At 46.5% G+C, this 115,343-nt stretch carries 112 protein-coding genes, 1 other RNA gene and 1 riboswitch (1 of these 114 running past the window's edge); of the genes, 75 read left to right on the top strand and 38 right to left on the bottom strand.

Annotation, left to right across the window (positions count from 1 at the left end; genetic code table 11):
• The 9 genes from HH301_RS16250 to HH301_RS16210 all read left to right on the top strand — a co-directional run.
• Positions 1–1,151 carry the 3' portion of a branched-chain amino acid ABC transporter permease gene (locus tag HH301_RS16250; protein WP_206378387.1) on the top strand. The gene continues 148 nt to the left of window position 1, outside the view, so only the last 1,151 of its 1,299 coding nucleotides appear in the window; the start codon falls outside the window, past its left edge; its stop codon occupies positions 1,149–1,151.
• Positions 1,148–1,903, top strand: a complete 756-nt coding sequence (locus tag HH301_RS16245; protein ID WP_169570093.1) for an ABC transporter ATP-binding protein — start codon at positions 1,148–1,150, stop codon at positions 1,901–1,903. The genes HH301_RS16250 and HH301_RS16245 overlap by 4 nt, the downstream gene beginning before the upstream one ends.
• Positions 1,896–2,591 (top strand): ABC transporter ATP-binding protein, encoded by a 696-nt coding sequence (locus HH301_RS16240; RefSeq protein WP_169570092.1) that lies wholly within the window; start codon positions 1,896–1,898, stop codon positions 2,589–2,591. Before HH301_RS16245 ends, HH301_RS16240 begins: the two co-directional genes overlap by 8 nt.
• A gap of 143 nt (positions 2,592–2,734) precedes the next feature.
• The gene (locus HH301_RS16235; RefSeq protein WP_169570090.1) at positions 2,735–6,229 is read left to right on the top strand and encodes an indolepyruvate ferredoxin oxidoreductase family protein; all 3,495 of its coding nucleotides are present in this window, start codon (positions 2,735–2,737) and stop codon (positions 6,227–6,229) included.
• A 67-nt stretch (positions 6,230–6,296) separates the two neighbouring features.
• The gene (locus HH301_RS16230; RefSeq protein ID WP_169570089.1) at positions 6,297–7,100 is read left to right on the top strand and encodes an enoyl-CoA hydratase-related protein; all 804 of its coding nucleotides are present in this window, start codon (positions 6,297–6,299) and stop codon (positions 7,098–7,100) included.
• 327 nt (positions 7,101–7,427) lie between these two features.
• The gene (locus HH301_RS16225; protein WP_169570088.1) at positions 7,428–8,036 is read left to right on the top strand and encodes a hypothetical protein; all 609 of its coding nucleotides are present in this window, start codon (positions 7,428–7,430) and stop codon (positions 8,034–8,036) included.
• A 127-nt stretch (positions 8,037–8,163) separates the two neighbouring features.
• Complete coding sequence (locus HH301_RS16220) at positions 8,164–9,132, top strand: AEC family transporter (protein WP_169570087.1); 969 nt, start codon at positions 8,164–8,166, stop codon at positions 9,130–9,132.
• Positions 9,133–9,225: 93 nt separating this feature from the next.
• Complete coding sequence (gene ettA / locus HH301_RS16215) at positions 9,226–10,908, top strand: energy-dependent translational throttle protein EttA (protein ID WP_169570086.1); 1,683 nt, start codon at positions 9,226–9,228, stop codon at positions 10,906–10,908.
• 105 nt (positions 10,909–11,013) lie between these two features.
• Complete coding sequence (locus HH301_RS16210) at positions 11,014–11,205, top strand: (2Fe-2S)-binding protein (RefSeq protein ID WP_169570085.1); 192 nt, start codon at positions 11,014–11,016, stop codon at positions 11,203–11,205.
• 54 nt (positions 11,206–11,259) lie between these two features.
• Here HH301_RS16210 and bfr (HH301_RS16205) read toward each other — a convergent pair whose 3' ends face one another.
• Positions 11,260–11,730, bottom strand: coding sequence for a bacterioferritin (bfr, locus tag HH301_RS16205; protein ID WP_169570084.1), 471 nt, complete (start codon positions 11,728–11,730; stop codon positions 11,260–11,262).
• Positions 11,727–12,206 (bottom strand): bacterioferritin, encoded by a 480-nt coding sequence (bfr, locus tag HH301_RS16200; protein ID WP_169570083.1) that lies wholly within the window; start codon positions 12,204–12,206, stop codon positions 11,727–11,729. The genes bfr (HH301_RS16205) and bfr (HH301_RS16200) overlap by 4 nt, the downstream gene beginning before the upstream one ends.
• A 220-nt stretch (positions 12,207–12,426) precedes the next feature.
• On the opposite strand from bfr (HH301_RS16200), the gene HH301_RS16195 reads away from it, so the two are divergent.
• Genes HH301_RS16195 through HH301_RS16175 form a run of 5 tightly spaced genes read left to right on the top strand, consistent with a single transcriptional unit; the run spans position 12,427 to position 16,838 of the window.
• Positions 12,427–13,929, top strand: coding sequence for an amidase (locus tag HH301_RS16195; protein ID WP_169570082.1), 1,503 nt, complete (start codon positions 12,427–12,429; stop codon positions 13,927–13,929).
• Positions 13,930–13,949: 20 nt separating this feature from the next.
• The gene (rfbC, locus tag HH301_RS16190) at positions 13,950–14,519 is read left to right on the top strand and encodes a dTDP-4-dehydrorhamnose 3,5-epimerase (protein WP_169570081.1); all 570 of its coding nucleotides are present in this window, start codon (positions 13,950–13,952) and stop codon (positions 14,517–14,519) included.
• Positions 14,519–15,574, top strand: coding sequence for a dTDP-glucose 4,6-dehydratase (rfbB, locus tag HH301_RS16185; protein ID WP_169570080.1), 1,056 nt, complete (start codon positions 14,519–14,521; stop codon positions 15,572–15,574). The genes rfbC and rfbB overlap by 1 nt, the downstream gene beginning before the upstream one ends.
• Positions 15,571–16,401 (top strand): dTDP-4-dehydrorhamnose reductase, encoded by an 831-nt coding sequence (gene rfbD, locus HH301_RS16180; RefSeq protein ID WP_169570079.1) that lies wholly within the window; start codon positions 15,571–15,573, stop codon positions 16,399–16,401. Before rfbB ends, rfbD begins: the two co-directional genes overlap by 4 nt.
• An 11-nt stretch (positions 16,402–16,412) precedes the next feature.
• Entirely contained in the window at positions 16,413–16,838 is a 426-nt protein-coding gene (locus HH301_RS16175; RefSeq protein WP_169570078.1) for an acyl-CoA thioesterase, read from the top strand.
• Positions 16,839–16,883: 45 nt separating this feature from the next.
• Here the strand turns inward: HH301_RS16175 and HH301_RS16170 are convergent, their stop codons facing one another.
• The gene (locus tag HH301_RS16170) at positions 16,884–17,333 is read right to left on the bottom strand and encodes an Hsp20 family protein (protein WP_169570077.1); all 450 of its coding nucleotides are present in this window, start codon (positions 17,331–17,333) and stop codon (positions 16,884–16,886) included.
• Between the two features lie 189 nt (positions 17,334–17,522).
• Between HH301_RS16170 and HH301_RS16165 the strand changes: the two genes are divergently transcribed.
• The gene (locus HH301_RS16165; RefSeq protein ID WP_169570076.1) at positions 17,523–17,969 is read left to right on the top strand and encodes a DUF1465 family protein; all 447 of its coding nucleotides are present in this window, start codon (positions 17,523–17,525) and stop codon (positions 17,967–17,969) included.
• Positions 17,970–18,025: 56 nt separating this feature from the next.
• Here HH301_RS16165 and rpmE read toward each other — a convergent pair whose 3' ends face one another.
• Complete coding sequence (gene rpmE, locus HH301_RS16160; RefSeq protein ID WP_169570075.1) at positions 18,026–18,247, bottom strand: 50S ribosomal protein L31; 222 nt, start codon at positions 18,245–18,247, stop codon at positions 18,026–18,028.
• Between the two features lie 164 nt (positions 18,248–18,411).
• Between rpmE and HH301_RS16155 the strand changes: the two genes are divergently transcribed.
• A complete protein-coding gene (locus tag HH301_RS16155; RefSeq protein WP_206378385.1) occupies positions 18,412–20,223 on the top strand; it encodes an ABC transporter transmembrane domain-containing protein in 1,812 nt (603 codons plus the stop codon).
• A 43-nt stretch (positions 20,224–20,266) separates the two neighbouring features.
• Complete coding sequence (locus HH301_RS16150) at positions 20,267–21,310, top strand: SMP-30/gluconolactonase/LRE family protein (RefSeq protein ID WP_169570074.1); 1,044 nt, start codon at positions 20,267–20,269, stop codon at positions 21,308–21,310.
• 19 nt (positions 21,311–21,329) lie between these two features.
• Here HH301_RS16150 and HH301_RS16145 read toward each other — a convergent pair whose 3' ends face one another.
• From HH301_RS16145 to tkt, 10 genes are all read right to left on the bottom strand, one after another.
• A complete protein-coding gene (locus HH301_RS16145; RefSeq protein WP_169570073.1) occupies positions 21,330–22,712 on the bottom strand; it encodes a peptidoglycan -binding protein in 1,383 nt (460 codons plus the stop codon).
• A 19-nt stretch (positions 22,713–22,731) separates the two neighbouring features.
• The gene (locus HH301_RS16140) at positions 22,732–23,847 is read right to left on the bottom strand and encodes a MotA/TolQ/ExbB proton channel family protein (protein ID WP_206378384.1); all 1,116 of its coding nucleotides are present in this window, start codon (positions 23,845–23,847) and stop codon (positions 22,732–22,734) included.
• 83 nt (positions 23,848–23,930) lie between these two features.
• A complete protein-coding gene (locus HH301_RS16135; RefSeq protein WP_169570072.1) occupies positions 23,931–25,052 on the bottom strand; it encodes an OmpA family protein in 1,122 nt (373 codons plus the stop codon).
• A 199-nt stretch (positions 25,053–25,251) separates the two neighbouring features.
• Positions 25,252–26,055, bottom strand: coding sequence for an inositol monophosphatase family protein (locus HH301_RS16130; protein ID WP_169570071.1), 804 nt, complete (start codon positions 26,053–26,055; stop codon positions 25,252–25,254).
• A 39-nt stretch (positions 26,056–26,094) separates the two neighbouring features.
• Positions 26,095–26,658, bottom strand: coding sequence for an elongation factor P (efp, locus tag HH301_RS16125; RefSeq protein WP_169570070.1), 564 nt, complete (start codon positions 26,656–26,658; stop codon positions 26,095–26,097).
• 48 nt (positions 26,659–26,706) lie between these two features.
• Positions 26,707–27,318: a thiamine phosphate synthase gene (gene thiE, locus HH301_RS16120; protein WP_338091389.1), complete on the bottom strand. Its 612-nt coding sequence runs from the start codon at positions 27,316–27,318 to the stop codon at positions 26,707–26,709.
• 65 nt (positions 27,319–27,383) lie between these two features.
• Positions 27,384–28,400 (bottom strand): class I fructose-bisphosphate aldolase, encoded by a 1,017-nt coding sequence (locus HH301_RS16115; RefSeq protein WP_169570069.1) that lies wholly within the window; start codon positions 28,398–28,400, stop codon positions 27,384–27,386.
• A gap of 19 nt (positions 28,401–28,419) precedes the next feature.
• Complete coding sequence (locus tag HH301_RS16110; protein WP_169570068.1) at positions 28,420–29,613, bottom strand: phosphoglycerate kinase; 1,194 nt, start codon at positions 29,611–29,613, stop codon at positions 28,420–28,422.
• Positions 29,614–29,637: 24 nt separating this feature from the next.
• Positions 29,638–30,645 carry a type I glyceraldehyde-3-phosphate dehydrogenase gene (gap, locus tag HH301_RS16105; RefSeq protein ID WP_169570067.1) on the bottom strand — a complete coding sequence of 336 codons (1,008 nt, stop codon included), beginning with the start codon at positions 30,643–30,645 and terminating at the stop codon, positions 29,638–29,640.
• Between the two features lie 51 nt (positions 30,646–30,696).
• Positions 30,697–32,700 carry a transketolase gene (gene tkt / locus HH301_RS16100; protein ID WP_169570328.1) on the bottom strand — a complete coding sequence of 668 codons (2,004 nt, stop codon included), beginning with the start codon at positions 32,698–32,700 and terminating at the stop codon, positions 30,697–30,699.
• A 377-nt stretch (positions 32,701–33,077) separates the two neighbouring features.
• Between tkt and HH301_RS16095 the strand changes: the two genes are divergently transcribed.
• The 22 genes from HH301_RS16095 to thiD all read left to right on the top strand — a co-directional run bounded on the left by HH301_RS16095 (position 33,078) and on the right by thiD (position 52,805).
• Positions 33,078–33,362, top strand: coding sequence for a DUF4164 family protein (locus tag HH301_RS16095; protein ID WP_169570066.1), 285 nt, complete (start codon positions 33,078–33,080; stop codon positions 33,360–33,362).
• A gap of 4 nt (positions 33,363–33,366) precedes the next feature.
• Positions 33,367–33,684: a cell division protein ZapA gene (locus tag HH301_RS16090; RefSeq protein WP_169570065.1), complete on the top strand. Its 318-nt coding sequence runs from the start codon at positions 33,367–33,369 to the stop codon at positions 33,682–33,684.
• Between the two features lie 9 nt (positions 33,685–33,693).
• A non-coding RNA gene (ssrS, locus tag HH301_RS18010) (6S RNA) lies at positions 33,694–33,853 on the top strand.
• Between the two features lie 26 nt (positions 33,854–33,879).
• The gene (locus tag HH301_RS16085) at positions 33,880–34,452 is read left to right on the top strand and encodes a 5-formyltetrahydrofolate cyclo-ligase (RefSeq protein WP_169570064.1); all 573 of its coding nucleotides are present in this window, start codon (positions 33,880–33,882) and stop codon (positions 34,450–34,452) included.
• A complete protein-coding gene (locus HH301_RS16080; RefSeq protein WP_169570063.1) occupies positions 34,449–35,255 on the top strand; it encodes a TIGR00282 family metallophosphoesterase in 807 nt (268 codons plus the stop codon). The genes HH301_RS16085 and HH301_RS16080 overlap by 4 nt, the downstream gene beginning before the upstream one ends.
• A gap of 113 nt (positions 35,256–35,368) precedes the next feature.
• On the top strand, positions 35,369–37,051 hold the full coding sequence (locus tag HH301_RS16075) for a hypothetical protein (protein WP_169570062.1): 1,683 nt from the start codon (positions 35,369–35,371) through the stop codon (positions 37,049–37,051).
• A gap of 195 nt (positions 37,052–37,246) precedes the next feature.
• Positions 37,247–38,002 carry a YebC/PmpR family DNA-binding transcriptional regulator gene (locus HH301_RS16070; protein ID WP_169570061.1) on the top strand — a complete coding sequence of 252 codons (756 nt, stop codon included), beginning with the start codon at positions 37,247–37,249 and terminating at the stop codon, positions 38,000–38,002.
• A 19-nt stretch (positions 38,003–38,021) separates the two neighbouring features.
• A complete protein-coding gene (gene ruvC, locus HH301_RS16065; RefSeq protein WP_169570060.1) occupies positions 38,022–38,537 on the top strand; it encodes a crossover junction endodeoxyribonuclease RuvC in 516 nt (171 codons plus the stop codon).
• The gene (gene ruvA, locus HH301_RS16060; protein WP_169570059.1) at positions 38,534–39,175 is read left to right on the top strand and encodes a Holliday junction branch migration protein RuvA; all 642 of its coding nucleotides are present in this window, start codon (positions 38,534–38,536) and stop codon (positions 39,173–39,175) included. Before ruvC ends, ruvA begins: the two co-directional genes overlap by 4 nt.
• Entirely contained in the window at positions 39,172–40,218 is a 1,047-nt protein-coding gene (ruvB, locus tag HH301_RS16055; RefSeq protein ID WP_169570058.1) for a Holliday junction branch migration DNA helicase RuvB, read from the top strand. Before ruvA ends, ruvB begins: the two co-directional genes overlap by 4 nt.
• Positions 40,211–40,660, top strand: coding sequence for a tol-pal system-associated acyl-CoA thioesterase (gene ybgC / locus HH301_RS16050; protein WP_169570057.1), 450 nt, complete (start codon positions 40,211–40,213; stop codon positions 40,658–40,660). Before ruvB ends, ybgC begins: the two co-directional genes overlap by 8 nt.
• A gap of 20 nt (positions 40,661–40,680) precedes the next feature.
• Entirely contained in the window at positions 40,681–41,397 is a 717-nt protein-coding gene (tolQ, locus tag HH301_RS16045) for a protein TolQ (RefSeq protein ID WP_206378383.1), read from the top strand.
• Complete coding sequence (tolR, locus tag HH301_RS16040; protein WP_169570056.1) at positions 41,397–41,852, top strand: protein TolR; 456 nt, start codon at positions 41,397–41,399, stop codon at positions 41,850–41,852. Before tolQ ends, tolR begins: the two co-directional genes overlap by 1 nt.
• A gap of 14 nt (positions 41,853–41,866) precedes the next feature.
• Positions 41,867–42,835: a cell envelope integrity protein TolA gene (locus HH301_RS16035; RefSeq protein ID WP_169570055.1), complete on the top strand. Its 969-nt coding sequence runs from the start codon at positions 41,867–41,869 to the stop codon at positions 42,833–42,835.
• Positions 42,836–42,897: 62 nt separating this feature from the next.
• The gene (gene tolB, locus HH301_RS16030; protein ID WP_420821194.1) at positions 42,898–44,184 is read left to right on the top strand and encodes a Tol-Pal system beta propeller repeat protein TolB; all 1,287 of its coding nucleotides are present in this window, start codon (positions 42,898–42,900) and stop codon (positions 44,182–44,184) included.
• Between the two features lie 132 nt (positions 44,185–44,316).
• Positions 44,317–44,856: a peptidoglycan-associated lipoprotein Pal gene (gene pal, locus HH301_RS16025; RefSeq protein ID WP_169570053.1), complete on the top strand. Its 540-nt coding sequence runs from the start codon at positions 44,317–44,319 to the stop codon at positions 44,854–44,856.
• Positions 44,857–45,028: 172 nt separating this feature from the next.
• Positions 45,029–46,087 (top strand): tol-pal system protein YbgF, encoded by a 1,059-nt coding sequence (gene ybgF / locus HH301_RS16020; protein ID WP_169570052.1) that lies wholly within the window; start codon positions 45,029–45,031, stop codon positions 46,085–46,087.
• A 9-nt stretch (positions 46,088–46,096) separates the two neighbouring features.
• Entirely contained in the window at positions 46,097–47,422 is a 1,326-nt protein-coding gene (gene tilS, locus HH301_RS16015) for a tRNA lysidine(34) synthetase TilS (RefSeq protein WP_169570051.1), read from the top strand.
• A gap of 138 nt (positions 47,423–47,560) precedes the next feature.
• Positions 47,561–49,492, top strand: coding sequence for an ATP-dependent zinc metalloprotease FtsH (gene ftsH / locus HH301_RS16010; RefSeq protein ID WP_169570050.1), 1,932 nt, complete (start codon positions 47,561–47,563; stop codon positions 49,490–49,492).
• A gap of 138 nt (positions 49,493–49,630) precedes the next feature.
• Positions 49,631–50,566, top strand: coding sequence for a dihydropteroate synthase (folP, locus tag HH301_RS16005; RefSeq protein WP_206378381.1), 936 nt, complete (start codon positions 49,631–49,633; stop codon positions 50,564–50,566).
• 46 nt (positions 50,567–50,612) lie between these two features.
• The gene (gene glmM / locus HH301_RS16000; RefSeq protein WP_169570049.1) at positions 50,613–51,962 is read left to right on the top strand and encodes a phosphoglucosamine mutase; all 1,350 of its coding nucleotides are present in this window, start codon (positions 50,613–50,615) and stop codon (positions 51,960–51,962) included.
• A 30-nt stretch (positions 51,963–51,992) separates the two neighbouring features.
• On the top strand, positions 51,993–52,805 hold the full coding sequence (thiD, locus tag HH301_RS15995; protein WP_169570048.1) for a bifunctional hydroxymethylpyrimidine kinase/phosphomethylpyrimidine kinase: 813 nt from the start codon (positions 51,993–51,995) through the stop codon (positions 52,803–52,805).
• Between the two features lie 4 nt (positions 52,806–52,809).
• On the opposite strand, the gene HH301_RS15990 is transcribed toward thiD, so the two are convergent.
• The 5 genes from HH301_RS15990 to HH301_RS15970 form a co-directional block, all read right to left on the bottom strand.
• Positions 52,810–53,493, bottom strand: a complete 684-nt coding sequence (locus HH301_RS15990) for a putative metalloprotease CJM1_0395 family protein (RefSeq protein WP_169570047.1) — start codon at positions 53,491–53,493, stop codon at positions 52,810–52,812.
• An 83-nt stretch (positions 53,494–53,576) separates the two neighbouring features.
• On the bottom strand, positions 53,577–54,023 hold the full coding sequence (locus tag HH301_RS15985; protein ID WP_169570046.1) for a hypothetical protein: 447 nt from the start codon (positions 54,021–54,023) through the stop codon (positions 53,577–53,579).
• Positions 54,024–54,148: 125 nt separating this feature from the next.
• Positions 54,149–55,321, bottom strand: coding sequence for an aminotransferase class V-fold PLP-dependent enzyme (locus HH301_RS15980; protein ID WP_169570045.1), 1,173 nt, complete (start codon positions 55,319–55,321; stop codon positions 54,149–54,151).
• The gene (locus HH301_RS15975) at positions 55,318–56,451 is read right to left on the bottom strand and encodes an aminotransferase class V-fold PLP-dependent enzyme (protein WP_169570044.1); all 1,134 of its coding nucleotides are present in this window, start codon (positions 56,449–56,451) and stop codon (positions 55,318–55,320) included. Before HH301_RS15975 ends, HH301_RS15980 begins: the two co-directional genes overlap by 4 nt.
• A gap of 83 nt (positions 56,452–56,534) precedes the next feature.
• Positions 56,535–57,011 carry a DUF1203 domain-containing protein gene (locus tag HH301_RS15970; protein WP_169570043.1) on the bottom strand — a complete coding sequence of 159 codons (477 nt, stop codon included), beginning with the start codon at positions 57,009–57,011 and terminating at the stop codon, positions 56,535–56,537.
• A gap of 195 nt (positions 57,012–57,206) precedes the next feature.
• Here HH301_RS15970 and HH301_RS15965 point away from each other — a divergent pair, with 195 nt between their 5' ends.
• From HH301_RS15965 to HH301_RS15930, 8 genes are all read left to right on the top strand, one after another.
• Positions 57,207–58,373 (top strand): phosphoserine transaminase, encoded by a 1,167-nt coding sequence (locus HH301_RS15965; RefSeq protein ID WP_169570042.1) that lies wholly within the window; start codon positions 57,207–57,209, stop codon positions 58,371–58,373.
• A gap of 29 nt (positions 58,374–58,402) precedes the next feature.
• Positions 58,403–59,980: a phosphoglycerate dehydrogenase gene (serA, locus tag HH301_RS15960; RefSeq protein WP_169570041.1), complete on the top strand. Its 1,578-nt coding sequence runs from the start codon at positions 58,403–58,405 to the stop codon at positions 59,978–59,980.
• A gap of 121 nt (positions 59,981–60,101) precedes the next feature.
• Positions 60,102–61,247 carry an ATP phosphoribosyltransferase regulatory subunit gene (locus HH301_RS15955; RefSeq protein ID WP_169570040.1) on the top strand — a complete coding sequence of 382 codons (1,146 nt, stop codon included), beginning with the start codon at positions 60,102–60,104 and terminating at the stop codon, positions 61,245–61,247.
• 18 nt (positions 61,248–61,265) lie between these two features.
• Positions 61,266–62,558, top strand: a complete 1,293-nt coding sequence (locus HH301_RS15950) for an adenylosuccinate synthase (protein WP_169570039.1) — start codon at positions 61,266–61,268, stop codon at positions 62,556–62,558.
• 170 nt (positions 62,559–62,728) lie between these two features.
• On the top strand, positions 62,729–64,747 hold the full coding sequence (locus tag HH301_RS15945) for a protein kinase family protein (RefSeq protein WP_169570038.1): 2,019 nt from the start codon (positions 62,729–62,731) through the stop codon (positions 64,745–64,747).
• Positions 64,748–65,245 carry a hypothetical protein gene (locus HH301_RS15940; RefSeq protein ID WP_169570037.1) on the top strand — a complete coding sequence of 166 codons (498 nt, stop codon included), beginning with the start codon at positions 64,748–64,750 and terminating at the stop codon, positions 65,243–65,245.
• Between the two features lie 68 nt (positions 65,246–65,313).
• The gene (locus tag HH301_RS15935) at positions 65,314–65,673 is read left to right on the top strand and encodes a putative quinol monooxygenase (RefSeq protein ID WP_169570036.1); all 360 of its coding nucleotides are present in this window, start codon (positions 65,314–65,316) and stop codon (positions 65,671–65,673) included.
• A 176-nt stretch (positions 65,674–65,849) separates the two neighbouring features.
• Positions 65,850–66,413, top strand: a complete 564-nt coding sequence (locus tag HH301_RS15930; protein WP_169570035.1) for a fasciclin domain-containing protein — start codon at positions 65,850–65,852, stop codon at positions 66,411–66,413.
• A gap of 43 nt (positions 66,414–66,456) precedes the next feature.
• On the opposite strand, the gene HH301_RS15925 is transcribed toward HH301_RS15930, so the two are convergent.
• Positions 66,457–67,833 carry a formimidoylglutamate deiminase gene (locus HH301_RS15925; RefSeq protein WP_169570034.1) on the bottom strand — a complete coding sequence of 459 codons (1,377 nt, stop codon included), beginning with the start codon at positions 67,831–67,833 and terminating at the stop codon, positions 66,457–66,459.
• Positions 67,834–67,939: 106 nt separating this feature from the next.
• On the opposite strand from HH301_RS15925, the gene hutG reads away from it, so the two are divergent.
• A complete protein-coding gene (gene hutG / locus HH301_RS15920) occupies positions 67,940–68,758 on the top strand; it encodes an N-formylglutamate deformylase (protein ID WP_169570033.1) in 819 nt (272 codons plus the stop codon).
• Here the strand turns inward: hutG and HH301_RS15915 are convergent.
• Positions 68,745–69,437 carry a ChrR family anti-sigma-E factor gene (locus HH301_RS15915; RefSeq protein WP_169570032.1) on the bottom strand — a complete coding sequence of 231 codons (693 nt, stop codon included), beginning with the start codon at positions 69,435–69,437 and terminating at the stop codon, positions 68,745–68,747. The two genes, hutG and HH301_RS15915, sit on opposite strands and share 14 nt — an antisense overlap.
• Complete coding sequence (locus HH301_RS15910) at positions 69,437–70,027, bottom strand: sigma-70 family RNA polymerase sigma factor (RefSeq protein ID WP_169570031.1); 591 nt, start codon at positions 70,025–70,027, stop codon at positions 69,437–69,439. Before HH301_RS15910 ends, HH301_RS15915 begins: the two co-directional genes overlap by 1 nt.
• Positions 70,028–70,183: 156 nt before the next feature.
• Between HH301_RS15910 and HH301_RS15905 the strand changes: the two genes are divergently transcribed.
• The 5 genes from HH301_RS15905 to HH301_RS15885 are packed head-to-tail and all read left to right on the top strand — an operon-like array spanning position 70,184 to position 75,396.
• Positions 70,184–71,512 carry an NAD(P)/FAD-dependent oxidoreductase gene (locus HH301_RS15905; protein ID WP_169570030.1) on the top strand — a complete coding sequence of 443 codons (1,329 nt, stop codon included), beginning with the start codon at positions 70,184–70,186 and terminating at the stop codon, positions 71,510–71,512.
• Positions 71,513–71,517: 5 nt separating this feature from the next.
• A complete protein-coding gene (locus tag HH301_RS15900; RefSeq protein WP_169570029.1) occupies positions 71,518–72,297 on the top strand; it encodes a DUF1365 domain-containing protein in 780 nt (259 codons plus the stop codon).
• Positions 72,298–72,320: 23 nt separating this feature from the next.
• Positions 72,321–73,565: an SAM-dependent methyltransferase gene (locus tag HH301_RS15895; protein ID WP_169570028.1), complete on the top strand. Its 1,245-nt coding sequence runs from the start codon at positions 72,321–72,323 to the stop codon at positions 73,563–73,565.
• 46 nt (positions 73,566–73,611) lie between these two features.
• Complete coding sequence (locus tag HH301_RS15890; RefSeq protein ID WP_169570027.1) at positions 73,612–74,856, top strand: MFS transporter; 1,245 nt, start codon at positions 73,612–73,614, stop codon at positions 74,854–74,856.
• 9 nt (positions 74,857–74,865) lie between these two features.
• The gene (locus HH301_RS15885; RefSeq protein WP_169570026.1) at positions 74,866–75,396 is read left to right on the top strand and encodes a DUF3833 domain-containing protein; all 531 of its coding nucleotides are present in this window, start codon (positions 74,866–74,868) and stop codon (positions 75,394–75,396) included.
• Here HH301_RS15885 and HH301_RS18000 read toward each other — a convergent pair.
• Genes HH301_RS18000 through HH301_RS15870 form a run of 3 tightly spaced genes read right to left on the bottom strand, consistent with a single transcriptional unit; the run spans position 75,386 to position 77,279 of the window.
• A complete protein-coding gene (locus HH301_RS18000) occupies positions 75,386–75,835 on the bottom strand; it encodes a nuclear transport factor 2 family protein (protein WP_169570025.1) in 450 nt (149 codons plus the stop codon). The two genes, HH301_RS15885 and HH301_RS18000, sit on opposite strands and share 11 nt — an antisense overlap.
• Positions 75,832–76,575 carry an SDR family NAD(P)-dependent oxidoreductase gene (locus tag HH301_RS15875; RefSeq protein ID WP_169570024.1) on the bottom strand — a complete coding sequence of 248 codons (744 nt, stop codon included), beginning with the start codon at positions 76,573–76,575 and terminating at the stop codon, positions 75,832–75,834. The genes HH301_RS18000 and HH301_RS15875 overlap by 4 nt, the downstream gene beginning before the upstream one ends.
• Positions 76,572–77,279, bottom strand: coding sequence for a DUF6134 family protein (locus HH301_RS15870; RefSeq protein ID WP_169570023.1), 708 nt, complete (start codon positions 77,277–77,279; stop codon positions 76,572–76,574). The genes HH301_RS15875 and HH301_RS15870 overlap by 4 nt, the downstream gene beginning before the upstream one ends.
• Positions 77,280–77,562: 283 nt before the next feature.
• Between HH301_RS15870 and HH301_RS15865 the strand changes: the two genes are divergently transcribed.
• Together HH301_RS15865 and HH301_RS15860 are read left to right on the top strand one after the other, a co-directional pair.
• Positions 77,563–77,994, top strand: coding sequence for a DUF4864 domain-containing protein (locus HH301_RS15865; protein ID WP_169570022.1), 432 nt, complete (start codon positions 77,563–77,565; stop codon positions 77,992–77,994).
• An 80-nt stretch (positions 77,995–78,074) separates the two neighbouring features.
• Positions 78,075–78,602 (top strand): invasion associated locus B family protein, encoded by a 528-nt coding sequence (locus tag HH301_RS15860; RefSeq protein ID WP_169570021.1) that lies wholly within the window; start codon positions 78,075–78,077, stop codon positions 78,600–78,602.
• A gap of 3 nt (positions 78,603–78,605) precedes the next feature.
• Here the strand turns inward: HH301_RS15860 and HH301_RS15855 are convergent, their stop codons facing one another.
• From HH301_RS15855 to HH301_RS15845, 3 genes are all read right to left on the bottom strand, one after another.
• The gene (locus HH301_RS15855) at positions 78,606–82,289 is read right to left on the bottom strand and encodes an autotransporter domain-containing protein (protein WP_169570020.1); all 3,684 of its coding nucleotides are present in this window, start codon (positions 82,287–82,289) and stop codon (positions 78,606–78,608) included.
• Positions 82,290–82,444: 155 nt separating this feature from the next.
• Positions 82,445–83,041 carry a hypothetical protein gene (locus tag HH301_RS15850; RefSeq protein ID WP_240969637.1) on the bottom strand — a complete coding sequence of 199 codons (597 nt, stop codon included), beginning with the start codon at positions 83,039–83,041 and terminating at the stop codon, positions 82,445–82,447.
• Between the two features lie 258 nt (positions 83,042–83,299).
• Entirely contained in the window at positions 83,300–84,169 is an 870-nt protein-coding gene (locus tag HH301_RS15845; protein ID WP_169570018.1) for a MurR/RpiR family transcriptional regulator, read from the bottom strand.
• A 130-nt stretch (positions 84,170–84,299) separates the two neighbouring features.
• Here HH301_RS15845 and HH301_RS15840 point away from each other — a divergent pair, with 130 nt between their 5' ends.
• The 5 genes from HH301_RS15840 to HH301_RS15820 all read left to right on the top strand — a co-directional run bounded on the left by HH301_RS15840 (position 84,300) and on the right by HH301_RS15820 (position 89,001).
• Positions 84,300–85,088 (top strand): N-formylglutamate amidohydrolase, encoded by a 789-nt coding sequence (locus HH301_RS15840; RefSeq protein WP_169570017.1) that lies wholly within the window; start codon positions 84,300–84,302, stop codon positions 85,086–85,088.
• 1 nt (position 85,089) lies between these two features.
• A complete protein-coding gene (locus HH301_RS15835) occupies positions 85,090–85,596 on the top strand; it encodes a TRAP transporter small permease subunit (protein WP_169570016.1) in 507 nt (168 codons plus the stop codon).
• Complete coding sequence (locus tag HH301_RS15830; protein ID WP_169570015.1) at positions 85,596–86,918, top strand: TRAP transporter large permease; 1,323 nt, start codon at positions 85,596–85,598, stop codon at positions 86,916–86,918. Before HH301_RS15835 ends, HH301_RS15830 begins: the two co-directional genes overlap by 1 nt.
• A gap of 52 nt (positions 86,919–86,970) precedes the next feature.
• Entirely contained in the window at positions 86,971–88,014 is a 1,044-nt protein-coding gene (locus HH301_RS15825) for a TRAP transporter substrate-binding protein (RefSeq protein ID WP_169570014.1), read from the top strand.
• Between the two features lie 123 nt (positions 88,015–88,137).
• Entirely contained in the window at positions 88,138–89,001 is an 864-nt protein-coding gene (locus HH301_RS15820) for a crotonase/enoyl-CoA hydratase family protein (protein ID WP_169570013.1), read from the top strand.
• Positions 89,002–89,055: 54 nt separating this feature from the next.
• Here HH301_RS15820 and HH301_RS15815 read toward each other — a convergent pair whose 3' ends face one another.
• The 3 genes from HH301_RS15815 to HH301_RS15805 form a co-directional block, all read right to left on the bottom strand.
• The gene (locus HH301_RS15815) at positions 89,056–90,108 is read right to left on the bottom strand and encodes a hypothetical protein (protein ID WP_169570012.1); all 1,053 of its coding nucleotides are present in this window, start codon (positions 90,106–90,108) and stop codon (positions 89,056–89,058) included.
• A gap of 171 nt (positions 90,109–90,279) precedes the next feature.
• Positions 90,280–91,506: an organoarsenical effux MFS transporter ArsJ gene (gene arsJ / locus HH301_RS15810; protein ID WP_169570011.1), complete on the bottom strand. Its 1,227-nt coding sequence runs from the start codon at positions 91,504–91,506 to the stop codon at positions 90,280–90,282.
• Positions 91,503–92,510: an ArsJ-associated glyceraldehyde-3-phosphate dehydrogenase gene (locus HH301_RS15805; protein WP_169570010.1), complete on the bottom strand. Its 1,008-nt coding sequence runs from the start codon at positions 92,508–92,510 to the stop codon at positions 91,503–91,505. The genes arsJ and HH301_RS15805 overlap by 4 nt, the downstream gene beginning before the upstream one ends.
• A 229-nt stretch (positions 92,511–92,739) precedes the next feature.
• On the opposite strand from HH301_RS15805, the gene HH301_RS15800 reads away from it, so the two are divergent.
• The 9 genes from HH301_RS15800 to HH301_RS15760 all read left to right on the top strand — a co-directional run bounded on the left by HH301_RS15800 (position 92,740) and on the right by HH301_RS15760 (position 102,365).
• On the top strand, positions 92,740–93,057 hold the full coding sequence (locus HH301_RS15800) for a TraR/DksA family transcriptional regulator (protein ID WP_169570009.1): 318 nt from the start codon (positions 92,740–92,742) through the stop codon (positions 93,055–93,057).
• 150 nt (positions 93,058–93,207) lie between these two features.
• Complete coding sequence (locus HH301_RS15795; protein WP_206378380.1) at positions 93,208–94,872, top strand: thiamine pyrophosphate-binding protein; 1,665 nt, start codon at positions 93,208–93,210, stop codon at positions 94,870–94,872.
• Positions 94,873–94,989: 117 nt separating this feature from the next.
• The gene (locus HH301_RS15790) at positions 94,990–95,592 is read left to right on the top strand and encodes a TetR/AcrR family transcriptional regulator (RefSeq protein WP_206378379.1); all 603 of its coding nucleotides are present in this window, start codon (positions 94,990–94,992) and stop codon (positions 95,590–95,592) included.
• 1 nt (position 95,593) lies between these two features.
• Complete coding sequence (locus HH301_RS15785) at positions 95,594–97,195, top strand: acyl-CoA carboxylase subunit beta (RefSeq protein ID WP_169570007.1); 1,602 nt, start codon at positions 95,594–95,596, stop codon at positions 97,193–97,195.
• Positions 97,196–97,205: 10 nt separating this feature from the next.
• Entirely contained in the window at positions 97,206–99,209 is a 2,004-nt protein-coding gene (locus HH301_RS15780) for an acetyl-CoA carboxylase biotin carboxylase subunit (protein ID WP_169570006.1), read from the top strand.
• Between the two features lie 15 nt (positions 99,210–99,224).
• Positions 99,225–100,370 (top strand): acyl-CoA dehydrogenase family protein, encoded by a 1,146-nt coding sequence (locus tag HH301_RS15775; RefSeq protein ID WP_169570005.1) that lies wholly within the window; start codon positions 99,225–99,227, stop codon positions 100,368–100,370.
• Between the two features lie 131 nt (positions 100,371–100,501).
• Positions 100,502–101,050: a biotin transporter BioY gene (locus HH301_RS15770; protein ID WP_169570004.1), complete on the top strand. Its 549-nt coding sequence runs from the start codon at positions 100,502–100,504 to the stop codon at positions 101,048–101,050.
• Positions 101,051–101,073: 23 nt separating this feature from the next.
• Entirely contained in the window at positions 101,074–101,751 is a 678-nt protein-coding gene (locus HH301_RS15765; RefSeq protein ID WP_169570003.1) for an energy-coupling factor ABC transporter ATP-binding protein, read from the top strand.
• On the top strand, positions 101,748–102,365 hold the full coding sequence (locus tag HH301_RS15760) for an energy-coupling factor transporter transmembrane component T family protein (protein WP_169570002.1): 618 nt from the start codon (positions 101,748–101,750) through the stop codon (positions 102,363–102,365). The genes HH301_RS15765 and HH301_RS15760 overlap by 4 nt, the downstream gene beginning before the upstream one ends.
• Before the next feature lie 11 nt (positions 102,366–102,376).
• Here HH301_RS15760 and HH301_RS15755 read toward each other — a convergent pair whose 3' ends face one another.
• Positions 102,377–102,853, bottom strand: coding sequence for a VOC family protein (locus HH301_RS15755; RefSeq protein WP_169570001.1), 477 nt, complete (start codon positions 102,851–102,853; stop codon positions 102,377–102,379).
• 172 nt (positions 102,854–103,025) lie between these two features.
• Between HH301_RS15755 and speD the strand changes: the two genes are divergently transcribed.
• Positions 103,026–103,451: an adenosylmethionine decarboxylase gene (speD, locus tag HH301_RS15750; protein ID WP_169570000.1), complete on the top strand. Its 426-nt coding sequence runs from the start codon at positions 103,026–103,028 to the stop codon at positions 103,449–103,451.
• On the top strand, positions 103,448–104,305 hold the full coding sequence (gene speE, locus HH301_RS15745) for a polyamine aminopropyltransferase (RefSeq protein WP_169569999.1): 858 nt from the start codon (positions 103,448–103,450) through the stop codon (positions 104,303–104,305). Before speD ends, speE begins: the two co-directional genes overlap by 4 nt.
• A 3-nt stretch (positions 104,306–104,308) precedes the next feature.
• Here speE and HH301_RS15740 read toward each other — a convergent pair whose 3' ends face one another.
• Entirely contained in the window at positions 104,309–105,784 is a 1,476-nt protein-coding gene (locus HH301_RS15740; protein ID WP_169569998.1) for an L-serine ammonia-lyase, read from the bottom strand.
• 140 nt (positions 105,785–105,924) lie between these two features.
• Positions 105,925–106,012, bottom strand: a riboswitch (glycine riboswitch).
• A 125-nt stretch (positions 106,013–106,137) separates the two neighbouring features.
• A complete protein-coding gene (locus HH301_RS15735; protein ID WP_169569997.1) occupies positions 106,138–107,277 on the bottom strand; it encodes an alanine racemase in 1,140 nt (379 codons plus the stop codon).
• Between the two features lie 108 nt (positions 107,278–107,385).
• Here HH301_RS15735 and HH301_RS15730 point away from each other — a divergent pair, with 108 nt between their 5' ends.
• Positions 107,386–108,558 carry a glycosyltransferase gene (locus HH301_RS15730; protein ID WP_169569996.1) on the top strand — a complete coding sequence of 391 codons (1,173 nt, stop codon included), beginning with the start codon at positions 107,386–107,388 and terminating at the stop codon, positions 108,556–108,558.
• A 43-nt stretch (positions 108,559–108,601) separates the two neighbouring features.
• Here HH301_RS15730 and HH301_RS15725 read toward each other — a convergent pair whose 3' ends face one another.
• Together HH301_RS15725 and HH301_RS15720 are read right to left on the bottom strand one after the other, a co-directional pair.
• Entirely contained in the window at positions 108,602–108,952 is a 351-nt protein-coding gene (locus tag HH301_RS15725; RefSeq protein ID WP_169569995.1) for a hypothetical protein, read from the bottom strand.
• A 940-nt stretch (positions 108,953–109,892) separates the two neighbouring features.
• The gene (locus tag HH301_RS15720; RefSeq protein WP_169569994.1) at positions 109,893–111,092 is read right to left on the bottom strand and encodes an acyl-CoA dehydrogenase family protein; all 1,200 of its coding nucleotides are present in this window, start codon (positions 111,090–111,092) and stop codon (positions 109,893–109,895) included.
• A gap of 103 nt (positions 111,093–111,195) precedes the next feature.
• On the opposite strand from HH301_RS15720, the gene HH301_RS15715 reads away from it, so the two are divergent.
• Entirely contained in the window at positions 111,196–112,107 is a 912-nt protein-coding gene (locus HH301_RS15715; RefSeq protein WP_169569993.1) for a LysR family transcriptional regulator, read from the top strand.
• Here the strand turns inward: HH301_RS15715 and HH301_RS15710 are convergent.
• Positions 112,104–112,604: a GNAT family N-acetyltransferase gene (locus tag HH301_RS15710; RefSeq protein ID WP_169569992.1), complete on the bottom strand. Its 501-nt coding sequence runs from the start codon at positions 112,602–112,604 to the stop codon at positions 112,104–112,106. The two genes, HH301_RS15715 and HH301_RS15710, sit on opposite strands and share 4 nt — an antisense overlap.
• 79 nt (positions 112,605–112,683) lie before the next feature.
• Between HH301_RS15710 and rsmI the strand changes: the two genes are divergently transcribed.
• A complete protein-coding gene (rsmI, locus tag HH301_RS15705; protein WP_169569991.1) occupies positions 112,684–113,415 on the top strand; it encodes a 16S rRNA (cytidine(1402)-2'-O)-methyltransferase in 732 nt (243 codons plus the stop codon).
• A 110-nt stretch (positions 113,416–113,525) separates the two neighbouring features.
• Positions 113,526–113,957 carry a CBS domain-containing protein gene (locus HH301_RS15700; RefSeq protein ID WP_169569990.1) on the top strand — a complete coding sequence of 144 codons (432 nt, stop codon included), beginning with the start codon at positions 113,526–113,528 and terminating at the stop codon, positions 113,955–113,957.
• A gap of 6 nt (positions 113,958–113,963) precedes the next feature.
• On the opposite strand, the gene HH301_RS15695 is transcribed toward HH301_RS15700, so the two are convergent.
• A complete protein-coding gene (locus tag HH301_RS15695) occupies positions 113,964–114,866 on the bottom strand; it encodes a patatin-like phospholipase family protein (protein ID WP_169569989.1) in 903 nt (300 codons plus the stop codon).
• Positions 114,867–115,343: the final 477 nt, after the last annotated feature.

The raw sequence follows: 115,343 nt of genomic DNA, 5'->3' as shown, positions 1-115,343 counted from the left end.
GCATCTTCATTATCTTTGCGCTGAGCTACAACATGTTGTTGGGGCAAGGAGGGATGCTGTCCTTTGGTCATGCCGTTTACTTTGGCCTGGGCGGCTTCATGTCAGTTCATTTTATGAATTACATTGAGGACGAAGTCTTTGTTTTGCCCATGATCCTTGTGCCAGTTTTTGGCGGTCTTATTGGACTGATCTTCGCGATCATTATCGGTAGCTTCTCGACCCGGCGGGCTGGAACTGTCTTTGCCATGATCTCCCTAGGAATTGGCGAGTTGGTTGCCGCCAGTTCATTGATCTTTGTCGCATTCTTTGGCGGTGAAGAAGGGGTGAGCGGTGACCGGACAATGGGTCCAGAAGTCCTTGGAATGGATTTCGCCCAGGATATCGAAGTCTATGTTCTGATTGCTTTCTGGGTCTTTATCACAACCCTGTTAATGTATTTGTTCTCCAGAACACCAATGGGACGGATGGCAAATGCGGTTCGGGATAATGATGAGCGAGCTGAGTTTGTTGGATATAGTCAACGAAAAGTTCGGTTTATTTCCTTTGTCGCGTCTGGTTTTTTTGCTGGTGTGGCTGGCGGCCTTTTTGCCATCAACTTTGAAATTGTGACGGAAGAAAACCTCAATGCCTTAACTTCGGGTGTTGTTGTGCTGATGGCTTACATTGGTGGTGTGGGCTTCTTCATCGGTCCAATCGTTGGTGCAATTGTCTTTACGCTGCTGCAAACACTCGTCAGTAACTACACGGAAATCTGGCAGCTATATGTTGGAATTATCTTTGTTTTGACAGTGATGTACGTTCCTCAGGGATTGACGGGCATTCTGGCAATGCATGTTCCGATTTACCGGATGAAGAGGATGGGATTACTTATCGTTCCCTATATCCGGATGGGTGTTCCTGTAATTGTTGGTCTTTTTGGCATTATCGGGTTCTTAGAGATAGTCCATCATGTTAGGGCTTCATCACCTGATGATACTGAAATGACACTGATTGGAATGACCTTTGATACACACTCAGTCATGCCATGGGTTGTTGTTGCAGTCCTTATTGTGGTCGGTGGTTTTCTCTCAAAAACACAACTCCCTCAGTTGCGCGAAGCTTGGGATCAAGCTCACGCACCCATGTCGGGTGATAAAGGAGGTGCATCATGAGTTCAGCCATAAAACTGACAGATGTGCGCAAGAGCTTTGGTCCGACTGAGATTATTCGGGGAGTTGATCTGGATATTCAAAAAGGGGAACGCCATGCGATTATTGGACCCAATGGAGCCGGGAAGTCTACTCTGTTCCACTTGGTAAGTGGTCGCTATAACCTCTCTGGAGGTAAAGTTGAATTGAATGGGGAGGACATTAGTAACTTGCCTCCCTATGAAATCTACCGAAAAGGCCTCTCTAGAAGCTTCCAGGTCACTAACATTTTTCCTCGCATGAGTGTGTTTGAGAATGTTCGTTGTGGTCTGATGTGGTCACAGGATTACAAATACTCCTTCTGGCATTTAGTCGATCGAGAGAAACGGTTAAACAATCGGACAGCAGAAGTTCTGGAAGAGATTGGTTTGACTTCTCGTCAGCATGTGCCGGCTGGTGTTCTCACATACGCTGAACAAAGGGCTTTGGAAATCGGGATCGCATCAGCGGGTGGCGCAGACGTGATTATGCTTGACGAACCAACAGCAGGGATGAGCCATTCAGAAACGGATCAGGCGATAGAATTGATCCGCAAAATCACAGAAGGCAAGACCCTTGTCATGGTTGAGCATGATATGGGCGTTGTTTTTGATGTGGCTGACCGGATCTCCGTGCTGGTTTATGGTGAGATAATCGCCACAGATACTCCAGAAAACATCAGAAATAATAAAGCCGTTCAAGAGGCCTATCTGGGAGCGGAGACTGAGGATGCTTAAAGTAACTGATTTGCATGCCTATTACGGTAAGAGCCATATTCTTCAGGGCGTGGATTTCCATGTTGAAGAAGGCGAAATTGTCTCCCTACTGGGACGGAATGGTGTCGGCCGGTCGACCACAATTAAGTCGATTATGGGTGAAGTTCCGCCTGTTGGGTCCGTTCAATTCCGTGGTGAGGAAATCGCCGGAAAGCGAGAGCACGAAATTGCGAACCGCGGATTGGGGTATGTCCCTGAAAACCGTGACGTCTTTTCAGGGCTAACCGTTCGTCAGAACCTGATCCTTGGGATCAAGGATATGAAAAAGCAGGGCCGTTGGAAAATGGATGACATGTTTGACATGTTTCCAAACCTGAAACGGCGGGCAGATGTTGATGCTGGTGTGCTCTCTGGTGGCGAGCAGCAGATGCTGACCATGTGTCGGACCCTAATGGGGGATCCTGACTTGATCATGATTGACGAGCCGACAGAAGGGCTAGCACCGAAGATTGTGGAGCAGGTTGGTGAGCTACTCTCCGAGATTGCAAGACGCGGTGTATCCATTCTGTTGGTGGAGCAAAAGCTGGCGATCGCCTTGAAGATTTCCCATCGTCTCTATGTGATGGGGCATGGGCATATGGTCTATGAAGGAACACCTGAAGAGCTGCGAAACAATGAGCAGGTCCGGAAGGAATGGCTTGAAGTCTGATCTTTCAGGTTCTTGAAAATTTGGGGCGGTGCGGTTGACCACATGGTCACCACCGCCCCATTTATTTGTATGTCAGTTGCGGCTGATCTAGTATTCTGTAAAGAACCCTGGTGCAACGCAGGGAAAAGGTCTGGGGAACAATCATGAATAATCATCAAACAAAAGTGACGCTGGACGATAAGTACGAGTTAGAGAGCGGACAAGTTTTTCTGACTGGTACGCAGGCTCTCGTTCGCTTGCCAATTATGCAACGACAGAGGGATGCAGCTAAAGGGTTGAAGACCGGAGCCTTTATCTCTGGGTACCGCGGCTCCCCTTTAGGCCTTTATGATCAAAGTCTCTGGAAGGCAAAGCCTTTCTTAAAGAATAACGATATTCATTTTCAGCCAGGCGTTAATGAGGATTTGGCTGCAACCAGCATTTGGGGAACCCAGCAAATCCATTTATCCGGTCAGTCTGATTATGATGGCGTGTTCGGAATTTGGTATGGCAAAGGGCCAGGTGTCGACAGATCTGGTGATGTGTTCAAACATGGCAACATGGCTGGCACGACAGAACATGGTGGCGTTGTAGTTCTGATGGGGGATGACCACACGGCAAAGTCATCTACAGTTGCGCACCAAAGTGAGCAGGCACTGGCAGCTGCGATGATACCTGTCCTTAACCCAGCTACGGTTCAGGAATATTTGGATTATGGTCTTCATGCCATTGCTCTTAGCCGGTTCAGCGGATGCTGGGTCGGTATGAAATGCCTGACCGATACCGTTGAAAGTTCGGCAACCGTTGATGTGGGACCTGACCGGGTGAAGGTCCAGATCCCTGAAGATGTTGAACCCCCAGCTGATGGTGTTTATTTGCGCTGGCCAGACAATGCCAACGCACAGGAAACACGCTTAGTTCGACATAAAATTCCGATGGTAAAGGCCTATGTAAGGGCTAATAAACTGGATCGGATAACGCAAGACAGTCAGAAGCGGCGCTTTGGGATTGTAACAACTGGCAAATCTTGGTTAGACACCGTCCAAGCTCTCGCTGACCTTGGTATTACGGAAGATCTCGCTGAACAAATAGGCTTATCGGTTTATAAGGTGGCTTGCACTTGGCCATTAGAGCCGGAAGGGCTGAAGCAATTTGCGGAAGGTCTTGATGAAATTCTGGTTATTGAGGAAAAAAGGAGCCTTATAGAAGAGCAGGCCGCACGGATCCTATATGACTTGCCATCTCGTCCTTTGATTGTTGGTAAAGAAAATGAAAAAGGCGAGTTCTTGTTACCGTCTGATGGGGAATTGACTCCTCGCCTCGTTGCCCAGGCGATTAGCGCGCGACTTGGGATAAGGGAGTTACCCAAAGAGGTTCTTGATGGGTTTGCTCTGGCTGAGGCAAATGAAAGTGGCAATACAATGCCGCCTGCAAGTATTACACGCTCTCCATGGTTTTGTTCAGGTTGTCCCCATAACACTTCGACAAATGTTCCTGAAGGGAGCCGGGCAATGGCAGGGATTGGCTGTCATACGATGGCGGTCTATATGCCAAACCGGCGAACTCAAACCTACACCCATATGGGCGCAGAAGGAACCAACTGGATTGGACAGGCACCTTTCACGAATGAAAAGCATATTTTCCAAAACCTTGGGGATGGAACCTATTTTCATTCAGGCCTGATGGCAATTCGTGCTGCCGCTGCTGCAGACGTTAACATCACGTATAAGATCTTGTTTAATGATGCCGTTGCGATGACGGGTGGTCAGCCTTTTGATGGCCCCTTAAGCCCTTGGCAAATCAGTCAGCAGATACATGCTGAAGGGGTCAAGAAAATTTGTGTTGTTACCGATGAGCCAGAAAAATACACCAGCGATATTGTTTGGGCGCCAGGCGTAACCATTCACCATCGGGATGAGCTGGATCATGTTCAAAGAGAATTAAGGGAAGTCCAAGGTGTAACGGCCATCATTTATGATCAGACCTGTGCTGCTGAAAAGCGTAGGCGCCGTAAACGGGGTACTTTTCCAGATCCGGAAAAACGGGTCTTCATCAACTCTGATGTTTGTGAAGGATGTGGTGATTGCGGCGTAGTTTCCAACTGTGTGTCTGTAAAGCCGCTGGAGACTGAATTTGGCCGTAAACGGGAAATCGATCAATCATCCTGTAATAAAGATTTTTCCTGCGTAAAAGGTTTTTGCCCAAGTTTTGTAACCGTCCATGGCGGGCAGCTTAAAAAATCAAAAGCAACCGAAGTCACCTCCGATGCTATTGATGTAACAGATCCAGCCGGAACCTTATCGGATCCTCAATTGCCGAAATTGGCAGGCTCCTACAATATTCTGGTGACCGGTATCGGTGGTACAGGTGTTGTGACTATTGGTGCATTACTTGGAATGGCTGCCCATTTGGAAGGCAAGGGAGCAACCATCCTCGATCAGACTGGTCTGGCGCAGAAAAACGGGGCGGTGATGAGCCATGTACGGATTACCCCATCTTCAGCTGAGCTCGGAGGAACGCGTATTCCCAACCGGCAGACTGATCTGGTTCTGGGCTGTGATCTTGTCGTAGCTGCTGGCGGTGAAGCACTCAAAAGTTATGGGCTTGGACGAACCAAGGCAATTGTGAACGATTACCTGGCACCTGTTGCTGCGTTTACGTTGGCACCTGATTTACAAATGGACCGGGAAAAGCTGACAGCCTTAGTTGCGGATAGCATCGGTCGGGAAGCTGCCGAGTTTGTCGATAGTACTAAGATTGCGACAGCACTGATGGGTGACTCTATTGCCTCTAACTTGTTTCTACTGGGCTATGCTTATCAAAAAGGAACAATTCCCGTCTCTCGTGGTTCTATTGAGCAGGCGATTGAACTCAACGGTGTTGCTATAGAAGCGAATAAAAAAGCGTTTGCCTGGGGACGGCGGGCCGCCGCCGATTTGCAACAAGTTCTGACAGTTGCTGAACCTGCTTCGGTAGAGCCGGAATTACCTGCTGAGGTATCGCTAGAGGATATGATTTCTCGTCGGTTCGACGCTCTTAGGGCTTATCAGAACAAGAGATATGCAAGAAGATATGAGGCACTTGTTCGCAGAGTTCATGAGGCAGAAAATTCGATTACTGGCTCTGATGGCAAATTGACGAAGGCGGTTGCAAAATATCTCTACAAGCTAATGGCTTACAAAGATGAATATGAAGTTGCAAGGTTGTATAGCAATGGGGACTTCTTGAAACGCTTGGGTAATCAGTTTGAAGGTGAGTATAAACTTCACTTCCATTTAGCTCCGCCAATTTTTGCGAAAAGAAACCCTGATAACGGGCAACTGATCAAAAAGGAATTTGGTCCCTGGATGATGAAAGCTTTTGCTGTTCTTAGTCGTTTCCGCTTCTTGAGAGGGAGCAAATTGGATCCCTTCGGAAAAACCGAAGAGCGGCAAAAAGAAGTAGCTCTCATCAAGAGATACGAAAATACTGTGGAGGAGATTCTGAAATCCCTATCTGCGGAAAATATTGGGCTTGCAATTGAATTGGCTGAGATACCGGAACATATTCGTGGCTTTGGCCACGTTAAAGAACGTCATCTGCAATCAGCTGAAGCAGAATGGGACCATTTACTCAACCGCTTTAGAAATGGTGATGAGGAAACCCTGGCGGCACAGTAAAACCGATTTGTGGTACATGTACCGCTGCCGGGTAGAATGAATGCTGAAAAAAGAAAAAGGAATAAGCATGTCAGAAGATATTATTGAAACCTTGGAAAATGGTGTGGCGACACTGACATTTAATCGGCCAGAGGCTCGAAACGCCATGACAGCCTATATGTTTGATTACTTGCTCGAAGCATTGCCGCGGCTTGGGGCGAACCCGGATGTACGCGTTGTCGTCATAACTGGTGCGGGTGGCGCATTCTGTGCCGGAGGTGATGTGAAATCATTTGCGGCAAGGGCGGAAGGGAGCGGTCCTGCGTCTTATGAGTTTAATCAGCGGGTTGATGATCTTAGAAATCGTATGCGCGTCGCAGAATTTATTCATGAAATTCCAAAACCAACCATTGCCGCGATCCCTGGACCTGCTGCTGGAGCAGGACTTTCCATTGCGCTTGCCTGTGATATGCGGATTGCCGTTGAAACCGCAAAAATAACCACAGCATTTGGAAATATTGCTTTGTCAGGGGATTTTGGCGGGTCCTATTTCCTTACCAAACTGGTGGGAACGGCTAAGGCTCGGGAGCTTTATTTTATGTCCTCGGTGTTGACGGCAAAAGAGGCTGCAGCGGAAGGGATTATCAATAAGGCGGTCTCCGAAGAAGACTATGAGGCAGAGGTGCAGAAAATGGTTTCTACTGTTGCTGCCCGTCCAACGATTGCTATTGGCTTCATGAAGAAGAACCTGAATAAAGCGCTTTATGAAGGCTTGAAAGATGTATTGGATTGGGAAGCTGTGCATATGATTACGAACTTTGAAACAGAAGATCACAAAGGGGCGGCTAAGGCGTTCGTAAAGAAAGAAAAACCCGTATTTAGCGGACGTTGATCTGAGCAAGAACTTCTAGTAAGAGGCGCCGTTCTGGCGCCTCTTTTTTTTGCATTGAGTAGCCCTCAGATCACTTCTGTTTTTATGTAAAACTAGGAATTATTTGCAACTAAAGAATCGAATAAATTTGGCTTAATGGTTAATTTTATTAGTTAATTTCTATTTATGGGAGAAACCTTGTTATGGGTTTACTTCTCTTGCGTGAATTGCAGATAGAATTGCATAAAAATTTAAGTAATTGTTTGGTGTCAATTCTTAACTTGATATATATCTAACATATGATTTTGGGGGTCGGGTGCGTCCCGATTAAAGATTTAGGATAAAACTATGGCCAAATATTCTTTTAAGAGTTTGATGTACGGCGCTTTTGTTTTAGCAGCTACTTCTTTTGTGGCTATTTCAGCTCAGGCGGCAAGACCGGCTCCTCCGGTTTGCGGATTTGGTCCTGTGCTTATCACATCTGCAGGAACAGCTGATTTGACGACTTCCATCGCATGTGAAGTCTATGATGGCATTAACGATACGCAAGCGCACGTTGCTGCTGAAGATCCATTTGGTATCACTGACTGGGTACTTGCGGATAAGTCAGATGGCCTTGACGGCGATCACAAGATTGTTTTGAAGGATGTTGTGAACGGTGGTAATTCTGGTTCTTGGTCTGTTGATAGCTTCAACGGTTACACAGATGTTTTTCTAACTCTTAAATCAGAAAATGCATTTGTAGCCTACTTAATTGATACGTCGATCTTGGGTGGTGACTGGACTACGTTCAGTGTTTTCCCAAGTGGTGGTGGCGGTAAAGGTCTATCTCACATGTCTCTGTATTACTCAGCGAGTTCTTTAACGACAGTTCCGCTTCCAGCAGCACTACCGCTTTATGCAGCCGGTATAGCTATTCTCGGTTTCTTCGGATACCGGCGTCGTAAATCTGCATGATCTAAAGCAGAGCAGAAATTTCAAGCCCCGGCAAAAAGTCCGGGGCTTTTTTTATTGGTTTGAGATCTATTGACCGCTGTGGTGATAGGAGTTACCACTTGAAACGGAATTGAACAGGATCTTGTAAATGTCTGATATCGCCGCACTCGTACTCCCACTTTTTGGGCTCATATTTCTCGGATATCTGATTGCCAAGATCACCAAGCAGCCTGAAACGGCTATGGGTTGGCTGAATACATTTATTATCTATGCAGCGCTTCCGTCTCTATTTTTTAAACTTCTATCCAAAACTCCGGTTGAAAAGCTTGCAAGCTGGGATTTTATTGCCGCTAATCTTCTAGTGACTTTCAGCATTTTTGTCGTTGTTTTGCTCATAGCGTTACTGATTGTCCGGGCTGGGATTGCTGAGGGAACGATACTAGGGTTGGCCGCAGCTTATGGAAATATCGGATATATGGGGCCCGCGCTGGCAATTCTGACTTTTGGAGAGATCGCTGCAGTTCCGGTTGCGTTGATATTCTGCTTTGAAAACGTAATGCATTTTACAGTAGCGCCGACGATGATGGCATTTTCTGGTCGAGAGAAACGTGGCGCTTTCTCTTTAATTCAAGAAATTCTGAAACGGGTTTTCTTTCATCCGTTTATTATTGCAACAATCATCGGGGTTGGCGCCGCTATTATTCAGTTTGAGCCGCCAAAACCTGTTGAGGGGTTAATCAATTATCTGGCGCAGGCCGCAGCCCCTTGTGCTTTGTTTGCGATGGGAGTAAGCCTTGCGCTGAGGCCACTTAAAAAAGTGCCTATTGAGCTGGGGTACGTTGTGCCAGCAAATTTACTTCTACATCCTTTGTTGATGTATATTGGCCTCAGTTGGGCCGGTGATTTTGACCCAATATGGGTTTATACGGCTGTGTTGCTGGCGGCTCTTCCAACAGCAACAAATGTATTCGTTCTGGCTCAGCAATATGGTGTTTGGATTGAGAGAGCTTCTGCCGCGATTTTGGTGACAACTGTTTCGTCAATTGTGACAGTTAGTGGCTTATTATATCTCATCACATCGGGCCGTCTTCCGGCTGACTTGTTTCCTGGAAGTTAAGGGAATATCGAAGCGGATGTTCATTGCGCTAAAGGCAACGAACATGTACAAGTTGGCCATCAAATTTTTCACAATTGGAGTGAATTTATAACCATGGCTTCATATCAATATATCTATGTCATGAATGGGCTTAGCAAGACCTATCCAGGTGGCAAGCAGGTCCTCAAAGATATTCGGTTGAGTTTCTTCCCCGGTGCCAAGATTGGTGTTCTTGGCCTAAACGGTGCCGGTAAATCGACTCTGTTGAAAATCATGGCGGGTATTGAAACAGAATTTACAGGTGAGGCTTGGGCGGCAGATGGTGTCAAAGTTGGTTACCTGCCGCAGGAGCCTGAACTGGATGCCTCCAAAGACGTTCTAGACAATGTCATGGATGGCGTTAGAGAGAAGAAGGCCCTGTTGGATAAATTCAATGAGGTGTCTGCCCGCTTTGCAGAAGAACTGACTGACGATGAAATGAATGATTTGATCGCAGAACAGGGTGAACTGCAGGAGCAGATTGATTCCCAAAATTTGTGGGATTTGGATCGGGAGGTTGAGATCGCCATGGATGCCTTGCGGTGTCCGGCTGGTGATGCTGATGTCAGCAAGCTGTCTGGTGGTGAGAGACGCCGTGTAGCCCTTTGCCGTTTACTTCTTTCAAAACCGGATATGCTTCTTCTTGACGAGCCGACTAACCATCTGGACGCGGAAAGCGTTGCTTGGTTGGAGCGGTTCCTTCACGACTATACTGGTACTGTCGTTGCGGTTACCCATGATCGCTATTTCCTTGATAATGTTGCAGGCTGGATTCTTGAGCTTGATCGCGGATCCGGAATTCCATGGGAAGGCAACTATTCCAGCTGGCTGGAACAGAAGGAAAAGCGTCTTGAAATGGAAGGTAAGGCAGAAGACTCTCGCAGGAAAACGCTTAAGAATGAACTTGAATGGGTCCGACAAGGCGCTAAAGGCCGGCAAAGTAAATCCAAGGCCCGTCTGGCTGCCTACGAGGAAATGCTCAATCAGGATACGGGTGCCAAGATTGACGAGATGCAGATTACGATCCCGCCTGGGCCACGTCTCGGTAGCTTGGTTGTTGAAGCCGATCACATTTCAAAGGGCTTTGGTGATCGACTATTGATTGAGGATTTGTCGTTCAAGTTACCGCCTGGTGCCATTGTTGGTGTCATTGGTCCGAACGGTGCAGGTAAAACAACCTTGTTCAAGCTCCTGACGGGGGCGGAGAAACCAGATGAGGGTTCCTTCAATGTGGGGCCAACAGTTCAGTTAGGTTATGTGGATCAGGACCGGGACACGCTTGATCCGAATAAAACGGTTTGGGAAGAAATCTCTGAAGGAAACGAGATTATTTATCTCGGAAAGAAGGAAATTAACAGCCGGGCCTATGTCTCTGGCTTTAATTTCAAGGGCTCCGATCAGCAAAAGAAAGTGGGGCAGCTCTCAGGCGGTGAGCGGAACCGAGTTAATCTGGCAAAGATGCTGAAATCCGGAGCCAACTTCCTGTTGCTTGACGAACCTACCAACGATTTGGATGTGGATACCCTTAGGGCACTTGAAGAAGCGCTTTTGGAGTTCGCAGGCTGTGCTGTGGTCATCAGCCATGATCGCTGGTTCCTTGATCGTATTGCCACTCATATCCTCGCCTATGAAGGCGATAGTCATGTTGAATGGTTCGAAGGTAACTTTGAAGCTTATGAGGAAGACAAGAAGCGCCGGTTGGGGGCACAAGCCGTGGAACCCCATCGAATTAAGTATAAGCCGATCAGCCGTTCATAAAAGTTGAGCAGGGAAGGGGCGATTAGCCCCTTCTTTTTATTTCTACTATTGACAATCATTCTTAGTTGCACAAATATGCAGGTATGTTCTTGGGAGTGAGAAAGAATGTACGCTTGCATATGTAATGGAATAAAAGACAGTCAGGTGCGTGATGCAGCCCAAAGGGGTGCCGGTACAGTTGGACAGGTATTCAGAAGCCTTGACTGCAAGCCAAACTGTGCGACCTGTGTGCAAACGATCCGTAATCTTCTCGAGGAGGAACTTTTGCCAGAGAATACTCTGATTGCTGCTGAATAAAGTTGAAACAAGATCAAAGAAAAACCCCGGTGAATTTCCGGGGTTTTCTTTTTGTTATGAGCTTTTGGACTGTATGTAGTTCTCAAGTCCCATTTTGTCGATAAGTCCGAGTTGTTTTTCAAGCCAGTAGGTATGATCTTCCTCGGTATCTTTCAGAAGCCCAAGAAGGATATTTCTGGAGACGTAATCCTGTTCTTTTTCGCAAACAGCAATTGCCTTTTTCAATTCAGTGACAACGCTCAGCTCGTAAGCGAGGTCACTTTTCATCATAGATGGAACATCTTTTCCAATGTTAAGTTTTGCGCGGGAGGCTACGTCAGGTGTCCCCTCAAGGAACAGGATCCGCTGCACTAGCTGAGCTGCATGATCAAGCTCTTCTTCCTGTTCATGTTTCAAGCGCTCATAGAGTTCTTCCAGTCCCCAATCTTCATACATTCTGGAGTGGATGAAATATTGATCTGCAGCGCTCATTTCGTGAGTGAGAAGAGCGTTCAACGTGTCGATTACTTTCTTACTACCTTTCATGAGTGCTCTCCTTTAGCCATGGACTGCATGAAATTTTTCAGCCCTGTTTTTTCGATCAAGCCCTGCTGGGTTTCCAGCCAATCAATAAATTCTTCTTCGTCTTCTAAAATGTCTTCAAGAATATCTCTTGAAACAAAGTCTGCTTCTTTTTCACAAAGCTCGATTGCGCCTCGGAGGTCTTTAATTTCCTCAAGACCTAGGTCCATTTCGCAACCAAGTATTTCTTCTGCAGTCTCTCCAACGCGGAGGCGACCCAGGCTTTGCAAATTAGGGAGACCTTCCAGAAACAGGATCCGTTCAATTAACTTGTCAGCCTGTTTCATGTCTTTGATGGATTTTTTGTATTCCTTCTTTCCAAACTCATTGAGGCCCCAATCGTTCAACATACGAGAATGGAGAAAAGTTTGGTTGATGGAAATAAGTTCGAACCCCAAAATGGTGTTCAATCTGTCGATGACTTTGCTGTTCCCTTTCATCAGGACCACTCCTTTTGCAAAGCTAGTCGTTATGTGTTCGGTTTAGATACAGGTATTGGGCTCAAAAATCAACAGTGTAGAATAAATTTATCAACAAAATCAATGATTTAATAATAGTTCTCGTTCTTACTCTTAAGTGGAAAAGAGTTTGAGGAACTGCGTTGTGAAGCTGTCAGCAAGTAGATACACTTACTTGAAATAAGTGTGAGGGGGAGGCGCGATGATTTCAGGGTATGAAAATTTTGATGCAACAGCTCTCGCTGAACTTGTGCATCAGCGAGAGGTATCACCAAAAGAGCTCCTTCAAACGGCCATTCAGGCTACGGAGGAATTAAACCCTGACCTCAATGCTGTTGTTTTCAAGATGTACGAAGAGGCAGAGCGTTTCATCAAGACTGACCTTGATATTCGAGCCCCTTTTGCTGGAGTGCCTTTCTTATTGAAAGACTTGATTGCAACATATGCAGGAACCCCAACCACAGGCAGTTGCGAAATATTGACATCTGTAAAAGCCAAAACGGACTCTGAGCTTGTCAGACGGATGAAAGCCGCTGGTCTTGTGATCTTTGGAAAAACGAATACTCCGGAATTTGGAATAATGGGGATTACTGAGCCCAAACTGAGGGGCGCTACTTGTAATCCATGGGATGTCAGTCGGTCGACAGGCGGATCAAGCGGAGGTTCAGCGGCTGCCGTCTCAGCGAGGATAGTTCCAGCTGCGCATGGAGGTGATGGGGGTGGATCAATCCGAATACCGTCCGCTTACTGCGGTACAGTTGGCTTATTGCCCTCTAGAGGTCGAAATCCGTTAGGATCTGATATGGGAGAGGCCTGGGGCGGCTTGGCACGTGAGCATGTTATCACAAGATCTGTAAGAGACAGCGCAGGATTGCTGGATAGTTTATCGGGTCCGGATGCAGGCGCGCCATATGCCGCGATAGATAAGGGCTGTGGTAGTTTTGTGTCTGCCTGTGAAGAAAGCAACAACCGGTTTAAAATAGCTTATACTACAGATGCGTTGTTCGGGGCAGAAAATCATCCTGATTGTGTTGCAGCTGTTGAGGCAACTGTCGCTCGCTTGCGGGAACTGGGGCATGAAGTTGTTGAGGCCAAGCCCCAGTTTGATCGCCATCTGCTGGCAAAATCCTATCTACGCGTTGTCTGTGCTTGGGTCGCCTGGGAGATCAGGACTTCTGCACGTCTTGCGGGGCGACAACTCATTTCAGATGATTATGAGCTTACCAGTTGGATAATGTCGCTAATAGGCGAAAAGAACAGCATGCTGGATCTTGCCGATGCTATACATGCACAGCATATGGCCGCCCGAGAAATGGGAGCCTTTCATCAAAAATACGATCTGTTTTTAACTGCCACAACTGCTAAACCTGCAGCGAAAATTGGGGAACTCTACCCATCTGGGGGGGATGAAGTTGCTTTAAAGATTTTAAAACTTTTGCCATCCAAATTTTTATTGAATAAAGCGCTTGATAGCCTCGCGGAAGATGCCCTGGCAGCGACCCCAAATACGCAACTCTTCAATCAGACTGGGCAACCTGCCATATCGATACCTTTTTACCAATCGGAGGAAGACATTCCGGTTGGCGTGCAATTTGCTACAGAATTTGGTAACGAATGGTCGTTATACAGGATTGCATCAGAATTAGAACGAGCAAACCCTTGGGCGAGTAGAAAACCAGGGATTTGTTTTAAGACGGAAGCTTAAGAAAGAGGGGGTACTTCCAAATGACGGAAGTATTAGCGACAGAGATCGCTGAAGTTAAAATTGTGATCCCGAAAAAATTTGGAGATCACAGAGGGTTCTTTTCAGAAACATGGAACCGTGGTGCACTGACTGCGGCGGGCATTGATACTGAATTTATCCAGGATAACCATGCGTTTAGCGCTGAAAAAGGCACCATTCGTGGGTTGCATTACCAGCTACCCCCTAAAGCACAAGGAAAGTTGGTAAGGGTAACCCGTGGAGCCGTTTTGGATGTTGCTGTTGATATTCGGCGGGGATCCCCCACTTTCGGGAAACATGTCGCTGTTGAACTGTCTTCAGACAATTGGAAGCAGCTTTGGGTGCCGCCAGGATTTGCGCATGGATACTGTACCCTCACCGAAAATGTAGAATTTCTCTACAAGGTTGATAACGATTACAGTCCTGAGCACGAAGCGGGAATTATCTGGAATGATCCGGCTCTTGGGATTGACTGGAAGCTAGATGGTTCTGAGGCAAGGCTTTCAGACAAGGACACTATACTTCCCTTACTGGAAAAGCAGGACCAGCTGTTTGAATATGGAGATTATTGATGACAATTTTTGTGACAGGCGGTGCAGGCTTTATCGGATCAGCCCTGGTGAGAGACCTTGTGAAAAGCGGGAAAGATCACGTCGTAACTATTGATAAGCTGACCTATGCCGGATCCCTTGAAAATTTAAAAGAAATCTCCGGGGAGAATACACATAGCTTTGAGCAAGTGGATATTTGTGATGCATCAGCCATAGGAGCACTGTTCAAGAAGTATCGGCCGTCTACTGTTTATCATTTGGCCGCAGAAAGTCATGTGGACCGATCAATTGATGGACCAGCTGATTTTATCCAGACTAATCTGGTGGGAACATTCACCATGCTTCAGGCAGCACTAGAGTACTGGAGAGAATTGGAAGAAAGTAAAAAAGCTGATTTCAGGTTTCTGCATATTTCAACTGATGAAGTTTATGGTGAGTTGGGAGCGGAAGGATTGTTCTCGGAAACAAGTCCATACGAGCCTAATTCTCCCTATTCGGCAAGTAAAGCTGGCTCGGATCATCTGGCGAGGGCTTGGCAAAGGACATTTGGATTGCCTGTCCTGATTACAAATTGCTCGAATAACTATGGCCCTTATCAATTCCCGGAAAAGCTCCTGCCGGTTATTATTCTTAACGCGTTACAGGGAAGAGACTTACCCGTTTACGGAAATGGTTTGAACATTCGCGACTGGCTTTATGTGCATGACCATGCGGCTGCTTTGCGCCTTGTTGTTGAAAAAGGAAATATCGGTGAGACCTATATGATTGGTGGCCGGGCGGAGCAGACGAACATAGATATGGTGAAAGCTATCTGTAAAATTCTGGATAAGAAGTTTCCTGAAAAGGCACCTCATGAGCAGCTCATAAAATATGTTACTGATCGGCCTGGTCATGATGCTCGATATGCTGTTGATTGCTCCAAGATTGAACGTAAATTAGGTTGGACGCAGTCTGTTACCCTTGAAGAAGGTCTGGAAAGAACAGTGGACTGGTATCTGAATAATCTAGATTGGGTTGAAGCGGTCGGAAAGGATGTTGCGCTGGATCGCCGCGGGCTTGGGGAGAGCAAGTCTTGAAGGTCTTCATAACAGGTACTCGGGGACAGGTCGGTAGTGAGTTGAACTTGCAAGGACAGGCTTTAGGGCACGAAGTTGTTGCTCTAGATCACTCCTCTTTGGATATAACTGATAAATATCAGGTTATAAATCTTGTTCGCTCAACGGGCCCTGATGTTGTGATAAACGCCGCAGCTTATACTGTTGTTGATAAAGCTGAGAGTAATGTCCAACAGGCGATGAAAGTGAACCGAGACGCACCCCAATTTCTGGCAGAGGCATGTCATCTGGTCGGTATCCCCTTAGTTCATATTTCGACTGATTTTGTTTTTGATGGGCATAAGTCAGGGGCTTATTTGGAGACAGATCCCTGCGATCCTTTGAGTGTTTATGGACGTTCAAAGTTTGAGGGTGAACAGCTCATCCAGAATACTCTTAAAGAGCATATTATCCTTCGGACAGCCTGGGTCTTTGGGGGGGAGGCTAATTTTGTGAATACGATGCGTCGTTTGGGGCGTGAGCGTGAGGAAATATCTGTTGTGAATGATCAATTCGGCGGACCAACAGCTGCTTCAGATATCGCAGGAACCTTACTAAAGATTGCAGAGGCTATTAAGGAGCCATCTTTTCAAGACTGGGGTGTCTATCATTATTGCGGATCGCCTGCAGTCAGTTGGTACGAATTTGCCGTTGAAATCCTGAAAGATAATCCGGCTGTGACAGTGAAACCAATACCGACTAGCGACTACCCAACTCCGGCAAAGCGCCCAGCAAACTCTGTTTTGGATTGTTCCAAGATTGAACAAGTCTTTCACATAATACAGCCAAACTGGCGCGAAAAACTTTAATCGGGGGAGAAATGAATAAAGAGGATTTTGGCTTCTTATTTGAGTTTCGGGTTCGCTACTCGGAGATTGATGGGCAGGGCGTTGTTTTTAATGCTCATTATCTGACTTATTTTGATGTCGCTATCACAGAGTATTTCCGAGATATGGGGTTTGACTATGTGGCTTACCCCAAAGAGACAGGATGTGATTTCCACCTGGTGAAGTCTTTGGTGAATTATGAGAAACCCTTGCTGTTTGATACGGAATTTCAGGTTGGGTGTCGTATTGCAAAAGTTGGCAATAGCTCACTTACTTTTGAGTTGGGTGTCTATGATAAGAAATCTGATGAGCGCTATGCGACGGGAGAGATTATCTGGGTTAATACAGATCAGCAAAGTCATAAAACGGAACGTGTGCCTGACAATATTAGAGAGATGATTGATCTATATCAGCACTAAAATTAAGGCCCGATAAAAAATTACCGGGCCATTTTTTATTCTCTATTAAGCCGCTTTACCTTCGATGAGGTTCGGCTTGTTAATTTGAATGCTCCGAGGCTTCATGGCTTCTGGGATTTCTTTTTCTAAGGAAATTTTCAAAAGACCCTTGTCCATGGTTGCACCTGTTACCTTGATCGTTTCGGAAAGCTCAAAGCGGTAATCCAAGGAAGATGATTGCAAGCCTTTGTGAAGGTATTCAACTCCTTCGACAGATTGCTGGTCGTCCTTTCCCGAAATTGTCAGTGAATTCTGGGTAACAGTAATTTCGATGTCTTCTTCTGCATACCCGGGAGCTGCAATAACGATCTCATATTTGTCATCTTCAAATTTTGCTACATCGTAGCTGGGATAAGATGACGGTGCCGCTGCCCGCTCTAGTTCATTGAATAACCGGCTGAAAGAACCGTAGCCTGCAGATGGGCGGAATAAGGGTGCAAAATCAAAACTGCGCATAGTTATATCCTCCTAAAGAGCAATATCGATGTGGTTCCCCCAAATTTTGGGCTGAACCTAGAAAAATCAGATCCAATCTTGGCCTCTGACCCACCAAATGTATGATGGTTTCTTGGAGATTCAAGATTTTCAGAAGGGAAAATTAACAATTTTCTCCTATTACAGAATTGAAACAATTAAAGGAAGAATATGACTTCAGGGATGGATGAGCAGCCAAATACCGGTGGTAGCGCGATTTTCTTCTCCAGAACTTATGATGAGGCTCTCAGGCTCGTTGTTGAGGCTCGGGAGTATCTTCTGGGCCCAGGAAGCATGGCAGTCAAAAAGCTGTCCCATGAAGCGAGTTTTCTCTACGCAACAGAATCACTACGTTTAACAACACGTCTTACAGAGTGTATGTCTTGGTTAATGTTTCAGCGTGCAGTGATCGAGGGGGAGATTACGGCCGAGGAAGCTCAGGCCGATGAATGTCATCTTCAGTATCAGAAAACATGTCTGCCGGACGATATTAATGGTGATATTGAAATATTGCCGCCTGGTTTGATATCACTACTTGAGCGCAGTGAACTTCTATACAAGAGGATACTCCGTCTAGATAATCAGGCAATAGAAAGCTTTAGGCAGGCAAAGCTGTAAGCATTAAAAAAGGCGCCATATCAGGCGCCTTGTTATTTGCGTCTCTAGCTTTTGGCTTATTTGAGGCCAAAGCTGGAAAAACGCTTGTTGAACTTAGCAACACGACCATCTTCACGAACGCGCTGAGTTCCGCCAGTCCATGCTGGATGGCTTTTCACATCAATATCGAGCTTCAGCACATCGCCTTCGTTGCCATATGTTGAACGTGTTTCAAATGTAGAACCATCTGTCATTTCAACAGTGATGGTGTGGTAGTCTGGATGTGTATCTTTTTTCATATCGCCTCTACCCTCTCGGGGATGCTGTAATTCACTAAGCGGGCCTTATATTAAAGCTTTGGCCGGTTGGCAAGCAAAGATATATTTTTTTCTGAATTTTCTTGTAGAAACAGTCAAATTCCTTAAAAACGAGGGTCAGACTAGGAAGAATTGAAAGTGAACGCGTGACTGAAACTCAGACAGATCAAAATCAGCCTGAATCTGCTAAAAAAGGCAAAAAACCGCCTGTTACACGTCTTTTAGACCTTTATCGATTCGTAGCACCCTATAAAGCCCGGTTTGTGGGCGCAATGATCGCTCTGATTTTTGCTTCTGCCAGCTTGCTTCTGATCGGTCAGGCCATACGTCTTTTGCTTGATCATGGATTTTCAGAAGGATCGGAGAATCTGGATCAATACTTTATAGGACTAATGGCTGTTGTTGTTGGCCTCGCAGTTGCTTCATTTGCGAGATATTACCTTGTTTCCTGGATCGGGGAGCGGGTGATTTCAGATATTCGGGCTGCTGTTTTCAGTCACATACTCAAGTTAAATCCAGCTTTTTTTGAGATTACGAGAACAGGTGAGGTGTTGTCTCGCCTCACGACAGATACGACTCTCATTCAAACTGTGATTGGCTCTTCAGTGTCTGTTGCGCTTAGGAACATGCTGTCTTTTGTTGGCGGGCTAACTCTCCTGGTGTACACAAGTCCCAAATTGGCCGGGATGGTATTGTTGGTTGTTCCATTGATTGTGGTTCCAATTATTTTCTTCGGTCGAAAAGTTCGGAAACTTAGTGCGCGAAATCAGGATGCAATTGCTCGTGTCAGTGCTAGAGCAGATGAAACCCTTCGATCTATTCAGACCTCTCAAGCCTATACTCACGAAGATATTGACCGGAAATCTTTTGCTGCTGATGTGGAAGAAAGTTTCAAGATAGCCATAACTCGAATTAAAGCTCGGGCCTGGCTGACAGCAATCGTGATTCTGCTGGTATTTGGAGCTATTGATTTCGTGCTCTGGAGTGGTGCAACGGACGTGGTGAAGGGAAATATGTCCCCAGGCACTCTGGCCTCATTCGTATTTTATGCAATTGTTGTTGCGGGTTCGATGGGGTCTTTGAGTGAAATTTGGGGAGAACTTCAAAGAGCAGCAGGCGCTTCGGAGAGACTTCTTGAACTCCTCAATCAGGAACCACAAATTCAGGCACCGATAAACCCGGTTCCGATTGGACGCGAATTGGTAAATGGTATTGCGTTTCGTGAGGTAAGTTTCCGTTATCCGACGCGCCCCGATTACAAAGCCCTGAATGATTTTTCACTGGAAATAAAGCCTGGCGAGACTGTCGCAATCGTTGGGCCAAGCGGGGCTGGAAAGACAACGATATTTCAGTTACTGCTTCGCTTCTATGACCCCCAACAGGGAACAATTTATTTAAACGGTGTCGATATCTGTGCAGCGGCACCGGAAACGGTTAGGAATTTTATGGGGCTCGTGCCACAGGACCCTGTCATTTTTGCGGATACTGCTCGGAACAATATCTTATATGGCCGCCCTGAAGCCTCAGAAGAAGAGATTATTGCTGCCGCAAAAGCTGCCGCGGCCTACGAATTTATCGAAGATTTGCCAGAGGGACTGGATACCTATTTTGGTGAAAGAGGGGTCACGCTTTCTGGTGGACAGAAGCAACGAATAGCCATAGCGCGAGCAATCTTAAGAGATCCACAGATATTGTTGCTTGATGAGGCAACCTCAGCATTGGATGCGGAAAGTGAGAGCCTCGTTCAATCCGCTTTGGAAAATTTAATGCGTGGTAGAACTACTCTTGTGATTGCACACCGATTGGCAACTGTACTCAGCGCAGATCGAATTGTCGTTGTGGACAAAGGGAAAATTGTAACCCAGGGCACACACGAGCAACTTATGCAAGAGGGGGGGCTTTACGCCAAACTCGCAAAGCTTCAATTTGATTTGGGTCGTGAAGCCATCACAGCTTAGTTTGTTCACTTGATATCGAATTCTTGGATAGGATAAAGCTTCTTTGCAACGCATCTTTATTGCATTTATGAGCCTGTTAGTCTTGGCCGTTGGCGTGGCCGTCTATGTGCTAGTCTCAACTGGACAATTCGATACTGTAGAGCCAGCATTTACGGGACATTGTGTTGCAGTTGAAGGTGTACCTGGCGTTGAAGATATTGTCGTTCATCCTTCTGGTAATTACGCCTTTATGTCCTCTCAGGACCGCCAGAATGGGCACAGGGGTAACATATTTCTTTATGATTTGGAGAAATCAAATCAGGAGCCCATAAATCTGACAAACTCTCTTGAGGGGGCTTTCTCTCCGTTAGGAATATCTTTCTATCGGGATCCAGATGGTACCGAGAAGCTTTTTGTTATCGATCGTGCCAGTAAATTTCCAGCTGACGATAAGCGAAGCAAAGTTCGCATATTTTTGTGGACCGACTCACTGTTGGTTGAGCAGAGTTTTCAAGAAATTGAAGGAAGCCCAAACAACATATTGGCCGTTGGGACAAATCAATATTACCTAACCAATGATTATCGATATGGCGACAGTTTGTTTTCGGATCTTCAGTCTGTACTGGCGTTGCCGATTTCTACTGTTAGCTATTTCGATGGGTCGACCTTTCGTGAAGTTGCAAGTGGGCTGGAGTTCGCAAATGGTATAGCTGCTTCTGAAAATGGGAAGACGGTATTTGTTGCGGAAACCCTCGGGCGGCGAATATCTGTATTCGATCGAAACCCCGCAACTGGACAACTGACTTTAAAGGAAGAAGTTGATCTTCCGACTGCGCCAGATAATTTGACTAGAGATGATCAAGACCGCATTTGGATTGCTGGCCATCCGCAGCTGCTTAGCTACTATGGGCATCAGGGTGACATTGGAAAATTATCCCCCAGTCACATACTTCAACTCACGAAGGGTGCTGCAAACCAAACCGTTGCCTCTCAATTGATGTTGGATGCAGGCGACTTGATCTCAGGTGCGACCGTGGCGGCGCCAATAGGTCGTCGTTTTTTGGTTGGCGCAGCTTTTGAGAATAAATTTCTAGATTGTAGTCTTTAACAGGCTAGAGACTATCTGGCTATTTTTCAGTTAGTTTTAGTTCGATCCGTCGGTTGCGGAGATAAGCGATCTCGTCATCTCTCGGATCTAATGGCTGATACTGTCCAAATCCCGTCGGAGCAAGCCGCTGAGGCGGGATACCACGGGCAATGAGGTATTTAGTTACAGATAGCGCCCGGGCCATAGAAAGCTCCCAATTGGACGGGAACCGGGCCGTGCTAATTGGTTGTTTGTCTGTGTGGCCATCGACCCGAAGAACCCAGTCGATTTCATCCGGAATATCGTCGGCGATTTCCAGCAAGGTTTTTGCAAAGGTTCTCATGTTCTCCCGACCCTCGGGACCAAGCTCTGCTTCTCCAAGACCAAACAGAACTTCTGACTGAAAGACAAAACGGTCACCGACGACGCTAATGCCGGGTTTGTTTTTGAGAACTTCCCGGAGCTTTCCAAAGAAATCGGATCGGTACTGTTGGAGTTCTTGAACTTTCTGAGCCAACGCTTGGTTGAGGCGTTTCCCGAGATCGGCAATCTGGGTTTTTTGCTCCTTGTCTTTTTCTTCCGCTATCTCCAGAGCTTTCTCGATATTTGCGAGTTGAGTCCGAAGAGCAGAAAGTTGGGCATTTAAGAGTTCGACTTGAGCTTTTGCTTCAGCAGAAATGCGTTCTTCCTCAGTCAACTGGTCCTGTGTTTGAAGATAAAGGGCTTGCAACTCAGACAGGCGAATTTCGCGCTCTTTGATATCTTCTTGTGCTAATTGTGTTCGCTCAGCTTCGTCAGCTAATTTTGCTTCCAGTTCTTTACTGCGATCCCGGAGGCTTCCAATTTCTGTGTCTTTTTCCGTTAAAGCAGTTTTTAAGTTCCCAACTTCTTTTTCCAGGTCTTCCCGAACTTTTTTCAGGGCTTCAATGTCTCTTTGAAGGCTCTCTATTTCTTTCAGATTGGCAGCTATTTTATCCTGCTCAGCTTGAATACGTTCTTCTGCCTCTTTGAGGGACTGTTCTTTTTCTTCAGTTTGTTCTTCCTGTTTTCGAAGTAAAAGCACAAGCTCATCACGTTCGTTTTCTGCCTCAAGCGCACGGCTGGTTAGCGTTTCCAGTTGAATAATTGCGGTGTCGCGTTCCTTATTTGATTCCTGTAGAGACGATGTTAATGCCAGTATGTCCTGCTTGAGCTCAGCATTGGATTGTTTCTCCAAGGCAAGAAGGTCGGAGAGTTCGGCAACCTGTTGATTGAGTTTCTCAAGCGCGGCATCGCGGCCAGAAAGGGCTTTTGACAAGAAGAACTGGGCGAGGGCGAAAACCACCAATAGAAAGATGATGACCAATAGCAGGGTCGTCAGGGCGTCTACGAAACCCGGCCAGATTTCATAGTTTGCGCGCTGTCCGTTTCGTCTGCGTGCCATCAGATACCTCTATACTTAATCAGCTACGTTTATCTTCTTCGGCAATCGTCGCAATGGTACGCGTCAGAAGTTTGATGTCACTCCGGATTTCCTGAACGATTTGATTTCGACCATCTGCAACATCTTCCAGCATTCGGGCCATGTATACATCCAAGTTGCGAAGATGGTTTTTACTCGCTTGATCAAGACCACCTTGTTCTTGGGCTTGAGCCATACGTTGAAGCACAGGCTTTAATTCCAGTTGGCCTTCAACGAGTTTCACCATCAAATCCTGTTCTGCACGCATTTGATCCGTCAAGGCAGCGAGTTTTTCACTGACAGTAATCATAGTTGCTTCACCACTATGACGCCGTTCTTCATTGCGGGATAGTGTGCGTTGCAGGGTATCAAGGCTTTCAGCGGTTTGTTCTAGCAACGCGCTGACGTAAGCTGGAACACTCTGATCACCGTCAGAGAGTGCAGCAGGCCCAGATGAGGTGAATTTGGTGATTGTCGTCAGCCACTCCTCCAGGTCTGTGTAGAACCGATTTTGCGCCTGACCGGCTTGCATATCCAGAAACCCAAGGATCAAAGAGCCAGACAGACCAAAAAGGGATGAAGAAAAGGCGACAGCCATACCATCCAACGGTTTTTCAAGTCCGGCCTGTAGATCGCTAAAAACTTTGTTGAAGTCACCGCTGCCCACGTTCAAAGCCGAGATGGCATCACCAACTGAACCAACAGTTTCCAATAAGCCCCAAAAAGTTCCCAGCAGGCCCAGAAAAACCAGAACATTGATCAAGTATCGAGAGATGTCGCGGCCTTCATCTAGGCGGGCACTGACACTATCGAGGATGGTATTCATCGTCACCGCAGACATGCGCAGCGGTCCGTTATTATCCCTTATGATTGTGGCCAGAGGCGAGAGAAGGTTTGGTGTACTCTGGAGTGCAATACTGCCTTCATTTTTCCGGAGGTTTTCCGTCCAGCTGATTTCATTATTTAAAATAAGGACCTGACGGAAGATAAACAGAATGCCAAAAAGCAGCGTCGCCAGGATTAACCCGTTAAGATATGGGTTTGCTTCAAATGCGGTTTTAGCCGGTTGAAACAAGAATACACCGATTGCTATGACAATGGCCAAGAATATGGCCATTCTAATCAAGTGTCGTTGGGGTTTTTTGATTTTGGGTGAATTGAAACCTTGTGTCGTGGATATTCCTGGAAGTGTTGCCATGATTACCTTGTTACCATTTTCAAATCGACCCGATCAGCCGGCGACCCATCATCAGGTTTACCGAGGGCTCTGACCTCAATCTTGTTATTGGGAACGCCCAGTTCCATTAACTTTGATCGTATGACAAGTGCTCGCCCAAGGGATAGACGTCGAGCGGTTCCATTGCTGCTGGCATTTGCATATGCGACAAGCTGTATGCGATCATTATTTCCCTCAATAGCTTTGGCCAAGTTCATGAGGGTGGAAGTTGCAGAGGAAGGTAACGTGGTTTCCCCTTCTTCAAACATGATGGAATTCTGATCCGCTGAACTGTCTTGTTTGATAGGTTCGATTTTTTTAAGAGACTTACTTGGTGCTGTCACCTGTTTTGGCTCAACTGCAGCGACCTGTACTTCCTTCTCTTTATCCTCTTCCGGAGATTTTTGCGCCACACTTGGTTCCGCTTGTTTTACTTCCGGTTCTTTTTGCGCAGGCTCTGCCTTTTGAGCAGTTTCCTTGGGCTTGAGTTGTGCAGGTTCAGTAGTTGGCATTTCCTTTGCCACTGGCGTTGCTGAGCTGGACTTACTCGCCGTTTCAGTAGATGCGACTGTGTCAGGCTGAGTAGACGATTTTACAGAACCCTTAGCTTCGGTAGAAGTCATTGGTTTCTTTGCTTGGGCAACGTCAGCTTTAGGGGCAGGTGCTTTCTCAACAGGTTTTTCAGTCTCAGGTGCCTTTTCAGCAACTTTCGTTATGTTACTTTTCTTTTCAGCAGTCTGTGTTTTCTGTTTGGTTTTTTGAATAGTTTTCGGCTTGGGTGTTGCTTTTGGACGACTGCCGGGCGGAACGAGTTTTATAACTTCATTTCCATAAGTGATTGTTGCGCCTTTGCTGTAATCACTCCCTGCTTGTCCTTGAGACAGCATGGTTGAGGGAGTGGAAACAGAGGGCGGATTTGCCGAAATTACCTGGTTGCCAGAAATTGCTCCCATGTTGACAGTAACTGGGCGAGAGCCACTTCCGCCAATAACAACGGTTTGCGCCGTTACAGGCACAGCCAACAGACTGGCAACAAGTAGGGATACTGTACCTATACCAAACTGAAACTCTCGCTTCTGGATTTGTCTTTTGCCTACACGAGCCATATCTGGCAGACCCCCAAACTTACTAATCGATTTGCGCAAACGCTCAGCAATTCTTTAACATCAATTGCTGCTGGGTCATTGAATTAGTGAACTAAAAAGTTGGCACAATCATGACAGCCGAAAATATTGCATGCAAAGAATAACTTAGCAAGCGTTCGCTCACAACTCTTAAGTGGGTAGTCTTTAAGAGGCAGTATGATTAGTTGTTTCTGCGGGCTTTGCGTAAAATTTCTGAAAGTTGGGAATTCACGTTGGCGTTGGTAGCCAAAACGTCGCCTTCTTCCAGGATCTTTTCACCACCATTGATCTGACTGACCAGGCCACCGGCTTCGCGAACCAGAATAACACCGGCTGCGAGATCCCAAGAGGAGAGACCACGTTCCCAGTAGCCGTCATAGCGGCCAGCAGCCACATATGCGAGATCAAGTGAAGCTGCACCCATACGTCTGATCCCTGCAGATACAGCCATAACCTCGTTCGCTTCTTTCAAGAACAGCTCATGGCCAGGCTTGCCGAGGAATGGGATACCTGTTGCAAACAAAGACTCAGCCATACTTGAACGACCCGATACCCGTAGGCGGAAATCGTTCATAAACGCGCCTTCACCTTTTGCAGCCCAGAACAGCTCATCTTTTACAGGATCCAGAATCACACCAGCGATGATATTATTGCCTTCTACCAAGCCGATGGAAATGGCGAAATGGGGGATGCCGTGGAGAAAGTTTGTTGTGCCGTCAAGCGGGTCAATTACCCAGTAGTGACTGCCATCTTTGGCTTCAATCTCACCGCCTTCTTCCAGCCGAAAACCATAGTTCGGACGTGCTCGAGCTAATTCCTCGCGAATGGTCTTTTCTGCAGAAGTGTCCGCATTGCTAACGAAATCCGCTGGTCCTTTTTTGGAAACCTGGAGTTTTTCAACTTCGTTGAAATCACGGATAAGTTTCCGGGCCGCCTTGCGGGCAGCACCTTCCATGACATTGATAAGAGCGGATTTGCGAGCCATTGTGTGTTTACCTGATTACTGGGGTTGAGAAAAAGCGGGTTAGTCTGCCCGCTTTACATATTCGGATGTTTCGGTGTTAACGACGACCTTCTCACCTGCCTCACAGAAAGGAGGAACCATAATCCGTACTCCATTTTCCAGCATAGCCGGTTTGTAGGAAGACGCAGCAGTCTGTCCCTTAACTGTTGGTTCGGTTTCAGTGATTTCAAAGGTCAGATGTTCAGGCAGCAAGATATTTAATGCCTCATCTTCATAGAATTCGATCTCTAGATCCATACCGTCTTTGAGGTACTGAGTTTTATCACCAGCTAGTTCTTTAGAGATATTGACCTGTTCGTAGGTGTTGGCATCCATGAAAGTCAACAGCTCGCCATCTTCGTAAAGATATTGGTACGGCTTTTGTTCCAGGCGGACACGCTCGACTGTTTCAGAAGAGCGGAAGCGCTCGTTCAGCTTGGTTCCGTCACGAAGGTTCTTCAGTTCAACCTGCAGATAGGCGCCGCCTTTACCGGGTTGAGTATGTTGAATTTTCACTGCGATCCAAAGGCCGTTTTTGTGTTCGATTACATTGCCGGGGCGAATTGCATTGCCGTTAATTTTCATGGCTTACCATCATCCATTCAAAAAATAAGATATGCGGCGCGGAAGTTATCAGGTCTTATGAACCTGATCAATCACGCTGTTCAGTTCCTGCACGGCCTTTTCGGGGCCTTCAGGATGATTCCACACACCGCCTGATACTGCTAAAAAATCTGCACCGCTTTTAACCAGTGGAGCGGCATTGTCAACTGTTATCCCACCAATTGCGACTACAGGAGTTTCGGCAAGGGCCGACCACCATTGGAGGAGGTCAAGTTCTGCAGTTGTTTTAGGTGTCTTGGTTTGAGTGGGATAGAAGGCACCAAAAGCGACGTAATCTGCACCTGCTTCAGCCGCAACCATCGCCAGATGACGTGAATTATGGCACGTCACCCCAACAATTGCCTCTTCTCCGACAATATTTCGGGCCTGTTTATAAGGCGTATCTTCCTGACCAACATGGACGCCGTCTGCGCCCATCTCCGCTGCAATTTCCGGATCATCATTGACAAGAAATGCGACATCATTGGATTGGACCAGAGGCATTAATTCTTCACATGCCTGCCGGATAAAATCTTTTGGCTGATCCTTTAAGCGCAGCTGAAAACAGGCCACATCCCCGCCATTAAGTGCGGCGTTGAGTTGTTCTTTATAAACGGGTATCTCAAACTTTGGTGGAGAGATGAGATATAGCCGAGTGCGGAAGCTGTCGATCGAAATTACTCCTCAGAAAGATCAGAAAATCAAGACTAGTTGTTTTCCATATCTGGTGAATAATTTCCATCTCTCGCAAGGCTAGTCAGGCGGCACCGATTGAGAAAAGCTGTTTTCGCGGCCCCAACATTTTCCGATTTTCCCTGCCAAGCGTGCAAAGCGGAGGCTTGCAATGCGCGCCCAAAGGAGAAACTCAGTTCCCAAGGGTGACGCCCCAATGCATTCATCGCGTTTAGATGTTCAGTCGCTTGTGCCTCTGATTGACCTCCAGAGAGAAAGACAATTCCGGGAACTGCTGCAGGAACCGTTTGCTCAAAACAGTAAATTGTTTTCGCCGCGACTTCTTCAACACCGGCCTGATCAGGGCAGTCTTTACCTGAAACAACCATATTGGGCTTCAGCAACATTTGTTCTAGAACAACACGCTGCTTATAAAGTTCATCAAATACAGTTTTGAGCGTGGTTTCCGTGACCGCGTAACATTCATCAATTGAATGATCGCCATCCATTAGAACTTCAGGCTCTACAATCGGGACAATATTGGCTTCCTGACATAGGGCGGCATAGCGAGCAAGGGCTTGCGCGTTCACATCAATGCAATATTGACTTGGTGCGCCGTCACCGATGGAAATAACAGCCCTCCATTTCGCAAATCGTGCGCCAAGTTCATAATATTCCTGAAGGCGTTCTCTCAAGCCATCCAAGCCTTCCGTGACCAATTCACCATCACTGAACGCTAGTGGTTTTGCACCCTTGTCGACTTTGATACCTGGAATAATCCCCTGACTGCTTAAAGTTTGGCTGAGGGTGATTCCGTTAGAACCAGTCTGTCGGATTGTTTCATCATAAAGAATAACACCGCTGATATAATCAGAGACGTCCTCTGCGGTGAAAAGAAGTTCCCTATAGTCGCGACGGGTTTCTTCAGTGCTTTCCACGTTGATTGTATCAAAGCGCTTCTTGATGGTGCCTGTGCTTTCATCGGCAGCGAGAATCCCTTTGCTGCTGGTGACTAGCATCGTGGCAATGTTTTCCATGGAAATTTCCGTCATCTGCTCCGTCCCTATCGTATTAGGTTTCGAGTGCTTTCACTCCTGGAAGTTCTTTGCCCTCCATCCATTCCAGGAAGGCGCCTCCTGCAGTTGAGATATAAGTAAAATCTTCACTGACCCCTGCATTGGCCAGGGCTGCGACCGTATCTCCACCGCCTGCTACCGTGATTAATTTACCTTCTTTAGTCAGTTTAGCAGCTTCTTTAGCAATTGAGAATGTCCCTGCACCAAAAGGTTCAATTTCGAACGCGCCCAATGGGCCATTCCAAATCAGTGTTTTACAGGAGCTCAATTTACTTGAGAGTTCAGCAGCGGAAGACGCGCCGATGTCCAGCATCATTTCATCTGCAGAAACTTCGGTTACTGGGCAAGTCCGGTTGTCTGCATTTGCTTTGAATTCTTTGGCGACGACAGCATCTTTTTGCAAGATAACTTCGCAGCTGACTTTTTCCGCCTTCGCCAGAATTTCCCGAGCGGTCTCTGCGAGGTCGTGTTCGCATAGTGAGGCCCCGACATCGATCCCTTGCGCATTCAGGAAGGTGTTGGCCATTCCGCCGCCAATAACGAGGCTATCTACTTTTTCAATCAGGTTGAAAAGTAGGTCCAATTTTGTGGAAATTTTGGCTCCGCCCACAATCGCGATCACTGGGCGTTCTGGAGATCCAAGCGCCTGTTCGAGTGCTGTGAGCTCCGCTTCCATATTGCGGCCAGCAAATGCGGGCAGAAGATGAGCCAGCGCTTCAGTTGAAGCATGCGCGCGGTGGGAGCAAGAAAAAGCGTCATTCACGTAAAGATCGCCTAGTTTGGCCATCTCTTGAGCAAAGGTAGAGTCATTCTTTTCTTCGCCTGCATGAAAACGAACATTCTCAAGCATTATGATATCACCAGCATTTGACGAAGTAATCTCAGTTGAAACGGTTTCGCCAATGCACTGATCGATGAATTTGACCTTTAAGTTCAAATGGTCACCAAGAGCAGTTGCCACAGGTGCCAATGACATTTCAGGGACAACTTGACCTTTTGGACGCCCAAAGTGGCTTAGCAGAACCACCTTGGCACCCTTTTGGGAAAGTTCACGAATGGTCGGTGCGACCCTTTCAATTCTGGTAAAATCTGACACTGCCCCGTCTTTCATAGGGACATTCAGGTCAACCCTAACCAGTACTGTTTTATTTTGCGCATCGATCGCATCAAGGTTCCGGTAACCGGCCATTCGCTTTTTTCTCCGTCTTTTGTATTAGCCGAGGTTCGCCATAATGACAGCAGTATCGCTCATCCGGTTGGAGAAGCCCCATTCATTGTCGTACCAGCTCAGTACGCGAACAAAAGTTCCTTCGACGACCTGTGTTTGAGTCACATCAAATGTTGAACTTGCTGGGTTGTGGTTGAAGTCGATGGACACAAGAGGCTCATCGCACACACCAAGCACACCTTTCAGGCGTCCATTGGCGGCTTCAACGATTGCAGCATTAACTTCTTCAGCTGTTGTGGCTTTCTTGGCAACGAAAGTCAGGTCAATCATGGAAACGTTAGGCGTTGGAACGCGAACAGATGTTCCATCAAGTTTTCCAGCCAATTCTGGTAGAACAAGACCAACGGCTTTCGCTGCGCCTGTTGATGTTGGAATAATTGATGTAGCAGCTGCACGAGCCCGACGAAGGTCGCTGTGTAGAGTATCCAGAACTGGTTGGTCCCCTGTGTAAGCATGAACAGTCGTCATAAAGCCATGTTCAAGACCAATTGCATCGTTCAGAACCTGAGCGACTGGTGCTAGACAGTTTGTTGTGCAAGACGCGTTAGAAACGATTTTGTGCCCGGCTTCCAGCTTGTCGTGGTTCACACCATAAACGACGGTCAGATCAACTTCTGTACCAGGTGCAGAAATCAGAACTTTCTTTGCACCTGCTTCGATGTGAGCTTTTGCTTTGTCAGCATGTGTGAAGATACCTGTGCATTCATAAGCTACATCAACTTCCAACTCACCCCAAGGCAGGTCAGCTGGGTTGCGTTCCGCAGTTACGCGAATGACATCACCATTTACAATAATGGCATTGTCAGTAACTTTCACGTCTCCTGGAAACGGGCCATGAACGCTATCATATTTCAGAAGATGAGCGTTAGCTGCTACGGAACCAAGGTCGTTAATGCCGACAACTTTTACGTCTGTCCGACCGGATTCATAAATGGACCGCAAAACATTCCGACCAATACGGCCAAAACCATTAATAGCAACACGAACTGTCATTTTTTAAGCTCCTATAACTTGCTCGCAAGGCAACAAGGCCTTTCAATTTCCTCAAAGTTGTTTTTTCGCCGCCTCAACGATGGCTTCACTTGTAATACCAAAGTGGCTGTAGAGTTCATCAGCAGGCGCTGACGCACCAAAACTATCAATGCCGATGAATTTGCCTTTATCTCCAATAAACTTCTTCCAACCCATGCTGCAGGCTGCTTCAATAGCAACTTTCGCAGTGTTTGGTCCAAGAACTTCTTTTCGATAAGCAGATGGTTGTTTGTCAAATAGCTCCCAACACGGGACGGATACAACTCGTGTACCGATACCTTCGCTTTGCAGAACTTTCTGGGCATCCAGAGCAATCGCAACTTCAGAACCGGTAGCGAATAATGTGACTTTTGCTTCTGTGCTAGCAGGAGAAAGTTCGTACGCTCCTTTTGCACTGAGATTTTCTGCTGTGTGGTCCGTCCGAACTGTGGGCAGGTTCTGTCGGCTTAGCGAGAGAATTGAAGGTGTTTTCTTCGCTTTCAGGGCCAGATCCCAGCATTCAGCAGTTTCAACAGCATCAGCAGGACGGAATACAAATGTGTTCGGCATCGCCCGAAGTGAAGCCAAATGTTCAACAGGTTGGTGGGTTGGACCATCTTCACCAAGGCCAATGGAGTCATGAGTCATCACATAGACAACACGCTGTTCCATCAAGGCAGATAGACGAATTGCGGGACGGGCATAGTCGGTAAATACCATGAATGTTCCGCCGTACGGGATAAACCCTTTATGCAGGGCCAAGCCGTTCATAATCGCGGCCATACCAAACTCACGGACGCCATAATAAACATAACGACCTGAAAAATCGTCAGGTGTTACCGGCTTTGTATGGTCGGTCTTAGTTAGGTTCGAACCGGTAAGGTCTGCAGATCCACCAACAGTGTTGCTCACATATTCATTAATGACTTTTAGAACTTCTTGGCTTGCTTTTCGGCTTGCCCAAGCAGGTTCGTTCTCTGAAAGGCTCTTTTTATACTCATTAAGCGCTTCATCTAATTCAGCAGGAACCTCCCCTGAAAGAGCAAAGTCAAATGTTGACTTGGTGTCGGCATCCATCTCAGCGACTGTTTTTTCCCACTCCGCAGAAAGACGGGCACCTTTGGTGCCAACAGCCCGCCAACGGTCCAGAATCTTAACAGGGATTTCAAACGGCGCATGAGGCCAGTTCAGTTCTTTACGGGCGAGCGCGATCTCTTCTTCACCAAGTGGTGCGCCATGTACTCCGGAAGTGCCTTTTTTGTTAGGTGCGCCAAACCCGATTGTTGTCTTACAAGCGATCAGAGAAGGTTTGTTACTTTCACGAGCAGCAGCAATAGCGGTTTCAATTGAATCCGGATCATGACCATCGCAGCTATAAGTATCCCAGCCGTAGGATTCAAATCTTTTCAGGGGAGCATCAGAGACTGCAAGACTTGTTTTACCATCAATGCTGATTTCATTGTCGTCCCATAGGACAATCAGCTTGTTGAGACGGTTGTGACCTGCAAAGGACGCCGCTTCATGACTGATACCTTCCATCAAACAACCGTCGCCAGCAATCACATATGTATAATGGTCAACTGCATTCGGGAAACGGGCGGCCATCATTCGCTCACCCAATGCCATTCCAACAGCTGTTGCGAGGCCCTGACCTAGCGGCCCAGTTGTTGTCTCAATGCCAGATGCATGTCCAAATTCTGGATGACCAGCCGTTTTAGATCCTAGCTGGCGGAAATTCTTGATTTCCTCCATGGTCATGTCTTTGTACCCGGTGAGATACAAGAGTGAGTAAAGCAGCATGGAGCCATGACCAGCGGACAGCACAAATCTATCTCTGTCCGGCCAGTTTGGTTTAGCGGGGTCAAATTTTAAAAATTTGGAATAAAGAACAGTTGCAACATCGGCCATTCCCATGGGCATGCCAGGGTGACCAGAATTTGCTTTTTGGACGGCATCCATGGACAGTGCACGGATTGCGTTTGCCATCTCCGTGTGTTTGGTATTGGAAGGCGTGGTGTTGGCGCCGCTTTCGTTCATCATAGACTCTTCGCTATCCACTGATGCGAGATAGACATATCTACTTTTCAAGTCCGCTCAATGGCTGGAAAAGTAATCGACCATCAGTGCCCATTTGGGTAAAACACAACAATACCTGCCAGGAAATAACCTGCCTCTGTGCATACTAGATGACAGATACAGGGTAACCGATTAGGCGGACAATTTTCCGGCAAGCTTCGAAATCGGGTGGGAAGATGCCGCTCTATGACCTGTACGTCAACATCTTAGTGACCGATTTATTGAATAAATGGCCAATTTGGTGACCTGTATTTCGGTTGACGCATATTGTGTGCAAGCCTTATTGTCTCAACTCAGGTTCATTGGACGCATGAAACTAAAAATGGGGCATAACTATCATGGATAGAGGCGACAACACCGAATCACGGATTGAAACTGCCCTCAAACGGCTGCATGATCTGTCGAGTAAACTGTCTGAGCGCCCGGCTCAAGGTAGCTTGATGATGGGAGATGAGTCTGTCTTGAAAGCTGAGGTGGATAACCTAAAAGTTGAGAATCAACTGTTGCGGCAGGAGCTGTTGGAGTTGACAGCCTCATACAATGGCTTGAAGCAGGCCACTGATGCTGCCTCTGGTCGTTTGGACAAAGCAATTAAAAATGTGGCTGAGCTGTTGGAGCAGTAAGTAAATGGCAAGCGTAACAGTCAAGGTTAATGGGCGATCTTATCCAATCATTTGCGATGATGGCGAGGAAGATCATCTCTTGTATCTTGCCGAATATGTAGACAAAAAAGTTAAAGACTTGAGTGAAGCCGCCGGGACGGCTAACGAAGGACAGTTGTTGTTGATGGCCTCATTGTTGATCGCCGATGACTTGTCCCAAGCTTATGAAACCATTGATGGTCTGCGAGATGGTTCGAAACCGGACGCTGAAAATGGGCAGGCTCACCTTCAAACTATTGCTGAACAATTGGAAACTATTGCAGATCGACTGGAAAAGGCTTAAATAAGCTTCGCTGGTCTGCTTGGTTTGTTAGATCATTTTAATCCTGGGGCCAATACCGAATCCTGGGGGGCTAGTCCCTGACTGAACCGTGGTTCTATCATATCGGCTCCCACCTGACTTGTCAGGCCACAGTGATTTCGCAGCATCGACGGCCTGTAGTGGATCAGCACATTTCCCAGGTAAGGAGGCCTGCCATTGACGGACATTTCCAGAAAGAAGCAGGATCAACGCTCTTACTCTCTGGAAAAGCGCAAGCAGTTGAAAGATGAAATGGCGGCTGAATTTGCTGCCGGTTTGTTTTTTGACAGAATCCCGGTTGGAGAGAGTTCAGCGGTTTCACTATATATTCCTATTGGAAGTGAACTGGATACCCAGCCTCTAATTACAAAGTTGGCTGATATCGAAGGGGTTCGTTGCCTTTTACCGGTTATTGAGGAGCGCGACACACCCTTAATCTTCCGGGTTTGGAAACCTGGCCAGCCACTTGTTAAGGCTGGTTTTAAGACCGTCGAGCCTTCGAGAGATGCTCCAGAAGCTATTCCCGATATTTTAGTGGTTCCGCTTTTGGCATTTGACGAACGAGGCTATCGGATGGGTTATGGCGGTGGATTTTATGATCGAACTCTTGCAGTTTTGAGAGCGCAAAAATCTATTCAAGCTGTTGGTTATGCCTATGAGGGGCAACGTGTCGAAGAAGTGGTTATTGATGAATATGACCAACCGTTAGACTGGGTTGTCACAGAGAAGAAAGTTAGGAAGTTTCGGTGAGAGTTTTATATTGTGGTGATGTGGTCGGGCGCTCGGGGCGTGAGGTCGTTATTGAAAAAGTGCCGGAGCTTCGGAAGTCTCTCAAGCTTGATTTCGTGGTTGTCAACGGTGAAAACGCCGCCTCGGGTTTTGGGATCACTGAGAAAATTACCAATTCTTTCTATGAAAGCGGTGTTGACTGCATTGTCCTCGGTAATCATAGCTTCGATCAGAAGGAGATTATGAATATCATGTCTTCTGATAAAAAGCTGATCCGCCCTGTAAACTATCCTGAAGGTACACCTGGTCGTGGTGCGGCCGTTTTTAAGACAGCACGTGGGAAATCCATACTTATTATTCAGGCGATGGGTAGAGTTTTTATGGATCCGCTGGATGATCCTTTTGCGGCTGTCGACAGATTATTAAACGGGAATCGTTTAGGCAGTCAGCATGATTTTATTCTAGTTGATCTGCACGCTGAAGCGACATCAGAGAAGATGGCAATGGGTCATTTCTGTGATGGCAGGGCATCTGCTGTTGTCGGAAGTCATCAACATGTTCCAACAGCGGATGCGATGATTTTCCCAGGTGGCACAGCCTATCAAACAGATGCAGGGATGTGTGGCGACTACCATTCTGTCATTGGGATGCAAAAAGACGAGCCACTGAGGCGTTTTACTCGGAAAATTCCGGGTGGAAGATTTACGCCAGCTCTCGGAGCGGCGACACTTTGTGGCATTCTGATTGAAACAAATGATGAAACCGGATTGGCCACTTCGATTGAACCAATTCGGATTGGTGGTCACTTAAAACCGACACTCTAAGATCTCAAATACCAGGCCGGGTTATTTCCGCTACGTTATTTGTATTTTGTTAACGATGCACAAATATAAAGGGAGGATCGCGAAATAGTATTAAGTACCCCTCAGGAGATGTCATGGCTCAAGCGAGCTCACATTTTGAGATACATGGCCGACAGTCTAACTCCTGGACTGTCCAACGTGTATGTGACGATCGGCAAACTGCCGTAGACAGCGCAGCTGCGCTTTTAAAAGATATTCCTCTCAAAGCAGTAAAAGTCCTTCAAGTTTCCTACGGAGATGGGGATGAGGGCTTCAAGGATAAAGAAGTTTATTTTGCCGGCGAAAAGGCCGATCCAAAAAGTTCTAAAAGCTCAGACTATGAGCTTATTCTTCCGATATGCAAGCAAGCGAGCGATTTGTTCCGACAGGATGCGCGCCGGGCGATTTTTAATCAGCTCAACGGCCCATTGAAAGGTTGGAACTTAATTCCTATCGAGCTTTTGTATCACGCTGAAAACTTGCAGAAATTGAACGACACGGGACAGATCCTGCAAGGTGCTGTTCAAAAGATTGCAATTTCCCAAGTCCAAAAAACAGGCCAAAAGGTCAATGAGCGAGTTCTTGAATTATACAATTTGACCAATGAAGTTTTGAAGGATCTTAAGGTTCAACGTCAAACAGAAGATTTTCTGGAAGTTGATGAAACTGATCTTGAGACACTTTATAGACAATCGGCTGAGAAGGATGATCCTGAAAAGGCGTTCATGTCGGCATTTTGTCGATATACGAAAGGGATTAAAACCCTCGATCAAAAATATGAAAAAATCCTAGAACTCGTCGCGGACAACGATGACAGTGGTGTTCTCAAATATTTGGATAAATGGCTCGCTGATTTTCTGATTTCAGGTGAGAATGTTCGTGCCCTCGTCGGAAGTAGCGAAAATATGGGTGATGGTATTCTTCGCCTATTAGAAGTTATCAAGGCCAAAGCAGGCCCAAAAGCCGATAGCCACGTCGTTTTGCCAGCAATCGTATCCCACATTAAACAAAAACGTTTACCCGAAACGCAGAAAGCGCTGCTTCATAAAGTTATGACAACGCTCCAGGGTAATGCGTCTTTCGTCAAGGATGATCCATTTAAGAGTGTGCTTTATCACAAGCGAATTCTCAAAGAACTTGAGATTAAAGGTGGATCCCACATCGGTGGACAGGAATGTGTAGATGCTCTTAAAGAGCGGTGCGAGCGAATGACGGGTAGCACAAGCATTGCAGCTTTCCTGGAGGGGTATGATCATTCTTTAGACCGGATTGATCGACTGGTGCAGATCGCCGGCGGAATTATCGGTGCGTCCAATATGCGCACGATCGCCAATTACATAATCCCCATTCTTGAGACACCCTTTAATCGGAATGAGGTGGTGACATCCGGTCGGGATCATATTGAGACTCTGAAAAAGATTTGTCGAATTCAAACAGGTGTACGCCGGGCCGGGTTCCAGGATTTCTTTGCGGATCGGATGGCGAAGGATTTAGATGATTTAGCGATTGAGCTTTATGAGGCAAACAATGTGGAAGGTAACCTTGAAAATGCCTACCCGCAGAAAGTTCAACTGGGTTTAATGCTTTTGAGGGGCATCTCAGAAGGTGCCTTTAGTGAGCCCATGATGACCCAACGGATCCGAAGTTTTGCAAAATCTGTCATCATGTCCAAAGATTTCATGATTGCTTTGCATGCCGAAGCCAAATCAGGTGATGCACATGCGTCAGTGTTGGCAGAATTTACGACACTGCTGGAGCGGACCCGCATCGATAGATAGGTAGTTCTGCATTACCTCTCGTTGTTAAATTTCAAATAAATTGGAGAATTTTTTATTCAGGGCTTGGGTCAAGCAGGTCCATGCGGTAAATAGTGTTTATCGTTTTTCGAGATCGCTCAGCTTTTCAAGTGAGTGGTTGGTACTATCAAGACTAATCGGGATCGCTTCTTATTCCCGGATTTGCAGAGAAGAGTAATGGCAGGACATTCACAATTTAAAAATATTATGCATCGCAAGGGCGCGCAGGATAAGAAACGTGCCAAAATTTTTGCCAAGCATATTCGCGAACTGACTGTAGCCGCAAAAACTGGCTTGCCGGATCCTGCCATGAACCCACGATTGCGGACAGCGATTGCGGCAGCCCGTTCAGATAATATGCCGAAAGACAATATCGACCGGGCGATTAAGCGGGCTGCAGGCGATACGGATGGCGGGAGCTTTGATGAGATCCGTTATGAAGGCTATGGTCCAGGCGGCGTTGCCATGATTGTGGAGGCGTTGACTGATAACAAGAACAGAACAGCTGCAGAAGTTCGGGCTGCATTTTCAAAATCCGGTGGATCTCTTGCTGAGACTGGTGCAGTTGGCTTCATGTTCGATCAGATCGGTCAGGTGATTTACACCGCTGAAGAGATTGATGCGGATGACATTTTTGAAGCCGCTTTGGAAGCTGGTGCTGAAAATGTTGAAAGTTCAGATGAAATGCATGAGGTCACTTGTTCTCGTGAAGATTTCAACGATGTTCAAAGTGCGTTGGAAGATAAGTTTGGGACTCCACAGGAAGCAGGCATTATCTGGAAGCCAAACGTCACTGTAGATGTTGAAACAGAAGATAAGGCAAATTCTATCTTTAAGCTGGTTGACGTGCTGGAAGATAATGATGATGTGCAAAAGGTATTTGCCAACTTTGATATTCCTGATGAAGTCATGGAAAAGTTGGGTGACTCATAACAGATAGGGGTCTGTCAGCATGCGTCTGCTTGGCTTGGATCCGGGATTACGCTTTACCGGATGGGGCATAATTGAAGCAAAGGGGAATTCTCTCAGGCATCTGGGGAATGGGGCTATCGCCTCTGACGCATCTGATGATCTTTCTGCCCGGCTAGTGCAGCTGTATGAAGGACTTGAAAAGGTAATTGCTGACTGGCAACCAGATGAGGCAGCAGTTGAGGAAACCTTTGTGAATAAAAATCCTGTCTCAACCTTAAAACTTGGGCAGGCTCGTGGCGTGTCACTGCTTGTGCCCGCGCTTCATAATCTTTCAGTCACTGAATATGCTCCAAATAAAATCAAGAAATCTGTGGTTGGTGCGGGGCATGCAGGAAAAGACCAAATCCACGCTATGGTCAGTATGTTGTTACCGGGATGTAAAATTTCTAACGAGCATGCTGCTGATGCGCTTGCCGTCGCTATCTGCCATGCGCATTATGCGAGTACGAATAAAAGCCTGAAGGCTGCAACTCAGATGGCGGGAGGTCGTCCTTGATAGCAAAACTGACCGGTAAGGTTGATGGATCCTGTGAGGATTGGGTGATTATTGATGTTAATGGCGTTGGATACCTTGTCTATGCCTCAGCTCGCACCTTAAGAAACTTGCCGCAAGACGGAAGTATTGTCTCAATCCACATCGAAACGCATGTTCGTGAGGATCATATTCACCTTTATGGTTTTCAAAGCGTCAGTGAAAAAGCATGGTTCAGCCTGTTGCAGACTGTGCAAGGCGTGGGTGCCAAGGTCGCACTGGGAATATTGTCTATCTACAATGGGGAAGAATTGACACAAATCGTGGCCTCACAAGATAAAACGGCTTTAACTCGAGTTAGTGGAATTGGACCTAAGGTTGCGGGTCGGATTACCGCCGAACTAAAGGATAAAGTCGCTAAGATGGATCTGGGTGCCGCCGCGTTTACTGAAACAGTAACCTCTACTGCAGCGGCTGGGTCAGGAGACATACCCAAGGTATCCAGTGCGACTGCTGCCGGTGATGCTGTTTCTGCTCTTGTTAATCTGGGGTATGGTCGTGCTGATGCTTTCGGGGCGGTTGCTGCGGCGGGTCGACGTCTTGGCGGAGATGCGACAGTTGAACAGCTTATTACCGAAGGTCTGAAGGAGTTGGCAGCATGACAACTGATCGACTTCTCAGTGCTAATCCTCATGAAACAGATGAAAACGAAAAACATCTGAGACCTCAAACTCTCGATGACTTTATTGGTCAGCGCCAAGTGCGTGAAAACTTGAGTGTTTTCATTCAGGCTGCAAAAGCGCGCGGGGATGCGCTGGATCATGTGATGTTTTTTGGGCCGCCGGGTCTTGGTAAAACGACACTTTCTCAAATTGTAGCCAGGGAACTTGGTGTTAATTTTCGGGCAACAGCTGGTCCTGTAATCACTAAAGCCGGTGATCTTGCAGCTCTGTTGACAAATCTGGAAGAGAATGACGTCTTATTTATTGATGAAATTCATCGGCTATCTCCAGCCGTAGAGGAAATTCTTTACCCTGCAATGGAAGATTTCCATCTTGATTTAATTATTGGTGAGGGGCCGGCAGCAAGATCTGTCCGGATAGATTTGCCACCCTTCACATTGGTTGGGGCGACGACAAGATCTGGCCTGATTACAACCCCGCTTCGCGAGCGGTTTGGTATCCCACTTCGAATGAATTTCTATGAGCCTGATGAATTGCAGTTGATTGTCTCTAGGGGTGCAAAGGTTTTGGGCTTTAGTTTGAGCGAGGATGGTGCTGCTGAGATTGCGCGGCGTAGCCGGGGTACTCCGCGGGTTGCGGGTCGGTTGCTTCGGCGCGTTCGTGACTTTGCTGCTGTTGAAGGACAGTCAATGGTTACTGCTGAGCAGGCTGATCGGGCACTTTTGAGGTTGGAAGTGGATCAGCGAGGGCTTGATGCCATGGACCGCCGATATCTTTTGCGTATTGCAGAGGATTTTGGTGGTGGTCCGGTGGGAGTTGAAACCTTGTCAGCTGCATTGTCTGAACCTCGCGATGCCATAGAGGATATCATCGAGCCTTATCTTATTCAGCAGGGCCTGTTGCAAAGAACACCCCGCGGCCGGCTTTTGACAAAAGCAGCTTTTGATCATCTGGGCCTCTTTTTCCCCAAGGAAGTTTCCGATCAGTTTGATTTGATCCAGAGGTCGGCTGAGGATGAGTGAGCTCATCGGACACGGTCAGTTGTCTCGAACAGATGACGATGTAACTTTTCATCTGTTTCCTGTTACCGTTTACTGGGAAGATACTGATGCAGGTGGAATTGTGTATCATGCCAATTATTTAAAATTCACAGAGAGAGCTCGTTCAGACCTGCTGAAGATCTTACAGATTAATCAGCAACAATTGATGGCCGAAGAAGGTCACACATTTGTGGTTCGAGATTGTCATCTTGAATTCCTTAAGCCTGCTGTTCTGGAAGACCAATTGGTTGTGAAAACCATGCTGTCGGAGATGAAAGGGGCTTCTCTGACGATGACGCAGGATGTCCTTCGAGAAGGCGAAACCCTCATCAAAAGCAAGGTTCGAATTGCTTTTTTGCAAAAAAGCGGAAGACCTGCCCGGTTTTCGCCTCAAATCAAAGATAAATTCGCCTCGGTAATGTAAAGCTCAGGAGCTACGAAAGAATGGGAAATGATGTAACTGTCGGTGAACAGTTGGGGGCCATCAGCCATGACTTGTCGATGTTCGACTTGTTTTTAAGAGCCGATATTGTTGTGCAGCTTGTGATGATTTTGTTGATACTGGCCTCGTTCTGGAGTTGGGCAATTATCATCGACAAAATTTTGCGCTTTAGAAAAGTGACAGCGGATGCCGATGATTTTGAACAGGATTTCTGGTCTGGTGGAAACCTAGAAGATCTTTACAAGCGCGTTGGCCAAAATCCTGATAATCCCCTCGCGATGTTATTTTCAACTGCCATGCGGGAATGGCTTCGATCCACGGAAAAAGGATTTGATGCTCATATTCACACCGGATTACAGGCTCGAATTCATCAGGTCATGAGAGTAGCGATTGACCGAGAAGTTGAGCGCCTCGAGAAATATCTCGGCTTCTTGGCTACGGTTGGGTCGACTGCAACATTTATTGGCCTGTTTGGAACTGTGTGGGGGATTATGAATAGTTTCCAGGCAATTGCAGCAACCCAGGATACAAGCCTTGCCGTTGTGGCTCCCGGCATCGCGGAAGCCCTTTTTGCTACAGCCTTGGGGTTGGTCGCTGCGATCCCAGCTGTGGTTGCTTACAACAAATTTTCAAATGATCTACAGCATTTCATTACGCGGCTTGAAGGGTTTGCAGGAGAATTCTCGGCAATCCTTTCCAGACAACTGGATCTGGGCTGATGGGAATGAACAGCCAATATGACGCTTTTACAGGCAAGGGTCGGAAGCGTCGTCATCAGGCCATGTCAGAGATTAATGTGACGCCATTTGTTGATGTCATGCTGGTGCTCTTGATTGTGTTCATGGTGACTGCACCACTCTTGACCGTCGGAGTTCCGTTAGAGCTTCCAGAAACGAAATCAAAGGCAATCCAGGGAAATGATGAGCCACTGGTTATTAGTGTAGATCAACAGGGTAGGGTCTTTCTTGAAGACTTGGAAATTGGTCTTGAAGGGCTTGTTGATAAACTGGCTGCGGTCACAGGCGCCAAAAAAGATCAGCGGATTTTCGTTCGGGGAGACAAGGACGTCAATTATGGACGTGTTCTGCAGGTAATGGGTGAGATCCATGATGCAGGATATACGCGAGTCGCAATGGTCTCTGCCGGCTTGCCGAAAGAGAAATCGGACAACTAGGATCCTGTTTGGGCATGAAGGTTTCTGCACTCATATCTGCGGCTATCCATTTGGTTATCATGGTACTGATGTATGCTGGCATTCCGTTATTTCAGGATCCCGATATCTTGGAGGAAACACCGGTTATTGAAGTTGAGATCGTTGATATAGCAGAAGTGACTAATCTTCCTAAGCCAACTCCTGAACCGGAAAAGGAGAAAGAGCCGGAACCCGAGCCAAAGCCAGAACCGAAACCAGAACCAGCTCCAAAACCCAAACCAGCTCCGAAACCAGAGCCAGAACCAGCTCCCGTTCCAAAGCCGGCGCCAGCACCAGAGCCTGAGCCCGAACCCTTGCCAACTCCAGAACCAGAGCCTGAGCCAGAACCTGAACCCGAGCCTGAACCGGTGCCTAAAGTTGAAGAAAAGCCAGCTGAGGAGGTTGCTAAAGCAATTCCAAAGCCAAAGATCAAACCGAAGCCGAAACCAACTCCAAAGGCACCTGAAAAGAAAGTTGCGGAAGAGAAGCCAAAGAAAGAAGAGAAGACGTTTGATCTCAGCCGTATTTCAGCTTTGTTAGACAAGAAAAAGCGTGAGGCGGCAGCTGATCCTACAGAACGAACTGACACAAAAAAGTCTCAATCTGCTGAGAGAGTGCCCAACTCATCCAGTAAGGGGGCAGATTTATCTCTGCCATTGAGCTTGAGTGAAAAAGATGCGTTTAAGCAGCAGGTGCAGAAATGCTGGTCGCCGCCAACTGGAAGTGTAAAAGCAGAGGATCTTATTGTTCAGGTTCGCATCAACCTGAATAGGGACGGTTCTGTTCAGGGAAGTCCGCAAATTCAGAAAAGCGGTGGATATAAGACGCGGTTTGAAAAGATCGCAGCGGAGAGCGCAGTTCGGGCGATACTGTTGTGTCAACCTTACACACTTCCGCAGGATAAGTATGATAGATGGCGTGTTACGATATTGAATTTTGACCCGAGGGAGATGTTTGGACAATGAGGAGAGGGATTGGCAACGCAAGGGGACAATTGCGGTTGTGGTCAGTATTATTCCTGATCACGATGTTCTTTTCACACTTTGCGAAGGCAGAACTGACTATTGATATTACGCAAGGCAATGTACAACCCTTGCCAGTTGCAATTACTGATTTTTATAGTCAAACAGAAGCAGCCTCGATCGTCGGGCAGAAAATTGCAGATGTGGTCCGTGCTGATCTTGAGCGCTCTGGCTTGTTTAAGCCGATCGACCCCCGCGCATTCTTGGAAAAAAGCAATGACATAAATGCCATTCCAGTTTTTGCAAACTGGCGAAAAATTGATGCACAGGGATTGTCTATTGGATATGTCGAAGCTTTGCCAGATGGTCAGATCCGTGTTCAGTTTCGCCTGTATGATGTGTTTGCAGAGCAGTACTTGATCGGACAGGAACTTACAGCACAACCAACTAATTGGCGCCGGGTGGCTCATAAAGTTGCTGATGCAATTTACAAACGCCTAACAGGTGAAGAAGGGTATTTTGATACCCGTATTGTATATGTTTCTGAAAGTGGTCCTGCCAATCGACGGGTAAAACGCCTTGCAATCATGGATCAGGATGGTGCGCGTCATCAATTTTTGACGAATGGTGAAAACCTTGTGCTAACCCCGCGGTTTTCTCCAAGCCAGCAGGAAATTACGTACTTGTCATATTTTAACAAGAAGCCCCGGGTTTACTTGTTGAATATTGATACTAACCAGCAAGAAGTGTTGGGCGAATTTCCTGGAATGACATTTGCCCCTCGTTTTTCGCCATCCGGAAACCAGGTCATCATGAGTATGGCTGAGAATGGAAACTCTGATATTTACATCATGGATTTGCGAACACGGGCAATTAAACGTCTGACTAGGCATCCAGGTATTGATACGGCGCCTTCTTTTTCACCTGATGGTACTCAAATCACGTTTGAGTCTGATCGGGGAGGGCGTCAACAATTGTATGTAATGAATTCCGACGGTTCAAATCCCCGCCGGATCAGCTTCGGGCGTGGCAATTATGGCACACCCGTTTGGTCTCCGCGTGGAGACCTGATTGCCTTTACAAAATTAACAGGAGGCAAATTTTCCATCGGAGTGATGAGAACTGACGGCTCACAGGAGCGGATTCTGACAGAAGGTTTTCATAACGAGGGTCCTTCCTGGGCTCCGAATGGGCGTGTTTTGGTCTTTTTCCGTCAGATACCGGGAAAAACTGAAGCCATTCAAGACAAAGTTCGCTTGTGGTCAATCGATTTAACAGGCTATAACGAACAAGAGGTTCTAACACCGAGAGATGGGTCAGATCCGGCGTGGTCGCCCTTGATTCTCGATTAGAGCAAACGTATAGTGGTACAAATATCTTGCGGGGGGTCTATCTTATTGTATTCTTCATCTAATACTTGCGCTGATGTATTAATACATGTGATACCCAGTAATTCGAATTTCCATAACATGGGAGTTAAATAAATGCGGCTCAATCTTGGCCTAAAATTCTTGAGTATGATTGCTGCGCTGGCATTGGTCGCAGCCTGTGAAACTGCGCCTACAGATTCCGGTGACAGTTCTGGTGGCGGAGCTTCGTCCCAGGCGAGTTCGGGTTCTGGCTCTAGCGGCTCAGTATCTTCATCAAATAGCGGAACTAGCGTCCAGCCTGGTAGTCAGGAAGATTTGGTTCTTAATGTCGGTGATCGTGTCTTTTTCGGTTTCGACATGTACAATCTGACAGCAGAAGCACGCTCAACAATTGAGCGGCAAGCTCAGTGGTTGAAGGCTAATCCTTCTGTGACTGTTTCTGTTGAAGGTCATGCTGACGAGCGCGGTACACGTGAATACAACTTGGCACTCGGCGATCGCCGGGCAACTGCTGTGAAGAATTACCTCGTTACCTTGGGAATTTCTTCATCACGGGTTGATACAATCTCATACGGTAAAGAGCGTCCAGTTGCTCTTGGTCATAATGAAGAAGCCTGGTCACAAAACCGCCGGGGTGTAATGGTCGTCAACTAATTTGACGCCAGAGCGAAAATCAACCCGCTTCCGGTCCAGTCCAGCTGGCACTTGAAGCGGGTTTTTTAATGCCTAAACTTGATAGTCTTTTAGCCTCTGTTTAGACACATTATTGGACTACTTAAGACAAAATAGGCTTATGCAATATAGTTGGTGGGAAAAGGAAAGGTAAATGTTTAAAGCTGTAGCTGTCGCGCGCGACTTTAATGACAACTCTGGTAAAAGCTTACTTGCCAAGTTGGGACTTTTGCTGGTTGCTTCAGGCTTTGTTTTCTTTATTTCCAATTTTCCCGTAAAAGCGCAAAGCAGTGATGTTCAGGCGCTTCTGGACCGTATCAACCGACTTGAAGCGGACCTGAATTCGGTTCAGCGTAAGGTGTTTCAAGGGGTCGATGTTCCCCCGCCTGCGTCCAGCTCCTCATCACAGCCTGTTTCTGGAGGTGGTGAAGCTTTTGCAATCTTGTCTGCAAGAATTGATGCTCTGGAACAGGAGCAAAGACGTCTTACAGGCACCACTGAGGAAATGAACTTCAAGCTGGATCAAATGAAAAGCCGGATGGATAAACTGGTTTTGGATGTAGATTATCGGCTGACGCAAATTGAACAGCAACTGGCAGGCCGTCCTGCTAATCAGCAATCTCTTCCTGTAACAGACCCGAATGCTAATCAAGCGTCAGTTTCCTCAACTTTGCCAGCTCCAGCAACCAACCAGGCCCCCTCTTCAGTTGCAGAGGGGGGGGAACTTCCCAAAGGCACACAGTTGCTTGGAACATTACCTGCCAACAATGAGGGAGCTCCAGTTACCGGGACACCGGCAACTGAGCAGTCAGTAGATTTAGCAAATGCGCAACCTGAGGAACTCTATAATCATGCAATGGGATTAATCCGAAGTGATGATTATGCTGGTGCTGAACAGGCGTTTCTTGTTTTCCTGGAAAATAACAAAACACATTCTTTGGCCGGAAATGCTCAATACTGGCTTGGGGAGACCTATTACGTTCGCGGCGATTATAACAATGCGGCTTCTGCCTTTCTCAATGGGTATCAAAGTTATCCAGATAGCTCCAAGGCTGCGGATAACCTCTTGAAGCTTGGAATGACTCTGGGACGGATGGATCAGGTCAAGGAAGCATGTGCGACATTTTCGCAGATGGAAAAGCAATTTAAAATTCTGCCGAGCCGTTTAAAACGAATAGCTGAACGTGAAAAAACAAAGTTTAAATGTACTTAGTATGTGTTGATGCCTGTTATGGATCAGGCCATTCAAAATCGATTTGATAGAAAACTTGCTGAGCTATTTCAGTCTGAAAAACTGCCGCAAAAAGTAGCTGTGGCAGTATCTGGTGGCTCGGACAGCATGGCGCTCGCTTTACTGCTGAAGCAATGGTGCGCACAAAACTCTATACATCTGGCAGCTTTGACTGTTGATCATCGGCTTCGGCCTGAAGCGGCTGCTGAAGCAGATCTCGTAGGGCAATGGTTGAAAGATTATCAAATAGAGCACTTCGTGCTTAAAGGATCTGGTGAGGCGCCTTCCAAGGGTGTCCAGGAATATGCAAGAGACCTCAGATATACCTTAATTTCTGAGACTTGCCGCAGCCAAAAGATAGATCATCTCTTTGTTGGCCATCAGATGGAAGACTTACAGGAAACTTTCTTGATGCGTCTCTCAAAAGGGAGCGGTCTGAACGGGCTGACGAGTTTGTCACCGCTCAGCGAGAATTATGGTCTGCAAATTGTGAGGCCTCTATTGGAGTTTCAGCGTAGTGAGCTGCGCGCTTACTTGCAAAACAGTAATCAAGACTGGATTGAAGATCCGAGTAATGAGAACCCTGTGTTTACGCGGACAGCAGTTGGGAATATTCAGAAATCATTGGTGTCATTATCTGGCGCGACACAGAATTCATTTCAGCTTTCAATTAAACGGTTAAGTAGATCTAATGCCGCACTTGAACACTATGTGAGACGGTTCTGGGGTGAATGCGTCATTGTTAGTGAGTTTGGTTTTTTTTCAGTATCACTTTCAAATCTGTTGAAAGAGCCAGATGAAATCATCGTGCGGGTGTTAGGGGGTTTTATTCAAGGGCTGAGAGGTCATCAATTTCGAGTGAAACTGTCTGACCTTGAAAAGTTGTTGACTCAATTTTCCGATAAAGAAGTTAGCGCACTGGATTTTACTCTCTCTGGCTGTCGGGTCCTGCTTCAGGAAGATGAGCTGACATTTTTTCGAGAGAGGGGGCGCACTGGTCTGGAAAAAATGGTGCTGGACGAAGGAACCGATTGGATCTGGGATCACCGCTTTTATGTTCAGTTGGGAGAAAATAGCCTGCCAGTGCAAGCAGACGAGAAGCTCGAAATCCGGGAGATTGGGGCGGCAGGTTGGCGACAAATTCAAGAATATGAGATTCGTTCTGAGATTCACGACCTGCCAGTTTTTGTACGGAATAGCCTACCAGCGGTGTTTAAAGGTGCAAAAGTTGTTGCTGCACCCCTGTTTTTGGGGGGATCTGGGCAGTCTGGCATTGCCATGACACATTTTGAAATGCTATTCCTTCCGCTTAGATGATCAGAAAGCTAGTCTTATCTGATCCATACCCTTGGAAGTCTTGTATATTGACTTATATTTAAGAGATCTCCCTCAGTATAGGGGTTGTTCAATTCGGTCCGTTGGGTTTCCGGCGGATTAATATGGGAAGTATTGTCCGTGAATCTTTTTGGAAAAAATCTGGTACTTTGGGTCATTATCGGCATGCTGGCCGTGGCTCTTTTCAACATATTTGATAATTCCTCACAGCGCACTTCAGGTGCCCAACTACCTTACTCTCAGTTTTTGGATATGGTTGACAACGGTCAGATTACAGCCGTCACTATCCAGGGGCAAAATATCACCGGTAAGGATGATAATGGGCAGGCGTATTCTACATATGCACCTCAGGATAACTCACTTGTCGATCGCTTGAATAATCGGAATGTTCGGATTACAGCCGCCCCTGAAGAGGAGGGGAGCCTGTTGATGGCAACGTTGCTGTCCTGGTTCCCAATGCTGCTTCTGATCGGTGTGTGGATTTTCTTTATGCGCCAGATGCAAGGCGGCGGTGGTAAAGCTATGGGCTTTGGTAAGTCCAAAGCGAAACTGCTGACTGAAAAACAAGGACGCGTAACGTTTGAAGATGTTGCGGGTATTGAGGAAGCTAAAGAAGAACTTGAAGAAGTGGTGGATTTCCTCAAGAACCCACAGAAGTATCAGCGGCTTGGTGGTAAAATTCCAAAAGGCTGTTTGCTCGTCGGACCTCCAGGTACAGGTAAAACGCTTCTAGCGCGCTCTGTTGCTGGGGAGGCAAACGTACCGTTCTTCACGATTTCTGGTTCGGACTTTGTGGAAATGTTTGTTGGTGTCGGTGCAAGCCGTGTTCGTGACATGTTCGAGCAGGGTAAAAAGAATGCTCCATGTATCATCTTTATCGACGAAATTGATGCTGTCGGACGGCATCGTGGTGCTGGACTTGGCGGTGGTAACGACGAAAGAGAGCAGACACTTAACCAATTGCTTGTTGAGATGGATGGTTTTGAGGCCAATGATGGCGTTATCCTGATCGCAGCGACCAACCGCCCTGATGTTCTGGATCCAGCGCTTTTACGCCCTGGACGCTTTGACCGTCAGGTTGTTGTCCCTAATCCAGACATTTTGGGACGTGAGAAAATTCTCAAAGTTCACATGCGTAAAGTGCCGTTGGCTAACGATGTGAATGCTCGGACGATTGCTCGTGGAACCCCAGGGTTCTCTGGTGCTGACTTGGCAAACCTGGTAAATGAGGCAGCTTTGCTGGCCGCGCGCAAGTCGCGTCGTTTGGTGACTCAGCAAGAATTTGAGGAAGCCAAAGACAAAGTCATGATGGGAACAGAACGTCGTTCCATGGTGATGTCAGAAGAAGAGAAAAAGCTGACCGCTTATCATGAAGGTGGGCATGCGTTGGTTGGCATGCACATGGAAGCGTCTGACCCTGTACATAAAGCGACAATTATTCCGCGTGGTCGGGCGCTTGGTATGGTTATGCGCCTTCCTGAGAAGGATAGCTATTCAATGCGTCGTGATCAGTGTTTGGCACATTTGGCGGTTGCTATGGGCGGCCGAGTTGCTGAAGAAATGATCTTTGGGCATGATGCGGTCACGACCGGTGCATCCGGTGACATTAAGATGGCGACAGGTATGGCGCGCCGTATGGTGACTGAATGGGGTCTATCTGAAAAGCTGGGACCTCTCATGTATAGTGCTGATCAGGAAGAAGTCTTCCTTGGTCATTCAGTAGCTCAGCAGAAAAATGTCTCTGATGCGACTGCGCAGTTGATCGATCAGGAAGTTCGCCGATTTGTTGAAGAGGGCGAAGCAACCGCTAGAAAAATTCTGACGGAACATAATGATCAGCTACATCGGATTGCCAAAGGGCTTCTTGAATATGAAACTCTAACTGGTGATGAAATCAAGATCCTGATGGAAGGTGGAGATATTCATCGTCCAGAAGACGACGATCCGACAACTGATCAGGGACCGAGTTCATCTGTTCCTCAGGCTGATGGTCATAAAAAGTCTGATCCAGATGGCGGCGGATTTGAGCCGGAACCTCAACCGGGTTCGTAAGGACGTTTCATGTCGATTGGAAACAAAGGCTCCGCAGTTATGCGGAGCCTTTCTCACACTCAGGATATCTATTTAGCTCGAGCGAGACGGGATGATGCGACTGTACTCACGGTAGCAATTCGTCAAGGTGCAGAAGTTTTGTATTTCGCTGATCATCCGATGGAAGATGTTAGGCGTCTCGCAGATAATTCCCCGCACCATCAGGAGAGTATTCTTTTTCAAATTGATTGTTTGCAAAAGCTAGAAAATTTACCGGCCTGTTATGGAAAGATGGGTCCCCTGGTAATGGGTATTGTGAATGTTACACCTGATAGTTTCTCCGACGGCGGGGAGTTTTTTGGTGCGAAGGCGGCAGTGGCACAAGCAAAACAGCTTTTAAATCAAGGAGCCGATATTCTTGATATTGGCGGAGAGAGTACGCGTCCAGGAGCTGAAACAATTTCTGTTGCAGATGAAATTGGACGTGTTGTTCCTATCATCCAAGAAATGAGTGCTTCTGAGGTAGTAGTTTCGGTAGATACGCGTAAAGCTGAGGTGATGCAAGCTGCTTTGGCTGCTGGCGCAAACATGATAAATGATATCACTGCTTTGGAATATGATGGAAAAAGTCTTCCTACCGCCGTGAACAGTGGCAAGCCTGTTTGCCTTATGCATAGTTCAGCAGACCCCAAGGTCATGCAGGATAATCCGCAATATGATCATGCGCTTTTTGATGTGATTGATTATTTGAGGTCCCGCGTGGAGCTGTGTGTAGAAAACGGAATTAATCGTGAAAAGATCATGCTGGATCCGGGAATAGGGTTTGGCAAAACACTTGAACATAATCTTGTTCTTCTGAAAGGTTTGCGCTTTTTCCATGCTCTTGGATGTCCAGTTCTGTTAGGGACTTCTAGAAAGTCATTCATTGCGAAAGTCGCTGGTGACATAGGACCTAAAGAAAGACTGCCAGGATCATTAACGACTGTATTGGCGGGATTAGAAGCAGGTATCCAGATTTTTAGAGTTCATGATGTTGTCGAAACGCGTCAGGCAATTGCAATTTGGCAAGCAATCGACAATACTCCTCTATCCTAAAATTTGAGATGGCATACAAAGGCATTTTGTGGGGGATACACGCCTTATGACACGGAAGTATTTCGGAACAGACGGTATTCGAGGGACGGCTAACAAACTGCCGATGACAGCCGAGATTGCGTTGCAGGTTGGAAAGGCTGCAGGCAAGAAATTTGCAGGTCGCGGGAATTTTCGACATCGGGTTGTTATTGGCAAGGATACGCGTCTATCTGGCTATATGATTGAGCCGGCCTTGACTGCGGGATTTATTTCAGTGGGTATGGATGTGATTTTGGTCGGGCCGCTACCTACGCCGGCGATTGCGATGTTGACACGATCCTTGCGGGCTGATCTTGGGGTTATGATTTCTGCTTCGCACAACCCTTATGAAGATAACGGTATAAAGTTATTTGGCCCTGATGGTTATAAGCTCTCCGATGATGTGGAACTTGAAATTGAAGCTGGGATTGAAAATCCAGATTTAGTCGAGGTGGCGACGCCCAAATTGTTGGGTAGAGCAACGCGACTGGATGATGCGCCTGGCAGATATATTGAGTTTGCCAAAGGCAGTTTCCCTAAAAACCAATTGCTAAAGGGACTTAAGATTGTCGTAGATTGTGCAAATGGCGCGGCTTACAAGGTTGCGCCGACTGTGCTTTGGGAATTGGAAGCAGATGTCATATCACTTGGTGTTTCTCCTAACGGCTTTAACATCAACGATGGATGCGGATCGACTTCAACAGATGCCATGTGTCAGAAGGTTGTTGAAACCGGCGCACATTTAGGGATTGCCTTGGATGGAGATGCTGATCGTCTGATTATGTGCGACGAAAATGGGCACTTGATTGATGGGGATCAATTAATGGCTCTGATTGCGGCAAGCTGGGCGGAACGTGACCTCTTGAAAGGCGGCGGCTTGGTTGCAACTGTCATGTCAAACATGGGATTGGAAAAATTCCTAAAAGGTAAGGGGCTTGATTTGGTTCGGACTGCCGTAGGTGATCGCTATGTCGTCGAGCATATGCGTAATCATGGCTATAACCTTGGGGGCGAGCAGTCTGGTCATATGGTCATGAGTGACTTCGCAACGACTGGTGATGGATTGGTTGCGGCGCTTCAGGTCCTGTCAGTGATTGTAGAGCAACAAAAACCGGTAAGCGAAATTGCTCGCAGTTTTGAACCCTTCCCTCAAATTCTGAAGAATGTTCGATATGGGTCAACTGATCCCTTAAGCCTTGCATCAGTGCAAAGTGCGATTAAAAATGGAGAAGAGAAGCTGGCATCTACGGGTCGTTTGCTCATTCGGAAATCAGGTACGGAACCTCTTATTCGAGTGATGGGCGAAGGAGAGGACACGGATCTCGTCAATCAGGTTGTTGATGATATTGTGGAAGAAGTTCAGAAAGCCGCTTCGTAATCATATTTTTTAGTAGAGGAAGCTAGTCCGATGCAGGGACGTGTCTTGTCAATTGCGGGCTCAGACAGTGGTGGTGGAGCCGGTATTCAGGCTGATCTCAAGGCCATTACCGCCCTTAAAGGTTATGGCGCGACAGCTATCACTGCTCTGACTGCGCAAAATACAATGGGCGTCAGTGCTGTCTTGGCTGTCGAACCGGATTTCGTCGTTGAGCAAATTCGTGTGGTCAAGGAGGATATCGGCCTCGATGCGATTAAAATAGGGATGCTTCATCGGGTTGAAGTGATTAACGCGATTGCAGACTATTTTGATGGTTGCACTGACTTGCCGCCAGTTGTCTTGGACCCGGTTATGATCGCCAAAGGCGGAGCCGAGCTACTCACCTCAGATGCCGAGATTGCAATCAAAGACCGGTTGCTGAAGCGTCATACAACATTGTTGACCCCAAACATTCCAGAAGCTGAAAAGCTGGTGGGTTATGAAATTACGACTGTCGACGATATGAAAAGAGCGGCATCGGATCTTTTGAAAATGGGGTGTGAAGCTGTTTTGGTAAAAGGCGGGCACTTAGATAGTGAACTCGTGATTGATATCTTGATGACCAAGGAAGATGTTCATTATTTTGAGCATCCGCGCATTCGGACTGAGCATACACATGGGACAGGCTGTACACTCTCATCTGCCATCGCAACTGGCCTTGCTCAGAACCTTGGTTTGAGTGTGAGCGTGGCGCGTGCCATACAATATGTTGAAAAAGCGATTCAAACTGCTCCCGGTCTTGGGCAGGGACATGGCCCGTTGAACCACGGCCATACTATCTCACACTTTGAATTTATCGAATAACGGCTTAGGCGAATAGATTGATAATTGGGCTGGCCGGAGCCGACCCAGAACCAGAAATAGTGGCTGCATCTGGAATTTCAGTTTCTGTCGGGTCGTCGCCCGCGAGTTCTGCCTGCCTTTGGGCGTTTAATTCAGCCTGAGCTTCAGCACGTTGCTTCGATGCGGTGGCGGCAACTTTACGATCCTGACTGGACGGTTCTGCAGGTGCCAAAGCTGCTTTTATGACGATGTCCATTTTGGTTATTGTTGCAGATGGGTCCCCAGGAACAGGGGCGACGTCGATTTTTACTTCACCTCCAACAGCGTACCGGACGCGATCAGGGCCAGTTTGATATTCATAGGTCGGTGAACCCGCATATTGACCACCAACAGCTGCATGAGCCTGCTCATGAGCTCTGACTTCACGATCTCGGGCTTTAAGGTCTTCAACTTGTTCTAGTTCTGCATCACTAAGCCCAGCTTCTGGAGAAGCTAGATTGTCACGACTTTCGGGCTTTTGATCTTCTTGCGTCTCAGTCGTCTCGGTTTGACCTGCTTCGCCCTGAAGAGCTGTCACAATCTCTTTCGAGAGTTGTCCATTGCTAGATGGAGCAGGTTCATCTGATGTTTTGGGCGCGGAAGTATTGGCATGCACTGCATCGACAGTTTGCTCGTGAGAGTGAGATTTCTTCTCGTTTCCCGTGCTCATACCATCAGCCAGCACAAACGAACTTTGTGCATAAACTGCATAAGAAGTATGTGAAACTGCTGCTAACACGAGACAAGTTTGCCTTAAATTTGAAGGTCAATAGGGTTCCGTGCAGACCTTCCGGCAGTGTCTGTATCCTCAGAAGCTGCCACTGTATTTTCAGAATTTGCCCGGGATTGGTTACCTTCTTCTTCAAGTTGCTGAACTTGTTGAGCTGCGGCTTCAACACCTGCTTCTTCTGCAGGTGGTGTTCCCACTTCAGTAGGACCAGTTGTTGCGGCTGTCGCTGGATCAGCACCTCGTTGGGTTTCTGGAGCCGCTTCGGCCTCAACTTGTTGAAGGGCTGTTACAGCATCGACAGAAATCGGCGCACTATTGGTTGCGGGAACGGCAGGGGCCGAATTTTCTGAGGTCACTTCAGGGTTGGTGCCCTCGACATTGGAGAGTTCTTCCTGAATACCCGCTGGCTTTGTCTCAGGAGCCTGATATTGGGCAGCGGCGGATTGTGCGCCAATTGATGCAGATAACATTACGTATCCTTTCGGATTTCTATACCGGTAAGGACCTTTTGGTCCACGCTCACATTTCTAATCACTAATTCTTAACACTGCTTTAACAAAGATGGTTAACGGGACCGAAATCGGCCATTTCTCGTTCACATTTTTGCGACTTCGGCGATAAATTGCTCTAATTCTTCCTCCGAATTGTAATAGTGGAACGAGGCTCTAACGATCAGGTCGAGGTGCCTTTTTTCCATATCGTATCGTGTAGATGAGGTGGATGAGGTCGAAACGTTTATTCCCGCATTGGCTAAACTTTCTTTGATTTCTGGCGTCGGGATCTGAGAGTGACTAAAAGTGACCATTCCACCTTTTTTCCGCCCAAGATCATGAACTGTAATGTTGGGCAGTTCCGATAATCTCAATCTTGCTTTTTCGGCTAAACTACAGAGCCTCTGAGAAGCCTCTTGTTCACCGATGTTCAATAAGTAATCTGTTGCTACCCCGAGCCCAATGATGGCCGCAATATTGAATTCCCAGTTTTCAAAGCGCCGTGCATCGTCACGCATCGTGTAACTATCGCGGCTAGTCCAGACAGCACTATGTAAATCAAGAAAAGGTGGTTCCAGTTTATCCATAAAGTTTTTGTGGACGTATAGGAAACCCGTTCCGCGAGGTCCGCGCATATATTTTCGACCTGTTGCCGATAGCATGTCGCACCCGATTTCGTTTACGTCGATTGGGATTTGTCCTACTGATTGGCAGGCATCTAACAGGTAAGGGATTGAATATTTTTTAGCGATTTTTCCAACCTCTGAAGCAGGATTTATCAATCCCCCATTTGTTGGAATATGGCTGATCGAAATCAGCTTCACGTCTTTATCAATTCGATTTTCCAACTCACCAATATCAATCTGTCCAAACTCATCGGAAGGAACAACATCAATTATGATGCCCTTGTTCTTTGCGGCTTGCAGGTAAGTAATAACGTTACTGGCATATTCAGCCTCTGCTGTCAGGATACGATCCCCTTTGGTTAAGTTCAGACCATGAAAGCCCATCATCCAACCCGCTGTCGCATTTTCTACGAGAGCAATTTCGTTCCGATCGCATTTAATGAGCTCGGCAATAGCATCATAAGTGCGCTCAAACGCAGCCATTGCCCGGTTATGTGCTTCATAACCGCCAATTTGCATCTCAAGATCCAGATGATCGACGACTGCCTGATAAACCGGCAAGGGCATGAGAGAAGAGCCTGCATTGTTCAAATGAATACGGGTTTTTGTTCCGGGGGTATCTTCGCGCAGTTTTTGGATATCCAAAGTCATACTAGTTCCCTCAGTGCAGTGATCAGTTTTTCTGTGTCTTCGGGCGTATTGTAGACATGCGGTGTAACCCGTAGTGAATTCCCTCTCATTGAAAGGTATATGTTTCGTGATGCCAGCTTTTTTAATAAATCTGGATCAAAGCCGCCTTTTTTCTCAAGACCCAGGAAATGTTGGGCTCGTAAAGCCTCAGGTATGGATTGCAAGCCGATTTCATTAGCGGCAGTCGCGATGGTTCGGTTCATCTGAGCGATAGTTTCGTATATTTTATGGGGCTGCCAGTCTAGAAGTTGTTCCAAGGCGGCAATAGCCATTGGTAAAAGCTGGAAATTTGCACGTTGCCCCATATCAAATCGGACGGCGCCCGGTTGATAGGCTTCCTGATATCGTACCAGCCCAGAAAAATCCTCAGATCCTGCTCTGTTTAACCAGTTATACTCAATCGGGTCACCATTTTGAAAGGAGGGGGCCACATACATGAACCCAATGCTGTAGGGACCCATCAACCATTTATAGGCTGCCGCAACCAGAAAATCGGGTCGGACTTTCTCAATGTCAAACGGAAGAACCCCAAGGGACTGAGTGACATCCAAAACGAGCTTTGCCCCCACTTTACGGAGCTGATTGCCAATTTTTTCCAGATCAAGTAGCCCACCGTCAGCCCAATGGTTGTTTGGAAGGGCTGCAACAGCCACAGTATCGTCAATATTTTCAAGAATAGCAGCAGTCCAGTCTTTATCTTCAGGCGCTGAAACGGTTGCTACAACAGCGCCTGTTTCGTTAGCTCGTTCCTGCCAACAATAAATGTTGCTTGGGAACTGCTCCTCAAGAACAAGGATTTTTTGCCCTCTTTGAATCTCAATATTTTTTGCGGCAATAGCTAGGCCATAAGACGCAGAGGGAATGATCGCGATATCAGGTGTATTCCCATTGATCAGTTTTGCAAACATGGATTTTGCTTTTTCGCTATTACCGAAAAAATCTTCAGAGGATGTGGTCCATGGATGCATTTTCTGCTGGATCGCTCTCTCTCCCGCGTCTTGAACAGAGCGTGATAGCGGCGACATATAGGCGCAGTTCAGATAGACGATATCGTTGGGGATATCGAACAGATGTCGTTTATTCTCAAGCATGAATGACCCCTTGTTTCCAAGGGATCATTTTGGTTGTTCTCAATCATATTTCCAGCGAAACTTTGTCATCAGGACAAAGTTTTTCAGGACCGTTTTTCGATTCTATATTGGTAGCAATTGTTACTCGCAGATCGCGCATGGATAAAGCTAACACCGGGATGTCTGAAAATATCTTCTGCTATGCTTTCGATGTCTGCATTTTTGATGACCTGACCTGTTCCGTAAACAATTCGCTCATCTTTGGAATACCCGCGCAATAGAATTTGACCCTCTGGCAAATACATCGCCGGAAGCTGCTCTGCGGTTTCATAGGCGGGACATTCCTCAGCATGAAGAAAAATTGGTCCTTGTTCGGCATAGGGTTGTTCCGATTCAAAGGGTTTGTAGGAGAGGATCAAATATTCGTCACCTATAGCGATATGAGAGAGGCAATGACGACAAGGAAGCCCATCTCCGTCAGAAATATGTTTTTCAGGAATATTGTTTTGAGCGTCCGGTTCTCCCTTTTGCAATGCACGAACTTTTTCTGTAGGTATCGGACGGAACATTAGATTTTTCATTTGGTTGCCTTAATTTCAATTGTTTTGAGGCAAATCAGATAGCTGTTTAAGTTCAAACAATACTATCCGGAAACCGTTGTGCAATTTTGTCGCAGCGCACAAAAAACCATTTGACAGGTCATGGTTAATCCACAATAAGGGCGGTGGGCCACATCCCCCCACCGGGATGCTCTAGACTGGAAGGTTTAGTACAACATGACAGAACAAATGCGTCCGGAGAGACGCCCTAACTCTCCTTTGTTTTCATCCGGCCCTTGCGCGAAGCGCCCCGGATGGACCCCTCAAGCTCTTGAAAATGCATTCCTGGGTCGTTCTCATCGTGCGGCTGAAGGCAAGGAACGCTTGCTTGCTGTGATCGAACAGCACCGCGAGATCCTTGGCATTCCTGCCGACTATAAAATTGGCATCGTTCCTGGATCGGATACTGGCGCCGTGGAAATGGCTTTGTGGTCACTTCTGGGTGCACGCCCGTCGACAATTCTTGCTTGGGAAAGCTTTGGCTCTGGCTGGGCAACAGATGTCGTCAAGCAACTGAAGCTCGCAGATGCAGAGGTAGTTACTGCGGAGTATGGTGATCTGCCTGATCTGAACGCGGTTGACTGGAAGCGTGACGTTGTCTTTACCTGGAACGGAACAACCTCTGGTGTTCGTGTTCCAAATGGCGACTGGATCGCTGATGATCGTGAAGGACTTGCGATTTGCGATGCGACTTCAGCCGTTTTCGCGATGGATATGCCATGGGAAAAACTGGATGTCGTGACCTGGTCCTGGCAGAAGGTGCTTGGCGGTGAAGCCGCTCACGGTATGCTGGTGCTGAGCCCGCGCGCAGTCGAGCGGTTAGAAAGTTACACGCCATCCTGGCCAATGCCAAAGGTCTTCCGTATGACCAAGGGCGGTAAATTGATTGAAGGTATCTTCAAGGGAGAAACAATCAATACGCCCTCCATGCTTGCTGTCGAAGATGTCCTGGACGCCCTAAACTGGGTAAAGGAAATTGGCGGACTTCAAGGGATGATTGGCCGGACAAATGCCAACGCCAAAGTCATCTCCGATTTTGTTCAATCTTCTGATTGGCTGGATTATCTGGCGAATGATGAAGAAAGCAGAAGTCCAACCTCTGTTTGTCTGAAGATTACGGATAGCTGGTTTACCGATCTTTCTGTCGATGATCAGGCGAAAGCGGCGAAAGCGCTGGTTTCCCTTTTGGCGAAAGAAGGAGCTGCTTTGGATATCGGTGCCTATCGTGATGCCCCAGCGGGCCTTCGGATCTGGGCAGGCGGAACTGTTGAAGCTGAAGACCTCGCTGCATTGATGCCCTGGCTCGACTGGGGTTACGCCGAACTTAAAAAGACATTCAAGTAATTCATCCTTAATTAAAGAGGATCTGAAAAATGGTTAAAGTCCTTATCTCTGACAAGATGAGCCCCAAAGCGGCTGAAATTTTCCGTGAGCGTGGCGTAGAAGTTGACGAAATTACCGGTATGACACCGGAAGAGCTTAAAGCCTGCATTGGCCAATATGACGGTCTTGCGGTTCGCTCTTCAACCAAAGCAACTGCTGAAATTATTGCGGCGGCTGACAATCTGAAAGTGATTGGCCGGGCCGGTATTGGAGTTGATAACGTAGACATTCCAGCTGCGACTGCTGCTGGTGTTTGCGTGATGAACACACCTTTTGGTAATGCGATCACGACGGCTGAGCATGCCATCGCAATGATGTTTTCGCTGTCCCGTCATATTCCTGCTGCAAGCGCATCGACACATGCCGGCAAATGGGAAAAATCCAAATTTATGGGTGTTGAACTTTATGGCAAGGTTCTCGGTGTGATCGGGTGCGGTAATATTGGATCCATTGTTGCTGACCGTGCGCTTGGCCTGAAAATGAAGGTCATTGCGTTTGACCCTTTCCTATCTCCCGAGCGGGCGATTGAGATTGGCGTCGAAAAAGTTGAGTTGGATGATTTGCTGGCCCGTGCGGATTATATTTCTCTGCATACTCCAATTACCGATAGCACTCGTAACATCATCAATGCTGGTAATATTGCCAAGATGAAAGACGGCGTGCGGTTGATTAACTGCGCCCGTGGCGGATTGGTTGTTGAGGAAGATCTGAAGGCGGCACTTGAAAGCGGTAAAGTCGCGGGTGCAGCTCTCGATGTGTTTCAGGTGGAACCAGCAACCGACAACATTCTCTTTGGTATGGAAAATGTTGTATGTACACCGCATCTTGGCGCCTCAACGGATGAAGCTCAGGTCAATGTGGCCATTCAGGTGGCTGAACAGATGGCCGATTTCTTGCTCGTTGGTTCAGTAACAAATGCGCTGAATATGCCATCCGTAACAGCGGAAGAAGCTCCTAAGCTAAAACCATATATGGAGCTTGCGAAGCAACTGGGTGGCTTTATCGGTCAGGTTACTGAAACCGGCATTAAAAAAGTTCATATCGAATATGAAGGTGCGGCTGCCGGCCTTAACATTAAGCCACTGACTTCCATTATCCTTCAGGGAATTTTGGGGCCATTGTTGGATACCGTGAATATGGTCAACGCTCCTGTGGTTGCCAAAGAGCGGGGAATTGATGTGACAGAAAGCATTAATGACAAGGCAGAGGACTACCAGACTTTGATCCGCGTGACCGTTACTACCCAAAAACGGAGCCGTGATATTGCCGGTACACTTTACGGGGACAAGAGCCCTCGTATCGTAAATATCAAGGGGATCAGCATGGAGGCTCAAATGGGTCCACATATGCTCTATGTTACTAACCAGGATAAACCAGGCTTTATTGGTGCTCTTGGAACGCTCCTTGGTAAGAACGATATCAACATTGCAACCTTCCATCTGGGTCGGAACGAAGAGCAGGGTGAGGCTATCGCACTGATCGAGGTAGATTCGGAATTGAGTCCAGAAACACTGACTGAAGTTCAGGCGCTACCACATGTGGAACAGGTGAAAACGCTCAAATTCTAAGCTGGAACTTTCGGTTTAGCCACCTTGATAGGTGAAAAGATAAAGCGGCACTGAAAAAGTGCCGCTTTTTTACTGTTCTTGTTGGCGTCTAGCTCGGAAATATGCTTTATAAGCGCATGTTATGAATAGTTACTCTGAAAAAGGTCTGCTGCCTGCGGGTTTAGCAGATATGTTGCCCCCGGAAGCTGCCGCTGAAGCCGCAGTCAGTGAAAACCTTATGAAGGTTTTTACCCTGAACGGGTACATGAAGGTCAGCCCCCCCTTAATTGAGTTTGAAGAGCATTTGCTTGAAGGTGCAGGCGCAGCCCTTTCGTCTAAAATGTTCAGAGTCATGGATCCAGCGTCCCATCGAATGATGGGGATTCGAACAGATATGACGCCGCAAGTTGCTCGTGTTGCAACAACCCGTTTGAAACAGGAAGCGCGTCCGCTCCGGCTCTCCTATTGTGGTCAAGTGCTTCGGGTGTTTGGTAGTCAACTGCGCCCTGAACGGCAATTCACGCAAGCTGGTGTTGAATTGATCGGTCATGAAGGGATCGAAGCCGATGCAGAGCTAATTTTGCTCGCGAGTGAGGGACTTAAATCACTTGGAATTAAGCGATACTCCATCGACTTGACCCTCCCAACGCTCTTGCCAACAATTTGTGAGGAACTTGGAATTGATGCTGAAACTGCAGATGCTGCAAGGGAAGCATTGGATCACAAGGATGCTGCGGTATTAGAGGATTTTGGGGATTTAGCCCCTATTCTGGAGAGCTTATTGAAAGCTGCGGGGCCGGCCAAGAAATCACTGGACCAACTTTCGAAACTGGATCTGCCGCCAAAAGCGACTGATCAAGTTGAGGATTTAAGACGCCTTGTAAGTATGCTGTCTGCATCCGAGCCAGATTTGGTTCTGACGATTGATCCGGGTGAATATAGAGGTTTCGAATATCAGACAGGGATTAGTTTTACACTATTTGCCCGGAATGTTCGGGGTGAGTTGGGCCGCGGCGGTCGTTACCATCTCCTGGATGGTGAAACAGCGACGGGCTTCACTCTGTTTCTAGACAGCCTACTGAGAGCGGTCCCAGCAACGCAAAAAGCCAAACGGCTCTACATTCCACTTGGAACTTCTGAAGCAGAAGCTGCTGGTTTCAGGAATGAAGGCTGGGTGACTGTTAGAGGTCTATCCAGTGATCTAACCGCTGAAGAAGATGCCAAACGTATGGGATGTAGCCATATTCTTTTGGCCAGTGAAATTCAGGTATTGAATACAAGTTCATAAAATCGAGGACTATTAAGTATGGCAAATGTTGCTGTGGTCGGCTCCCAATGGGGAGATGAAGGCAAGGGTAAGCTTGTGGATTGGCTTTCTGAGCGTGCGGATGTAGTTGTCCGTTTTCAGGGCGGTCATAACGCGGGTCATACGCTCGTCATTGATGGAAAAGTCTATAAGTTGAGCTTGTTGCCATCTGGAATTGTTCGTGGTGGTAAAATGTCAGTCATTGGCAATGGTGTTGTTGTCGATCCATGGGCATTGCTGAAAGAAATTGAAACTTTGAAAGGGCAGGGTGTCACGGTTACCCCGGAAAATTTCAAGATTGCAGAAAATGCGACGTTGATCCTGCCTTGCCATGGTGAACTGGACGCTTTGCGTGAAGACGCCACTACAGGTGTCAAGATCGGAACAACCAGACGAGGCATTGGACCTGCCTATGAGGACAAGGTTGCCCGTCGCGCTATCCGGGTGAGCGATCTAACGGATGAAGAGTTGCTGAAAAAGAAAATCGCAACTTTGCTGACCCATCATAATGCACTCCGCAAAGGGCTGGATGCTGAACCTATTGATGGCGATCAATTGCTTCAGCAGCTTCTGGACATTGCCCCTAAAATTCTGGAATTTTCAGACATTGTTTGGAGACGCCTAGATGAGGCTAAACGCGAACGCAAGCTTATCCTGTTTGAAGGGGCACAAGGCACCATGCTCGATAATGACCATGGCACATATCCATTTGTCACTTCTTCAAACACAGTTGCAGGTCAGGCCGCGGTCGGTAGTGGCATGGGCCCAAGTTCGATCAATTATGTCCTTGGCATTACGAAGGCTTATACAACTCGCGTTGGGGAAGGGCCTTTTCCAACGGAGTTGTTCGATGAAGTCGGGCAGGGACTTGGAGAACGAGGTCGTGAATTTGGTGTTGTGACAGGCCGGAAAAGGCGCTGTGGTTGGTTTGATGCAGTGATGGTTCGCCAAGCTGTTAAAACTGGTGGAATTAGTGGTATCGCCCTTACAAAACTTGATGTGCTTGACGGGATGGATGAGCTTAAAGTTTGCGTAGGATACAAGCTTGGTGATGAAGTTCTGGATTATTATCCATCAAACATGACAGATCAGGCCAAGGTTGAGCCTGTTTATGAGACACTTGAAGGTTGGCAGGACAGCACATTTGGTGCTCGAAGCTGGGATCAACTTCCTGCAACTGCGGTAAAATATATCCGCCGGATTGAAGAGTTAATCGAAGCGCCAATTGCTTTGGTATCTACAAGTCCAGAGCGTGAAGATACGATCTTGGTGAAGGATCCATTCTCAGATTAATGGATTGAATAAGAGATAAATAAAAGGTGGCTTAAAATAGCCACCTTTTTTTGTTTGATAATTAGATCGATTTAACGCCATCTTAACTGTAGTTGACCATCTTTGCAGAATATTGGATCAGTTAAGAATTTTGATTAGGTTGGGACGACCTCCCGGTTTAGACACAGACAATGGATAACCAGCAGGAACTTGGTATACTCAGGGGGCGGTACAGAGTTCTGTTACAGCAAGCGCTACCTCACTTAAACAGTGGAGAAAATCTCGCTTATAGAGCTGAGGATATCCGCGACCCTAATAATGTGGTTTTTGCACTGGTTTTGGCTCCAGGTATTCCCTTTCGCGAAAAGGTAGTTGAAGCCCTGACAGGGAAAAGCTTGCCAGGTATTATAGACCTGCATTCCCATGGCGTTGTTCAATTCGATAGCTCTGATTTTCGGTACGTTTTTATTTTCGAATTTCCCAGTGGCGGACCTGTTTTCACAGAGGGACGGCCTCTGAATGAGCAGCAAGTTTTGAACGTTATCGTTCCAAAGCTTGTTGATTTAATCATCAACTTTTCTTCTCGAGAGATTACGCATCGGAATATTCGTGCCGACAATATATATTTCCTGGAAAATGAAAAGGCGGGGATAGCGCTTGGAGACTGTGTCTCTTTACCGCCCGCTACTCTTCAACCCGCTGTGTATGAACCTGTTGAGAGTGCTAATTCGTTGCCCGATGGTCGAGGCGATGGCAATATCATGGCTGATATTTATGCACTCGGCGTGTTGATAGTGCATATGCTGGGGGGTATCGTTCCTGGTCAAGGAAAGTCTGCAAACGAGCTTTATGCCGCAAAACTCCAGCATGGTACCTATGCAGTTTTAGTTCCTAAAATCCCAGCGTCCTCGCGGGTCAGTTTTTTGTTAGCAGGTTTGCTGAACGATGACCCCTATCGGCGCTGGAATATCGAGGTGCTCATTCGTTGGCGGGATGGCGTTTACGAACGTCCACGTCCTGGTTTTGGGGATCGCCAAGCACCAGGTCCGATTATTTTTGAAGGCAAAGACTATCTTTCCCCTCGTTTATTGGCGCTCGCAATGACACGTAGGCCAGCTCAGGCATATACGCTGCTTGAAAGTGGAAAGGTTGAGAGTTGGGTTCGTAACTCACTGAATGATAAAGAAGCAAGCCGGCGAGTTGGTGACGCTGTACGCAATAAAATGCGTGGCGGTGGAGGTAGTAAGCGGATTGAATTGCAATGTGTATCACGAGTAAGCGCTATCCTCGATAATCGAGGAGCATTCTGGTATCGTGAAGCGACATTTTCAAGACGGGGGCTGGGCTCGCTGTTGGCGTCTGCTTTCAGGAGCGATGGCCCTTTAAAGTCTGCAATTGCCGAAATGTTGGAATCCGGTGTCCTGCTTGATGCAGTTTATAGTGATCTTGATCAAGTTGAGGCTGGGCGACGCAAAGACAACAGTTGGATTGCCCTGGGAAAGGCAACCGACTGTTTTGAATATATGGAAAAAAGGGAAAAGATGGGCTACGGAATAGAGCGTTGCCTGTATGAGCTAAATCCCTCCCTTGGCTGCATGAGTACGACCCTTCAGGGAAGTTATGTGCGAAAAGTCGAAAATCTGTTGGATGTACTTGAAGAGAGAGCATTTAAAACAGATGGCAAGATTAATCCATTTGATCGCCATATAGCCGCATTCATAGCTTCTCGGACAAAATTTCTTTCTAAAAATTTTCAGAAGCTTGGGAACCTGCCACAGGGTGGTATTGAGTATACCCTATTGCTAATCACCATGTTTGGGCGAATGCAATCGCAATTAAGCCCTTCTCCGAAACCTGGGCTTTGTCTGTGGGTGAAGAGATTGCTCAATCCCGTAATCGGTAAAATTCATTCGGAAATAAGACGTGAGTTTGTGAAGAAAAAGCTCGAGAAGGCTATTGAGAGTGGCAACATCGAGAAAATTCTTGGCGAAATCGATTTGATGAACAACATCCGTCGCGATGCGGATGAATATGAGCAGGCGATCAAAGAGTTTAAGTACGTATCGGAGAGCATCAGTTTGCTAGAAAACGGGGGCAAGGCTCGTGAATTGGCGGCAAAGAAATATGGCCAATGGATAGCCTCTGTTATCTCGATTGCAGCCCTACTGAGTAGCATGGGCTTTTCTTATCTTTACTTTTTGGGGTCCTAAATGGCAAAAACAGTAAAAGCTAAGAAAAAATCCAGTAATGTTGTCTCACTCCTTTTGTTTGTTGCTTTGGGAGCTGTTTTCGCACCGCCAACCCTCATTATTCTCGGTATTGGACTAACACCAACAATTGCAGCCCGTTTTGCAAATCCAAATGAATTACGAGGAACAATCGCGGCGATGGCAGCATTTAATCTGGCAGGTGTTATCCCTGTATTGGGTTTTTTGTATCAGAAAGGGCATACCCTTGATCAAGCGTTCAGATTGCTGGCTGATGTTTACAACTGGTTGTTAATGTATGGCGGCGCCGGACTGGCTGCAGTGTTACTTTGGGGGGTCCCAATTCTTGTGCAGTCGGCATATGAAATTCAAGCAAAACAACATGTAAAACGTTTGGATAAACGGCGAAGCCGACTGATTGAGGAGTGGGGTGCGCAGATTATTGAAGACTCCAAGATTACGCCAAGTGTTCCGGTTGTCGCTGAAGAAAAAAATAATTAATAAGCTCTGGGTTCCCTGAACAGTTTTGTTATAGTGCGCTAAATATAACAAGTATTATGGGGAAGAAGATGTCAGACCACGTTTACTGGATAATAGAAGCCGATGTTGTCGACGGGAAACTGGAAGAGTTGAAAGCTCTTATGCAGGAAATGTCAGAAGCAACGCAGGCAGATGAACCTGGTGCTTTGAATTATGAATGGTCGTTGAGCGCAGACGAAACGGAATGTCATATCTTTGAACGCTATTCCAATTGTGAAACCACGATGATCCATATGGGCAATTTCGGTTCCAAATTTGCGAAGCGTTTCATGTCAGTGTTGAAGCCTAAAAGAACAACACTCTATGGAAACCCAGATGAAAAAGTGAAGAAAGCAATGGCTCCCTTAGGGGCGGTTCTTATGACATCTGCCGCTGGATTTTCTAGATAATAATTGAAGGTTGGCAGGAGCCTTTGAAGGTTCCTGTCACCGTTTAGATAATTTTTAATCTTGGTAGTTTACAACTTTGTGATGTCTGTCACATAGTTTTGGTAATCCTAATTTATGGGATCTCCGTATCTCCTTGCAACCATCCACGAAGGGTGGGGTCTAACGAGGAGATTAAAATGAAACTCTTAAAACAAGCTGTTCTTCCTGTAGCTGCCGTCTCTATGCTTGCACTCGGCGCTTGTACTGCTGTAGCAGACAATCCGGAAGTTGGCGGTGCCCCCATGTATGAGAGTAAAACGATTGTCGAAAATGCGATGAACTCCGACGATCACACGACGTTAGTTGCTGCCGTGAAAGCAGCTGGTTTGGTGGACACTTTGCAGGGAGATGGGCCATACACAGTGTTTGCCCCAACAAATGCTGCTTTTGCCAAGCTTCCAGAAGGTACTGTTGAAAATCTGCTGAAGCCAGAAAATAAAGAAACACTTACAAAAATCCTGACCTGTCACGTACTGGCTGCAAAGGCCTTGTCTGATCCAATCAAGCAGATGGTTGATAATGATGGTGGAACTCTTGCTGTGAAGACTGTTGGTGGCTGCCAATTTACCGCAATGTACGACAAAGATAAAATTATGATCAAGGATGGCCAAGGTAATATTGCAAATGTCACCATCGAGGACGTAAAGCAGTCCAACGGTGTTATTCACGTTATTGATACTGTGTTACTGCCCTCTTCATAATTTGAACTTTAAAATCAGCCTACTGCAGAGTAGGCTGATTTTTTCAGAGGGTGGATCGCAACTCTTTCATGACTGTGCGAAAGTCACTTATTATTTTTTCTGCCTCAATGTGCTGTCCGTTCTGGACTACATGATGTCCGGCAGAAAATACATCTTCAACGAGATTGTCCTTGGATGCAAAGATCCAACTGTCGAGCAGATAATCCCCTTGTAGATCGGCAAGATCATCAGACTTCATATTAAGTGTCATGAAATCAGCCTGAAATCCGGGCGCAATTTTGCCGCAATATCTTCCCGCAGCCTGAGCCCCTCCCTCTAGTGTTTTGTCAAAGAGGGTACGACCAGTCGATTTGTTTGCATCACACAGAAGTGCTCTACCTTTTAGCTGTAGACGCTGGGAATACTCCAGCATCCGCAGTTCATGGACTAAGCTAATGGACACATTGCTATCTGTTCCTACACCGATTTTCCCATTTGCCTTAAGGAAGGATACAGCTGGAAAAATCCCATCGCCGAGGTTGGCTTCCGTGATTGGACACAGTCCTGCAATCGCTCCAGATTTTGCCAGATCACTGTTCTCTGTTTCAGTAAGGTGCGTGGCATGGACGAGGCACCAATCTGGACCTACGTCGACTTTTTCAAGTAACCATTCAACTGGACGCTTGCCGTAAGCTGCTTTGATTTCGTCAATTTCTGCCAGCTGTTCTGCAATATGTATATGTTTTGGAACATCCGAGTAGGTTTGGGCAAGTGCAACTAGGTCGGTTTCTGATAAGGCTCTTAATGAGTGTGGTGCGATACCAAGTTTGAAGTCCTCACGGGCATATTTGGCCGTTTGACTGGCATGCCCCCAGATTTGTTCATAACTTTCTAAGTTATTTTTAAAACGGAGTTGTCCACCTTGTAGAGGGCGTCCATCTACACCACCCTGAGCATAGTAGACAGGTAGCAGTGTGAGCCCGATACCTGATTTACTAGCAGCTTCTATGACACAGTCAGAAAGCTCAGCAGGATTATCATATTTGGTGCCATCCTTTTGATTATGCACATAGTGAAACTCTGCAAGAGATGCATAACCTGCTTCCAACATTTCCATCTGAGCATAGGCATTAATCGCTGTAAATTGTTCCGGAGTGAGTTGTTCCAGAAACTTATACATCAGCGTCCGCCAAGTCCAAAAGCTGTCATTAGAAGAGCCACTTCGATATTCTGTTAACCCGGCAAGCGCTCTTTGGAAACCGTGGCTATGTAAATTGGTCGGCGCTGGAAGTAATACCTTGTCCGAGAGACAAATATCATCAGCTGAAAGCGCCTGGTCAGTTTCTACATCCTGGATAATTCCGTTTTCAGAGACTGAAACACGTACATTTTTCGCCCAACCCTGGTTGAGTAGGGCAATTTCCACAAAATATGATTTCATGACCAGATTGATCCGTAGATTTTTGACATAATATGTATATACATAATAAGCTGTCGGAAAAACAGATACAAGCCATTGATTAGCAATCAGTCGAAGGTAGAGCAAAATGAAACCCGTAACTGTAAGGTCTGGAAAGTCACCTATTGTTCTTGCGTTCCCCCATGTTGGAACTCACGTCCCGGACCAAATTTTTAATCAACTCAGCGCCGTGGGAAAAAAACTCTCGGATACAGATTGGCATGTGGATCGGCTCTATGATGGATTACTTCCAGAAGCGACAATGGTTGTTGCTGGCTTTCATCGATATGTCATCGATGCAAATCGGGATCCTTCAGGGGTCAGTTTATATCCTGGTCAAAACACGACAACCCTTGTCCCGACGACCGATTTTGATGGACAGCCAATTTGGCAGGAGGGGCATGAGCCGACCAAAAGTGACATTGAAGAGCGTCGCGTGGCTTTTCACGCACCTTATCATAAAGCACTTGCGGCTGAGATAAATCGTGTCAAAGAGCTTCATGGTTTTGCAGTTTTATATGATTGCCATTCCATTAGATCAGAGATTGCGTATCTTTTTGACGGCAAGCTTCCTGATTTTAACATTGGCACGAATGGCGGAACAACTTGTGCACCGGAGCTTGAGGCGCATGTCCTTTCAACTTGCGCTGCTGCAACAGACTATTCCCATGTTCTAAATGGCCGTTTTAAGGGTGGTTGGACTACGCGACATTATGCAAATCCTGCAGAAGATGTTCATGTTATCCAGATGGAACTCGCTCAATCGACCTACTGTATGGAGACTGACCCATGGGACTACATTGACGTAAAGGCAGAAAAGCTCCGTCCAGTTCTTAAATCTATATTGGTAGGTCTTGAGGATATTGCGATCCGGAAACTTGGGCCTTCTCGGACTAAATCCCGATAATTGGCTGCAGCAACCGACTAAAGAAGCCCTTGAACTTGAGCGGGGCATCTGTTGCGATTAAGCAAATGCATTCCACACTTGTATCAGCTACCGGCTGATGATGGATGCTATCATCAAGGTCTGCTATGTCCCCTTCGGCAAAACGTCCGACTTCATCGATATAGGAACCTTTTAGAATAAGGGTAAGCTCCTGACCACTGTGGGTATGTTCTGGCAGTGTGGTTCCGGGATCGATTTTGAGTAAGCGCAAGGCTCCTTTACCATCACCATTCTTTATACCCTGCAGGGGGTAGTGAGATACGCCAGGAACCAAACGTTTCCATGGGATCTCATCAAGCTCGCAGGGTATAAAATTGTTCAGCGGACCAGGTACTGTTATAGCCTTCGTGAGCTTTTCAGCTGTTATATCTTCCTCATGAGCCTGAGGAGCGTCCTGAGGAGTTGCAACAATCTCATCCAAAAACGACATTTCTTTCGATGAAAGGTCATTATTGTCAGCTTGATCTAAGAAGGTTGAGCCAACGGATAAAACCAAATCCAGCTGTTTCCGGCATTTTGGGCAGACTGATAGATGAGTAGCGACAACAAGTGACAGAGTCCCTGCCAAAGTAGCGTTCGCATAACCCAACAATGTATCATCGTTAATATGATGATTGATCGAATTTTGCATGTTACTCATTACATAGCCTCCAACCTGGCACGGATTTTCCCGAATGCCAGCCTGATCCGTGACTTCACGGTTCCCAATGGTAAGTTCAGTGCCTCTGAAATCTCAGCATGTGATTTCTCTTCGAAAAAAGACATGGTGATGATCTCAATTTGTTCTGATGGTAATGAGCTGAGGGCCTCTTGAATCATTTCTCGATTTTGCTCCCGAGATACAGCTTCTTCACCTGTTTCAGGTGGATCTGGAACAAAGGAAGGATCTTCCGGATCGGGAAGTGGTCTGTATTCTTTTCGTATCCGATCTATCCTGGCATTTCGAGCAATCGAATATATCCAAGTCGAAGCGGCCGATTTAGAGCGATCGAATAAGGCAGCTTTTCTCCAAACCTTCATCATGGTGTCTTGTAAAACTTCTTCACACTCCGCAGGAGACAACCCGCTTTTTAAGAGAAAGGTTTTCACCTTCGGAGCCATGTGTAAAAAAATTCTGCGATAAGCTGCGCGGTCAGCATGCTCAGCCACCCGAACCAGATCCACATTCAGATCAAAAGCATCTGATTGCGTGGAAGGAGAGCAGTCGCCTTGACTGTCGGATGATGCCATTAGCTGACCCAATCTCAAAATAAAACCCTCTGCTTTTTACCATCTAACTATCCTACGATCAAAGGGCATGTCTGGATTTCTTGTTTTGAAAAAAATAATTTGATCCAACGATTTGGTTTTACCGTAAAAGTCAGTATCAATTTAAAGAGGCTTTTGATGAAAAAAATTGCTGTTATTGGTAGTGGTATTTCGGGGCTGTCAGCTGCCTGGCTATTATCCCAGAAGCACCATGTGACCTTACTTGAAAAAGATGACCGGCTTGGTGGGCACAGCAATACGACTTTAGTCGATGGGCTTCATATTGATACGGGTTTCATTGTTTATAACGTGAAAAGCTACCCAAATCTAATTCGGTTTTTTCATCACCTTGGTGTAGAAACTCAGCCGACGGATATGTCCTTTAGTCTCTCCAAAGACAAGGGCCGCTTGGAATATAATGGGCAGTCCGCGCTCGGAATGTTCGCGCAGAAATCAAACCTTTTATCTCCATCTTATTGGGGGATGCTGGCAGACATTGTGCAGTTTTACAACGAAGCCCCTCAGCTGTTGGAAAGGAAAGATGCGGAGCAATTATCGCTTGGACAGTATCTTACAGAAAAGAAGTTTGGGCATCGCTTCATTCATGATCACTTGATCCCGATGGGAGCCGCCATTTGGTCGACACCAGCACAGCAGATGCTGGATTATCCTGCCGCGACTTTTGTGCGTTTTTGTCAAAATCATGGTCTTTTACAACTGAGTAATCGGCCGCAATGGCGTACAGTTGTTGATGGCAGTCAATCTTACGTTTCCAAGATAGCTGAACAGCTTATCGGACGTGTTCGGCTGAATAGCTCAGTGCGCGCAGTAACCAGTGGTGCCAGTGGTGTGATGATTGAATGTCGAGACGGCTTTGTTGATACATTTGATGATGTAGTATTTGCAACCCATGCCGATCAGGCTTTAAAGATGATTGCAGAGCCAACAGAGCTGCAGACAGAGTTATTAGGAAAGTTCAATTATTCCAAGAACCTGGCCATTCTTCATTCTGATCCTAAACTTATGCCTAAGCGCAAATCTGCCTGGGCTAGCTGGAATTATATAAGTCAAAGTCAGAATGAAGGCGAGGGGCAGGAGCTATGCCTGTCTTATTGGATGAACAGACTTCATCGGCTTGAGACCAGAAAAAACTATTTTGTCACACTTAATCCGCTTGAAGCGCCTGAAGAGGGGGCGGTTCATCGGAGTTTCCCCTACGAACATCCTTTGTTTGATACTGCTGCAATTGAAGCCCAAAAGAGATTGTGGGAGCTCCAAGGGCAAAACAGAATGTGGTTTTGCGGTAGTTATTTTGGTTATGGCTTCCATGAAGATGGCCTGCAATCCGGTTTGGCTGTTGCCGAACAGTTGGGAGATCTCACGCGACCTTGGGATTTTGATTTGAGTAGGTCCAGAATACATGTCCCAACAAAATCTGTTAAACCAGTTCTGACTAATGTAGCGTAACAGTTATGAATTCGGCAATTTACAGCGGTACAGTGGTTCACAGGCGTTTGAGGCCAAGGGGCCATCTGCTCAAATACAAGGTGTTCTACCTGCTGATCGATTTGCAAGAGCTTGATGAGGTGGGACGTATCTGTCGCTGGTTTTCTATCGACAAGAAGAACGTAATGTCTCTTTTTCAGAAAGATTTTGGATCTGAAAAGACAGAAGAAAACTCCCTTTTTGAAGCGATGAAAACTTTGGTGCTATCAGAGTTGCCGGGTAAAGAGGTCAGGAGGATCAAACTTCTCTCTATTCCCCGCCTTTTTGGATATGCCTTCAACCCGATAAGTGTTTTTTATTCTTTTGATGGCAATGAAAACCTCAATGCTATTGTCTATGAGGTTCGGAACACTTTTGGTGAAAAGCATCATTACATCGTTTCTGTTGAACAAGACGATCCCCAGTTAATTGTTAAGCATGATTGCAGGAAAGAAATGTTTGTCTCTCCCTTCATTGGGATGAACTGCCGATATTTTTTCTCGATTAACAAACCTTCTGATCAGCTCACGCTTGCCATACGGCAAACCGAAGATGACTTGCCGGTATTAAATGCCTCTTTTTCGGGGAATAGACTTGAATTAACAAAGAAAAATTTGAACCGGCAGTTGATCGCTTTCCCACTGAACAGCGTAAAAGTCATCGCAGGAATTCACTGGGAAGCCTTGTTATTATGGTTGAAGAAAGTGCCTGTTATAAAGCATGTCCGTAAATCGGATTTGCCCACTGGCTTGCAGGCAGGGAAGTAGCAGGAATAGTTAGGGAGTTACTAATGGAAACGGCGGTTTCAGCATCAAGTTCTGTTCTTGTTCAGAGCCAAGACTATAAAAAAATAATCAGTGAATACGGAAACGTATGGCTGAAAATTTTATTGAAAGGGCTTCGGAAGATTTCAGTGGGCCGTCTCAGGGTAACATTGCCCGGTGGAGAAATTCTGGAATTCGTCGGCCAAGAGCAAGAAGAAAAAACTGCAGCGCTGGATATTCTCGATCTTTCCTTTGCCAGAAGTGTTTTAAAGGGTGGCGATATCGGATTGGGTGAAGCTTACATGGCGGGGTATTGGTCCAGTCCGGACCTTTGCCAATTGCTGGAACTTGCGATCCTAAATGAAAAATCTATTTCGGAGGTAATATCCGGTAGTTGGATGTCCCGAACGGTTGATTTTGTTCGTTGTCTGCTGAATGCTAACACCAAACGGGGAAGTCGGCGGAATATCTCATACCATTATGACCTTGGAAACAGGTTTTATGAGCAATGGCTTGATGAGAGTATGACCTATTCTTCTGCGTTGTTCGATGGGGAGACTGTTCCACTCTCAAAAGCTCAGGAAAATAAATATAAGCTTGTTTTTGACACTGCAGAAGTTCCAGACGAGGGGAAAATACTAGAAATTGGCTGCGGTTGGGGTGGTTTTGCGGAATATGCCACGCAAAATTCGAACGCATCGGTGCATGGCCTCACTCTCTCGGAAGAGCAACTCGCTTATGCGAAAGTAAGATTAAAAACCCTGGGACATGAAAAGCGGGCGACTTTTGATCTACAAGACTACAGGGACCATGCCTCTCGGTATGATGCGATCGTGTCTATCGAGATGTTCGAAGCAGTAGGTGAAAACAACTGGCCCCAGTATTTTAAGGCGTTGAGGCGTAATCTAAAAGCTGGCGGGAAAGCTGCAATCCAAGTTATCACGATTGATGAAAGTCGTTATGAGGCCTATCGGAAAACACCCGATTTTATTCAGAAGTATATTTTCCCGGGCGGCTTTCTTCCCAGCAAAACAGCATTTGCAAAAGCTGCCTCCGAATACGGATTTAAGACAACTATCCGTAAGGAATTTGGATTGGATTACGCTACGACCTTGCGGATATGGGCAGAAAGCTTTCAAAAACGCTGGAGCGATATAGAGCCTCTCGGCTTTGATAAACGGTTCAGACGAATGTGGGATTTTTATCTCAAGTATTGTGAAGCGGGATTCCGGCAGAAAACTCTTGATGTCGTAATTTTTGAGCTTGCCTAAGAACCAAAACCTTACTCTGTTCTTCTACTCCCTGCCGGGAGCAGTAATGGCGATGCCATTAATTCCGGCATTTGTACTGCTGCCGGTTTTCTATGCAGAAAGTGTGGGTATCGGCTTGGCCGCGACTGGAACCGTCTTGCTGCTCGTGCGGATTACAGATGTGATCAGTGATCCTATAATCGGTTGGGTTTCTGAAAAACTCAGAATGTTCACATGGGGGCGCCGACTACAGATTATAGTTGGTGCCTTACTCGCTGGCGTATCAATCCATTTTCTTTTTAATCCTGAGGCGACTTCTGGACCAATCCATTTGTTCGTCTGGTGCGCACTGATGTTGTTTGGATGGTCGGCAGTTCAAATTCCTTATTTGGCTTGGGTCGTTGATCTCTCCCCTGATTATAACCGCCGAACACAACTGAATTCTGGTCGGGAACTGTCCGGTTTAATTGGTATTCTAATCCTAGCAGGCCTCTTGTTTTTGTGGGCTGAGATGGATGCTTTTGAACAAATGTCAAACAGCTCGACGCTAATTTTGATCGCCGGGCTTCTGGTCTTTCCTGCATTGTTGTTTTTAAAAGATCAGCCAATTCGATCTAGTGGGAATTTTGAATGGTCAAGGCTCAAAGGTTTGTTTGAAAACCGGCTTTACTGGCGTCTTTCATTCGCCTGGTTTTTGAGCGGATTATCCATTGGGGTCGCAACGGCTTGTTTCCCTTTATTCGTTGAGCACGTCCTTGGAGGAACTACAGAAATTAGGGCCAAGCTTCTGGGACTGTATTTTGTTTGCGGCGTCATAGGAATTCCGGTTTGCGTTTGGCTGAGTAAGCGATTTTCAAAGCATCGTGCCTGGGGTGTGATGATGGGAATTGCCAGTATTGTATTTCTGTTGGTGCCTTTCCTCGGGGAAGGTGATTATCTGGTTTTCGCATTTGCTTGCGTGGTGACGGGTATTGCTTTGGGGTCTGATTTGGCATTGCCGCCGTCACTTCAATCTGATGTTGTTGACTGGGATTATTACAAAAACAGAATTCCAAGGAGCACCCTTCTATATGCGCTTTGGAGCATGATAACGAAGCTGTCCCTTGGGATCGGAATTGGCACGGCATTCTGGATAATTGACGCGGGAGAGGGAACGAACAGTCAGATCGATCCAACTCTTGTTGCACTGATCTATGGGTTGGTTCCAGCCGTACTAAAACTAGGAGCTGTTGGCCTCGTCTGGAATTTCCCGCTCTCGCCACAGAGACATGCGGCTTTGAGGAGGAGACTGGCCTACCGCAACAAGAATTGAGCCGATAAAATGAGTAGTTTCAATAAAAAAATCTTTCTCTTGGCGGGCCTGTTGGTTTTGGTGGGCTGTAATACGATGAAACCAGAGCAGTTTGAAGGAACCGAACCTGCATTTGATCTATTTGGGTTTTTTGAAGGGAACGTCAGTGCCTGGGGCATTTTCGAAGATCGATTTGGGAACCTTAGGCGACAGTTTACGGTAGATATTGATGGCGTCGTTGATGGCGATGAGTTGACGCTAGACGAAAATTTCATTTACGCAGATGGAGAAGTTGATCGTCGTGTTTGGAAAATCCGACGGACCGCACCGCACAAATATGAGGGGCGGGCGGATGACATTGTCGGGGAAGCGTCTGGCGTTATGTATGGTAACGCTTTCAATTGGATCTATGAAATGGATTTGCAGGTTGGAGAAAGCACTTGGCGAGTAAAATTTGATGATTGGTTATTCCGGCAGCCTGGAGATGTGGTTATCAACAAGGCTACTGTGACACGGTGGGGGGTGAAGATTGGGACCGTTACTCTATTTTTCAAGAAATAGTGAGCCGCTTCCTGATCAGCCGGATCAAACTCCCTAGAATGGGAATTTTCGAATAGAAATGACTTCCAGAATCCCAGTAATCAATATGCTCGGAAACCCTTCCATTGTCGTTAATCCGTATTTCTGAGAGGCCTTCGAAATCCAGTGTTCCAATTTTGTGGGTCTCCGAAATAAAACGCCATTTTAGAATAGCTCTCCTAGATTCAAAGTCCGGATATATAGAAATAATGGAGAAGTGAACCGACTTGCTTTGATCAAACATATCCTGAAAGAGTACTTTCAAAGTTTCAATCCCTACGATGCGATTGAATGGATCCTGAAAAATAATGTTCGGATCACAAAAATCCTCTAGTTCTGAAAGGCTTGCAGGTGAAATCCTTTCAAAGAAATCAGCATAGTTTTGACAGCTGGATCTAAAATCTTGTTCTGAAATAGTCATGAAGTCAGTTTGGCAATGAGTTTAAGAGACAGCCAATAAGGCAGCAATCTGATTGTCTTAAGAATAAGCACAAATGGTAGCGGGAAGGCTATTTCAAACTGATCTTTTTTTAGTCCTTGTGCAATTTTTCGAGCTGCCTCCTCGGGTTCCATCAAGAACGGCATATTAAATTTATTCTGTGCCGTCAGCGGCGTTTTTACAAAACCAGGGTTAATGACCTGAACCTTGACATTTGAATTCATCAGCTCAATCTGTAGACCTTCGGCGAGATTAATCAGGGCGGCTTTTGTAGGTCCATAGGCCAGGGATTTTGGAAGGCCCTGATATCCAGCAACTGAGGCGATCAAAGCTATATGACCTTTATCTCGACTTTGAAAGATAGGCAGAAGTCGTTCTAAAATTCGGCATGTCCCGATGTAGTTTAGGGCCATAGTCTTTTCAGCATTTTCCAAGGAAAAATGACTTACTGTTTGGGGGGAGTAAGTCCCCGCTGAAATAACGACACAGTCTGGTAGTTTATCTAAAGCTTCAAATTTGGAAAACGCGCTTTCAATACTGAGCTCATTGCAGATATCCATAGGAAGACAGGAGATCTGTTTTGGATATTTAGAGGCGACCTCCTCCAGCTTAGCCTCATTTCTGGCACTGATTGTTACGGTATGTCCTTCAGCTCCTAACTGGAGTGCGAGATCAGCACCAATTCCGGTGCTTGCACCAATTATCCAATAATGTTCACTCATGAATTTACGGAAGCTTTGCAGGTCAAACAGAAATATTCAATTACCGAGTCATCTTCTGCGAGAAAGCGCAGCTTGACCCAGCGGCCGTCACGGTCATACCAAGCTTCAAGATTTAGCTCACCGGAATATTCGTATCTGGTCGCCAAGATGGAACCGTTCCTCACTTCAACTATTTCCTGCCCTTTGTTTGCGATCTCAACCCTATTCAATTTGCCCAAAATAGTGTTGAAGACCTGGTTTTGTTGTAGCACAGCTGGGTTCCAATGATTTGTCGGAAGCAATAGATCGGAACTTGATGGCAAGGTTTGACCATTTACGAGAAAACCGTTTTCTGAAGATATCAGGCGTATCGATTTCTTTTCACCTTGCTCGTCCACATTAACTTCCAAGCTTTTAAGCTTGCCTTCTTCCCATATGCCTTCGCTTTTGTAATAAAACTTGTAAAGCGGGATGCCGAGTAGTGAAACGGCTACATTAAAGTCGGTTTTGGCAATAAGGCTACTCTCGTCTTTTTCAAACTGAAGAAGATGTTTCCCGACGACGCTACCATTTCTTTTGACAAGAAACTCATGCTTCTGCCCATAAATGGTCAACGGATCGACAATTGGGCCAGCAAAAGAAATCATCGGCGATACAAGCACCGTAAATAAAGCTAGAACTAAGCATCTTTTGGCAGTTTTATACGACTTTTCAAGTTTGATCATCTCTACACCGCTCGTTGCTTTGACTGTTATGATCTACGAGAAAAAACTTTTTTTGGATCAATTCAAGGGCCCTGTGATCCAAAAAGAGTCGGCAGGCGTAAATCAGATAAATAAAAAGTTTAACTGCTGGGGCTATCTACTACCGCTGAGTGGATAGCCTACGTGCCTGCCGCGAACCCCCCCCTCATTGATTTGCGGCAGGCACGTCTTTTTTTAAAAATGGCTCCAGTCAAGTACTTCTATTTGGTCAGCATGGGTGTAATTTTGGGAAGGGTGTCCAGTCATGAGTCATATCTCCAATCGCTACCTACTCATAGCTTTAGCAATGGCTAGCACTATCCTGTGTGCTGGGTATACATTTGCCAAAGAAAAGTCTCTCTCGGTTTTTGAGCAGATTATTGACAGTCAGATAGAGGCATTTCAATCGGGGAGAAATGAGCGAGCCTACAGTTTTGCAGCGCCTGTTATTCGGTTGCAGTACGAGACCTCTGACAAGTTTGTCGACATGGTTCGCGAGTATTATTCTCCAGTATTTAACCCTGCCTGGTATCAATTTGATGAATTCCAAGAGATAAGAGGGCGTCCATTGCAAGCTGTCCTTATTCAAGGGCCGGAAGGTAAGATCTGGAAAGCGATCTATCAGTTTGAGAATGTGAGTGGGGAATGGAAAATCTCGGGAGTTCGTCTGTTTTTGGTAAAAGCCGCTGGTGCTTGAGGCATTCCTTGACAGTTGCACCACAACCTTCCTAGTTTCGATCAAAATACCTTATTGATTTGATCGAAATTGTAGACATCATGACTTGGTTTCCTACCTTACGTTCCCAATTTTATACCATTCGTCCACTAGTCTGTACTCTATTGCTTGTTCCATGTGCTCTTAAAGCTGAAGAGAATGCAGATGCCTGGAAACTTGTTTGTCAGGCAAAAGACGATCCACAAAGTTGTTTGATCGAACAGAAACTTGTCCTGCGGCAACAGAAAGAAGAGGGTACCGGGCAAGTTGGGCAGATCCTGAATATAAAAATTTTTTATGTAGGTAAAGAAAGCCGAAAACCCTATATCGTCATGCAACTCCCCTTAGGTGTTGATTTACAAGCTGGTTTGCTCATGAAAATCGATGAGAACCAAGAGGTTAAAGCGCCTTATTCCATTTGCAGTAAGATTGGATGCGAGATGCGTTCTCTTTTACCAACAGACATGCTCGCAAAAATGAAAGCTGGGACCGCTATGAAAGTTGGATTTCGGCCCTATGGTAGTAAACAAACAATAGTGGTTCAGGCCAGTTTGATTGGTTTCACAAGATCATTTAGCTGGCTCAACTAGCCTTTAGAAGCGTAACTTAGCCTTCAGACTACCGGAGTGCGACAAGTAGTTGTTTTTAAATTCTGCGTCATAATTTGCACCCAAAATCCACTCACCTACATCATAGGCAAACCCAAGGCCAAGCTGAGCGCCAAACTGTTCAGGATCCTGACCCTCTACTGTGAAAGTAGATCCTCCGCCCGTAAATTGCGAAGTCGCCGTTGCATTTTCACCAAGCAACTCATACCGCACACCGCCTCTTAAATGAGGTATGAAATATCCTGACCCTGCTCTGATCTGGGTTGATATCTGTGCACCTACTGAAGTAGTCAACAGCTGTAGATTGTCCGTTTTGACTTGCTGATTAAGTCCACCAGCCCCCGTTTCTCTATAATCATCGGTTGTCAAATATGTATAAGATACGCCTGCCATAGGAGTTATTTGATAATCGCCTGCGGTAAGGGGAACGCCGAATTGAACGGCTGCCATATATTGATTGGAGTCGTAGTCTGCGCGCGCCGTTGTATCCGAACCCAGAAAGTCTATTACCCTGCTACTTTTTATACTGTTAAATGCGTAACCCACTGAGCCTTCTATGAAGAATTCTTTTGTTGAGTAATCTGCGTATAGGTTGCCTTGATAGCTGTTCAGCTGAGTGCTGACATTGCCAGCTCCACCACCATCAACATCGGTGTAAGCATAAGTAAATGAGGCTCCTAGGCGGCTCTTATCTGTAATGGCGGCGTCGTAGCCAAAAGTCGAGCCAGCTGTACCCGCATCATAGCTTTCTCCATCTGATGTTCTGTCTTGGTCAGCCAGAAAGCCGAATGCCTTGATCCAGGCAGATTTCTTCGCATCAGGCCGATCAGTTGAGGTGTCAGCGATAACCTGGCGAGAAGCAGTTTCTGGATTCCGGACAGCTGATAGCCTGTCAGAAGTGAATAGAAAAACCTGGTTTTGAAGTCCGGAAGCGACGCTGATTGCTGCGTCCATGCTTTCACTCTGAACAGCAAGGCTTTTGATGGCATTTTGGGCTGTAGAACCACCTGCATTAACGGAAGCGATAAGATCACTCAGCAATGCATCGTTGCCAGTTGCGATTGCATCATTTGCGATTATTAGGATGTTAGCCTGATTGTTTGTAACACTGAACTCCGTGGCAAGGCTATCCGCTGTTCGTGTGGTCACCACCAGCTCAATATCTGAGCCATTTACTTGTAATTCTGTACTTCTCAGGATACTGGTCGAGGGCGCAAAATTTGCAACTTCATCTGATGCGTCGGTTACACTGTCAAACAGCGTATAGGTACCGGTTTGTATATCACCTGCAATCTGAACGGTTGGACTGCCTGACGCACTGACATCATTGACACTGAAAATCGTGTCACCCGGAGTGAAGCTATCTCCGATCGTGAGGGTTCCACCATTAAATGTCGCAGTACCAGACAAGGTAATTGTGTTTTCGACTACCAGATTTCCGTTGCTGGAAAGAGAAGTTGCCTGAACAGTGTTATTGAAAGTGGTCTTGGTGTTTGAATTTAGTGTTACCATTCCCAAGGGAGTCGTGGCACCCAAGGCACTTTCAAATGTAACACCTGAGCTACTGGTATTGCTGATTGACAGATTGTTGGTGTTATTTATCGGTGCGGATACCGTTTGAGCAGAACTTCCATTAAATTCTAGCCCGCCTGAACCAACATTGAGTGAGCTTCCGCCAGTGAAGGATGTATCACCTGAAATTGTCAGAAGCGTATTGCCCGTATTTATGTTTCCGGTAGATGAAAGAGATCCAAGTGATCCCCCATTACCGAACTGGATAGAACCGCTCCCAGTTGCTGTAAAATCTTCTGCATTCACAGATCCAGAGAAAGTCGCGATACCCCCGGTGGTGTCTACTGTCACTGAGCCAAGAGAGTTTGAGGCTCCTATTGAGCCAGACACGAGTGTTAAATTGCCGCCAATAGCACCAAAACTGGCAGTTCCGGATCCGTCTGAGCCACTAGAATTATCAATGTTACCTATAATCTTTTTGCCAGCAGATAGGGAAACTTTACCTCCATCTCCAATCTCTATGTCGCCTGTAACATCGTCAGAAAACGCAATAGTTCCTGATCCATTTACCGAAATAGTATCTGCGGCCACGGTGCCAGCAAATGTGGATGTGACACCGGAGGCAATGGTTGTGTCGATAGAGCTTAGGGCATTTGTCGCACCGACAGACCCGCTAACCAATGTCGTATTTGTGGTGCTTTCATCAAACACGAGATTACCAAAAGTACCGCCTGCATCGACTGCGCCAGAGATAGCTTTGTTTGCGGCAATGTTTACTGTCGCGTCGCTTGAAAAAGATAGGGTCGTCGTATTGATCGTATCTTGAATTCTGACAGTACCAGAGCCAGCTACTGTGATTGTGTTTGCATCCACGGTGCCACCAAAAGTGGATGTGACACCGGCGCCAGTGTTGACAATAAGTTCTTTCAACGAATTGCCACCGCCTGTTCCTACGTTACCAGAAACGAGAGTGGTGTCCGCTGTTTGGGTTTCAAACTCCAAAATACCGGCGCCATCGGTATTTGAAGTCACCGGTCCATCAACATATTTGTTTGCGGTGAAGGTGAGGAGGCCTGCAGTATCGATAACGACGGATCCAGTTACATTACCTTGAAAAATTGTTTCGTCTGTATCGTCAGTGCCGGTCAAGGTGATTGTAGTGGCATTAATGTTGCCACCAAATGTGATTGTATTTGATGAGCTTTCAGCAGTGACGGCTTTTAAGGAGTTTGTCGATCCAATATCGCCTGAAACGATAGTCGTTGCCCCTCCTGTTTGATCGACAACGTTTAGGGTCCCTGCATTGTCTGAACCTGTTTGGTTGTCAATAGAACCGTTAAGGGGAAAGCCATCTTTCAAAGAAAGTGTATAATCGTTGTAAAGATCAATATCAGCGGTGATGCTATCGTCAAAGGTAATCGCTTCTGACGTTCGAATTTCAATAGTTCCAGCCCTGACAGCCCCGTTAAAAGTCGCTTTGGCGCCACTTGCGATTTCAATGACGTCTATTTCGGTGGCCGAACTTGCTCCACCGATTGCTTGTGTGAAAATTATCTCGTTACCCGAAGTTCCATCTGTATTTGTAACAGAGAGGGTGACTGTGTCCGCCGCGGAGGCCGCGTTGATGACCATTTCAATAGTGTTATCAGCATTTAGCGCGGTGTCGAATGTAGCCGAAACGCTGCTAGAACCATCTCCTAGATTGAGAGTAGAAGAACCCGTACCGAAGGGAGCGTCACCCTGAAGTAGAATATCTGTATTCGTCGCATTCAGAATAAGGGATTCAGTCCCTTTTACCTGAACATCACCGGCAAAGGTAACAAGATTGTTAGTTCCGGAACTGGTAATGTTTATCGTCGCAGTTATATCGCCTGACTGAGATAAAAACGTAATACCATCAATGGTTTGCAGTGTGCCAAAAGTTAAAGCGCCACTATTGGAATCTATGGTGATTGTGTGGTCGGCCCCGTTATCATCCAGTATTCCGTTGGTGTCGGAGGCGGTAACAGTCGAGCTCGCAGCAGTGTCTGTTGTTGCATCAGCATCATTAACATCTGCGCTCGCTGTTGTATTCGAAGCAATCAGGCTTACTAATGCGAGAAATGAAATTTGGCTGTACAGTTTGCGCCTAAAACTCTGATACTTTTGATCGCGCATCGTGTGTTAGCCCCTCACTTCCCCTGTTCGCGTTGCAAAAATTAAGCATGAGGCTAACACATGTTTTATTACGAAGTCAGTGAGAATGTTTGGAATTAAAATTTTTAAATAATTTTGTTGTTTTGAAGTGCCAGAAATCTCTGAGTGATGCTTTTCTAATTCAGAGCGGGTCCCAGATACGCCTCTGAGATTTCTGCGCGGATCTTTTGATTTTCAGGTGCCGCAAGCTCCCGGTCGAGTATTGAAATGATTTCACTAGCCCAGGGAAGTGTGCTGTTAAAAGCAATATAGAAAGGACGCTCCGTCAGACATCCTTTTTCCCGTAGCGCCAACACTTCCGGGTGAGGCTTGGAGACTTTTAACCAGCTAATTATATTCCGGTCGGCCACCAATAACTGAATACGATCGGCACTCAGCATTTTCATTAGTCTGTTGAGTGCGGTTAATCCTCTAACCTCTAGAATTTTTGACTTGTTGGATGGCGATGATAAAAATTCATCTAAGGGTTTTCCATATCCATAGCTGGCAATGAACCCTAATTTTCCAGGGAAGGAGGACAGGTCTGCGCTGTTCCTATAACGCCATTCCGTTTCTTCTGGGCCATAGAAGCAGACCTGATAACTCATAATCGGGTTGTTTGAAAAAAGAAAGCTGGGTGCTTCTGAACGGACGGCAGTTAAGAGGCCATGTGCCTGATCTCCGCTATGTGCTGTTTCAATTGCCCGGTTCCAAGGAAGACTGGAGATCTCCAAGCTTAACTCATTCTTGGCGAATAAATTTCGGATATACTCTTGAACTATACCGGGCTTTTCACCCTTTGGGTCACACGAGTAAGGGCACCAGTCCGTGGTGGCAAGTTTGACGGGAGAGGGTATCGTTTGTTGCGCCTTTGCCTCCAAGGTAAAAGCGAAAAATATAAAAAATACGGTAATTAGGGAGGATCTCATGAACCTTCTCATACGGCAAACACTGACAGGATGTTAGCAGTTTTGAGGGGCTCCCGTCAAAGTTTAGAATTTTCTAAAAAAGGTTGTTCTGTCAAAAAGATCTTCTAGGTCACTAATCCGTTTTTTTGTTTGTTTCCAATCAGTTTGTTGGATTTTTGCAATCATTGCTTCCAACAAGAGCAACACCGCGACCGAAGAGTCCCAGGCTGAAGGGACTGAGATGCGAGCGCTGAAAGTAAAATCGGCGTAGTTCGAGACAGGAGAGCGCCATTGATCTGTAAACAGAATTATCTTTATTCCTTTTGCTGCTGCAAGTTCAGCAAGCTTGATCGTACTATTTTCGTATCGTCTGAGGTCGAAAATGACCAGAACGTCCCCTTTCTCCATATCAAGGACAAAATGGGGCCAGGAACTGGATCGGCTCTCCATGTTTTGGACAGCCTTTCTGATCATTTGTAAATGAATAAAAAGATAGTCAGCCATTGAACGTGAAACGCGACCACCCGTGATATAGACTTCTCGCTTCTGATCCGACAAAAGTTCGCAAGCCTGATCAAATTCGTCTGGAGAAATTTGCGAGAGTGTCTGATGAATGTTGCTGATTACCGCATTGGTGAACTCATTCAGAATGTGTTTTTCAGGAACATTTACGGCCCATTTTTCATGCTTCGCGATGGGGTTGGTGAAAGTTGCCTCCAACTCCTTTCGCAATTCCTCCTGAAACTGGGGGAAGCCTTCAAAGCCAAGTTTTCTAACCATACGAATTACAGTTGGTGTCGAAACACCAGCATTTGCAGCCACGGCGGTTACGCTCACAAGCCCGGAGAGTGGGTAATTGGTTAATAGTGTGTCTGCGAGCTGCCTTTCGGATTTGGTCAGCTCCGGTTGCAAGAGCTTGAGAAGCTCAGCAATTGTAGGTTTAGGATCAGGCATAATATTTGTAACTTTCTATTATGAAAGAATATCAACAGAAAAAAATTATATGAAGCAATTTATTCAGAATATTTCTTGACAGTGTGGATAGTTCTGTAATGATTTCTACATTTTTGGATGTTGTTGTGTTATGGTGCTTGTGGAAAATCAGAAACTGAACGCCGCCGAGGGGTATCTCCCGCGATTGTTAAATGCGGGTGGCGATAGTTCGGTGCTACTGATTTGCGAACATGCGACGAACTATATCCCGGATGAATTTGCAGACCTGGGATTAGATGAAAACATATTGTTCAGCCACATAGCCTGGGATCCCGGTGCAATTGATCTTGCGACGCAGATTGCTCTAAATTTGAACGCTCAATTGGTTGTTGCCGGTGTATCCAGATTACTGTTTGACTGCAATCGTGATGCAAACGCAATTGATGCAATCCCTGAAACAAGCGAAAAATATTCAATTCCGGGCAATCGAAATTTATCAAGCTCAGAAAAGAAGGACCGTTTCGAGCGTATATATCTGCCGTTTGAAAACCTGGTTGAAGATGTCTTGAACAAACATCCTAACATTAAAGCAATTGTAACTGTTCACAGCTTTACACCTGTCTATCTTGGGCACAAGCGTGACGTTGAGATTGGATTGCTGCATGACAAAAAAGACGATTTCGCAGTTGCAATAAGAGAGGCTTCTCAGGCATCCTCGAACTTGGTAATCAGATTGAACGAGCCATACAGTTCCAGAGATGGTGTTACACATACGTTGAAGACGCATGGAACGAAGCGGGGGCTGGAAAGCGCGATGATCGAGGTGAAGAATGATCTCTTAAAGACGCAAGAGGATGTCTCATCGATTGCTGAACTCTTAAGCTCATCAATAAAAATGGCTATGGCCAACATTGGAGTCCAGGAATTTAGAGAGCAATGAAATGCCTTGGCTGATTAGAAAGTATGTACATTACGTTGATATGGTAAATCGTGGGATCGGACGATTTATCATGTATTTTATTTTCGTTCTGGCTGGAATTCTGCTCTGGTCTTCTATCTCCAAAACGTTTTTTCTTCCTTCTCTTTGGACGTTGGAAATGGCCCAGTTTGCCATGGTAGCCTATTATATTATTGGCGGGCCTTACTCGATCCAACTGGGTAGCAATGTTCGAATGGATCTTTTCTATGGCAGTTGGACCACGAAGCAAAAAGCCTGGGTTGATGCTTTTACTGTCATGTTTTTGATCTTCTTCCTGGGCGTGCTGCTGTATGGCGGAATTGATAGTACGGTTTATGCCATTGAATATGGGGAAAGAAGCCGAACACCCTGGCGCCCATATATGTGGCCTATTAAGGCGATCATGTGCTTTGGCATATTTATGATGATCCTTCAGTCCATTTCTGAATTTTTTAAGGATATTGCCCGTATTCGGGGAGTTGAGCTCTGATGTCCTATGAGTTGATTGCGATTTTAATGTTCTCCACCATGATGCTGATGCTCATGACGGGACAGCGAGTTTTTGGTGCCATTGGATTTGTCGGGGTGGCTGCAGCGCTTCTGCTTTGGGGGACAGGTGGATATGACCTGGGTTTCTCTGCGGCGATGAAGTTGATGAAATGGTATCCTTTGTTGACGCTGCCCATGTTCATCTTCATGGGGTATGTGCTCTCGGAATCCAAAATTGCAGATGACCTTTACAAAATGTTCCATGTTTGGATGGGGCCCGTTCGGGGTGGGCTCGCAATTGGCACTATCCTATTGATGGTTCTGGTTTCGGCAATGAACGGTCTATCTGTTGCAGGGATGGCGATTGGCGCCACTATTGCCCTACCTGAACTTTTACGTCGCGGTTATGATAAAAAAATGGTCACCGGAGTGATTCAGGCTGGCTCATCCCTTGGTATTCTTGTGCCGCCGTCTGTCGTGCTGGTGCTTTACGCAATGATTGCGCGGCAACCGGTCGGGCAGCTTTGGCTCGCAGGGGTGCTCCCTGGCCTAATGATGGCCGCTTTGTTTATTCTTTATATTGTCATTCGCTGTCGCTTCCAGCCGGAGTTGGGGCCTGTTTTGCCAAAGGAAGAGCGCAATATTCCCATGTCTGAGAAGTTGCGTCTCCTTCGAGCAGGGCTTCTTCCTATTATAATCTTTGCAACAATGATGGTCCCGTTTGTCAATGGTTGGACAAGCCTTGTGGAAAGTTCTGCGATCGGAGCAATGGCAGCATTTGTGGCGGCTATCTTAAAAGGGCGCATGACAAAAGAGGTGTTTGAAACCTCTGTGCGGCAAACACTGGCAATTTCATGCATGTTCATGTGGATTATTTTAGCGGCACTTGGATTTGGGGCAGTATTTGATGGCTTGGGAGCGGTCAGAGCGATTGAGGGACTGTTTACAGAGCAATTGGGTTTGTCACCTTGGATGATCTTAATCTTGATGCAGCTGTCTTTCATCGTGATGGGAACGTTTTTGGACGACACAGCAATGTTGGTGATTGTGGCTCCTCTTTACGTGCCACTGGTCAATGCTCTTGGCTTCGATTTGATCTGGTATGGGGTGCTTTACACGATCACTACACAGATCGCTTACATGACACCCCCATTTGGGTATAATCTGTTTCTGATGCGGGCGATGGCACCGCCAGAAATAACTTTGAAAGACATATACGGATCTATTCTCCCGTTTGTGTTGGTTATGGCGCTGGCGCTAGCTGTTGTGATGATCTTCCCGGAAATTGCCTTGTGGCTGCCGGAATATGTTTATTCAAAGTAATAAGTATAAAGTTGTTAACAGGGTATGAGATCTTAATGAAGGAGGGTTTCTCATGACGAATAGGCGTAAGTTTTTAACAGGTGTTGGTGCTGCCGGTGTGGCTGGTGCAACATCCTTTGCTGCTCCAGCCGTTCATGCGCAGAAAAAGATTGTCTGGCGGATGCAGACATATGCAGGTGCAGCTCTGGCTGAGCACGTAATCAAGCCTGCAATCGACAGCTTTAACAAAGTTGCTGGCGATGAAATGGAAATCCAGCTTTTCTTCGCGGATCAGATCGTTCCAACAGGAGAACTTTTCCGGGCCATGCAGAAAGGCACAATCGACGCTGTGCAATCTGATGACGACTCCATGGCATCTCCAACAGAGGTAACTGTGTTTGGCGGTTACTTCCCATTTGCCAGCCGTTATTCTTTGGACGTTCCAGTTCTCTTTAATCAGTACGGTCTCGGCGAAATTTGGGATGCAGAATATTCTAAAGTTGGCGTCAAGTGGTTGTCTGCAGGTGCATGGGATCCATGTCATTTCGCGACCAAAGATCCAATCCGTTCCTTGGAAGATCTGAAGGGTAAGCGCGTCTTCACATTCCCAACTGCTGGTCGTTTCCTGGCTCAGTTCGGTGTTGTTCCTGTTACACTTCCGTGGGAAGACATTGAGGTCGCTGTTCAGACAGGTGAGTTGGATGGTGTTGCCTGGTCTGGTATCACAGAAGACTACACTGTTGGTTGGGCAGATGTTACAAACTACTTCCTGACAAACAATATCTCTGGTGCTTGGGCCGGTTCATTCTTTGCTAATATGGATCGCTACAATGAACTTCCAGATCACTTGAAAGAACTGTTGAAGTTGACAATGGATAGCTCTCATTATTATCGCCAGTGGTGGTATTGGGGCGGAGAAGCTCATTTGAGAACTAAAGGTACTAAGATGGAGCTGACATCTATTCCGGATAATGAATGGGCGCAGGTTGAGAAAGCTGCAGTGAAGTTCTGGGATGAAATTGCAGCAGAGTCAGAGACGAAAGCAAAAGTCGTTCAAATCTTCAAAGATTATAACGCAGCTATGGAAAAAGCGGGCCGGCCTTACCGTTACTCCTAAGATTTTGCAGATTACGATGTTTGAAAGCATGCTCTTCGGAGCATGCTTTTTTTATGCTTGTTGCTTTACCTCTCCGCTGGCTTTGCTTATCGTTTTGCAAAATAAAAATAAGGAGCCCATCTGATGAGTGAGCAGCATATTCAAACAGAACAAACTGGAAATATTCTAACTATTCGCCTTAACCGTCCCGATCAAATGAATGCGTTTACCATTCAGATGGGAGAGGACTTGATTGCTGAACTGGATCGCGCAGATCAAGACGATACTGTTCGCGCGATCATCTTTACTGGTAATGGTAGCGCCTTTTGCGCAGGAATGGATCTTTCAAGTGAAGGAAATGTTTTTGGCCTTGATGAAACAGTAGATCCAAACTCACCCGAAATGGAACGCAACCGCGATGTTGGTGGTATTCTGACACTTCGCATGTTTCGAATGAAGAAGCCACTCATCGGAGCAATTAACGGTGCGTCAGTCGGTGTTGGTTCAACCATGCAATTGCCAATGGATGTTCGGATTGGCACTGATCGATCCCGTTTCGGGTTTGTTTTTTCGCAGCGGGGTGTCAGCCTTGAAAGCTGTGCGAGTTGGTTTTTGCCGCGCCTAGTTGGCCTGCCAAAAGCGTTGGAATGGTCCTTTAGTGGGAAGGTGTTCGGGGCAGAAGAAGCTTTGAGTGGAGGTTTAATTAGCGAAATTGTTGAGGGTGAGAAGTTGTTGGATAGGGCCAATGAAATTGCAGAATCTTTCATTGGCAATACAAGCGCAATGTCTGTAGCCATCAACCGGCAGCTATTGTGGCGAATGATGGGAGCTGATCATCCGATGGAGGCTCATAAGCTGGAAAGCCGGACTATGTACCATACAAGCACGCGTGATGGAAAAGAGGGGGTTATGTCCTTTTTGGAAAAACGTCCTCCAGAGTTTGCAGATAAAATATCTAATGGTGCCCCCAGCGGGTTTGATTGGTCTGAGGAACCAGAGTGGTCCTGAAAACTAAAAAGCCCGGCAATAAACCGGGCTTTTCTTTTGATTGATCTATGGGAATTAGAATTCGAACGTGTAATTAATCAATACGCCCAAGATACGGCTGTCTACGTCATCTTCTTCCGCAAAGCGATAACCTGCGGCGACAAATAGACCAAAATCGAATTCATAGCCGATTGTTGCGTCGGCATAGTAATCCTCGACACTGGTGCCGCCACTATCTGTGTCACGGTAGTGGTAGCTGGTTGTGAAGGACCAGTTGTTGTAGCCAAGCGTTGCGCCCGCTGTCCCATAAAAGATGTCGTCGCCACTTACGCCGCCAGCATCTTCAAGGAACGCGATTTCACCAATTGGTGTTAGCGTAAATTCGTCATTGAGCTGGATTTCGTATTCAGCGCCTAAAGCGTAACCCAGTTGGTTAGTATCTCCATCTTCACCCTCTTCGAGTGAAGCAAAGCCAATGTGGTAACGGAAGCCTTCTAAGGCGTCAAAGCCACCATCAAGTGCGAGAGCAAAAGACTCTAAGCTTTCCGTGTTGGCTGGACCACCATCTGATTTTTCAAGTGGACCTCGGCTATCACCAAGGGAATCACTCAAGAACGAGGTATCAGCAAAGAATACACTACCAGAAAGTGAGTGTTCGCCAGACAGATTGAAATTGACAGCACCCCCAAAGCCGATGACTTCAGCAATTTCATAATCATCAGCAAGATTTCCCCACCCGAGGCCTGGTGCTGCATCCCAGGCAATGCCGAAATTTGCTCCAAACTTACCGGCATAGACTGAAAAAGCGTCCGTATCATAGTTCACAGTCAAGACGCTGATATAGGCACCCAGATCATCAAATTCCCGATCTTCGGATGTCTCGTCAATGGATTCCAGGGTTGCTTCAAGGTTTGCTGACAACTCTGGAGTGAAGGCAAATGTCGTCACCAAATCAACAGTTGGATAAAGATCATTAATTTCAGCCGCTTCATCATCAGAATCATGTGTCCAGTCGTTTTCAATCTCAATCGAAATTTCCCCAGATATATTGGGGTAACTGGTATCCTCTGCGATTGCAGGTGAAGATAAAAGCAGGAAAGGTAAGACGCCGTAAGCAATTTTTTTCATCTAGATGCTCGTTGATTTGGTAAATATTACAAAATTAAGATGCAATTAATAATAATAGTCATTCTTAACTGGGTAACCCTTTATTTCTTTCCTAACTTTATCTTTTTGGTGACTGTGATAGTGAAAGCACACTGCCTGGCGGCGAAACATTACATAGGACTAGGCCGAAAATTAGTTGGCGGTTGTTTTGTCTGTTAGTGCTAAAGAGATACCTGCGGTCAGAATTAGAAATCCTGTGGAAATGAACAGGCACATTTCCAGTCCCCAATTCTGATAAACCCAACCAGATAATACTGTTCCAACTAGACGGCCCATTGCATTTGCCATGTAATAAAATCCCACATCCATTGAAACGCCATCAGATTTTGCGTAACTCACGATAAGGAAACTGTGGACAGATGAGTTTAGGGCAAACAGGGCGCCAAACACCAAGAGGCCAGCTACAAGTGTTTCTTCAATATGCCAACCATTGATCAGGAGCAGGGATATGATCGCTGGGGTGATGGCAAGTGGGATAACAAGGGATAACGCCGTGTTGCCATTTGGGTTTTCTCCTTTTTTGGTACCAGTGAGGGCAGGGGCTAAAGTCTGAATGAAGCCATAACCGATTACCCAAACAGCGAAAAAGGTGCCCACAGTTGAATGATCCCAGTTCAGTTGGGCAGAGAAATAAACAGGCAGGGCAACAACAAACCAAACATCGCGGGAGCCGAAAAGAAAAAGCCGCGCGGCAGACAAGGTATTTATTGCTCTGCTCTTGGAAAAGATTTCCCGAAATTTGGGTTTGTTTTTAGCGATACCCAAATCCTCTTTAAGGAAAAATAGACTGAGTATAAACACAACCACTAACATTATGAGCATAATGAGGATCGCCCCTTGAAACCCTGCAAGTGCGAGGAGGACGCCGCCCATAAAGAAACCTATTCCTTTCAACGCATTTTTTGAGCCAGTCAATAAGGCGACCCATCTGTAGAGTGCGTTATCAGCATTTGCCGGCACCAATGTTTTTATCGCGCTCTTGGCGCTCATTTTATTGAGGTCTTTTGCGATACCGGAGAGAGCTTGAGCGCCCATTACCAAAGGAACAGTTAAATAGACTGTTGGTGCCAATAGCATCCCGAGCGCAATAACCTGTAAGGAAAGACCCAGGTTCATTGTTCGATTAAGACCAATGCGAGCGCCAAGCCACCCCCCAATCAGGTTGGTGATGACCCCAAAAACCTCATAGAACAGGAACAGCATTGCAATTTCAAAGGGGCTATATCCGAGCTGGTGAAAATGCAAAACAACCAGCATTCGGAGGGCGCCGTCCGTCAAAGTAAATGCCCAATAGTTCCCTGTGATGACTATATACTGTCCCAATGGGGACTTAAGGCCTTTGACAGAAACTTCACTCATTGATCAGCTAATCCAACCATTTGTGCAATTTCTGCGGTCCGATTGGAGTAACCCCATTCATTGTCATACCAGGAAAATATCTTCACTTGCGTGCCGTTAACTACCAATGTGGACAGGGCATCGACAATACTGGATCTGGGATCAGTTTTATAGTCAATCGACACTAGCGGCCTCGTTTCATAGCCAAGTATGTCTTTCAAGTAAGTTTCTGAAGCCTCTTTCAGGAGTGAGTTGATTTCTTCGGCAGAAGTCTTTCGGGAAACTTCAAAAACGCAATCGGTGAGAGACGCGTTGGTGAGGGGCACTCTTATCGCATGACCGTTCAACTTGCCCTTTAATTCTGGAAATATATGGCTAATCGCCGTGGCAGACCCGGTTGTTGTCGGAATAAGGCTTGTGCTGCAGGCTCTGGCACGTCTTAAGTCTTTATGGGGCGTGTCTAGAATTGATTGGGTGTTAGTCAGATCATGGATTGTTGTCATGGACCCGTGAACGATACCGAGTTTTTCATGAATGACTTTGACAATCGGGGCAAGGCAATTGGTTGTACAGGATGCCGCGGTTACAATGGGATGGCGGTTTGGGTCAAACAAGTCATCGTTTACACCCCTGACAATGTTAAGAACCCCTTCCTCTTTTACTGGAGCCGTGACAACAACCCTCTTCACGCCTTGGTCAAGATAGGGTTGCAGGGTCGCTTGAGATTTGAAATTCCCAGATGCTTCAATCACAACATCGCACTCTGACCAGTCAGTTGCGGTAATGTCCGCGTTGTTAGTGAATTGAAGGGAAGAGTTACCGACATAAAGCGCGTTATTGGTTGACGAAATGGCCTCGTCCCAACGACCGTGTACAGAGTCGAACTCCAATAAATGGGCAAAGGTTTCGGGTGATCCCGCTGGATCATTGATCTTAATGAATTCAAGATCAGGTATGGACCAGCCAGCTCTCATGGATAAGCGTCCCATTCGGCCAAAGCCGTTTATCCCAACTTTTATCGTCATGACTGAAAAGGTTCCTCACATTTGATTAAGAGTGTGACTTGAAGAGCAGGTAATCCTTTTTTATTGCAGTTTTTTGACTGAAGCAAAAAATGAAACTCTCGCGCGGCGTCGGGTTCTCTACATTCAGGGAATGAACGCGCTTTAATCTATTGATCCGGGTCAATGCTATAGCTTGGAGTCTGTATTAGAAAAGTTGTGAAAAGGATGATTAAAATCAGGAGTGAAGGTGATGCAGGATCTGACAAAATTAAAGGATGAGCTTTACAGTCGTTTAGCTGTTCTGGAGGCTCGCGTACAGGAATATGAGAAGAGTTTGCGCGCTGAGCATAGCAGTAATTTTTCCGAACAGGCTACTGAGCGCGAAGATGAAGAGGTGATGGAGCGCCTTGAAAAAGACGCCTTGGATGAGATCGTTCAAATCAAACAAGCCTTGGATCGTTTGGATCAAGGATCCTATGGAACCTGCATGGGGTGTGGTGAGCCAATCGGTGAAAAACGATTGGAAGCCTTACCTTTTGCGACAAACTGTGTTGAGTGCGCAGAATAACGGAATTTCTTTGTTACGGCGTTGGTAGCACCCAAGCTTATTAAAGCCGTTGACTCAAAATTCATTCACGAGATTTTCTCTGATTTGAGACTGTTCATTCTCTTCTCTTGTGACTAGGATACGCCCGATAAATTAGAAGGGTTGCTCCTAATGAGGGATGTGGAAGCCATGCAAAAAACAGGTGGGCAGTTAATTGTTGAGTGTTTGGAAACCCAAGGTGTGGACCGGATTTTTTGCGTCCCGGGAGAGAGCTACCTGGCGGTTTTAGACGCCCTACATGATAGTTCGATCGAAACAGTTCTTGCCCGTCAAGAAGGTGGTGCGGCCATGATGGCGGAAGCCGATGGGAAGCTCACAGGACGCCCGGGTGTTTGCATGGTGACCCGCGGGCCAGGAGCAACCAACGCGGCTTCTGGTGTGCATGTCGCCAAACAAGACTCCACGCCCATGATCTTATTGGTCGGTCAAATTGGTCGTCGGATGAAGGGCCGTGAAGCGTTTCAGGAAGTGGACTACCGTCAGACTTTCGGTGATTTGGCGAAATGGGTAACTGAAATCGATCACGCAGACCGGATCCCTGAGGTAATGGCGCATGCTTTCCACGTTGCTATGAGCGGCCGACCCGGACCTGTTGTGATATCTTTGCCAGAGGATATGCTGCGAGACACTTGCGAGGCAAATATCGGCCCCAAGGTTGAAGTGCCGGAACCAGCACCGACTGATGAAGCGATGATGGCCTTAGGGAAACTGTTGGGGTCAGCGCAATCTCCTTTTCTTTTACTCGGCGGAAGCCGTTGGAATGAAACTGCCGTTCAGAATGTTCATGAATTTGCTGAAAAATGGGGCCTTCCAGTAGGATGCTCGTTCCGTCGTCAACAGCTGTTCGATCATCTTCATCCAAATTATGCAGGTGACGTTGGACTGGGCATCAACCCGAAACTAAAAGAGCGACTGGTGAAGAGTGACTTGGTTATTTTGCTCGGCGCTCGCTTTAGTGAAAACCCTAGTCAGGGGTTCAGCCTTTTTGATATTCCAAAGCCCAAGCAACGTGTTGTGCAAATCCATCCGGGTGCAGAAGAGATTGGACGTATTTACACGCCTGATCTGGCAATAAATGCAACCCCGGGAACTTTCCTGGCAAAAGCGAATAAACTAACGCCTACTCCTTTCGGCGGATTAGCGGAAGAGGCTCACAAAGCTTATCTAGAATGGACAGGTGAGCTGCCAAATACACCTGGCGATGCTGAGATGGGCCCCATTATGAACCTGCTCCGTGACCAGTTGCCAGACGCAGTTATCGCAAATGGGGCGGGAAATTATGCAATTTGGGTTCATCGGTTTTGGCGGTTTCGGAACTATGGATCCCAACTTGCCGCGACCTCAGGCTCAATGGGGTATGGATTACCTGCCGCAGTCGCTGGGAAACTTCGCCAACCAGAAAGACCATTAATTTGTTTCGCAGGAGATGGCTGTTTCCAAATGACGATGCAGGAATTTGGCACGGCCGTGCAGTCAGGTGCGAATTTTCTGACAATTTTGGTAGATAACGGGGCTTATGGGACGATCAGAATGCACCAAGAAAGGGACTATCCTGACCGGGTTAGTGCTACGGAGCTCAAGAACCCTGATTTTGCAGCTATTGCCTTGGCGTATGGTGCGCATGCAGAAACTGTTGTGAAAACGGAAGAATTCGAGGGAGCATTGGAGCGATCATTGGCAAGTGGCAAGGCAGCTCTAATTCATATTAAAACGGACCCAGAAGCGATCACGCCTGCAACCACCCTGACCAAGCTGAGAGGAACTGGAGTTCAATAAGAGTTAATTGCAAAACAAGCAGTGCTTTAAATGCCGACTTTTCAGTCGGCATTTTTTTTGGATTTGACTCTTTTGCGTAATTGTCTAACGTTAGTTAGAAAAATGGAGGTTAGATCTTTGTCGGAAGAGAAATTGTCGATCGCGCAAAAGACACGCTCCCGAATTCTTGATCAAGCGGCCCGTTTGTTTCGAGAAAAAGGGTATGCCGCTGTTTCTCTTCGGGGAATTGCTGATGCTGCAGATATGAAGGCTGGCAGCGTTTATTATCATTTCAATAGTAAGGATGACATCGTTCTGGAGGTGTTGGACCAAGGGATTAAAAAAGTTCATTTAGCTGTCGAAGAAGCTTTCCAAACAGGTAAAGAACTTAAGACGCCTGAGGAGCTGATGAAAAGCTGTATAAAAGCACATCTGGAGGCATTGTTATCTCATTCCGACTATACCTCCGCCAATGTCCGTATATATGGCCAAGTTCCTGATGAAATTCAAAACCAGGCGCTAAAAGTTCGTCGTGATTACGAGGGATTATGGGACCAGCTTTTAAAGCAAGTTGCAGTCAATAATGCACTCAGGCCTGAGGTGAATCCAAAGCTTTTCAGATTAGCTCTAATCGGATCGCTAAATGCGACTTTGGAATGGTTTGATCCTGAACAGGGAGACATAGATAACCTGGCTGAAGGTTACAGCCAGATTCTGCTGAACGGAATAATGAGAAACTAATATGGTTGTGATGCAAAGTGCCATTGATCCTGGATCGGATCAGTTTAAGGAAAATCAGAAACATTTTGATGGGTTGCTCGATATCTGGAAGGAGCGGATGCAAAAGGCAACATCCAGCGGACGGGAGAGTTTGAAGGAACGACATCGTGCTCGGGGGAAACTTCTTGTTCGTGATCGGATCGACCGGCTTGTAGATCCAGGTACAGCTTTTCTAGAGCTCTCACCACTTGCAGCATGGGCGCAATATGGCGGCGACCTCTCATCAGCAGGTATTGTAACTGGAATTGGATGGGTGAGCGGAACGCCTTGTATGCTAATTGCGAACGACGCGACTGTTAAGGGAGGCTCCTTCTTTGCTGAGACAGTCAAAAAGCATATTCGCGCGCAGGAAATAGCTGAAAAACACTGTTTGCCGTGTCTTTATCTTGTGGATTGTGGTGGCGCATACCTTCCCGAACAAGACCGGGTTTTTCCCGATCGAGATCATTTTGGGAATACCTTCTTTAGACAATGTCAGTTGTCATCAAAAGGAATACCGCAAATCTCAATTGTTTTCGGGGGATGCACTGCAGGCGGCGCCTATATTCCGGCTCTTTCTGATCAAGTGATTATGGTGGAGGGAAATGCCCGAATTCATTTGGGTGGTCCTTCTATTGTGAAGGTTGCGATTAATGAGGAAGTGGACGGTGAAACCCTCGGGGGTGCCCGCATGCATACAGAAGTATCTGGGGTAAGTGATCATCTCGCTTCGACAGAAGAAGATGGGCTGGCTAAGCTTCGCGATATTGTTTCCAAATTGAACATGAAACGAAAAAGTGGATATCGGAAAAGCGATTTTCTGGAACCTAAATTTAGTGAGCAAGAGCTGACGGGAATTGTCAGCCATGATCGTAAAATCCCTTATGACATAAGGGAGATTATGATCCGGCTCGTTGATGGCAGTGATATCCAGGAGTTTAAGCCAGACTGGGGAAGTAGTCTTGTGTGTGGGTTTGCGGAAATTTTTGGCATGCCCGTGGGACTGCTTGGAAATAATGGCGCGCTGTTTTCAGAAAGCTCGCTGAAAGGGGCGCAGTTTATTCAGCTTTGCGATCAGAGGAATATTCCTTTGGTATTTCTGCACAATATCACAGGTTTTATGGTGGGCACTGAGGCGGAGCAGGGGGGCATTGCCAAGAATTCGGCCAAGATGGTTTACGCTATGTCTGTCGCCAGAGTTCCAAGGCTGTCATTAATTGTTGGCGGATCTTATGGAGCTGGAAATTATGGCATGTGCGGCCGTGGTTTTCGTCCGGATTTCTTATTTGCATGGCCTACAGCAGAGGTAGCCACCATGTCTGCAGATATTGCAGCTAATGTCATGTTGGAACTTCGGCGGGGAAAACACGGTAGTGCCGCTGCATCTCAAGAGGAACTAGACTCGATTGAGCAGGCTGTTCGCCAGCAATATGGCGAGCAGAGTGATCCATACTATGCGACCTCCAGGCTTTGGGATGATGGAATAATTGCTCCGGATCAAACACGAACAGTTTTTGGCTTGTGTCTTGATATCGTCTGTAGCACCCCAAAAATTGATCAATTCTCACCTGTTTATCGAATGTAGGAGTCGTTTCATGTTTAATCGTATCCTAATCGCCAATCGGGGTGAGATCGCTTGTCGGATCATAAAAGCATGCCAAAAGCTGGAGATTGAGAGTGTTGCCGTATACTCTCATGCAGATCGAAATTCACTTTTCGTGGAAAGTGCTGATTTGGCTTATGCATTGGGGGAAGGGGACGCTACCTCAACTTATTTGAACATCAAGAAAATTATTGAAGTTGCAAAGTTAAGTGGTGCTGAAGCTATTCATCCGGGTTATGGATTTTTATCTGAGAATGCCGCCTTTGCGGCCGCTGTTAAAGAGGCAGGCCTTGTCTTCATTGGTCCGAAATCTACAGTTATTCAACTGATGGGCTCAAAAATAGCAGCAAAAAACAAAGCTGAGGAGGTTGGTGTCCCTGTTGTGCCGGGGTATCAGTCGGATGACCAATCTGAGGAAAGCCTATACCTAGCAGCACAAGAAATCGGTTTTCCCTTAATGATCAAGGCGAGCGCTGGTGGAGGTGGGCGGGGAATGCGCCTTGTTCAAAACCTTAAAGAGTTGGATCTAGAACTCGCCATTGCTCAGCAAGAAGCTCAAGCTGCATTTGGGGATCATTCTATTTTGTTGGAGCGGTATGTGGAAACAGCTCGCCACATTGAGGTGCAGGTCCTTGGCGATCAACACGGAAATGTGGTGCATCTGCATGAGAGAGACTGTTCTTTGCAGCGAAACAATCAAAAAGTAATTGAGGAGGCTCCTGCGCCTAATCTTCCAACTCATATACGGGAAGCAATGTATGAAGCAGCCGTGAAATTGGCCCAGGCTGTTTCGTATCACAATGCGGGAACAATTGAATTTATTTACGACTGTCAAAAGGAAGATTTTTATTTCCTGGAAATGAATACCCGGCTTCAGGTTGAGCATCCAGTGACTGAGAAGGTTACCGGTATTGATCTCGTTGAATGGCAAATTCGGGTTGCTGCAGGTGAGCGACTGACCTTTCAACAATCAGATATTTCTGTCTCCGGATGGGCGATAGAGGCGCGTCTTGCTGCAGAAAATCCAGCAGAAGAATACCTGCCTCAAACTGGTATCATCGAACACTACAGAGAACCCATCGGAGAAGGTGTTCGGGTTGATAGTGGTGTTCAAAAGGGCAGTGAAGTCACGCATCATTTTGACAGTATGCTGGCGAAGTTGATTGCATGTGGGGAGACAAGGCAGGCAGCATTGCGGAAACTTAGCCGTAGCTTAAATGAGTACGAAATTGGCGGGGTGGTAACCAATCTTGAGTTTTTACAGGAGTTGGTTAGGTCCGCTCCATTTGAAGCTGGAAGTCACCAAACCAAAACAATAGTGGAGCTCTTTCCGAAAGGTTGGGAATTGGCGGAGCTGGATCCAGCTGTTTCAAGTTTAGCCGCACTTTGTTTTCACATATCCCAAAAACAGACTGAGGCTCCGGAAGTCTGGAAAAATCTGGGAAGCTGGCGTTTGACAGACAGAATAGGTGTTGGTGGCGCGTCATATTATTACTTGAAAGGAAAAAGTGGAGCAGCGACCTGCTATCGGATTGAAAGTGTCAATAATGAATTTTCTATCGAGCTTAACGGGGTGCAAGTCTTAGAAGGCTCAATTTTAAAGTCTGCACCAAACTTTCTCGTTGTGGAAAGTGATCAAAACCGAAAAACGTTGGAGTTTGAGGCGAAGGACAATTTTCTACAATTGCGGTTGAGAGACAAGTCTTTTGGGTTTCAATTTGAAAGTATGGAAAGCCACTTCCTTGGCCAGAAAGAAGATGTGCTTGCAGGCGGAAACCAGATCATAGCTCCCATGCCTGGGTTGATCATTGATGTGCTGGCGACAGCTGGCGATCAAGTAGAGGCAGGACAGACACTGGTTGTCCTGGAGGCCATGAAGCTAATGCAGAAACTTACTGCACCGGTATCGGGCACTGTCGATACCGTCTCAATTCAACAGGGAGATACGCCGGAAAAAGGGAAGCTGTTGGTTTCCATAAAGCCGGTCGAAGACTAATAAGGATATAAAAAAATGACAAAAGGTGCGTATTTCAGTGAAGAACACTTAATGCTTCGGGATCAAGTGCGACGATTTGTGACTGAAGAGGTTTTACCTTATGGCGATCAATGGGAAGTCGATGGGGTAACACCGAGATCTGTCATTAAGAAGATGGGGGAACTTGGGTTTCTTGGTATTCAGTATGACCCTGAATATGGGGGAGCAGGCCTTGATGTCTTGGCGAGTGCGATTTACGCGGAAGAGCTTGGAAAGTCTTCTTATGGTGGCTTTGCAATAACAGCCCTTGTTCATACGGACATGGCTTCTCCCCATCTGGCGAATGCAGGTACTGAAGACCAAAAGGCTAAATATATGCCCGATATTATTGCGGGAAACATTGTGACAGCTGTTGCGGTGACAGAACCTGATGCGGGCTCAGATGTAGCTGGTATCAAAACCAGGGCGACGCAAGATGGAGATTATTGGGTTCTAAACGGAACCAAGATGTTTATCACAAACGGCGTTCACGCAGATCTTTATTTTGTCGCAGCAAAAACAGACCTGCAGGCAAAAGGATCGCGCGGGATTACAATTTTCATCATTGAAAAAGGAACCGAGGGGTTCACTGTCGGGAGGTCTCTGAACAAGATGGGATGGCGATCTTCTGACACAGCGGAGCTAGTATTCGATAATGTCCGCATTCACAAGGATAATATCCTTGGGGAAGTTAATCGGGGCTTTTATGCGATCATGCAAAATTTCCAGAATGAGCGGACAGTCTTGGGAGCTCAAGCCTTGGGTGAATGTCAAAAGGCGTTGGAAATAACTTTGCAATATGTGAAAGACCGCAAAGCCTTCGGTAAAACGTTGTGGGATAAGGAAGCAATTCGTCAGCGATTATCGATGCGTCAGGCTGAGGTCGCGGCGGGGCAGCAGCTCCTTTATCATGCAGCATGGATGGATGCTCAAGGGATAGAGTGCGTTAAAGAAGTTTCCATGGTTAAAGCTTATTGCGGAGAGTTGGTAAACAAGGTTATGTATGATTGCCAGCAGTTTCATGGTGGATTTGGCTATATGCGGGAAGCTGCTATTGAACGTATGGTGAGGGATGCCCGGGTTCAGTCTATTGGTGGCGGGGCGACGGAGGTTATGTTGGAAGAGATTGCCAAGCGGTCCTAGCTTCTTGAACTTCAGCCGTCACAAAAAAACCGAAAACAAGCTGGACATTCCGGGGAATGGGCGTTTAAAACCGGCCATATTTTATTTATACCCCCGGTAATTTACCGCAAAAGAATAAAGGCGTCGTTTCAATGACAACCAAAGATATTGTTTATATCGCACTTTTTGCTGCGCTAATGGCGGCACTCGGTGTTGTCCCACCTGTTCCCGCTTCTGCATTTGGTGTTCCCATTACTGCTCAGTCATTGGGTCCAATGTTGGCTGGTGGTATCCTAGGGGCGAAGCGAGGCGGCCTTTCTATGCTGTTATTTGTCGTGTTGGTTGCGGTTGGATTACCCCTTCTATCCGGTGGTCGTGGCGGACTAGCCGTATTCGCTGGTGCGAGCGGTGGTTTCGTTATTGGGTTTATTGCTGCATCATTTGTTGTTGGAATCATTGTCGAACGGTTCTGGCAAAACTTGAATATGGTTCATGTGGCTTTTGCTTCAGTGATAGGTGGCATCATTGTGCTCTACGGTTTTGGCGTGCCCTGGTGGTCAATTTCAGCTCAGGTTCCAATGCTTGATGTCTTAAAAGGATCCATGGTCTTTATCCCGGGTGATTTGATTAAAGCGGGTCTAGCTACAGCTATTATCCTGGTGACCAAAAAATCCTATCCGTTGATTACTAAAGTTGCCTAAAGCCCGATAGGTAATTCAGATCTATGATTAAACTTGAGAATGTAAATGTCTCGCTAGATGGACGGGACATTTTGCACTCAATAACAACTGATTTGCAGGAGCAGCGGATCGGGATTATCGGCCTCAATGGATCCGGCAAGAGTACCTTCGCCCGTTTACTAAATGGCTTACAACTTCCTTCCTTGGGCACTGTTTCTGTTGATGGATTTGATACAAGGCAGCAGGGAAATCGAGCCCGAGCCAGAGTAGGTTTTGTCTTTCAAAATCCAGACAATCAGATTGTGTATCCAATCGTTCGGGAAGATTTGGCTTTTGGCTTGAAGAATATTGGCCTTTCCAAAACTGAAGCCCAAAGTTTAATAGATCAGACTTTGAGGGACTATAAGCTTGAGCATCTAGCTGACCGGCTAACCCATCAGTTAAGTGGCGGCGAAAAACAGATGATTGCCCTTTTGGGTGTGTTGGTCATGAGGCCAAATTATCTTGTGCTGGATGAGCCCACGACGCTCCTGGATTTGAGAAATAAGAAACGTCTCATGGAACATGTGCAAGAACTTTCTCAGCGAGTGATTATGGTAACTCACGATCTTGAGCTGTTGGAAAGTTTTGATCGGGTAATCTGTATTCATGAAGGCGGCATTTACGCAGATGGGCCCCCTGAGGTGGTTCTTGGAGCCTACGAGGAGCTCTGCGCTCAATGACAGGATTTTTTTACCCCGCAAATTCGATCATCCATAAATTACCTGCAGGATTAAAATTAGTTTTTCTTGTGGTGTTGGGAACTCTGATATTCCAGGTCGAGCGCCTTGACGTTCTGATCGGGTTGCTCGGGGTGATCGCTTTGCTGGTAATTGCTGCCAAGCTCCCCCTGAAAATTGTATGGCGTCAGTTGAAACCAGCTATCTGGGTGTTGGCGTTTATTTTTGCAATTCAGTTTTTGATGATCGGGTGGGAAGTCGCGACCTTCATTGTTCTCAGATTTGCTGTTCTAATTTTGGCGGCTGGAATTGTCACAGTAACGACAAAGGTCTCAGACCTGGTCGCAGCGATCGAAACTGTCTTAAGGCCATTTCGCAAATGGGTCTCTCCTGAAAAAGTGAGTATGGCCATTACGCTGGCAATCCGGTTTATACCCTTACTGGCGTCTATCACTGAAGAGGTGAGGGCAGCTCAAAAAGTGCGTGGTAACGACCGCAATATGTTGGCCATTTTGGTGCCCGTCATTGTCAGGACGCTGAAAATGGCGACAGAAGTTGCCGAAGCGTTAGATGCAAGATCGTTTGGCGCTAAGGCAACTCACCGCGTCACAAAATAAGACGCATTGTCTTATCCCGCTTGTTCAGCTGTCCAGGCAGCCAACACATCTTTGGCTTCAGCTTTTTTATCCTCTGAATGTTGTGGCTCCACGGGGGCTGTCAGCTCAATAACGTAGCCATTGGGATCACGGAAATAAATTGACTTGATAAAACCATGATCGGCAACTCCGCGGGTTTCAATTCCGGCGGCTTTACCTTTTTCAAACATAGCCATCATGTCATCCATTGTGACTTCCAGAGCGATATGCAGGTCATAATCATGCTGATCTTTAAATTCGAACGGACTGTGTGGGACTTCAAAAAAGGCAAGTGCTGACCCATCATCCAGTTGATAAAAACTGTGCAATGCCTTTGTTTCTCTGCCAGTTTTACTCTCTTTAATTTCGAAAGCCCGAACGAGCGGTAGACCCAGGAAGTCTTCGTAGAACTTTCGGGTTTCCTCTGAGCTTCGACAGCGATAGGCGTTGTGATGTAGTCCCTTGATCATATTCTTGTGTGTCCTTTTTCTACTCTCACCCCACTCTAATGTGAGGTCTAAGGACCTGACGGTCAAGGTCGGCTCCGTATGAGATGACTTTTTCCCTTGAGTTTAAGGTTGTTTTTCGTCATAACGCGCCCACAAATCTATACTGAGCAATAACGCCAGGGGCGAGGTCAGGATGTCCAAAATTACAGAATTTACCCCTCTTGCCCAGCCTGTAAGCCGGGATGATAAGCCGGACTACTTTGTCGAGCGGGATGGCCTGGTTTTTGCCGGCACTCATTTGATTGTGGATCTATGGCAGGCTGAGCATCTTAATGACTCTGCATTGATCGAAAAAACTTTGCGAAATTGTATCAGTGCCGCTAATGCAACGCTGCTGCATTTTCACATTCATGCTTTCGAGCCTAATGGCTTGTCGGGCGTTGCGGTCTTGGCTGAGAGCCATATCACATTCCACAGCTGGCCAGATCAGGGTTACATGGCACTGGATATTTTTATGTGCGGTAAGGCTGAACCTCATAAATGTATTCCGATCCTAAAAGCCGCTTTCAATCCGGGATCAGTTCAGATCAGTGATCTGAAAAGAGGGGTCGTGGGATGATTGAAGTTTTTGACGAAGACCTGCACGCAGGTGTCAATCTGGCCCTCGAAGTAGGAGAAATTCTTTATCGGGAAAAGACTGAGCACCAAGATCTCATGATTTTTGAAAATAATCGGTTCGGCCGGGTGATGTCTTTGGATGGCGCTGTTCAAACGACAGAGCATGACGAGTTTATTTATCATGAGATGTTCGCCCATGTCCCGATGCTTGCTCATGGGAAAGTGGAAAGGGTCCTCATCATCGGTGGTGGAGATGGCGGTGCAGCTTGCCAAGTGCTGAAGCATAAGACCGTTAAAGCTACTCTAGTTGATATTGACCGAACAGTTATTGATCTATCAGCTAAATACATGCCGACGGTCAGTGATGGTGCTTTTGATGACCCCCGCCTTGAGATTATCGTGGCGGATGGCTGCCAATTTGTGAAGGATACGGATCAGAAATGGGACGTGATCATTATTGACTCCACAGACCCTCACGGTCCGGGTGAAGTTCTGTACTCAGCCGAGTTTTATGCAGATTGTAAAACCTGCCTGACTGATGGTGGTGTGATTGTGACTCAAAATGGGGTTCCTTTTGTGCAAGGAGAGGAACTTCGCAATAGCTATGACCGGTTGGGTGCCCTGTTTGCAGATGTGAGTTTCTACATGGCCGCAATTCCCAGCTATGTTGGTGGCGCACTTGCTTTTGGCTGGGCAACGGATAATAAGGATCTTAGAAAAATCGAAACCGGTAAATTAGCGGAAAGATTTTTGGATGCGGATATAGAAACGGGATACTACAGTCCAGAAATTCATCAGGCTGCTTTCGTGCTTCCCTATTTCGTTCAAAAAATTCTTACGGCCGAAAAAGATTAGACGCTAGCACTCCACGACGTTTACGGCGAGCCCACCTTGAGAGGTCTCTTTATACTTGCTGAGCATGTCTATTCCGGTTTGCCGCATTGTTTCGATCACTTCATCAAGAGACACGACATGTGTTCCATCCCCCGCTAGTGCCAAGCGCGCAGCATTAATAGCTTTCATTGCGCCCATGGTGTTTCTTTCAATACACGGTATCTGGACCAGGCCACCGATTGGATCACAGGTCAAACCTAAGTTATGTTCCATGCCGATTTCAGCCGCATTCTCGACCTGCTCATTGGTGCCGCCAAGTACAGCCGTCAATGCACCTGCCGCCATGGAACAGGCTACACCAACTTCCCCCTGGCATCCAACTTCAGCTGCAGAAATTGAGGCCCGTTTTTTATAAATTGAGCCGATCGCAGCCGCAGTTAAAAGGAAGTTACGGGTACCGTCTTCTGTGACGCCGGGGCAAAATCGTTGGTAATATTTAAGCACGGCGGGGATAACGCCAGCCGCCCCATTGGTTGGTGCTGTAACAACACGGCCGCCGGCCGCGTTTTCCTCGTTCACAGCTAACGCATAGAGGTTGACCCAATCTAATACAGTTAGCGGATCTCGTGAGGCCCGTTCAGGGTTTGCCATGAGCTCTTTGTAAAGAGACGATGCGCGCCTTTTGACATCCAGCCCGCCAGGCAAAATGCCTTCAGTGTCGCACCCTCTCTGAATGCAGTTGATCATTGCCGAAGATACACGATCTAGAAACTCGTTTGTCTCATCTTCACTGCGCCAAGCGGTTTCATTTTCTTTCATGATCTCTGCTATGGTCAGATTTTTTTCTTTCCCGATTTTCAAAAGCTCAGCGGCTGAAGTGAACGGATGGGGGAGTTGAATGTTGTGGCCGCGAGTTTCGGATCTATCTCCTTCATCATGAGAGACCACATATCCGCCACCTACAGAGAAATAGTCTTTCTCTGCGAGCAGTTCGCCAGCCTCTGAATAGGCATAAAAGCGCATTCCATTTGAATGTTCTTCCAGAATTTGATCTTTCAGGAAGAGAAGGTGATCCGCTTCGTAAAAGGTAATTTCTTTCTGGCCACCCAAAGGGAGCAGATGATTGGTGCGAATTGCATTGATTTTGGTATCAATGCTCTCAGGATCAATTTTTGAAGGTGCTTCACCACTCAATCCAAGAAGAATGGCGATATCCGTCCCATGGCCATGACCGGTTAAGGCGAGAGAGCCGTAGAGTTCAACGATAATGCGCGAACAATCGTTTATCAGGTTTGATGCAATTAATAGATCAGCGAAGCGTCTGCCCGCGCGCATAGGTCCGACTGTGTGGGAAGATGACGGACCTATTCCTATTGTGTAAAGATCAGTAACACTGATATTGACTTCAAGCTGAGAGGTTGGAACCGGTGTTGGATCCCGGAACTGTCTTGGTACAACGGGTGTTACATTTCCAAGGCCAGTTTTTTTAATCTTCGTCATCAAGGCATCCCTTCCAGCTCGCAGCACGATATGTGCTTCGGTTTAGATGCCCCCTCTGTCCATGGACCTGAAAGATTACCGGCGAGCCGGGTACCTCTTCGGTGGAGCTTATTCCCATAAAGCTCTCTCTCCAGAGTCCTGAATTCCTGGCCGTACATTTGCCTGAGAGTTTCCGGGGCGGTTGCTCCTTCGGCGCCGGATCAAACCGGTCTCTCCCACCAGAAATATGCAGGTTGTCAATTATTGACTTTGCATCAGGCTATGCATCCCCTCGGAAGCAGTCAAGTGAATATAACTCGAAGAGCTGGGGCCTTTCGCTCCAGAAACGACACTTCAGTGTCGCGATGCGAAAACTACCATCCGTTACATCTTGTCCAATAATCCACAATTTTCTGGTCAGACCCTAGCACATGATAGCCTGGATAGGCCGCTGCTGTAATGCAGGCGTGGTTAGGAAGAATGCGTAATTGATGCCCAATAGGTAAATCGTCAAATGATACTGATGTAAAGTCCAAGGAAATAAGGCCATGCTCCTGATTGCAGCTGGTCACAAATAAATCCGGGAACGGGACACCTGTTTTTCCATCACATACCAAACCAAAATGGACATTCCCATGACGGTTTGGTTTTCCGGGGTCTGCAGATAACGCAAGACTTCCTGCATCGATCAAAACCCTGTTTTCTGATCTATTATGACTGATCACAGTGGCAAGAACGCTGACAGCAATGTCTGACACCTCGCAGACATTTAGCGCTTCCATAACCATGTCTTGAAACACAAACACGCCAACCCGGACTTCTGTTATTCCCTCCAGGTTTTCGGCGAAAGTAATAGAGGGGGTGGATCCCATACTGACAATTGAGCAGTCTATCCCGGCTGAACGGATTTGTGTTGCTGCTGTAACAACTGCGCTTCTCTCGATTTCAGCAAAGTCTTTAAGTTCTTCAATTGATTTTGCGGCGTAAGAGCCACCACCGTGGGTCATCACACCTGCAAAGGACAAGCCTTTCATTTGAGTTAGTAGCTGAGCCAGATCTATAATCTTTGGATCGGTTGGTTTGAGGCCCGCCCGCTTGCCATCACAGTCGATTTCAATGAGGCAAGGGAATGAGCATTGGAGTTCTTGGCAAACTGCCTCAGTGGTTTTTGCACCTTCCAGATCACTTGTGATTAGAACTATATTCGCCCCCTTATCCTGAAGGGCTTTAAGTCGTCGTAACTTATTGGGGACAATTGAAACGGCGTAGAGAATATCTCGATATCCGCCGTCGAAAAAATACTCTGCCTCAGTTACTGTTGAAACAGTAATAGGCGTATCGTCGCCGGGCTCAGCAACGAGCCGAGCGACATCCATAGATTTACAGGTTTTCAGATGTGGCCGCAGCGAAACTCCCATTGGCTCGATTTTCCGTTGCATTCGTTGGATATTTTGCTTTGTTTTTTCCAGGTCCAACAGAAGGGTTGGACTTTCCAATTCAGTCAGGTTCTTCATATTACATAACTTTCTCGGCTTTGGAGGTCTCTTGCTTTTCCCGATAATCAATGATTGAATCTCTTCGGTAAAGTCTTTGACTTAACTGGGCAAGAATTTGGGGGCATTTTGGGATTAGTTCTGTTTGGATCAGAGTTTGGCGCAAATTTGGGCCATGTATATCCGATGTTGCGATTGGCCGATCAGTTAGAAAGACAAGGGCATGAGATCGTTTTTGCTGTTCGAAACCTGGTTCAATCCAAAAAAGCGATTGGGGATAGGCCCTATAAAGTAGTTCAAGCTCCCTTCTGGAGTAACCCGACATCCGAAAAGATTAAGCATTTAGCAACGCCATCTTATGCAGATGTGATGGCGCGGCAAGGGTTCGGTTTCAGAGAGATTTTCGCTGCTTATCTAAGCGGTTGGTGTGATCTTATAGATTTTGTGAAACCAGATGTAATTATTGCTGATCATAGCCCAACGCTGAGCATGTCAGCCAGGGGCCGGTATCCGCTTATAAACATTGGAAACGGATTCACGCTTCCTCCTTCGCATCTTCCTGAATTTCCTGCAGTAATCGCAAAAGGGAAACCCATTGTTTCTCAGAAAGCATTGATGGATTCCCTTAATTCTGTCTTGAAAGAGAATGGATGCAAACAGTTGACTGTCTTGCCCGAAATTTTTGATGCTGACGGCCAGTTTGTGTGCACGGTCCCGCAATTAGATCCCTATGACCGTTTTCGGCAACAGCCTCAAGTCGGGCCGTTAGAGGAATGTCTAAAACCTGCTGCCTTTCCCTCTGAACCTCAAGTTTTTCTCTACATGGCCCATGAGGCTGGTAGGGATAACTTTATACTGGAGTCGCTAAAGTCCCTTCATGTTAAGGCAACGGTATATCTGCGAGATGCGGCCTCAGCTGTGCGTCAAAAGTATCAAAGCGATAAGATCACTATGCTTGATAGGCCTGGGGATCTCACGAAGATCTTGCCCAACAGTTCCTTGGTCATTCATTCAGGGGGCGCTGGTCTCTCGACCTCATGTTTGATGACAGGGCGGCCGCAAATCACGTTCCCCAATCATTCGGAAACCGCGTTAAACAGTTTCCTTATGGCTCGCCATGGCGTGGCGCTAGCAATTAAGCAAACGATAGAAAAAGCAAAGTTTACAAAACTTCTGGAAAAGGCATTGGTGAATGAGCAGGCTCGTGCGAATTCAAAGGGCGTGTCTGAGATGTTAGCGATGGGCAATTGGACACAAGGACGCCAAACTGTGATTGAGAAGGTTAACAGTCTTATGACCTGACGTATACGGTGGCGAACTGCCACCGTTGCCAAGCTCTGCTGATCTACTTAGTGCCGTATTTGAGAACCCAAAACGGAAGTAAGGCGGCCACTTCTTTGCTGCAGCCATCCAACTCGATTGCCATTTGTTTGCTCTTTAGATCGATACGGACTATGCGGCCTGCGAAGCGACAGATTTCTGGTGATTGATTAGGACCAAAAGTTCCAGACACATCGCTATCTAGATCTACACCCTTGATCAAACCGTCAATGAGCAGACCGTTTAGAGACCAGTTTACCGTCGTGTAATATGTTCCATCAATCTCTACCTGAAGGACTGGGTTGGAAACCCGATAGGAGTCCCGCTGCTCAAAACGATTTGGTACTGATTGGTTGAGTTGGGGTGTGTGAAGCACTTCTTCCTCCATGAATAAAATTACATGCCACACTCTTTGCAGTCTTCGTGCCAATCGTAGCCCGGTTGCATCATTTTCCTTTGTTTGTGCTGTCGGAAGTAGGTGAAACCTTTTGAACTCAAAGATTTGAGTGGGATTCTCTATCTCTGACCGATCGACGGAAACGATGCAGACGGATCTGTAACTAAAGTAACGTGGGTAAAAACTATCTTGATCTATCTAGGCCAATTTTGCCGCGCGGCAAGTTTATGCCGGTTAGATGTAAGTTGGGGAGGGCGAGAAATCAGAGTAAAAACATTCATGAATGATAGAATCAATGAAAAAGTACAGTTTTGCTGAGTTTTGGAATGTTGAGATACACTTTATTGTGGTGAAATAAGATTTCTTATCCCTCTTATATAGAAAAATTGACCAGATGGTTAGAAAATCAGGTTTGAATTTATTGGAAAATTTATAATTGGATTTGGGTAACTAAATGTATGAAAAATAGAGTGTTTCGGTAATTGAATTGCTTGAAGGGTTAAAAAATGATGAAATGTCAAAAATGACAATTTGTCATTTCGAAAAAACATTGTTAATATCGGAACCAGATCAACGAACTGGGCGGAAAGACTCGGGATTGGTCAAAACTGTCTCCTATTTCTCTTTGAGAGGAAACTGTCAGTGATTTGGAAGGTGTCTTGTTGCAAGACAGAGGCAAGCAGTCCGATGCCTTATCTTCCAAAAAGATCCGTAACTGTGCTGCATTATCAGCAGAACCTGTTTCCGGATTGAAATAATAAGATGCCAAGGCCTAGGCATAAATAAAAATAAAATGGCCTGACGATCTGGAAACCCTTGTCCACTAGGACAAGGGTTTTTTCTTTTATTGTTATTGTGCAGAATAAAAAAGGGCTCCGAAGAGCCCTTTTATCGGATCATGTTTTTGGAACAGAGGGTCTTATTGACCGTATCTTTGAATGATCTGTTTTCCAAGAGAGTTCATGTGAACCTGATCAGGTCCATCCGCAAAGCGAATGGTACGGGCGTAAGCGAACGCTTCTGCCAAAAATGTGTCTTGGCTAAGACCCATTGCACCGTGAGCCTGCATGGCTCTATCAATGACAGTCTGAGCCATAGTGGGAGCAACGATTTTAATCATGGCGATGATGTCTTTTGCATCTTTATAGGTACCGCGATCCATTTTCTCTGCTGCAGAGAAGGTGAGGAGACGGGCTTGCTCAATCTCGCATATAGATTTGGCAATATCTTCACGAATTGAGCCTTGCTCACTCAGCTTTTTGCCAAATGCGACGCGGCTTTCAACCCGCTGACACATGAGTTCGAGCGCACGTTGTGCACACCCAATCAGTCGCATGCAATGATGAATTCGACCAGGGCCTAACCTTCCCTGAGCGATGGCAAAACCGCCACCTTCTTCCCCAATTAGATTACTGACAGGAACGCGGACATCTTTAAAGTCTATTTCGGCATGCCCGTGAGGCGCGTCATCAGAGCCAAAAACTTTCATTGGACGAATAATGGTAACACCAGGTGTGTCTCTGGGAACAAGGATTTGGGATTGTTGTTGATGCCTAGCTGCATCAGGATTTGTTTTCCCCATGAGGATAAAGATTTTACATCTCGGATCGGGCGCACCACTGATCCACCATTTGCGACCGTTGATGACATATTCGTCACCATCACGAACAATAGAGCACTCAATATTGGTAGCATCAGATGAAGCCACAGCAGGTTCGGTCATTGCGAAGGCGGAGCGAATTTCACCGTTCAAAAGTGGAATAAGCCACTTTTCCTTTTGTTCCTCCGTACCGTAGCGCGCTAACACTTCCATATTTCCTGTGTCAGGTGCGCTACAGTTAAAGCATTCGGCTCCAATCTGTGAGCGTCCCATAAGTTCAGCGAGAGGCGCATATTCCCGATTGGTGAGGCCTGAGCCATACTCATCAAATTCAGCCAAAAAGAGATTCCAAAGGCCTTGGGATTTAGCTTTTTCTTTTAGCTCTTCCATAATTGGCGGGATGCTCCACCGATCACCGGAATTCTCAACATGATCATGGTACGCAGCTTCAGCTGCATAAACATGTTCATTCATAAAGGCTTCTACACGTAATTTTAGGTCTTCAGCTTTACTGCTCATCGTGTTCCTCTTTTGGAATTGAAATTGCGAGCAGTATATTGCTGTCAAATCCATAAATAAAATTTATACTAGTTATATATAAGTATTGATAAAGTGAATAATTATGGATTTACAGAAAATCGATTTGAACTTGTTTCCAGTCTTTCAGGTGATTTATGAAACCGGAAGCATCACGCGAGCGGCAGAGCAATTAAATAAAAGTCAGCCCGCCGTCAGCAATGCTTTGGCGCGACTTCGGGATCTGGTCGATGACCCTCTTTTTATTCATGTTGATAAAAGGATGAACCCCACTGCTAGAGCCGAGGAGCTTATCGGGCCTATCCGAGGTGCTTTGAAATTGATGCAGGGCTCAATAAGAGAAGAGCAGGAATTCAGCCCAATACGTGCAGAAAAAGTAGTCAGGTTAAGTGCTGGTGATATCGCTGAAACCATTATTGTTCCAGAGTTTGTTAAGCGATTGAGAGCTGAGGCACCAAACTTGTCGGTTCAGGTTTTTCAGTTGGAACGTGTCAGTATTCCAACGAAGCTTGCGGCCAATGAAGTGGATTTTGCGATTGATATCCCAATGCCACTAGAGGAAAATATTCACCAAATTCCATTAATGCAGGATCATCAAGTTTGTGCTGTATCTCATAATCATCCACTGGCAAGCCAAACGTCTTTGGATCTTGATGACTTCTTATCATGTGAACATATCCATGTATCTTATCGGCGAAGAGGGGGCGGCGTCGCGGATATTGGGCTTGGCAGGCTAGGGAAGATCCGAAAGCGGGTGGTTCGGTTGCAACACCATCAAGCGGCGTTTGCTATGTTAGATAATACAGACCTGGTTTTGGCAGCTCCTTCAAAGTTGGCGGCTCTTTACAATTGCAAAATATTCCCACTTCCTTTCCCTGCTCCTTCATTGGACTTGCAGCTTTATTGGCATGCCCGCGCCGAAAATTCCAAGCTACATGCTTGGCTTAAGTCTCAGTTGATTGCAGCGGCAGAAGCTATTTTGGTGAAAGAAAGTTAAGCTAATCCATCAAACGCTTTCGCATAGTTGATTTTGGCTCGCTCCAAACCTTTTGGAAGTTCTGTGAGAGGCAGATACATAAAGTAGGGTCCGCTGAAAGGGCATATAAAGTCTTTAGCTGCTGACGTTGAAAATCCAAATCTTTGATAGAAATTTGGCTCGCCCAGCACAAAGATCCCACTCCAGTTTTGGGCTTGTGAATATTTAATTGCGTGACGGATTAATAAGCTGGCAATTCCCTGCCTTCGGTTGTTTTTATCGATAGAAATTGGGGCCATCCCTAAAGCCGGAAACGGAGCTCGCATGCGTGAGAGTACGAGATGACCGATTAACTGATGGTTCCTGGTTGCGCCAAGTGAAAGGACGACATCTTTATCGTTTTCTAATTGGAGAACCAAATTTGCTTCGCTAATGGTTGGAAATTCCTGCTTATGGAGTTGGAAGATCTCCTCTGAGCGATCATTTTCAATGTTTGAAATTTTGATATCATTAGTCATCCCGGTTTTCTGATCCAATTAATAGGTTCCCCCACGCTTTTGGTTGCAGCATTGTCCCATAAAAGAGTATCACATCTGCATGGAAGATATGAATATTGCAGACGAGCCTACGCTCTTTTTAATCCCCACGCCCATTGGAAATCTGGAAGATCTGTCCTATCGAACCGTTAGGATACTGCAAGGGGTTGACGCTCTTGCCTGTGAAGATACCCGACATACCCGGAAGATTTTTGAACGGTATGAGTTGAATAGCCCGAAGATTATCTTTTCGTGTCATGCGCATAATGAAGAGCGAGCGGTTGGTCGCATCCTCTCGCTTTTACGGGATGGATACTCTGTTGGGCTCACTTCAGATGCAGGAGCGCCAGGAATTAGTGATCCGGGACAGCGGGCGGCGACCGCGTGTATTGAGAATGGGTTTCGAGTTGAAGCTTTGCCGGGACCGAGTGCTGTGATCACGGCTTTGATGGTTTCTGGGTTACCGATCCCAGCGTTCAGTTTTCTAGGGTTTCTTCCAAGGCGTCCAGGTCGTCAGCGCAAAGCCTTTGCTGCATATGCTGAAACGCCCGGGGCCATTGCTTTCTTTGAATCTCCTTTTCGGGTTTGTAAAATCTTGAAGATCGCGCAAGAAGTGCTAGGCAATCGGAAAGTAGCCGTCTGTGTAGAATTGACTAAGAAGTTTGAAAAAATACACAGGGGGACAATTGAAGACGTCATTCAGGATTTAGAAGGCCAGAAGATAAAGGGAGAAGTTACCATCGTCGTTGGTCCACCTGAAGATCGCGCTGATGAGGAAGATGCAGAAGACTAGTTCGATTTTGAACATCATTGCAAAACTCATATATTTGAGAAAACTGAATAATGGTGCTATTCTGGATTTCTGATTAAGTGTTACTTCCATCGATGGGTAGGAGGCCGGTAATGAACGTTGCGAGTATCTTGAAGGGAAAAGGTGGAAACATTATTACAGCTAAGGCGGATGATGAGATCTCTGCAGTTGCGGCCTTGCTGAAAGAGCATGGTATCGGTGCGGTCTTAGTCGTCGGTGAGGGGCAAGCACTTGAAGGTGTCATTTCTGAACGAGATATTGTTCGTGGATTGGCTGAAAGTGGGTCTGGGTGTTTGGGTAAAAAGGCATCAGAATTGATGACATCAAACGTTATCACCTGTTCCCCTGCAGATACAGTCGATGAAGTCATGTCCCTTATGACAACACGTCGAATCCGACATTTGCCTGTTATGGATGAAGGTGTGCTAAGTGGGTTCATCTCAATCGGTGATGTTGTGAAAAGTCGCATCGATGAAATTGAAACCGAAGCAGCTGCTATGCGGGACTATATCGCGACAGGCTAATCCACCTTAGGACAGCACTTTCAGTGCGTGGTGGAGAAAGGGAAGGGATCTTTCCACAGCGTGTTCACCTTCTCTGATCATCTCGTCGGCTTTGTCAAATTCCAAAAGACCCCGATGGGCAAGTCTTGGCGCGATTGTAACGTCAGGGGGATCGCCAGCCAATCGAGAGCGACTTAAGCGGTCCTGAACGATGTTGAGCGCGGACATCATCACACCAAACATGCTTGGCTCGGTTCCTTCTTTATCGAAGAAACGATGTTTCATGATGTTTATCGGTGACACTGCTGAGAGGAACCCTTCGTCAGATTCATCTGCACCAAGAGAGCTTTCATTTTCACCTACATTTGTCATTCCAAAGACATCTGCGTTCAAATTCACAGCAATTACCAGTCTCGCTCCTAAAGCACGGCAGACTGAAACTGGGACCGGGTTGGTAAGAGCGCCGTCAATTAGCCAGCGGCCATCTATCTGTTCAGGCGCAAACAGTCCTGGTAATGCATAAGAGGCGTTGATGGCGCTTCCCAAGTGCCCTTTTCGAACCCAGATCTCGTGACCTGTCCCAAGTTCGGTTGTAATGGCGGCAAAGGGGATCGGGAGATCTTCGATTTGTGTATCACCAATAGCATCGTCAATAAGTCGAAAAAGTTTACGCCCCGAAATCAGACTGCCACCTCGTAAACGAAGATCCAGAAAACGGAACAGGCTGATTCGTCCCAGGCTTCTGGCCCATTCTTCCAACTGTTCAAGTTCACCTGCTAAATACAGTCCACCTACCACCGCACCGATTGAGGTTCCGCAAATGAGGTCAGGTTTGATTCCTTCTTTTTCTAGGCGGCGAAGCACTCCAATATGGGCCCAGCCTCTTGCGACGCCACTTCCGAGTGCTATACCAATTCTTGGTGCCGCCATTTATATCTCCACTTGTATGGTCATTTTCCAAGGTTTCTGCGACCTTAGAACACTCTCGAATGGGGAAAAAGAAAAAAATCAATTTCAGGGCTTGACTGGAACACCTTTTTTGGAGATGTTTCGCCTCCCGCCACGGTGGGGGTCTGCAGAAAATTCTGCGGTTTTAATATTCGTTTTTTGTTGTACGTAAACTGCAAATTGGGTATATTGAAGTTTCCGCTTTTTATTTGAATTTTTCTGTTGACTTGGTTGCAAGCTGGAATATATAAGCTTGGCAACGACGCGGTCGAACGGTTCTGGTTTTCAGGAAGTCCGGCGCGTTTTTTTTGTCGAAGTTATTCGGCGGTTGATCTTTTACATTGTTGATAAGAAGAAGAGATGCGCGGGCGGCGATTGCTTGTGAATTTGTTGACGAGTTTTTGTTGTTGCAGCGTATCTTGATAGTTATGAAAGTAATTTGTCAGCGTGAATATGTGG

Source organism: Sneathiella limimaris, from assembly GCF_012932565.1.
Lineage (GTDB): Bacteria > Pseudomonadota > Alphaproteobacteria > Sneathiellales > Sneathiellaceae > Sneathiella > Sneathiella limimaris.
Note: the sequence above shows the minus strand (reverse complement) of the source record. Positions and strands in the feature narration are given on the sequence as shown.

What these genes read in the sequence shown, in the direction of transcription:
- HH301_RS15735 (WP_169569997.1), bottom strand. Translation starts at nt 107,277, where the DNA reads ATGAAGAACCTGACTGAATTGGAAAGTCCAACCCTTCTGTTGGACCTG.
- HH301_RS16130 (WP_169570071.1), bottom strand. Translation starts at nt 26,055, where the DNA reads ATGGCTCGCAAATCCGCTCTTATCAATGTCATGGAAGGTGCTGCCCGC.
- rfbB (WP_169570080.1), top strand. Translation starts at nt 14,519, where the DNA reads ATGACAATTTTTGTGACAGGCGGTGCAGGCTTTATCGGATCAGCCCTG.
- ruvB (WP_169570058.1), top strand. Translation starts at nt 39,172, where the DNA reads ATGACAACTGATCGACTTCTCAGTGCTAATCCTCATGAAACAGATGAA.
- HH301_RS15805 (WP_169570010.1), bottom strand. Translation starts at nt 92,510, where the DNA reads ATGACGATAAAAGTTGGGATAAACGGCTTTGGCCGAATGGGACGCTTA.
- glmM (WP_169570049.1), top strand. Translation starts at nt 50,613, where the DNA reads ATGACACGGAAGTATTTCGGAACAGACGGTATTCGAGGGACGGCTAAC.
- bfr (WP_169570084.1), bottom strand. Translation starts at nt 11,730, where the DNA reads ATGAAAGGTAGTAAGAAAGTAATCGACACGTTGAACGCTCTTCTCACT.
- HH301_RS15710 (WP_169569992.1), bottom strand. Translation starts at nt 112,604, where the DNA reads ATGACTAATGATATCAAAATTTCAAACATTGAAAATGATCGCTCAGAG.
- HH301_RS15990 (WP_169570047.1), bottom strand. Translation starts at nt 53,493, where the DNA reads ATGAGCACGGGAAACGAGAAGAAATCTCACTCTCACGAGCAAACTGTC.
- gap (WP_169570067.1), bottom strand. Translation starts at nt 30,645, where the DNA reads ATGACAGTTCGTGTTGCTATTAATGGTTTTGGCCGTATTGGTCGGAAT.
- HH301_RS15970 (WP_169570043.1), bottom strand. Translation starts at nt 57,011, where the DNA reads ATGAAAAATCTAATGTTCCGTCCGATACCTACAGAAAAAGTTCGTGCA.
- HH301_RS16235 (WP_169570090.1), top strand. Translation starts at nt 2,735, where the DNA reads ATGAATAATCATCAAACAAAAGTGACGCTGGACGATAAGTACGAGTTA.
- HH301_RS15935 (WP_169570036.1), top strand. Translation starts at nt 65,314, where the DNA reads ATGTCAGACCACGTTTACTGGATAATAGAAGCCGATGTTGTCGACGGG.
- HH301_RS15845 (WP_169570018.1), bottom strand. Translation starts at nt 84,169, where the DNA reads ATGCCTGATCCTAAACCTACAATTGCTGAGCTTCTCAAGCTCTTGCAA.
- HH301_RS16170 (WP_169570077.1), bottom strand. Translation starts at nt 17,333, where the DNA reads ATGCGCAGTTTTGATTTTGCACCCTTATTCCGCCCATCTGCAGGCTAC.
- HH301_RS16230 (WP_169570089.1), top strand. Translation starts at nt 6,297, where the DNA reads ATGTCAGAAGATATTATTGAAACCTTGGAAAATGGTGTGGCGACACTG.
- HH301_RS15900 (WP_169570029.1), top strand. Translation starts at nt 71,518, where the DNA reads ATGAATTCGGCAATTTACAGCGGTACAGTGGTTCACAGGCGTTTGAGG.
- HH301_RS15885 (WP_169570026.1), top strand. Translation starts at nt 74,866, where the DNA reads ATGAGTAGTTTCAATAAAAAAATCTTTCTCTTGGCGGGCCTGTTGGTT.
- HH301_RS15955 (WP_169570040.1), top strand. Translation starts at nt 60,102, where the DNA reads ATGAATAGTTACTCTGAAAAAGGTCTGCTGCCTGCGGGTTTAGCAGAT.
- rfbC (WP_169570081.1), top strand. Translation starts at nt 13,950, where the DNA reads ATGACGGAAGTATTAGCGACAGAGATCGCTGAAGTTAAAATTGTGATC.
- HH301_RS16110 (WP_169570068.1), bottom strand. Translation starts at nt 29,613, where the DNA reads ATGGCCGGTTACCGGAACCTTGATGCGATCGATGCGCAAAATAAAACA.
- tilS (WP_169570051.1), top strand. Translation starts at nt 46,097, where the DNA reads ATGCCTGTTATGGATCAGGCCATTCAAAATCGATTTGATAGAAAACTT.
- HH301_RS16140 (WP_206378384.1), bottom strand. Translation starts at nt 23,847, where the DNA reads ATGGCCATATTCTTGGCCATTGTCATAGCAATCGGTGTATTCTTGTTT.
- HH301_RS15695 (WP_169569989.1), bottom strand. Translation starts at nt 114,866, where the DNA reads ATGGCGGCACCAAGAATTGGTATAGCACTCGGAAGTGGCGTCGCAAGA.
- ybgF (WP_169570052.1), top strand. Translation starts at nt 45,029, where the DNA reads ATGTTTAAAGCTGTAGCTGTCGCGCGCGACTTTAATGACAACTCTGGT.
- HH301_RS15860 (WP_169570021.1), top strand. Translation starts at nt 78,075, where the DNA reads ATGACTTGGTTTCCTACCTTACGTTCCCAATTTTATACCATTCGTCCA.
- HH301_RS16145 (WP_169570073.1), bottom strand. Translation starts at nt 22,712, where the DNA reads ATGGCACGCAGACGAAACGGACAGCGCGCAAACTATGAAATCTGGCCG.
- HH301_RS15945 (WP_169570038.1), top strand. Translation starts at nt 62,729, where the DNA reads ATGGATAACCAGCAGGAACTTGGTATACTCAGGGGGCGGTACAGAGTT.
- HH301_RS16240 (WP_169570092.1), top strand. Translation starts at nt 1,896, where the DNA reads ATGCTTAAAGTAACTGATTTGCATGCCTATTACGGTAAGAGCCATATT.
- HH301_RS15760 (WP_169570002.1), top strand. Translation starts at nt 101,748, where the DNA reads ATGACAGGATTTTTTTACCCCGCAAATTCGATCATCCATAAATTACCT.
- HH301_RS15785 (WP_169570007.1), top strand. Translation starts at nt 95,594, where the DNA reads ATGGTTGTGATGCAAAGTGCCATTGATCCTGGATCGGATCAGTTTAAG.
- HH301_RS15925 (WP_169570034.1), bottom strand. Translation starts at nt 67,833, where the DNA reads ATGAAATCATATTTTGTGGAAATTGCCCTACTCAACCAGGGTTGGGCG.
- tkt (WP_169570328.1), bottom strand. Translation starts at nt 32,700, where the DNA reads ATGAACGAAAGCGGCGCCAACACCACGCCTTCCAATACCAAACACACG.
- HH301_RS15740 (WP_169569998.1), bottom strand. Translation starts at nt 105,784, where the DNA reads ATGACGAAGATTAAAAAAACTGGCCTTGGAAATGTAACACCCGTTGTA.
- HH301_RS15950 (WP_169570039.1), top strand. Translation starts at nt 61,266, where the DNA reads ATGGCAAATGTTGCTGTGGTCGGCTCCCAATGGGGAGATGAAGGCAAG.
- HH301_RS16095 (WP_169570066.1), top strand. Translation starts at nt 33,078, where the DNA reads ATGGATAGAGGCGACAACACCGAATCACGGATTGAAACTGCCCTCAAA.
- HH301_RS15905 (WP_169570030.1), top strand. Translation starts at nt 70,184, where the DNA reads ATGAAAAAAATTGCTGTTATTGGTAGTGGTATTTCGGGGCTGTCAGCT.
- HH301_RS15840 (WP_169570017.1), top strand. Translation starts at nt 84,300, where the DNA reads ATGGTGCTTGTGGAAAATCAGAAACTGAACGCCGCCGAGGGGTATCTC.
- HH301_RS15715 (WP_169569993.1), top strand. Translation starts at nt 111,196, where the DNA reads ATGGATTTACAGAAAATCGATTTGAACTTGTTTCCAGTCTTTCAGGTG.
- HH301_RS16245 (WP_169570093.1), top strand. Translation starts at nt 1,148, where the DNA reads ATGAGTTCAGCCATAAAACTGACAGATGTGCGCAAGAGCTTTGGTCCG.
- HH301_RS15770 (WP_169570004.1), top strand. Translation starts at nt 100,502, where the DNA reads ATGACAACCAAAGATATTGTTTATATCGCACTTTTTGCTGCGCTAATG.
- HH301_RS16090 (WP_169570065.1), top strand. Translation starts at nt 33,367, where the DNA reads ATGGCAAGCGTAACAGTCAAGGTTAATGGGCGATCTTATCCAATCATT.
- HH301_RS15755 (WP_169570001.1), bottom strand. Translation starts at nt 102,853, where the DNA reads ATGATCAAGGGACTACATCACAACGCCTATCGCTGTCGAAGCTCAGAG.
- HH301_RS15870 (WP_169570023.1), bottom strand. Translation starts at nt 77,279, where the DNA reads ATGATCAAACTTGAAAAGTCGTATAAAACTGCCAAAAGATGCTTAGTT.
- speD (WP_169570000.1), top strand. Translation starts at nt 103,026, where the DNA reads ATGTCCAAAATTACAGAATTTACCCCTCTTGCCCAGCCTGTAAGCCGG.
- HH301_RS16075 (WP_169570062.1), top strand. Translation starts at nt 35,369, where the DNA reads ATGGCTCAAGCGAGCTCACATTTTGAGATACATGGCCGACAGTCTAAC.
- ybgC (WP_169570057.1), top strand. Translation starts at nt 40,211, where the DNA reads ATGAGTGAGCTCATCGGACACGGTCAGTTGTCTCGAACAGATGACGAT.
- HH301_RS15965 (WP_169570042.1), top strand. Translation starts at nt 57,207, where the DNA reads ATGACAGAACAAATGCGTCCGGAGAGACGCCCTAACTCTCCTTTGTTT.
- HH301_RS15855 (WP_169570020.1), bottom strand. Translation starts at nt 82,289, where the DNA reads ATGCGCGATCAAAAGTATCAGAGTTTTAGGCGCAAACTGTACAGCCAA.
- HH301_RS15775 (WP_169570005.1), top strand. Translation starts at nt 99,225, where the DNA reads ATGACAAAAGGTGCGTATTTCAGTGAAGAACACTTAATGCTTCGGGAT.
- HH301_RS15720 (WP_169569994.1), bottom strand. Translation starts at nt 111,092, where the DNA reads ATGAGCAGTAAAGCTGAAGACCTAAAATTACGTGTAGAAGCCTTTATG.
- HH301_RS15795 (WP_206378380.1), top strand. Translation starts at nt 93,208, where the DNA reads ATGAGGGATGTGGAAGCCATGCAAAAAACAGGTGGGCAGTTAATTGTT.
- HH301_RS16135 (WP_169570072.1), bottom strand. Translation starts at nt 25,052, where the DNA reads ATGGCTCGTGTAGGCAAAAGACAAATCCAGAAGCGAGAGTTTCAGTTT.
- HH301_RS15910 (WP_169570031.1), bottom strand. Translation starts at nt 70,027, where the DNA reads ATGGCATCATCCGACAGTCAAGGCGACTGCTCTCCTTCCACGCAATCA.
- HH301_RS16195 (WP_169570082.1), top strand. Translation starts at nt 12,427, where the DNA reads ATGATTTCAGGGTATGAAAATTTTGATGCAACAGCTCTCGCTGAACTT.
- HH301_RS15890 (WP_169570027.1), top strand. Translation starts at nt 73,612, where the DNA reads ATGGCGATGCCATTAATTCCGGCATTTGTACTGCTGCCGGTTTTCTAT.
- HH301_RS15865 (WP_169570022.1), top strand. Translation starts at nt 77,563, where the DNA reads ATGAGTCATATCTCCAATCGCTACCTACTCATAGCTTTAGCAATGGCT.
- HH301_RS15815 (WP_169570012.1), bottom strand. Translation starts at nt 90,108, where the DNA reads ATGAAAAAAATTGCTTACGGCGTCTTACCTTTCCTGCTTTTATCTTCA.
- HH301_RS16070 (WP_169570061.1), top strand. Translation starts at nt 37,247, where the DNA reads ATGGCAGGACATTCACAATTTAAAAATATTATGCATCGCAAGGGCGCG.
- ettA (WP_169570086.1), top strand. Translation starts at nt 9,226, where the DNA reads ATGGCTTCATATCAATATATCTATGTCATGAATGGGCTTAGCAAGACC.
- HH301_RS15975 (WP_169570044.1), bottom strand. Translation starts at nt 56,451, where the DNA reads ATGCTTGAGAATAAACGACATCTGTTCGATATCCCCAACGATATCGTC.
- HH301_RS15915 (WP_169570032.1), bottom strand. Translation starts at nt 69,437, where the DNA reads ATGAGTAACATGCAAAATTCGATCAATCATCATATTAACGATGATACA.
- pal (WP_169570053.1), top strand. Translation starts at nt 44,317, where the DNA reads ATGCGGCTCAATCTTGGCCTAAAATTCTTGAGTATGATTGCTGCGCTG.
- rsmI (WP_169569991.1), top strand. Translation starts at nt 112,684, where the DNA reads ATGGAAGATATGAATATTGCAGACGAGCCTACGCTCTTTTTAATCCCC.
- HH301_RS16115 (WP_169570069.1), bottom strand. Translation starts at nt 28,400, where the DNA reads ATGACGGAAATTTCCATGGAAAACATTGCCACGATGCTAGTCACCAGC.
- tolR (WP_169570056.1), top strand. Translation starts at nt 41,397, where the DNA reads ATGGGAATGAACAGCCAATATGACGCTTTTACAGGCAAGGGTCGGAAG.
- HH301_RS15940 (WP_169570037.1), top strand. Translation starts at nt 64,748, where the DNA reads ATGGCAAAAACAGTAAAAGCTAAGAAAAAATCCAGTAATGTTGTCTCA.
- rpmE (WP_169570075.1), bottom strand. Translation starts at nt 18,247, where the DNA reads ATGAAAAAAGATACACATCCAGACTACCACACCATCACTGTTGAAATG.
- HH301_RS16175 (WP_169570078.1), top strand. Translation starts at nt 16,413, where the DNA reads ATGAATAAAGAGGATTTTGGCTTCTTATTTGAGTTTCGGGTTCGCTAC.
- bfr (WP_169570083.1), bottom strand. Translation starts at nt 12,206, where the DNA reads ATGAAAGGGAACAGCAAAGTCATCGACAGATTGAACACCATTTTGGGG.
- tolQ (WP_206378383.1), top strand. Translation starts at nt 40,681, where the DNA reads ATGGGAAATGATGTAACTGTCGGTGAACAGTTGGGGGCCATCAGCCAT.
- HH301_RS15825 (WP_169570014.1), top strand. Translation starts at nt 86,971, where the DNA reads ATGACGAATAGGCGTAAGTTTTTAACAGGTGTTGGTGCTGCCGGTGTG.
- HH301_RS16225 (WP_169570088.1), top strand. Translation starts at nt 7,428, where the DNA reads ATGGCCAAATATTCTTTTAAGAGTTTGATGTACGGCGCTTTTGTTTTA.
- HH301_RS16210 (WP_169570085.1), top strand. Translation starts at nt 11,014, where the DNA reads ATGTACGCTTGCATATGTAATGGAATAAAAGACAGTCAGGTGCGTGAT.
- HH301_RS15895 (WP_169570028.1), top strand. Translation starts at nt 72,321, where the DNA reads ATGGAAACGGCGGTTTCAGCATCAAGTTCTGTTCTTGTTCAGAGCCAA.
- HH301_RS16165 (WP_169570076.1), top strand. Translation starts at nt 17,523, where the DNA reads ATGACTTCAGGGATGGATGAGCAGCCAAATACCGGTGGTAGCGCGATT.
- HH301_RS15830 (WP_169570015.1), top strand. Translation starts at nt 85,596, where the DNA reads ATGTCCTATGAGTTGATTGCGATTTTAATGTTCTCCACCATGATGCTG.
- HH301_RS15820 (WP_169570013.1), top strand. Translation starts at nt 88,138, where the DNA reads ATGAGTGAGCAGCATATTCAAACAGAACAAACTGGAAATATTCTAACT.
- thiD (WP_169570048.1), top strand. Translation starts at nt 51,993, where the DNA reads ATGCAGGGACGTGTCTTGTCAATTGCGGGCTCAGACAGTGGTGGTGGA.
- ruvC (WP_169570060.1), top strand. Translation starts at nt 38,022, where the DNA reads ATGCGTCTGCTTGGCTTGGATCCGGGATTACGCTTTACCGGATGGGGC.
- HH301_RS16035 (WP_169570055.1), top strand. Translation starts at nt 41,867, where the DNA reads ATGAAGGTTTCTGCACTCATATCTGCGGCTATCCATTTGGTTATCATG.
- HH301_RS15835 (WP_169570016.1), top strand. Translation starts at nt 85,090, where the DNA reads ATGCCTTGGCTGATTAGAAAGTATGTACATTACGTTGATATGGTAAAT.
- HH301_RS15875 (WP_169570024.1), bottom strand. Translation starts at nt 76,575, where the DNA reads ATGAGTGAACATTATTGGATAATTGGTGCAAGCACCGGAATTGGTGCT.
- HH301_RS15700 (WP_169569990.1), top strand. Translation starts at nt 113,526, where the DNA reads ATGAACGTTGCGAGTATCTTGAAGGGAAAAGGTGGAAACATTATTACA.
- hutG (WP_169570033.1), top strand. Translation starts at nt 67,940, where the DNA reads ATGAAACCCGTAACTGTAAGGTCTGGAAAGTCACCTATTGTTCTTGCG.
- HH301_RS16220 (WP_169570087.1), top strand. Translation starts at nt 8,164, where the DNA reads ATGTCTGATATCGCCGCACTCGTACTCCCACTTTTTGGGCTCATATTT.
- HH301_RS15980 (WP_169570045.1), bottom strand. Translation starts at nt 55,321, where the DNA reads ATGACTTTGGATATCCAAAAACTGCGCGAAGATACCCCCGGAACAAAA.
- speE (WP_169569999.1), top strand. Translation starts at nt 103,448, where the DNA reads ATGATTGAAGTTTTTGACGAAGACCTGCACGCAGGTGTCAATCTGGCC.
- HH301_RS15765 (WP_169570003.1), top strand. Translation starts at nt 101,074, where the DNA reads ATGATTAAACTTGAGAATGTAAATGTCTCGCTAGATGGACGGGACATT.
- HH301_RS15800 (WP_169570009.1), top strand. Translation starts at nt 92,740, where the DNA reads ATGCAGGATCTGACAAAATTAAAGGATGAGCTTTACAGTCGTTTAGCT.
- HH301_RS18000 (WP_169570025.1), bottom strand. Translation starts at nt 75,835, where the DNA reads ATGACTATTTCAGAACAAGATTTTAGATCCAGCTGTCAAAACTATGCT.
- arsJ (WP_169570011.1), bottom strand. Translation starts at nt 91,506, where the DNA reads ATGAGTGAAGTTTCTGTCAAAGGCCTTAAGTCCCCATTGGGACAGTAT.
- HH301_RS15985 (WP_169570046.1), bottom strand. Translation starts at nt 54,023, where the DNA reads ATGTTATCTGCATCAATTGGCGCACAATCCGCCGCTGCCCAATATCAG.
- efp (WP_169570070.1), bottom strand. Translation starts at nt 26,658, where the DNA reads ATGAAAATTAACGGCAATGCAATTCGCCCCGGCAATGTAATCGAACAC.
- serA (WP_169570041.1), top strand. Translation starts at nt 58,403, where the DNA reads ATGGTTAAAGTCCTTATCTCTGACAAGATGAGCCCCAAAGCGGCTGAA.
- HH301_RS15780 (WP_169570006.1), top strand. Translation starts at nt 97,206, where the DNA reads ATGTTTAATCGTATCCTAATCGCCAATCGGGGTGAGATCGCTTGTCGG.
- tolB (WP_420821194.1), top strand. Translation starts at nt 42,898, where the DNA reads ATGTTCTTTTCACACTTTGCGAAGGCAGAACTGACTATTGATATTACG.
- HH301_RS15930 (WP_169570035.1), top strand. Translation starts at nt 65,850, where the DNA reads ATGAAACTCTTAAAACAAGCTGTTCTTCCTGTAGCTGCCGTCTCTATG.